Genomic DNA, 115,343 nt, shown 5'->3' with positions numbered 1-115,343 from the left:
CAAACTTACGATACTCATTTGAGTCATCCATTTTGCCAATAATAATTCCCACCTACTTACCGGACGGATCATGACAAGACGATATGCGCCAGATGAAATTTCACTATTAAAGCTATCAATAAATAAGATTGGAAAAATTAATAAGAATAGAGTAAAATACCATTCTCTTGTAACTGCAACAGGAAAATTTAAATTACTTAAGATTGCTTCTGTCCCTTTTGTATTATAAATAGCAACTCCAAAAGTATGAACCCATACACTGTGTAAAATAAGTAGCAGTACAAAAATAACAATTAATACTTTCGTCTTCTTTCTATCAAAAATCCGTTCTAATTCACTTATAAGTATTTGTCTCATTCTTCACACCTCACACAAAATTATCTTTTTTTCCTATCCAATAAACTGTTACAGCATTACAAATAACAATGTATATAAGTAAAATTACAGATCCAAAAAGAATCATTCTTGAACTACCAGATAAAGATATAGCAATTCCTTCATGTTGTAATTTAATTAAAGAAGAATAATTAATATAAAGAAAAGCCGGTGATTTCCCTATCACTAACGCCATGGCTGGGTATCCAAAAGAAAATATAATAAATCCCATACCAAGTAGTGTTGCACTTGTTGTCGATTTACTTACAACCGATAGCATAATTAATATGCTAGCCATCGCTATTAAAGTAAGATAAGCAATTCCATAATAAGAAATACAGTATAAGAAAACGCCAAGTGCATTCATTTTTTCTGTGAAATAAAACAAAAGAATATTTGGTTCATGCTCAAAGAAAATATAGCCAATACAATAACTACAAATAAAATAGGCACCTATAAATAGCAAACTTACTGCTAATATCGTAATTATTTTCGCAATAAGAACCTCAGAATACGTGTATGACCTTTGTATTACCATCCGAATTTGACCGCTATGATACTCTTGAGCAAACACAAGGACAATCAAAACGAGTAAAACAAGATTACATATACTCATAAGCATTTCAGATAATGCAAGTACGGGGAATGAATTCGCATATGTATAATCAACTGCTGTCCTTTCTACCTCTTGATTATGTTTCAAATAGTACTTCGCAGCCCCAAGTAACATCACCGGTATCATCAAAAAACAAAGCCATGTTACTTTCTTTGCCCAAAGCCGCTCCCATTCAGAACGTACTAACATCATCATGAGCTCATCATCTCCACGAAAATATCTTCTAATTCTTTATCACTTCCTTGTAACTCTTCCGTCGTTCCCCGCCATATTAGTGATCCTTCACGAATCATGACCCATGAATCACACATAAGCTCCAATTCACGAATTAAATGACTAGAAATGAAAAAAGTTATTCCCTTCTCACGCTGTAAGTCGAGTACAATTTTACGAAGTTGCTTAATTCCAACTGGATCTAATCCATTCGACGGTTCATCCAAAATAATAAAATTTGGATCGCCAAGAAGGGCCTGTGCAATCCCTAAACGCTGCTTCATCCCTAATGAATACGTACCAACTTTATCGTCCGCACGGTTTTCTAAACCGACGATTTCTAATACTTGCTGAACTTTTTTTTCAAGAACTTCTCCACCAGTACGTAACGTAATCCTACCTAAATTCCGTAAGTTTTTTCGTCCTGACATATAAGGAAAGAAAATTGGAGCTTCTACAATTGCGCCTACATGCTGAAGAGCCTCTTTTCGATTTTTTTGTACGCTAATTCCATTAATTAAGATTTCCCCTTCATTTGGTCGAATTAACCCCATAATTGTTCGAATAAGAGTTGTCTTCCCTGAACCATTTGGCCCAACAAAACCACAAATTTCATTTTTATAAACAGAAAAAGACATGTGACTTAACAACGTTCTTCCCTTCACTCTTTTCGTCACATCTCTTACTTCTAAAACCTCTTTTTTCATTTTTATCGCCTCCTTGCTACTAGAATAGACGGTAAAAATAAACAATTTATAAACAAATAAAAAGAAGTTACCCCCACGGCAACTTCTTTTCCACATACCCTACTTAATATTTATTTCATTATATCGACGCTTCGAAACTCAAAACGCACAACATACCCTATCCCCCAAGCAACTTACTGCCGAACTCTACGATTAAAAAGATAACTAATAAGATCGCGAGTATTTTTAATGCTACATACGCTACTTTAAAAACAGCATAAATGAGCAAGACTATTAAAATAATCGTTAAAATTTCCATCTAGAATTCCTCCAAGATTTGCTCTTCTTATCTTATTTTACTCGCCCCAGACTTTTTATGGAACGGCATAAGGCGACATAGAAAAAAGAGGATACCTCATCCATCGTAAGATACCCTCTCCTTCAACTGCTCGAACCACTCTCTATCCAATTGTAAATATCCCATTTCACTCTTCTCAGCAGTCTTCAATTCTTTATCCGCTTTCTTCATATAAATATGGCATGCTTCCATGTCTTGCTCTAAATATTTGATAATTCCTTGTGTACGGTAATACCCATGTAAGTCCAGCCTTGTAATTGCCTTTGCATGCTCCTTTACGTATTGCAGGGAAAGACTTTCCTCCTGATACAGTACTTTATATAAAAGGTACCAACTATGAAAACTACTAACGAAATATTTATTTTCTTTCGTTACAGGTAGTTGAACAATTTGTTCTACATACGGTATCGCCCTTTCCATTCCCTCTTGATCAGCTCGGGCATAAAAGACGAGCATAAGTCCACTCATTATGTCCCTAATATCTTTATCCTCTTTTATTTTTTCTTCACTAATTTCTACTAATCTCTCATCCCAATCTTTCGGTCTTTTGTAACTAAATAACTCACTCGATACTTGAATCTTGTATAAGTGCTCCCTAGCCTTTTCATCATCTTTAATTAAAATGAGGAATTGCATGCCATCGCTTAATAGCGTTCCCTTAATTGGAATTGCTGTGACGACAAAGATTGCAAAGTGTAACACAGAAAAGTATAAAAGCATGTGGTAATAACTCACCATATATATGTAACCTGATACAATGCCAAATACGAAACTCGTTAACGGTCCGCTTAAAGTCATCCATGCCCATTTTTTTGAAAGGTTCGGTGTTTGTGTGGAAGGCGGCACTAACATCGCTACGCCACCTACATACATCCACATTTTATTTTCTCGAATTCGTATTTTCCCCTTTTCTTTTTGAACAGTAATAGGTCCTACTGTCATAAACTTAAATTTCAAACCGCCCATCAAACCGAATATTACATGCCCTAATTCATGAATAGCTAACACTAGCAATGCAATCCCGAAAAAGGCCCATATTTCTATAATTTGCTGTACTCTTTCTATTCGAATGAATTCGTATAAAGCGGAGCAAATGAAGGCAACTAATAATGAAAAAGCAGGTCTTCTTAGAATATCCACCGTTTCTCTCCCCTTAATAAATCATCTTTTTATGCATTTCATACATATATGTCCCAACATGTAATACCCAAACGAACGAAATCATAATGACCATAAAGAAGTCTTTTCCATCTAAAAGTGCATACGCAATCGCCGCAAACCACGCACAAACAAGTGTCATATTTGTATATTGATATGCCTTATATCCCGCTTCATGAACGATTTGCTTTTGCCCTTCATCTGCATTCTTTGCCCACATTTCCATTGACTGAGAATACGTGACACTCTGTTCTGGATATAAATTGTTATACTTTTTCCTCATTACAAATCCTAACCAAGTTATAGCAATAAAGCACACTGTAGATGCCACAATACTTACACTAACAAAGAACAAGTTTCCCTCACCTGTATACGTTCGGTAAAAAGCAATAACTGAGCAAACAAACCATGATGGAATAACAATTTCCATTACTCGAAGATAAATAAGTACTATTCCTAATCTTCGTCCCTTAACATTTTCCTCTTCATCTTTCGTTTGTGCGAGCTCTCTTGTACGCTTCCAAATATAATACATGGCCGCTATGCCAAATACACTCATCATAACAACGCTAATAACAGGAGATACTTTGCTAGTACCCGCTGTTGCAATATCTCCTACTGCATACCCTATAAACCCACCAAAAATTGCTCCTACTAACAACTTCAATATAGCCTTCATTTTCCCATTTCCCTTACTCCCCATCTCCATCTTCCCCCTCCACTAACATAAATATCTCCTCCACCGGCGCTCCAAAAATTTGTGCGATTTTTAGCGATAACACAATAGATGGCGCATAATCCCCACGCTCAATTAAACTAATGGTTTGCCGTGATGAGCCAATCGCTTTACCTAACTCACCCTGTGATAAACGGTGCTTTGCTCGAAATTCTCTCACCCGATTTTGAAGCTTCATATTTTACCTCTTTTTCTTTTATTTAATTAAAATTGTAAATAATATCCTGTCAATTGTCAATTATCATTGTCATTTTGACGTGGATACATGTCAAAAATACATATATATTATACTAAATATAACGTATATAATAATTTTTAAGAACTACATAATTGAGGTGTCTCATGGATAAAAAAACGGTCTTTTCTTACGCTATTATTAAATTTTCAGCGGCCTGTTCTCTTCTTTTTTCTTTTGTATTATTTTTCTTTATTAGAAGTGATATGAACTTCTTTAAAACTTCCTCATACTTAACTGGATTTTTATATAATTTTTGGTTGTATCTTCTTTTCTTCTACGCGATTTTGTGCTCGCTTGTCATTGACAAATTAAATGCAAAACATAATAGCACGCCAAGAAAAATTTTGCTTTATATTTTATGTGGCTACTTATTCTTTCTTCCATTGCATATATACAATGGAGGAGATGTAATCGTAACTTTCATAATGGGATCGGTTGGGGCAATTTGTTCACTTTTCTTTTATTTATGTACTTGTATAGCAAATAAATCAAAATGGTTTCGATATGCGACCGCTATTATCATTCCTATTTTACTCATTGCAATATGCTCTATTGATTTTACCCAAAAAGAGCAATGGGTTGAGCACAGTACAAAAAATACATTTGAGGCGAATTTCTCGTATTTTAACGGTGCACATAAAATACCCATTCATGTCAAAAAAGGAGAAACAATTGAGGTTAACGTAAACTTTCTTATTACTGAAAATAGCGCCTACCAAGGTTATAGCACTTACTTTTCTAGTGAATTTAATAAATATGAACCCCTTTCCGAACTAAGCGACGGTACGTATGAACTTTCCCCTAGCAAAACGGGAACATATTATATAGTAGTGACCGGTTACGGTATCGAAGGAAAAATAAAAACAAACTGGAAAATAAAAAAGGCAGTGCCCTAAAGCACTGCCTTTTCTAAAATCTGACATAGAATGGATTCCATATTAACTTGCGTTTTGTAAAAATACTCGTTTTAGTTGTTTGCGGAAACGAACGCTTAACGTAATTGCTACAATGACAATGGCTCCGAAAATGATTTTGCCGATATGATCTTCCAATAATCCGAAAATATCATGTAAGTTACCACCTAACCAGTAGCCACCGATTAAGAAGAATGATACCCAGAATAACGCACCTGAATAAATTGTAATCGCAAAACGGCGAAACGGTAAGTTAATGATACCTGCAAAGTATCCTGTAAAATGACGTACTCCAGGAATGAAGAAACCGATAAAGATAAGGAAATATCCATATTTATCGAACCACATTCTCGTTAAATCAATTTTTCTTTGTGTTAAAAATACATACTTCCCATACTTTTGAACAAAAGGCATACCAAGCTTATTCCCTAAAAAATATTGAATCGTCATTCCTACACTTGTCCCAATAAAGGATAAGATAATTAAAATAGGTAAACTTAGATCACCCTTCTGTGCTAAAAATCCCGCATATGCTAATGTTGGCTCTCCCGGAAACGGAAGCGCAATATATTCTAACAGCAAGCCTACAAGCACTACATAATACCCGTATTGCTGAAATAATTCATGAACCCATTCCATGTCATCTCTCCTTTCAATCACGTACAACTTCTTACTATTATTGTATAAAAAAATTGTCGAAATAACTATCACAATAGCTTACATTTTTATTACATTTTTGTAAGGGTCACACTAAAGTTTTCTGTTCTTTACTTAATTATATAAATTATCACTTTAAAATGAGATGACACCTATCTATTACACTGGATAGGTGTCATTAATATACCAATTTTTAGCATCCGGAAATCGCCTCATTTTGTTCTCTATAAAAAACCATAACAAACTCATACAAACTTCATATTAGCTTCATATACGTATTGTAAGATTATATCGGAATTTGTTGAATACTTTTACTACTATATTACCTAAACATTAAATTGAATGAATATAGATCGTTTTCTGAAAATGAAAAAAGGGAGAATAGGAATGGAAGCTTATAAAATGCACGATTTTATTAATACCAATATTGAATCTCATCCAAATGAAACGATTTTTAACTTACACATATGTGAAACAAATGAATTTGACGTAAGTTTAAAAAAATCTACAACGCTATCCTTTATCATTTCTAAAAAGAATATTAAGATTATCACGAAAAAATGGATTAATTCTAATCACGAAAGCATGATTGGAAAAAGTTATATCATTCCAACTAAAGCCTTTCATTATTTCTTACCTATCATTTCTGAAACAGAATATGAAATGAACATTCAAGTACAGAGCTTTGGACTATACGGCGAGCTTCTACTAAATGAAAGATTACTTATTGATAAAAACAACAAATATAATGCAAAAATCACCAATTTTTTTGAATCACTAAATGAAAACGTACATCAAGCATTACGTGGATTACAAATTCGTTGTATATAATACTACTAAAATAGTAAAAGGAGAATATAATGAAAAAATTACTAGTAACTATAATGTTATCGTTAGGTTTTTTAACTGTTCCATATATGTCTGCAGAAGCAGCTTCAACTAACGAACAACTTATCGTTGACACGAAATTAAATAAAATGGATTTCTATCAAAATGGAAAGTTTATAAAAAGCTTCACTGTCGCTACCGGCAAAGTTGCAACGCCTACACCAACAGGTACTTTTCAAGTCGTAAACAAAATTAAAAACCGTCCTTATTATACAGGACATATTAAAGGCGGCGATCCACGTAATCCACTCGGTGATCGTTGGCTCGGATTAAATATGGCAGGAACATACGGAACAACATATGCAATTCACGGCACTAATAATAATCAGGCGATTGGTAAAGCTACAACACTTGGCTGCATTCGCATGTATAACAATGATATACATTGGTTATTTGAACGCATCCACGATCGTGCCACTGTCACTGTAAAATAACCTATGAACCAGATTTACATTTAGCCAAGAATTTTATATCTTGGCTTATTTTATTTATTCATTTACAGTAGCGAAACAACTATACTTGCATATATAATGAAAGTAGACTGCACTAAATAGCATCGAAACATTGATAAAAACGGATATTAAAATTATACATTTATAAATTTTCCATTGCACACTATAATAAAACTACTGTGATTCTGAAATATTCAGTTCCAATAAACAATTCCCCTTGCTACTTTTATGATTACTTTATAGCGGGGGCTTATTATATGTATATATAACTTGAGTCATCCAAAAATGAAGAATTTGAATATTGCAATAAAAAGCGTTATTTAGGAGGTGTTACTATGACGCATATACTGGTGATTGAAGACAACCCAGATATACAAGAACTTATTCGTGAATTTTTAACTGCCCAAAATTTCACCGTTGATGTGGTTGGCGCTGGAACGGAAGGAATTCTTCTTTTCCAAAAAAATTCATACGACCTTGTCCTCCTCGATGTAATGTTACCAGATATAGATGGTTATAGTATTTGTAAAATTATGCGAGGCCAGTCTGATGTACCAATCATTATGTTAACAGGCTTACATAATGAAGAAAGTGAAATTAAAGGGTTTGAGTTGGGCGTTGATGATTATATTACGAAACCGTTCCATTACACGGTATTTATTAAACGCGTAGAAGCTGTATTAAGAAGGACAACAACAAAGGAAGCCCAAACTGCAACCATACTACAATTCCATGAATTGATGTTAAATTCTACAGCATATGCGGCTTATGTTCATGGCAATCAAATTGAACTAACAACTAAAGAATTTGAGATTATATATACTTTGTTACAAAATCGAGGAAAAGTATTATCAAGAAGTGATTTGTTAAATAAGGTATGGGGCTATGAGCATTATGGTGATGTAAGAGTTATAGATACACATATTAAAAATTTAAGAAAAAAATTGGGGATCCCTTATATTAAAACGGTGAAAGGCATTGGCTACAAAATCGAAGCATAGTAAGGATAACATCACCAAAAATATTTTCATCAAAACCTTATTGTTTTGTGTTCTTTTATCACTTTGCCTGTATCAAATTATTTATTTTCTAGCTTTAAACTATGATAAAGAGCATTATGCGAAAAAACCTGAAACTCAAACTGCGGAACATGCGGATTCAGTTACGAAAAATGAACAAAATAAAAGAGAAGAAAATAAAGTTGTTTCAGAGGATAGCATCTCAAATTTCCAGTCATCTATTATAGATTTCAAAACACTCTCTACAGCTATTAATCATCTTTTGCAACCTAGCCAAACTGCAACCGCAAAAGAAAATGCAGCAAATCTTTCGGAGGAAAGTAACAAAACCGAATTACATACTAAGGCGGAACAAACAGCCGCTAACACTACTTCCTTACATACACAAAATGCAGCAAAGAAAACAAATGAAGCACATGATAGTCCAAGTTTAGCAGATGCCTTGCAACAATTAGCTCCAAATATTGCTGCAACAATGCTTGCATTATCTCTACTCGGTTCTTTAATTTATGCCAAACTAATTGCCAAACCTTTTCAATATATGAGTGATACTTTAAAAGATATTATAAATCTGGACTTTTCAGCTAAACAATCACCTAACAAAAATACAGATCAAACAGATTTCAACTTGCAAGTAGCGGCTTCACAAGTCCCAACTATTGTGAAGAATCTACATGAAACAAATAAAGATTTACAAAATGAGCTCAAGAAAGAACAACAATTAGAACAATCTCGTAAAGAATTTATGTCTATGGTATCCCATGAATTAAAAACACCTATCGCAGCCGTTATGGGACAACTAGATGGCATGATTCACGGAATCGGTGCATACAAAGATAGAGACAAATATCTAAAACGATCCTACGAGATGATGCAAGATATTAACGTATTAACGGAAAGGATGTCAGAATTATCCAAAATGCAAAATCCTCAATTCAAACCGAATTTAGAAGTTATTTCACTATCTAACATCATTGAGGACGTTATGAGGAAAGTAGATTATTTTATATCTGTAAAGCAATTAACTGTTCAATCTAACATTAAACAAGATGTAAAAATTTTAGCTGATCCTAAATTTATTCAAACTGCTATTTTTAATATTATTTCAAATGCAATTCAATATACAATCGATCATCAGCATGTATATATAAAGCTTTATGAAAAGCCGAACGGTTACGCATTAGAGGTTTTAAATACAGGTTCACAAATTGATGAGGACAAACTCGCTCATTTATTTGAACCTTTCTATCGCGCTAATCCTGGAAACAGCGGTTTAGTACAAGGTAGCGGTCTTGGATTATATATTGTAAAACAAATACTAGATAAACATCAGTTTCCTTATGGAATACAAAACACACCTCAAGGTGTAAAATGCTCAATTGTCTTTCCAAAAGCAATGTAAACTACTACTATAATTTCATAACCCAAACTCATACTTCGTATGAGTGGCGGAATTTTGTAGAGTCTCTTACTCTGTTTCGTTCGCCCGTTGTCCTTATTAGGATAACGGGCGTTTTTTATTTATCCCGATTAGTGCGGGATAATAATCAGTGAAGGATAAACAAAACCCCCACTGATTAAAGTTTCACTTTATATAAGGAGGGTTTCTCATGGAGAAATTTAAGTATTCATTATTAGTTTTATTCGGCGCTTGTAGCTACGGCGTACTTTCAACTATTTTTAAACTCGGATTCATCGACGGATTTTCAGCACACCAACTACTAGGAGGACAATATGTCTTCGGGTGGATTGGCCTACTTTTACTCGTTCTTTTCTTTTCACGTCATAAAGTATCAAAAAAACAATTCTTTTCGTTACTAACAGTCGGCACAACCATGAGTATGACAGGTATTTTCTATGCTATTTCGGTAGAAGAACTGCCAGCCTCTATCGCTGTCGTTTTACTCTTTCAGTTCACTTGGATTGGTGTAGTCATCGAAGCGATTGCCAATCGAATATTCCCAAGCCGTGAAAAAGTTATATCTATTATTATTTTGTTTACTGGTACATTGTTTGCTGGTGGAGTATTTGAAGGACTTGGACAAAACTTTTCGACGAAAGGTATTATCTTCGGGCTATTAGCTGCCGTCTCTTTCTCATTCTATGTATTTGCAAGCGGGCGCGTCGCTACAGATGTTCCGCCTTATACGAAAAGCTTTCTTATGACAACCAGTGCTACTCTTATTGTATGTTTATTTTTCCCGCCTACCTTTTTAACGGACGGCGCTTTACAAGCAGGCCTATGGAAATATGCTTTCTTCCTTGGACTGTTTGGAGTTATTGTACCTGTCATTTGTTTTTCAATTGGTGTACCGAAAGTCGGAACGGGGCTTGGTACAATATTAGGTGCAGCTGAATTACCAACAGCAATTATCGCTTCTATTACACTTGTTCATGAAGTTGTATCGCTCATGCAGTGGATAGGAATTGTGTTTATATTACTCGGTATTTTCACACCACAACTGCTTACTGCTAGGAAAGAAAAAAAGCAGCGTACGATGCATAGTGAACAATACAAGCAAAGTTAAAATATGGTGTATAATTTAAAGTAAGTAATTTTTTGGGGAGGTAGCAATGACTATTTTAAGCATAGTGTGGTTTTCTATTATGTGTATCTTCTTCCTAATACGATACCTGAAAGAAAAGAAATTTTATGATTTGCTCTTAATTCCTATTTGCATATATGCAGGGGCCGTGAAAACTCCTTTAGTAGAGTACTTAAACTTTAACGATACATTTAAAATAACATATGATATTGCAGCTATTATTCTCGTAATCCTTGCTGTACTTTTCTTTTTGAAAGATAAGAAAGAGGGATATACAGCATAATAGAAAAGGGATGTTCCATGAATCAGGAGCATCCCTTTTTTTATGCAATATATGCGGTTATATCGATATTTTTTCAACTATATCAATTTAACAACAAAAAGGAGACTATTCGAAAACCCCTTCTTTTCCACTTCATCACACCATACAAAATCAAATTTCAATTCAAAAAGAACAGGAAATCTCATCCTCCCGCCGAATAAGTATAAGTCCGCAAAAGGAGTGATAAAATTGAATCAAAAACAACTAAGCACGATTAATGAAAAAAGCTGGAATACAGCTGCTTATGAAGCTTGGACGAATCGTCACGGCACACCGACAGAATATGCAAAAAAAATCATACAAGATCCTGTTCATGAAGTCTCCTACTATTTACCTTACATACAATCTCCAAAAGGAAAGCGTATTATTAATTTGCTCGGATCAAAAGGCAACAAAGCAGTTGCTCTTGCTCTTTTAGGAGCCGATGTAACAGTTGTTGATATTTCAGCAAGCAATAAAAAATACGCAACCGAACTAGCCGAAGCGGCTGACGTCTCTATTCATTATATCGTTTCCGATGTACTAGATTTAAATCTATCCCAATCATTTGATATCGTATTACTGGAACTTGGCGTACTCCATTACTTCTTAGACTTAAAGCCACTCTTTCATATAATCTCTCACTTACTAAAACAAGATGGGACATTTATACTGCGTGACTATCATCCCGTTTATACAAAATTATTAGGAGTAGATCATCCATCATTTCGAGCAAATGGAAATTATTTCGATAAAGAACTGATTGAAGATGATGTTGCTTACAGCACTCTTCTTACAGAAACTCAGAAAGAGGCTTTACCGAAAACAACCATCCGTCGCTGGACGTTAGGAGAAATTATTACAACGCTCGCGGAAGAGAATTTTAAAATTGAAAAACTAGTTGAAGAACACGGATCTCATCAAAGGTGGGTCTTCCCCTCTACTGCACCTGAAGGAATTGAAGAACGTATACCCGGTCTATATACATTAATTGCGACAACATGCAAAAAAGGATCCCTTAACGGATAGGATCCTTTTTTGCATGCTTACGCATATAAGTTGAGGTTGGAGATTACCATAATTCTGTAGAATAGGACACAAGATATTTCAACATTTTGTCTCTGACTTACGTCGTCAAAAAGGGGTATGACCAACATAACGAAGAGTAATGTTTTAGTTGATATTGATAATCGTTATCAACTAATTAGAAGTATACATGATGTTATTTCAAATTACAATAGGATTTCTTATTTTTATTTAAGAATTTTTGATATGTAAATGTATACATTTTAATAACATTCACTTGTACTCATCTGCCCTTTTCCATTATCCGCTATAATTTTTGTTTCTCAGGGAGGAATATTTTTTTGAGCTCATTTCCTGCACTTATCCCGCATATCCGTTATAATGAGAACCGATATCATTAATATTTAGGGGGTGCTACACATGTCACAACAAGCATTTGAAGAAAAGTTATATGCCAACTTAGAAGCTGTTATTGACCCTGAATTAGGTGTTGATATTATCAATCTCGGATTAGTTTATGACGTTACAGCGGATGAAAATAATAATGCTGTCATTACAATGACGATGACTTCTATCGGTTGTCCAATGGCTGGCCAAATCGTATCCGACGTTAAGAAAGTATTATCAACGAACATACCTGAAGTAAATGAAATAGAAGTAAATGTTGTATGGAATCCACCGTGGACAAAAGAACGTATGTCACGAATGGCAAAAATCGCATTAGGTGTTCGTGATTAAATAAGGAAAAGACCTGACAATCCAGTCAGGTCTTTTTTTTCTTATTATTTTACTCCTACAGCGTCATAAGCTTTTGTTACAGCTTGTACAGCTTTAGAGTTTTTACCGTATAAATCTTCTGCTGATTGAAGTGCTGCTTGACGCATCATTTTAAAGTCAGAGTTTGCAGTTAAATATTTAGTAAGAGCACGGTAATAAATTTTTTCTGTTGCTTCACGGCCCACTCCAGTTACTTTCACACCGTAATGAGTGCCGCCATCAGATACTAAATACGCTGCCTTATTATTAATACTACTGTTAATATGAACGCCGCCATTATCAGCTGTTCCAGTATAACGTTTATTGTAATGATCTGGGTAACCTTCACCAGGTTTTAATGGATTTGGAATAGATGCTGGATCTTTCAGAGAACGAAGTGCATCACCAGGCTTATCAGGTGTATAAATATCAGCACCTAAGTCCCAGCTCTTCTTCTCAACCATGACACCCATAATGTCAGATAACGATTCATTTAACGCACCTGATTCATTTTTATATACAAGGTTTGCTGTATGCTCAGTTACAGCATGCGTTAATTCGTGACCGATAACATCAAGTCCAGCAGATAATGGAATGAATGTCTTGCCATCGCCATCACCATACATCATCTGAACACCGTTCCAAGCTGCGTTATTCCAAGATTCACCTACGTGAACAGTAGAAATAAGTTTCGCACCTTTATCATCGAAAGAGTTACGGTTAAATGTCTTTTTGTAGTAATCATATACTTTACCTGCATTCACATGCGCATCAACTGCCGCTTTATCTTCGAAGAACTTAGATTTACTTGCAATTTCTTCTCCTGTATATCCAAGAATTTGTGAGAATAAATTAAACCAGTTTTCATCCATATTCTCTGCATCAAATGTATGGACACCTTGTCCTCGTGTACCATCAAATAAGTTGAACGCTCCTGTTTTCTTATCTTGAGCAATTTCAAATGATTGTCTAGCGCCTAATACTCCGTAACCAAATCCAGTAATGTTATCTACCGCATTATATTTCTCAATAACATTTCCATTTGTTGCATCAACAAAGTAATGCCAATATCCTGGAGCTGGTTTTGAAACCGATGCTTTTACAAGATATGCAAGATAGTATTGACCATCTTTTTCATACACATATAAATCTTTTTTCACACCATCATAATTCTTTACTTTACCAATCTCTTTCTCAATATTAGCTTTGGCAATCGTTTCTGCTTGTTCCGCACTAATACTTGCAGATGCAGGAATATTTTTACCCTCTAAATTAGGAATAACTTGCCCGAAGAATGCCTTTACATTATTCTCTTTATCTAGCGTAACCGTTTGGTCTGAACCATACACAGGAATGTTATTATGTTTCTCAACTAACTTCACATGTGTCGTACCAGATTCAGCATCTTTTTCTTCCCCAACGACATTGAAATGTTTGTCAATGTTTCCCGCTAGTTTAAACATATCTTTTTTGCTCTCTAAATATTGAAAGACCGTCTCTTTTTTATCTAGTCCTTCCGGTGCTTTCCATTCTTCACCTATGTAAGCTGGCGTTTTAAACTCTTGGTGATACTGGATTTTTTGCTCTTCCGCTTGTGTTTTTGTTGCTCCAAATGCCCCAAATCCCCCAATAACAACGGATAACGCTAATGCTGATGAAACTACTTGCTTTTTCAATCTAACACTCCCCATTCCCCTAAAAGTTTTTGACACCTTTATAGATTTCTGAATATTCCTCCTAATACCTGTTTCCAAAAATTGAGAAAGTTTTTTCTGATAATTCAACGTATAAAAAAGAGGACATCTTTTTTCGATGTCCTCTTTCCTCTAACTTTTCATCCCGTTATTCATATACTGAAAAATCACCACAAATTAAAATCTTATTTTATCCCGCATTAACTGCCCGTAAAAGCCCGATTGGTGTGGGATGAATACCTCTCCACTGATTAAAGTTTCACTTTATTGTATTTTCATTTCAATTGCTAAATAGTGAGATTTCTCTTTTGCTTGAATGTGAACATCCTCTTCTACAGCCTCCGCTGCATCACGCGTTACGAGTGTTTCACCATTCACAACGCCACTACCTTCAATTTGTACAAGGTATAATTGACGTCCTTCTTGAACAGGAAAATGAATTTCTTTACCAGCCTCTAATGATAAAGAATATAAATTTGCATCTTGGTGAATATGAATTGGTGCATCTCCATCAGAAGGAGATACCATATGGAACCACTCATTTTCACGTTTACTCCAATCAAATTTAAACTCACCATAGTTCGGTTTATGACCATCACGGTCCGGTAAAATCCAAATTTGCAATAAACGTAATGTTTCACTTCCTAAGTTATGCTCACTGTGAAATACACCAGTACCTGCACTCATATATTGAACATGCCCACGCTCAATTGTCCCTCGGTTCCCCATACTATCTTCATGTGTTAATTCACCATCTATAACGTAAGAGATAATCTCCATATCACGATGCGGATGCATATCAAAACCAGTTTGTGCCGCTACTAGATCATCGTTAATTACACGCAGTGCTCCAAAGTTCATGTTATCTGGGTTATAGTAATTTGCAAAAGAAAAATGAAAATGTGTATTTAGCCAGCCGTGATTTGCTCTTCCCATATTTTTATGATCAACTTTTCTAAACATATCCTTCACCTCATATTATCTCGAATTCGAGATTTATTTTAAAATTTTTTCTCACTGTAATTTTTTTAGTAATTGTAATAATTGATTTTGTTCTTCTACATTTAAATTTTGAAACTGCTCCGCTTGGAATGTCTCTTGAGGCGGAACGATTTCTTCATATAAATCTTTTCCTTTTTCTGTTAACGAAATATATTTTGTAGTACCTTCTTGTTCACGATGAATCCACTCCAGCTGCTCCATTTTATTTAAAAGCTGTGTGATATTTCCCTTCGTAACAAATAACTTATTTCCAAGCTCTTGCTGCGTTAAACGATCATGTCCTCCAACTTGAGCTAGCACATCAAATTGAGCGGCAGATACATTCCATTCTTTCAAATGCTGATTCGTCTCACGAATACTTTTGTTATAAAAACGTGATAAACGAAACCATAGTAGTAAACCTAGTCTATCTTCTGTTTTCATTTCATCACCTCGCTCGTTTCATACCATTAGTTTAGAACTAAACTTTATAAAAGTCAATTACTTATTTTTAGTAAGAAACAAAGAAAGCACAGCGCTATTTCTCCACTATGCTTTACATTAACTTTCTATTTTTATATTCATCTAACTTCCTCTCCGCGAACTTTCTCGCATCTTTCTCAATCCATCTATCTTCGTACACTTCACTTCCAACATACAATACTTCGCTCTTATGCTGCATCGCATGACGAAATTCATGCAGTAGTGTTTTAAGCACTTGCTCATACTCTTCCCACATACAAACAAAAATTAATTGTTTTTCTTTATGATAAAAACCACCTATTTGGAATAGAAACTCTTCTTCTTCTTCTCCTAATGATAGAAGTACATGATTTGCATCACATGTATCACAAAAAATAACTGGCGTTTTACATACTTCAATAAGTGAAAACAAATCATCTCTAAGCTTTTTGACATCCCAAGGAAGCTCCGAATCCAACACATACCAATTCTCCACCTGTTGATATACATTTTGAAACTGGAGTTCCATTTTTCTATAATCCCCTTTCCAAATTCCCTTTTCCTATATGTATGCCACAATCTGTAAAATATTAAACATACTCTTTTCCCCTTGGAAAAATGCCAATAAAAAAAGAAATCTATGTCGACATAGATTCCTTTTCCGTAATCACTTTTTTTTCATCACTTTTTTTAATACAAAGTAACCAATTGCACAAACAATAGCAGCAAGCGCAAAATATTTCACATATGGCCCAGCTACTTTATTAATACTTTCCCACTCTGATCCTAATTTAAATCCTAAATATACAAATACAATTGACCATGGAATAACAGCTAGTGTAGTTAGCGTAATAAACTTAGCATGTGACATTTTCGCAATACCCGCTGGTATCGAAATAGCATGACGCACAACAGGAATAAAACGGGCTGTAAAAATAACACCAGTTCCGTAACGATTAAACCACGCTTCAGCATAATCAATATGTTTCTTCTGAATCAAAATATATTTTCCATATCGCTCAAGAACAGGTCTTCCTCCGTATCGACCGATCCAATAAATGAATAGTTGTGCGATTACACCACCAATTGTACCGAACGCGACAGCGCCCCAAAATGTAATGCTTCCTGTTGATACTAAATAACCTGCATAAGATAATACGATTTCACTTGGGATAACCTCTAGCATTAATCCAAGCATAATTCCCCAATAACCAAGTCCTTCTAGAAAAACTAAAACTGAATGAATCAACTCTCCTAACATCATTTACCTCTCTTTACTGTTTTCATTGCAAAAAATAAAAGTACAAGCAGTAAATATCTTGTACTTTTATTTTTTTAAAATTTATCTAGTCTTCGTATCCCACTTAAAGATTTTATTTAAAAATTTATATACATTCTTTGACTCTTTCGTAAGAAGTGGACCTAAAATGGATAGTATAAGCACATATAGTGCCGAGAATGGTTTCAATACTGACATTAAACCACCAGCAATACCGATATTAGCCATAATGATGGAGAATTCTCCTCTTGAAACAATTGTTAATCCAATATTTGTTGACGCCTTATGAGATAATCCAGCTTGTCTTCCTGCAATCATTCCTGCTACAAAGTTTCCGATGATTGTAAGAAGGACAGCACCTAACGTTAACCATATCGCCCCGCCTAATGAAAACGGATCAATACTTAATCCGAAACTGAAGAAGAAAATAGCTCCGAAAAAGTCTCTAAATGGAACAACGAGATGTTCAATTCTGTCACTATGCTCTGTCTCAGAGAAAACTAATCCTAAAAGAAGTGCTCCAATTGCTTCGGCAACGTGAATTGTTTCTGAAAAACCAGCGATAAAGAACAACGAAGCAAATACTACAATAATGAAAATTTCATCTGAACTAATATTGAGCAATCTATTTAATAACGGCGTAGCCTTTCTAGCCACAATAAAGAATAGAAGCATGTATCCTAAAGCAATTCCAATCGAAGTGAGAGCACCTAAGAAGGAAGCATGATCCCCTAGAACTAAACCAGAAACAACTGATAAATATACAGCAAGGAATATATCTTCAAACATAATAATTCCTAATATTAATTCGGTCTCATTATTACCAGTTCTTCTTAAATCCACTAACACTTTAGCAACGATGGCACTAGAAGAAATCGTAATAATACCCGCAATAATTAAGATTTCAAGTAAAGGGAAGCCCATTATAAATCCATATAATAATCCAAGTGAAAAGTTAATTAAAATATAAATCGTTCCGCCAATCGCAATAGAACGTCCAGATTTAATTAGTTTTTTCATCGAAAACTCTAGGCCTAGATAGAACAGAAGGAACAGAACTCCAATCCTTCCAAGGAAGGAAATTACACTTGCACTTTCAATAAATTTGAGATCGATAACACCTATTGTCGGCGCATGCGGTCCCACTAACATGCCAAGAACAATTAGAAAAGGTATTACTGAGAATTTAAACTTTCCAGCGATTACTGCCGCAATTGCTACTAAAACTAAAGCTGTACCAACTTCAAAAATTAAAGTATCCATCTAGTCAGTCCCCCTATTCGAAAGTAACTCATTAATAATTTTTTTAATTTCTTCTCTCTCACCCGAAACTACAAGCATATCTCCTTCTTCAATTACTGTTTCTGGTCCTGGATTAAATAGCTTTTTCATATTCTTTTTCATAACTGCAATGATCGTTACGCTATATGTTTTTCTTATTTCAAGATCACCGATTGTTTTTCCGATTGCTGGAGCTGTATTCTCTACTTTAAACCACTCAATCGCTAAACCTTCAAAGACCATTTCAACATTTTCTAATGCTCTAGGCTTGTATACCATTCCACCTAATATTGCTGCAATTTGTCTTGCCTCTGAGTCACGTAATGAAATACTTGAGATGCTTTCTTCATGGTCTGAATCAAAATGATACATTTCTCTACGCCCATCATCATGAATGACAATCACCATCTTTTCGTTACCTTTCGTAACGATTTGAAATTTGTAACCAATACCCGGAAGTTCACTTTCTCTAATATTCATATTTAGCTCCTCCATAACAATTTTTATTTGAATTTTCTGTTTTTCTGTCTTTTATTCATCCAATCAATTTTAGAAATTCTAACCATTCAGGATACCTGTGATTTGGAAATCTTTTATTGTAATAATAAGTGGCTCCTAAAAAGATACTTAAAGATGTAATGATGAAAAATAAATTACTTCTCATTTTCAAACTCTTAAGACTTACTTTCAATAAAGATTCTTCTTTCAAATTATCCCCTCTTTTTCGCTTTAAATTTAGTTTTTTAAAATGTAAATAATTCTAAAAATATTACGATGTAACATAATCATAACATAAAATACTTTTAAGTAACATAATTTTTTAGAAAAATTGATTCTGGTATATTTTTTGCATATAATTTTCTTATTACGAAAAAAAGGAAGTGTATTATATGGTTGATATCTTTAGCAGATTCCTTGAGGTAACGAATAATATTTTATGGTCATATATTCTTATTGCAATGTTAATCGGCTTCGGTCTTTATTTCTCTTTCAAATTAAAATTTGTCCAAATTACTCATTTCGGTGAGATGGTCAGTTTAATTAGTAAAGGATTTAATCGAAAAGAAAAAAAGAAAGATAGCATCTCTCCATTCCAAGCATTTTGCTTAAGTGCAGCAGCACGTATTGGTATCGGGAACTTAGCTGGTGTAGCATTAGCCATTTCAATGGGTGGACCTGGCGCAATATTTTGGATGTGGTTTATCGCTATCCTTGGAGCAGCTACTAGTTTTGTAGAATGTACTCTCGCGCAAATTTATAAAGTAAAAGATGGAAGCAGATTCCGTGGTGGACCAGCATATTACATGGAAAAAGGGTTAAACAAACGCTGGATGGGTGTTTGGTTTTCACTTCTTATTACAGTTGCGTACGGATTAATTTTCAATTCTGTACAAGCAAACACGGTAACAATAGCATTTGAAAATGCTTTTGGACTAGAGCGAACAATCGTAGGAGCTCTATTAGCTTTATTAGTTGCAGTTATTATTTTTGGGGGTATCAAGAGCATTTCACGTATTACAGAAATGATTGTTCCTCCAATGGCGATTGTTTATATTGGTGTGGCTATTTTTGTCGTTATTAACAACTTCAATATGTTACCAAGCATTTTTACAGAAATATTTAACAGCGCATTTGGTTTAGACCAAGCTATCGCTGGTGGTATTGGAGCAGCAATCAAATTCGGAATTCAGCGCGGTTTATTCGCGACAGAAGCAGGTATGGGTAGCTCTCCTAATGCAGCAGCAACATCAGATGTATCTCACCCTGTAAAACAAGGACTTGTTCAAGCATTAGGTGTTTTCGTAGATACATTCTTAGTATGTACATCAACAGCATTTATCGTATTATGTTCTGGACTTTACAAAGGATCGAATTTAGAAGGTATTGAATTAACACAACAAGCATTAAGTTCACAAATTGGGCCGTGGGCAAGTACTTTCTTAGCGATTATTATTTTCCTATTCGCTTTCAGTTCTTTACTAGGAAACTACTATTATGGTGAAACAAATATCGCATTCATTAAAGAAAGCAAAACATGGTTACTGATTTATCGTGTTGCAGTTGTCGGAATGGTTTTCTTCGGATCTATCGCTGCCCTTCAAACGGTTTGGAGTTTAGCGGATTTCTTTATGGGACTAATGGTATTTACAAACTTAATTGCCATCTCATTCCTTAGCAAGTTTGCCTACGCGGCATTAGTAGACTATATAAAGCAAAAGAAAGAAGGAAAAGATCCTGTTTTCGTTGCAAGTTCTATCCCTGGCTTACAGAATACAGAGTGCTGGGATGGACAGGATTCAGCAGAAAAACAGCAGGCTGTGTAGTAAATAAAAGCGCAAGTGGCTCGTTCAGAATGTGAGGAGGATGGAGCTTTTGACGTAGAGGCGCCTTTTTCCTGCGAGGCGCCCTTTGCCTCGCAGGAAAAAGTGAAGCCACCGAACGTTCTAGCCGCTGGAGCTAGATATCAATAAAAATCCCTATTACTTCAACGTAATAGGGATTTTTATTTACAACAGTTCATAATTTGTTCAAATTAATTCCAGCAAAAGGGTTGATTTATACAAATCACTAGATTATAATTATTATAAATTAGTAATTGATATAACATAATAACTCAAAAGGAGATTGATCATAATGAACAAACAAGTAATCGAAGCATTAAACAAACAAGTAGCAAACTGGAGCGTTTTATTCACAAAACTACACAACTTCCATTGGTACGTAAAAGGGCCTCAATTCTTCACATTACATGAGAAATTTGAAGAGCTTTACACAGAATCAGCTACTCACATCGATGAAATTGCAGAACGCATTTTAGCAATTGGCGGCAAACCAGTAGCAACAATGAAAGAATACTTAGAACTATCTTCTATCCAAGAAGCAGCTTACGGAGAAACTGCAGAAGGGATGGTCGAAGCAATCATGAAAGACTACGAAATGATGCTAGGCGAACTGAAAAAAGGTATGGAAATCGCTCAAGAATCTGACGACGAAATGACATCTGACCTACTACTAGGCATCTACACAGAACTAGAAAAACACGCTTGGATGCTACGTGCGTTCTTGAATCAATAATAGATTAAAAGCGAAGGCGGCTCGTTCAGAACAGGAGGGTGTTGGAACTCCTGATTACGAGGCGCTTTTTGCCTCGAATGAAGGAGTGAAACAACCGACTGTTCTAGCCGCTGGAGCTGGATAAGATTAAAAGCGGAAGCGGCTCGTTCAGAATCGCAGGACATTGGAGCTCTCGACCTTGAATCGCTTTTTGCTTCGAGCGAGAGAGCGAAATGACCGGAGATTCTAGCCGCTGGAGCTAGATAATAAAGTTAAAGCAGAAGCGGCTCGTTTAGAGTCGCTTCTTTTTTATGGAGTTGTTGTGCGTATCAGTACATGAAATTTATATCAGCGATTTTTCAATTATATCGGCGATTCCATTAAATATATCAGCGATTTTCCAATTATATCGGCGATTCCGTCAAATTTATCAGCGATTTTTCCAATATATCGATTTACCGACAATTCACGACAATAATAGCACCCTTCTCTCCTACTTTTATCAATATATTACAATCTCTTTTATGTTAAAATATAGGAAACACCCTTTAGTAAAATAGATCCAAAAAGCTTTTCCAAATTCATCATTTACTACTTAAATGACGGGAGTGGTTCAGTTGAAAGACTACTTAATTAGAGCATTTTTTGCATTAATCACAGTTGGGATTCTCTTACTCATAGCTAATATTTTCAATATACGTGTCGAGGTTAAAGACTATGCGTTCCTCGTTGTTGTAGCGATTGGTGGCGGCTGGGGTGGCTGGTACCTGTATAAAAAACAAAGTAATCAAAATGATAAAGGCATTCCAAAGTAATATGGAATGCCTTCCTTTTTATTTCCGTCTATAGTAAATAACGAAATTTAGACCACTGATCAAAACAATCCCAATAAACATATTAGAAGACTGCACATCGCCACCTAAACTATATTCATCAGCAATAAATCCTAGCATAACAAGTGTTATCGCAGAAACACCAATACATATAACCGAAATAAACCAAAGCGAAAATTCATTAATCAACTCTTTCTTCTGCCTTAAAACAATTAGCATAACAAGAATAGACGCTGCTAAAATACTTTTAAAAACAGGATGTAAATACACAAACTCCTCCATCTATTTCTCCTTTCCCAAAAACACTATATCCTAACATTAATATATTTAACTAAATTAAAAACACATGTCTTTTTACGATAAAAAAGACATGTGTTTCTATAAATCGCTATAAAAACGTACTATGATAATTGCTTCCACTTCGTCCCCAAGACAGGACGTTCGTAATTTTGGATTTCATGAATTAGTTTATCTGCCGTCTCAGCGGAAACAATTAACTCTTTATTCGATGGATTCATAAAGCCTTCTTCTGCTGCACGTTCAACCATTTGCAAAATTGGTCCGTAAAAGTCTTTTATGTTCAATAAACCAACCGGCTTATTATGTATACCAATTTGTGACCAACAGACAACTTCAAATAGCTCTTCAAACGTTCCATATCCACCTGGTAATGCAATGAAAGCATCCGCAAGCTCTGCCATTTTCGCCTTGCGCTCATGCATCGTTTCTACTTCAATTAGTTCTGTTAATCCTGTATGCACAATCTCTCCTCGGAATAGACCGCGTGGCATAACACCTGTTACACGTCCACCTAAGCGAAGAACTTCATTTGCTACTTCTCCCATTAATCCAACACATGAACCACCGTATACGAGCTCATAGTCGTTCTCAACAAACATTTTCCCTAATTCAATCGCCTGCTCTTTGAACTCTGTTCTCTCCCCTAAATTGGAACCTGCAAACACACAAATCTTTCTCATTCCTACACCCCGAAACTATATATTGTTATGATACAATTGACATTGTACAACATATTGAAGGGATGAGGAAGAAATGGATATCGTTGCATTTCAAAGATGGGTTGAGGAATTTTACGAAAAACGAAGCTGGTCACAGTATAATGCCTTTATTCGCTTAAATTTCTTAACTGAAGAAGTTGGGGAAGTTTCACGAGTTGTTCGCGCTATTGAAATTGGCCGTGATCGCCCTGATGAAGACGCGAAAACAGAAGAAGAGTTAAAACAAGAACTAAAAGAAGAACTTGGTGATGTACTATCTAATCTTATTATTCTTTCACAAAAATATGATTTAGATTTACAAGACATTATGGAAGCACACGTCACAAAGCTTTCGAAAAGGTTCGAAACATCTAAATGAGAATATTATCAATTATGATATAATATTCTTGTCACAATAATAAGGGGGATTTTATGTTATCTAAAAAATTGCACGACGCACTAAACGATCAAATGAACTTTGAATTTTACTCTGCCCATGCTTATATGGCAATGGCTGCTTACTGTACAGCTGAGAGCTATGATGGATTCGCTAACTTTTTCCTTGTACAAGCTGAAGAAGAGCGTTTCCACGCAATGAAGCTTTACAACTACATTAATGACCGCGGCGAGCGCGCTATTATTACTGGCTTTGATAATCCGAATAACGAATATGAATCTGTACTGAACGCTTTTGAAGTTGCACTTGAGCACGAGCGTGAAGTAACGAAGCGTATTTACAACTTATCTGATATCGCTTGGGATGAGCGTGAGCACGCAACAATTACATTCTTAAAATGGTTCGTTGATGAGCAAGTAGAAGAAGAAGCTTCATTCGATAGCATCATTCAAAAATTAAAACGTATTACAAGCGATTCAAACGCACTATTTATGCTAGATGCTGAATTAGAGAAACGTACATTTACGCCTCCAGCTGAATAATACTTTTAATCACCTTAATGAATGAATTAAGGTGATTTTTTAATTTGTTCTTCTCTAAGCTTAATAAGCTTAGCCAAATCCTTCTTCTACTATGCTTAAATATCCATGTATGAATTTCAAAAACGCCCTAGCATCTTCTCCAGTTAAACGATTAATGTTATCTATAACCTCATCAAGTTCCTTTAAAATATCCTGTTCTTTCAACCTAATTCCCCCTCTCTGTATTATTTATCATACCAAAATAAAAAAGCCGTTCATCCTCTAAGTGAAAGATAAACGACTTCTTTATTATTTTATTTAAAGCATAACCCCAACGATAATCGCTGATAATATACTTACTAACGTTGCACCGTATACAAGTTTTAATCCGAATGAAGATACAACGTTTGCTTGTTTTCCGTCGATACTCTTCGTTGCACCTGCGATAATTCCGATAGATGAGAAGTTCGCAAATGATACAAGGAAGATGGATAAAATACCTACTGTACGAGCTGATAAATCACCAGCTACTTTACCTAAATCAAGCATTGCAACGAATTCGTTCGTTACTAATTTTGTTGCCATAATTTGTCCTGCTTGTAGCATCTCTGATGTTGGAATACCCATTACGAATGCTAATGGTGAGAAGACATATCCTAAAATGCTTTGGAATGTGATTCCGAAAATAGAATCGAATACACCGTTAATTGCTGTAATTAATGCTACGAAACCGATTAACATGGCCGCTACTGTTACAGCGATAGAGAAACCAAGCATAATATATTCGCCTAACATTTCAAAGAATGTTTGCTTTTTATCTTCTTGTAATTCTAAAATATCGTCTTCTTCTTTCACATCATATGGATTAATGATATGAACGATAATGAATCCACTGAATAAGTTTAGTACAAGTGCTGTTACTACATATTTTGGATCAATCATTTTCATATAAGAACCGACGATTGACATCGATACCGTTGACATTGAAGATGCACAAAGTGTGTATAAACGATTTCTCGGTAATTTGCTTAGTTGATCTTTTACTGTAATGAATACTTCACCTTGACCAACAATTGCAGCTGCTACCGCATTATATGATTCTAATTTTCCTAAACCGTTAATTTTACTTAATAAGAAACCGACTGCACGAATGATAATCGGTAAAACTTTAATATGTTGCAGGATCCCAATTAATACCGCTAAGAAAATAATTGGTAATAATACTGTTAAGAAGAATGGTGCTTGTCCATCGTTTGCTAGACCACCAAATACGAAATTAACCCCAGCTTCCGCAAATTTTAAAATAGCGCCAAATCCATCTGCAATCCCTTTTACTAATACAAATCCGATCTTTGTATTTAGTAAGAAATACGCAAGTACCAATTGAATTACAAGCATAAGTGCAATTGGTTTATATTTAATTTTCTTACGATCTGAACTTATAAGGAAACCTAGTACAAATACTACAAGTAAACCGACTAGAAACATTACTATCTTCATGTGTGAATCCTCCACTTCTCCCACGAGTTATCGGTCGTATAACGTATAACGAATGACGTCTGACCATTATTGTTAAAAAAATTTAAAACCCCTAAATACTATTAAACTGTTAACTAAAATCAGTAAGCGTTTACATAAATTGCAATTTATAAAAGGTAGCCTCTTCTCTCCTACCATACTTGAAAGCCTGAAATTGATACCACCTACAAATCAAATTGTAAGCGTTATCTAGGCGAAATGCAATATAAATTTTAAAAGATTTTTATATGTTAATATATTCCTAATTAATTGGTTTTTTTATGTAATTTAACCATAAAAAATAGCCCTAGCTATGAACTAGGACCATCCTTCTTTATAACATAACACCAACGATAATCGCTGATAAAAGACTTACTAATGTCGCACCGTATACAAGTCGTAATCCGAATGATGAAACAACGTTTGATTGATTTTCATCGATCCCTTTCGTTGCACCTGCAATAATTCCGATAGATGAGAAGTTTGCAAATGATACAAGGAATACCGAAAGAATACCAACTGTACGAGCTGATAAATCACCAGCTACTTTTCCTAGATCAAGCATCGCAACAAATTCGTTCGATACTAATTTCGTTGCCATGATTTGTCCCGCTGTTACCATTTCTGATTGCGGGATGCCCATTACGAATGCTAATGGAGAGAAAATATAACCTAAAATAGCTTGGAATGTAATACCGAACATTGAATCAAACAAGCTATTGATTGCTGTAATTAATGCTACGAACCCAAGTAACATTGCTGCTACCGTAATCGCAATCGTGAAACCAAGCATAATATATTCGCTTAACATTTCAAAGAATGACTGCTTTTTCTTATTTTCTAACTTCAGTGTATCTTCTTCTTCCGTAATATCGTACGGATTAATAATATGAATAATAATGAAACCACTAAATAAATTTAATACAAGTGCTGTTACTACATATTTCGGTTCGATCATTTTCATATAAGAACCAACGATTGACATTGATACTGTCGACATGGAAGATGCACATAATGTATATAAACGGTGTTTTGGGATTTTACTTAATTGATCTTTTACTGTAATAAATACTTCTGCTTGCCCAACAATGGCAGCTGCTACTGCATTATATGATTCTAGTTTTCCTAGACCATTTACTTTACTTAACAAAGTACCAATAGCGCGAATAAATATCGGTAAAATTTTAAAGTGTTGCAAAATTCCGATTAAAACGGCAAAGAATACGATTGGTAATAGTGCTGTTAAGAAGAATGAAACCTCTCCTTTATTAACAAGGCCACCAAATACGAAAACGATTCCAGCTTCCGCATATCCAAGAAGCGCGCCAAATCCATCTGAAATTCCTTTTACTAAAATATAACCAACTTGCGTATTTAATAAGAAATAAGATAGCGCTAGCTGAATAACAAGCATAATTGCGATTGGTTTATACTTAATCTTCTTTCGATCGGCACTTATAAGAAAACCGAGTACAAATACAACAAGTAATCCTACAAGAAACATAACAAACTTCATTAATAAAATCCTCCATTTAACTCTTCATTAACGTTGAACGTCTGACCACTCAAAATAAGAAATAATCCGAACTTTCCATTTCTCCTCCGAAAGCTTTAATCGGATAGAAAAGATCATAAAACCTCTTATTTCAAAGGCATTTTCCATTCTAACATAAATCACAACTCATATCCGCACTTTTCTTAAAAAAAATACATTTTATTATAAAGCATTCATTAATGTTCGTCTTTTGCATTATAAAGTGAAACTTTAATGAGCGAGAGTTTTACTTCACACAAATAGCTGAACCAATAAAAAATGAGCATCAAGTTTCACTTGATGCTCACCTCATTATACCGCTTTTTCTTTATCTGCTACTTGCTCTTCCCAGCACTCTGTATTTTTCAAGCCTGGAATAGAATTTGCGTAAAAGACTGGATCTTTTCCTTGTTTCTTTTGCTTAATATAATCTGATAACGCCGCGAAAGCGTACTTAGAAAGGAATACGATCGCCACTAAGTTAATAATAGCCATAATCCCCATGAATAAATCTGCTAAATCCCAAACGATTTGAATTGTTGCTACAGACCCTAACATAACCATACCAAGTACAGCAATGCGGTATGCATTTAATAGCACTTTACTTCCATTTAAGAACTCAATATTTGTTTCACCATAGTAGTAGTTACCTACTAATGAACTGAATGCAAATAAGAAGATTGCCACTGCTACAAATATAGAAGCCCATGGGCCGATATGTTGGCTTAACGCCTGCTGCGTTAATTGAATACCATTTAGATCAGCTGCATTATGCACATCTGATAATAAAATAATAAATGCTGTACAACTACAAATTAATAATGTATCTGTAAATACCCCTAAAGTTTGAATGAAACCTTGTTTAACTGGGTGCGTTACGTTTGCAGTCGCAGCTGCATTCGGCGCACTACCCATACCAGCTTCATTTGAGAATAATCCACGTTTTACCCCTAGTAAAATCGCAGCTCCTAATCCCCCGCCTACTACTTCTTTAATTCCGAAAGCATGTAAGAAAATTTCTTTAAATACATATGGAATTGCCGTAATGTTTGTTACAACAACGAATAATGCAACTGCTACATATATAATTGCCATTACTGGAACAATCATTTCAACCGCACGTGCAATTCGCTTAACCCCACCAAAAATAATGATTGCAAGTAAACCAGCCATAAACAGACCTACAAACTTACCATCTGTGTTAAATGCTCCATCAAAAGCCGCCGCTACTGTGTTTGACTGCACGGCATTGAAAATTAATCCGAAACTCACTGTTATTAAAACAGAGAAGACAACCCCTAGCCAGCGTTTTTTCAACCCTTTTTCCATATAATACGCTGGGCCACCACGGAATGCATTCCCATCTTTTACTTTATAAATTTGCGCTAATGTGCTCTCTACAAATGCAGAGGCACCCCCAATTACCGCGATTAACCACATCCAAAATACAGCACCTGGACCACCCGCTGAGATTGCAATAGCTACACCAGCTAAGTTACCAGTCCCTACACGAGAAGCTGTACTCATACAAAATGCTTGGAATGATGATACACCACTTTTTTCTTTTTGTGCTTTTCTTGTCTTTGAACTCGCCCCGTCCCCAAGTAGGCGAATCATTTCTCCGAAGTAACGAATTTGGACAAATTTCACACGAAACGAAAAGTAAAGTCCTAATCCAATTAACATCGCAATAATGATATATGACCAAAGGACATTATTCACATCCCCAATTACCTTAGCTAAAAAATCCATACTTGTATTGCCCCCTCTTCCTAACAATAAGAAAATTATATTCTAAAAACTTTTAGTAATCAAGAATTTTCGACAAAAACATGTTAGATTTTATAACATGGTAATGTCAACAATTATAACATACGCATTTATTATAGACATTATCTCAATCATCTTTTAGCCTTAATATCATTAATCACAACAAAAAAACGAGCATCGAATTCATCTCGATGCTCGTTTTTTTATTATACTGCTTTTTCTTTATCAGTTACCGCCGGCTTATCCCAACACTCTGTGTTCGTTAAACCAGGGATAGAATCTGCACTGAATACTGGATCTTTCCCTTGTTTCTTTTGTTTCACATAGTCCACTAATGCTGCATACGCGAATCGCCCAAGAAGTGTAATCGCAATTAAGTTTGTAATTACCATTAGACCCATAAATAAATCTGCCATATTCCATACAACTTGAAGCGTCGCAACAGAACCGAATAATACCATTCCCACTACCGCAATACGGTAAATTGTTAACCAAGTTTTACTTTGTTTAATGAATTCAATATTCGTTTCACCATAATAGTAGTTTCCTAGAAGTGAGCTGAAAGCAAATAGGAAGATAATAATCGCTAAGAAACTACTCGCCCATGGACCGATTTGTGAACTTAATGCATTTTGTGTTAATTCAATACCTTCTAAATTTGTTGCTTTATATGCACCAGAGCATAGTACGATAAATGCTGTTGATGTACATACTAAAAATGTATCTACTAATACTCCAATTGTTTGAATAAATCCTTGTTTAGCTGGATGTGTTACATCCGCTGTTGCAGCCGCATTCGGTGCACTACCCATACCTGCTTCATTCGCAAATAATCCGCGCTGAATACCAAACTTCATTGCAGCACCAATACCGCCACCTACAGCTGAATCTAAACCAAATGCACCTTTAAAGATTTCTGTGAAAACATCCGGTATTAAATAGAAGTTTTTAATAACAACGAAAACAGCTACTGCAATATAAATAATCGCCATCGGCGGAACAATCATTTCTGACATACGCGCAATACTTTTCACACCACCAAAAATAATAACCGCAACTAATACCGCTAATACGATTCCAACAACATAACGCTCAATACCAAATGCATTTTTAAATGCTAATGTAACTGTATTTGCTTGTACTGAGTTGAAAATTAAACCGTAACTAATTGTAATAAGGATAGAGAACCAAATTCCCATCCAACGTTTATTTAAACCTTTTTCCATATAATAAGCAGGACCACCACGGAAGCCACTGCCATCTTTTATTTTATAAATTTGCGCAAGCGTACTTTCTACGAAACTTGAAGACGCCCCGATAATCGCAATAACCCACATCCAAAATACTGCTCCAGGTCCTCCCATAGAAATAGCTAGTGCTACACCAGCTAAGTTCCCGATTCCGATACGAGCTGCTGAACTCATACAAAACGCTTGGAATGACGATACACTTCCCTTTTTACGTGTCTTTCCAGTTAAACCATCACTCATTAATCGAACCATTTCCCCTAAATGAGTAATTTGTACAAATTTTAATTTAATAGAAAAATAAAGCCCTAAACCAATTAACATTGCAATAAGAATATATGACCAAAGAATTGTATTCGTTGATGAAACGAATTGTTCTAACATATTCATACAATTATCCCCCTCCTTTTATCCATAAACCGAATTATATTCAAAAAATATTCAAAAATCAACATTTTTCGACACTTTACAACTTCCAAATATTAGGGTCCACAAGGCGGATTCAATGCTCTTTTATGACTTCACATTCACTAGCTGCGCATACTAAAACAAAAAATAATTTCATAAACAACGCCATTGACAAAAATACAAACCTGTAACTATAATGATTACAACAGGTTGTAACAAACCTAATTACACTAAATTTATTTATTTTTAGATATACACTTTAACAAAACACTTTGGAGGGATTTATTATGAAAATCGGAATTATCGGAGCAAGCGGAAAAGCAGGAAGTCGCATTTTAAAAGAAGCATTAGATCGTGGACATGAAGTAACTGCAATCGTAAGAAACGCTGCAAAAATTACAGAAGAAAATGTGAAAGTTTTAGAGAAAGATGTATTCGCTCTTACATCTAACGACCTACAAGTATTTGATGTAATTGTAAATGCATTTGGTGCTCCAGCAGGTCAAGAACACCTTCACGTAGATGCAGGAAACGTACTTATTGAAGCTGTGAAAGGTGCACCAAATACAAAATTACTTGTAGTTGGTGGAGCTGGTAGCTTATTTGTAGACGAAGAGAAAACAACACGTGTATTTGATACACCAGGTTTCCCAAATGAATACCTTGCAACTGCTCAAAACCAAGGTAAAAACTTAGAAATCTTGCAACAAATAAATGACATCACTTGGACATTTATCAGCCCTTCTGCACTATTCGCATTAGGAAAACGCACTGGCTCTTATACAGCCGGAAAAGACAACCTTCTTGTGAACTCAAAAGGTGATAGCTACGTAAGTTACGAAGACTTCGCAGTTGCAGCACTTGATGAAATCGAAAATCCAAAACATGTGAACGAACGCTTCACAGTTGTTTCTGAAGCTGAATAATAGAAAAAGCTCGTAAACATAATGTTTACGAGCTTTTTTTATCATCTGTTATATTGATTCGGTTTATGTGGTTCATTTGGTGTATAGGGTTTATTTGGTTTATTATCATGACCATTTGCTTTTTTCCAACTTACCGCTAACTCTGGGCTCGTTTTCTCTTCACTACGCTCAAGTAATACAACCGCATTTTGAATCGTTGGCGTTCCTTTATGTGCAATACCTTGTAATTTCGTTAAATTCCCCGATACTTTAAAGCTAAATCCACCAGCTGGTGTTTGTTTCGGAATTAAAATGCGGAATTTTTCTCCTACATTAAATTCAGTTTTTGCTTCGCCTTTTTCATTTACAAACTTCGCGCCTTGTGGTGCACCTGTAGCTTGTACTTTATACGTTCCACTTTTCGCGTTTGTTTCTACTGTATATAAACCTGTTTCAAAGAAATCATTTTTCAATACTGCTTCTTGTTCTTCTGTAGGAGTTACACTCATCGTAATTTCTTGTAACTCTTCACTCGCATTTGCTTTTGCAACTATATCTTTCGTTACTTTCTCTACGTTTTTATTACGGAAATCTAAATCGTTAATATCGATTTGTTTTAATGCATTCCATACTGCAAGCTGTGTTGCATAATGTGCTTCTCTCCAATCGGAAACACCTAATTCTTGCGGGCTCTTTTGTGGATATCCATTTAATAGTACACGGTACACGTTAACATCCACTTTTCCCATTTCCGGTAAATCTTGACCGCTTGGAGATTTCAAATCTACATTTAAGCAAAATGCAATTTTTCCATCTGCCGTTTTAATAAGCTCTGTTCGGATTGGTTTCTTCTTTGACTTACTATAACTCCAATCCATTTCATACTTTGTATGATCCATAACTTCTGCGAATGCTTTTTGAAGCGGGAATAACACAAATAAAACACTTAAAAAAACAGCTAAAAGTTTGAACGATTGCTTTATATTCATGTTTACAACCCCTTATGAAATAACAATTTACTAATAAGTAGTATTTAGTTAGAAAATTTTTTTATACATAAACACAACAAAAAAAAGAGTGCAAATGATTTGCACTCTTTTTCTCTACTTTAATCTTAGAAATCGAAGTTATCAGGATCTGGACCAACACGGTGATTTTCGTTTAAAGCATCGATTTTTTCCATATCTTCTTTCGTTAATTCAAAGTTGAATACATCAGCGTTTGCAATAATACGGTGTTCTTTCGTTGATTTTGGAATTGTAATCACTCCATTTTGTAAGTCCCAACGTAAGATAACTTGCGCTGTTGTTTTGCCGTGTTTATCAGCAATTTCTTGTAATGTTTCGTTATCTAATAATTGACCTTGCATAAGTGGTGACCATGCTTCCATTTGAATACCTTGCTCTTTACAGAAAGCTTGTAATTCTTTTTGCGTTAAACGAGGGTGGTATTCTACTTGGTTAATCATCGGTTTAATTTCTGCATCTTTCATTACATCTTGTAAGTGATGGATTTGGAAATTACTTACGCCAATTGCACGCACGCGTCCTTCTTTATAAAGTGTTTCTAGCGCTCTCCATGTATCTTTATATTTTCCTTCTACAGGCCAGTGAACAAGATATAGATCTAAATAATCTAGTTCTAATTTTTTTAAGCTCTCTTCGTATGCAGCAATTGTTTCTTCATATCCTTGATCTGCGTTCCATACTTTTGAAGTGATGAATAAATCTTCTCTTGAAATACCAGTTGCTTCGATACCTGCACGAATTCCTTCACCTACAGCTTTTTCATTTCCGTAAATCGCCGCTGTATCGATGCTGCGGTATCCTGCTTTAATCGCTGATTTTACAGCTTCTACAAGTTCTGGTCCTTCTTCTACTTTAAATACACCTAAACCGAACCAAGGCATTTCTACACCATTATTTAATACTGCTTTACTTTGTAAGTTTTTCATTTTATTTTCTCTCCTTTTATCCCGCATTAACGGGCAGTAAAATTCCCACTTCAAAACTCGGCTGAAGCAAAGACGTTAAGTGGGAAATAAACTGCCCGTAAACGTCCGATTGGTTCAACTAATAATCATTGGTGGAAGAACACCCCCACTGATTAAAGTTTCACTTTATTTTACTTGATCTCTTTTTTCTAATGTCATACTCCACGCTGTTAAAATAACAGCGCCTACTACCATAATGCCACCTACCCAAGCAGTATGGATTAATCCTAACGAATTCGTTACAAGGCCACCTATATAAGAACCTAGAGCAATCCCTGCATTAAATGCGGCAATGTTAATTGCTGAAGCAACATCAACCGCACTCGGAACAAAGCGCTCTGCCAATATAACTACATATACTTGTAGCCCCGGAACATTCATAAATGCGAATAGTCCCATGAAAATAATTGTGATTAACCCAGCTACTTTAAATGGCGCTGTAAATGTTAAAACAAATAATATAACCGCTTGAATAAAGAACATGTAAAATAGCGCTCGAATCGGATTATGATTCGATAATTTTCCGCCAACCATATTCCCTATCGCAATGGCGATTCCATACACTAATAAAATGATGGTAACGGTACTTGCTTCAAATCCTGTTACTTCTTGTAATAACGGTGATAAGTACGTAAATGTTACGAATGTTCCACCGTATCCTAGTGCAGTAATAATGAAAACCAGTAACAGTCTTCCATTTTTAATTAGTTTAAATTGATCACGAAACGATACAGGTACACCATTTTTTAAATTAGATGGGACCAGTATGCTGTTTGAAATAAAAGCAATAATTCCAATTACAACAATCGCCATAAATGACGCTCTCCAGCCAAATTGTTGACCGATAAATGTTCCAATTGGCACACCTGTAATAGTCGCAACTGTTAATCCAGTAAACATAATCGCAATGGCGCTAGCACGTTTATTCTCTGGTACGATTGCAGCTGCAATTGTAGATCCTATCGACATAAACACGCCATGTGCAAATGCAGATACAATCCTTGCGATAATTAATATAGTGAAGCTTGTTGCTACTGCCGCAATGCCATTACCAATAATGAAAATAACCATAATCCACATTAATAATGTCTTTCTCGACATACTAGCCGTTAACGCTGTTAAGACAGGAGCTCCTACCGCTGCCCCTAACGCATATAGGGAAACAGTTAAACCCGCTGTTGTCACCGAAACATTTAAATCTTTTGAAATGGATGGTAATAAACCGACACTAATAAACTCAGTTGTCCCAATTCCAAACGCACTAATTGCTAGTGCTAATAAAGCAAACATACTTCTTCGATTCGTCTGGACTTCGGAAGATGGTACTGTATATGAACTCAATTGAATTCCTCCTTATTACAAGAAATCCAATCATAATAGTGCGATAAAAAGGCCCTTTTATCTTCTAAAAAATATATTTAATCTCTACAAATGCTATTATGAATGGTTTCATTCTTTTTTTGAAGAACGCACTTTAAAGTACGATAGGCACTAAAAAGTAACATAGTCACTTTTTGGTACCGTACTACTCATTTGCTTCTCACATGTGCTATTATGAAACATATTTAACATGATAAAAAGTACGTACTTTAAAGTGCTATAGGTACTAAAAAGTAACATTTGTATGATTTAACTTATTTTACTCACAAAAGGAGGGTTTCATATGAAGAAATACAATATTCCTGTAGAGGCGACCTTAGAAGTTATCGGCGGCAAATGGAAGGTTGTTATTCTTTGTCACTTAACGAAAGGTACAAAGAGAACGAGTGAACTAAAACGTTCAATGCCTGGTATTACACAAAAAATGTTAACGCAGCAATTACGTGAATTAGAAGACGACGGCGTTATTCAAAGAAAAGTATACAATCAAGTCCCACCAAAAGTAGAATATTCTCTTACTGATTACGGTTGGTCTTTAGAATCGATTCTTGATTCTCTTTGTTCTTGGGGCGAATGCCATCTTGAAAAGGAAGGTAACACATCAATGCTAATTGCAGAAGGTGAATAATAGGAAAAAGGAAAAAACGAACATGAATTTGTTCATTTTTTCCTTTTTTTCTTATTATATATGTATATTTCTAACTGAAACAAAATATTTTATACGCTTTCATACCTTGTCAGTACTACGTTATACGCTCAATATCAAATAATTAGGAATCATTTTTATGTTAACATAGGTGTATATAGTATATAATATAGGATATATATTATATACACTTTCCGGTAACGGAGCTTTCCATTATGCGGACAAGCCATATATCGGACAGTTCATAAATAATAGGTAAGACGTTATGGTTTTAGATTTATGTTTGCAGCTTACTTGCTGTCATAAATTTAAAGGCATTTTATTGTGTTTTGTGAAACTTTGTATAAAGTTTCGTAACCGTTTACTATCTTACTTATAAAAAATAAGAGTATTGCTATCGTAAAGGAGAATTGGAGATGCCAGAAACTATGACTCAAACAAAGCCAAAACAAGAAACTGTACAAATTTCTGCTAGCCAAGGACAACTTGATGTACTTGATCAGTTGTTAAAACCTGAGGTACAAGAATCATTAACTACACTAGTAGAACAGCTTCCAAAATTAACTGAGCTTGTTAACATTTTAACTAAGTCTTATGACTTCGCTCAAACTGTTGCTACTGATGAAGTATTAAAAAGCGACACTGTTGGTGCAATCACAGAGCTTGTAGAACCTGTAAAAGATACAGTGAAAAGCATGGCTGCAACTGCAATCGAAGCGAAAGATCGTGCTGACGAAAGCAACGAAGTTATCGGCCTATTCGGTCTGTTAAAATTATTAAAAGACCCACAAGCACAAAAAATGTTCCGCTTTGTGAACGCATATCTTCAAATTAGTGCAGAACGTAACAATAAATAATTTAATTTATAACAACAATTAGTAAAGACGGGGGATATCATACTATGTCAAAACAAATTGTCATCTTAGGCGCTGGTTATGGCGGTCTTCTTGCCGCTTTAAACGTACGTAAATATTACAGTAAATCAGAAGCACAAGTTACAGTGATTAACCAATACCCAACACACCAAATCATCACTGAACTACACCGCCTTGCAGCTGGTAACGTAGCTGAGCAAGCAATTGCAATGCCACTTACAAAGCTTTTCAAAGGTAAAGATATCGATCTTAAAATTGCAACAGTTGAGTCATTCTCAGTTGATAGCAAAGAAATTAAACTAGCTGGCGGCACTACTTTATCTTACGATGCACTTGTAGTTGCTTTAGGAAGTAAAACTGCTTACTTCGGTATTCCAGGACTAGAAGAAAACAGCATGGTATTAAAATCTGCTGCTGATGCAAATAAAATCTACAAACACGTTGAAGACCGTATTCGTGAATACGCGAAAACGAAAAACGAAGCTGATGCTACAATCGTAATCGGTGGTGGCGGATTAACTGGCGTTGAGCTAGTTGGTGAGCTTGCTGACATTATGCCTAAACTTGCAAAAAGCCACGGCGTAAATCCAAAAGAAGTTAAACTTCTTCTTGTTGAAGCAGGTCCTAAAATCCTTCCAGTATTACCAGACCACTTAATCGAACGTGCAACTACTAGCCTAGAAGCACGCGGCGTTACATTCTTAACTGGTCTTCCTGTAACAAACGTTGCTGGCAATGAAATCGACTTAAAAGACGGTCAAAAACTTGTTGCTAACACATTCGTTTGGACGGGCGGCGTACAAGGTAACCCACTAATCGGTGAATCAGGTCTTGAAGTAAACCGTGGCCGTGCAACAGTTGATGCACACCTACAATCTACTTCTCACAAAGACGTATTCGTTGCTGGAGACAGCGCTGTTGTCTTTGCTGAAGACGGTCGTCCATACCCACCAACTGCACAGATCGCTTGGCAAATGGGTGAGTTAATTGGATACAACTTATACGCAGCACTAGAAGGCAAAGCATTCGAAGAGTTCGCACCTGTAAACTCTGGAACACTTGCTAGTCTAGGACGTAAAGATGCTGTTGCTACAATCGGAGCAAGCAATACTCCGCTTAAAGGCCTACCAGCATCATTAATGAAAGAAGCAAGTAACGTTCGTTACTTATCACACATTAAAGGTCTATTCAGCTTAGCTTACTAATCTGAATATAAGCCCGAATCATGCCCTGCATGGTTCGGGCTATTTTTATCCCGCTATTTGCGGGCTTGTAAAACTTCCACCTTAAAATCCAGTGAATACAGGGATGAAGTTGGAAGATTAACTGCCCGTAAAAGCCCGATTGGTTCAACTAATAATCAGTGGGGATGAACATCCCCCCACTGATTAAAGTTTCACTTTATCCGTAATTTTCTCTAACTTATTTATTCGGCAGAAGAATAATATAACCCTTTTAATTATCTAAATTTACTGATTATTTCATGTCCAAATTGTGTATACGAAAAGATGGAAGTATTCTTCCTACTCCCATCCTTTCACACAAACTATTCTCCTAACTTCACAAGGCTGTAGTTCTTCTTCCCTTTACGAATAATAATAAATCGTCCATCAAATGAATTTTCTACAGTTACATCCGTACCCACATCTGTTACTTTTTCACCATTCATAGATATAGCTCCATTATTAATGTCTTCACGTGCTTGTCTTCTAGATGGCTCAATTCCTAAATCAACTAGCCATTCCACGATGTTTTTCGTCTCTTTTGAAGACTCGAATGTTGGCATTTCTTTAAATCCTTGTTCAATTTCATCAGCTGTTAACGATTTAATATCTCCGCTAAATAACGCTGCTGTAATTTTCACAGCTTGCGAAAATGCATCTTCCCCATGAACGAATTTCGTCATTTCTTCCGCTAATACTTTTTGTGCTTCACGTTTATGCGGCTCTGTTTCTACCTTCACTGACAATTCATCAATACGCTCTTTCGTTAAGAACGTAAAGTATTTCAAGTATTTAACTACATCACGGTCATCTGTATTCACCCAGAACTGGTAAAATTCAAATGGTGTTGTTTTTTCGGGATCAAGCCAGACAGCGCCGCCTGCTGATTTACCAAACTTCGTACCGTCTGATTTCAATAATAACGGAATCGTTAATCCGAATACTCTCGCTTCATGCCCTTCTAACTTACGAATTAAATCTAAACCACTCGTAATATTTCCCCATTGGTCACTACCACCAATTTGCAGTTGAACATCTTCTTTCGTGTATAAGTGATGGAAGTCCATCGCTTGTAAAATTTGGTACGTAAATTCTGTGAAAGAAATTCCTGTGTCTAAACGACTTGCTACAATATCCTTCGCTAACATGCTATTTATACTAAAGTTTTTTCCGTAATCACGTAAAAACTCAATAATGTTTATTTCATGTGTCCAGTCGTAGTTATTTACCATCTTCACTTCGCTATTCCCGCCGAAATCAAATAGCTTTTTCATTTGTGCTGTTAACGCATCCACATTATGCTGGACTACTTCTAACGTTTGCAGTTGACGCTCTGATTGACGTCCACTCGGATCACCAATTGTTCCTGTTGCCCCGCCAATTAAAATAACAGGATGATGACCAGCTAATTGGAATCTCTTCATCATCATAAACGGAATCAAATGTCCGATATGCATACTATCACCAGTCGGATCCACTCCGCAGTATAGTGAAATCTTTTTCTCTTCTACTAGTTTACGTAAACCTTCTTCATCTGTCTGTTGATTCACAGCGCCGCGCCATTCTAATTCATCAATGATATTCATCTTTTGTCATCCCCTTTATTTTTTAAAAACAAAAAGCCCCTATGTCTACGATAGACATAGGGACGATTATTCACCGTGTTACCACCCAGTTTGCATAAATAGCATAGCTACTCATACCACTCTTAGCAATAATATCGATTGCTACTCCGCTTAGCGTTACCTAAGATACTCCAGAGTGTAATTCACAAGTTTGTTTGTGCTAGGTTCCAGCAACCCCTAGCTCTCTTTGATAACAGTGACAAACTGCTACTGGGCTCTTTCAACGTATATTATTTGTTAAATTATTAGCCATTATATTGAATTAAAAACAAAATGTCAACAATACCCAAATATTATTTCGAAATAATTCATACTTTATACGCTTTTTATTCAAAGATTATTGTAGATCTTCTCCAATAATCCTTACTTCTCGCTCTAATTTCACACCGAATTTTTCTTCAACAGTTTTTTGTACGAAATGAATTAAATCGATATAATCTTGTGCAGTTCCGTTATCAACATTCACCATAAATCCAGCGTGTTTTAAAGAAACTTCCACTCCGCCAATTCGCTTACCTTGCAGTCCTGATTCTTGAATAAGCTTACCTGCAAAATTATTTGGTGGACGCTTAAATACACTACCACATGAAGGATACTCTAACGGTTGTTTTGATTCACGCTTAAACGTTAAATCATCCATTTTTTCCTTAATCTCTTCACGTACACCTTCTTCAAGTTCAAACTTCGCTTCAAGAATAATATAATGATTATTCGCAAACACACTCTTACGATATCCAAATTCAAATTCGTCTTTCGTTAAAGTGCATAGCTCTCCATCACCTGTCATTACAACTGCTTCTGTTAATACATAAGCTACTTCACCGCCATATGCACCAGCATTCATATATAACGCTCCACCAACTGAACCTGGAATACCACAAGCAAACTCAAGTCCTGTTAGAGCATGTTCTAACGCAATTCGTGACACATCAATAATTGCTGCACCACACCCAGCTACAATCGTCGTTCCTGTCACAGTAACACCTGTAATATGAATTAAACTTACTGTAATCCCGCGAAGACCACCGTCTTTAATAATAACATTCGATCCGTTTCCTAAAAACGTAACTGGAATATTATATTGGTTAGCATACTTTATCACTTCTTGAATCTCATCATAATTAGTAGGCGCAACAAATACATCTGCTTTCCCACCCACTTTAATGTGCGTATGATTTTTTAGCATTTCATCTTTCTTTACATGACCTTCAGGCAATACCGTACTTAAATATTTATAAACCTCTTGCATATTCATTTTACGATTCCTCTATTTCTATAATCTTTTTATCCCGCTAGCAACGGGCCCATAATATCCCCACATAAAAAATACAATACAAATCCAAAGCTAAAGTGGTGGATACAGTGTACCTAAAATCAATTCGAGACACCTATAAACCTCTTAAATTATAAGAGGTGCCACTCATATTAAAATATATATCGCATAATAAAGCAACCCAAATGGACTACTAAACTCGACATGTAATCATATAGACAACAATTTGTAAAATATATAGGTTTTACAAAGTAATATCCTTCAATATCTTACTATACCACACGAAAATAAAGTGGTATTTTTTTGTAATCTTTACTTTATTTTCTTCAATAAAAAAGATGCTCTTACCTACGTAAGAGCATCCCTTTCATTTCCTCTTTAACTAATTTTATCTCGTCCACCTTCCCCCTCCCTTCACTTATTAGATAATCCGCGATACCTTTTATTCCATACAAAAGAGCACATCCAACAGAATGTGCCCTTTCTATACTTTTTAACTTATTTTTCGTTCTCTTCTTTTTCCTTATCAAACCATAACAGCTCATCATCATCAACTTCACCATTATAATTGATTAGAATCTCTTCTCCCGCTTTTATATCTTTGTAAGCAAAGAAGTTAAACATATGATTCTCAAAGACAATATCATACGTTGCATTCGGCTTATATGAATGATTAAATAACATGCCGTATCCTAAAAGGAATGCCGTATGATTTACCCCATACTCAAATGCGTAGTCAGCAAGTAACGTTTTCTCAATGTGCTCATGCTGTTCATTCGGATAAGAGATAACTGGTGCTGAGTGTATCAACTCACCCTTTTTAATATCACGAGTTGCAAATACACCTCTATTAAATTCTCCATCACTAAGTTCAGAAGTCTTAACTTCAATCATATGCGTCACCTATATATTTCTTTCTTCGAAGTATTTTTCTCCTTAAGCTTGGCAGAAAACGCGGAGAAAAGCAATTAAATTCCTACCAAGTATAAAAAGAGCACATTATTTGTGCTCTTTTTATGTGATATTATTTTCTAGAATATCTTATAACGACAACTTCACCCGTTAGAAGATATTCTATGAAGCCCCACGTATCAATTACTTCAACTTAAATACCGCACTAACTGGGTTATGATCACTGTTTTCAAACTTTAAGTCTTTCCCTTGTACATTTACAATTTCAACATTCGGCGAAACGATAAAGCCATCAATAATAGTGACAAAGTTTTCACCTTCCACATATTTCTTCACATCATCCCTTACCGTCATAACAGATGGATCTACAGCCCATTGGAATCCTCCATCTGCGAAGCCCTTCGGTAACTCTACTAGCCATTCAGGACGCTCTTTCACAAACTTAGGATCACTTAGTTGGACATTAGAAAGTAACTGGTTCCAATCTCCACCTAATATTACGTAATCACCGTTTTGATAACACTTGTTCATATATTCTTTTAAATACTCTGCTTGTTGCTTTCTAATTTTTCCGCCCTCATCATAAGCAGATAAATGTATGTTTACGAGCCTAACATACTTCCCATTATCAACAGGGATTTTATGTTCAACAATCGCACGATCTAAATCGAATAAACGCTTCGGCCAAGGCTCCATTCCGGGTAGTTGGAACCGCGTTGCTGTTTGAACTGTGTATTTAGAAAATGTACTTAATCCGCCCTCAGCATATCCCATCGGCTTTGTGACTGGGACAGGAACCCACTTAGTATCGTAGTTCTTCCCAAATGACGAAGCATAATCAGGTAATCCTTTTTTCAAAAACTCATGTTCATTTACATCAAATGATCGGTGGGATTTTATATCAACTTCTTGCAATAACGTAAAATCACTATTCTCATTTTGTAAAAATGAAAGCATCTTCTTTAAGTTTACTTCAGTCTGTTCTTTACTACTCGAACCAGAACCCTTTCCTCCGTCCATAAAGAAGTCTTGGTCTTTATCTAATCCAGCGTATCCAATATTAAATGTTGTAACTTTAAATTCATTTCCTGGCTGCAGTACACGCTCTTTATTGTTTTCAACCTTTACGTCTAAAACATTTGCTGGCTGTTCTTTTGTAAGTGTCATATAAGCTAAAAAGCCACCTAGAATACCAGCTATTATTAAAATAAAGATTAATACTATTTTTAAAAATTTCTTCAACACACATGACCCCTTTTTATTAAATAACGTTTTATTTATCTGTATTTTCAGTTAAATGAAGATAAATTAAAGACACAAGAAATATTTTACCATAAAGAAAACTTGTTATCATTATATTTAGCTAACAAATAATCGTTGTATCCCTCACTGCAATTATCTTGAAATTCAATCATAACATTTACGAAAGCAAGACTGGAATGTAATTACAACCCACAACAGAGAAATTACACCTTCAGAGAATATAACAGATCCTACTTTCTGAACTTTTCATTAACATATTTATTGGTAATCCAAAATAATATTTAGTACACTGTAAATAGAACTTATAGGCGATGGAGTTCGCCATAACTGCTATGTAGCTAATGACTCCTACCAGTACAACTACTGGTAGGAGTCTATTTTTTTTGAGTAAACTATTAGAGAGGTGAAGAAATTGAAATATATTATTGTTGGCATAGCCGGTATATTAGGAGCTCTTTCCCGTTATTATTTAGGTTTTACTATCGATACGCTTTGGCATCATTCATTACCACTTGCTACATTAACAATTAACTTAATTGGCTGTTTCTTACTCGCTTTGTTGACCACCTATATCGCCCGGTTAAACATCTTATCTTCCGAAGTTATTACAGGGATTGGAACAGGGTTTATCGGTTCATTTACGACGTTTTCAACATTTAGCGTCGAAACTGTAAAACTAATCAATCATTCTGAGCTAGGTATCGCCTTTTTATATGTATTATGCAGCATGTTAGGTGGTCTAATTATGTCTGGGCTTGGCTATAAACTTGGAGATTTTTTACTACAAAAACACCTTGAGGAAGGTGAACTATCATGATTAATGCTTTATTAGTAGCAACAGGAGGGTTCTTCGGTGCTATTACACGATTTGCAATTAGTAATTGGTTTAAAGAAAGAAATAAAACTTCATTTCCAATTGCTACATTTCTCATTAATATAACAGGAGCATTTTTACTCGGATATATAATTGGCAAAGGGATAACTACAAGTTGGCAACTATTATTAGGCACTGGATTCATGGGTGCCTTTACTACATTCTCAACGTTTAAATTAGAATCCATTCAGCTTTTCAACCGTAAAAACTATCGCGTACTACTTCTATATTTAAGCACTACTTATATAATCGGTATCACATTCGCATTCCTTGGGATGAAGTTAGGCGGAATATAAAAAAGAAAGCGACTCTTATCGGTCGCTTTCTTTCATAAAAAGTATGTTGCCCCATATGGAATTGAAAATAAACCAGCTGGATACACATTATAATGTACGATTTGCATCGGAGGCTGTGTATACGGCATATACTGACTCTGCATCATTTGCTCTACCTGCGCTTGTTGTTGCATCTGAATAGCCTGATGCACTGCCTGAATTGTCCCCTGTGCCCCGGCCAATGTAATAGCCGGCCCTACTTGTCTTTCAGTGTAAAAATAATGGTTCATCATTATTCAGCTCACTTTTTATACAGAATGAATTCCTCTTACATGTTATGTTCACATACAATGCAAGTGTTTTAAATTTACATAAAACATGTTTTTAGCCCAACCCATACATCAAACACCTTCATAGAGTATATAAATGCCCACAAATATATGAAAAGGAGTGAGAATATGAGTTTCTACGAACAACAGCCTTTTACTCAAGATAACTATTATCGAGATCAACATTGGCATCCCCAAAATCCACTAAAACACCAAACAATCGCTATAATTGGTCCTGCTGTTTCTCACGGATTACGTGAAGCTGCTCATCTCGGCTATCAACACGCATTAACCGAAGCTGTCGCTATCGGCTACTTACTTGGAAGAGGTTACGATTATAACACCGCTTGGAAAACCGTTGAATCTTGGTGGAGACCACCAGGATCCCCGCTTCCTACTCCATACTAAAGTGAAAAGACCGTAAATATACGGTCTTTTCACTTTAGCATGCTTTCTTTTTTTGAAGCATCGAGAAAATAGCCATGAACAAAATCGCAATAATTCCAGTAAAAACAAATAAATAAGCTAATGGAATTAAGAAAAATGGTTCCACTAAAGTTCCATCCGGCTTCACTTCCGAACCAATTATATTAAACATAATTATACATAACACTCCTAAAAATATCGGACTAGCCGCTAATAAATATTTGTTTTTCATAATATATTCTCCTTCAATTTCATAATTAATTTTTTGTATTCCTTTTCACTATTCTTACTACCATCATAATAAATCCAACAACATTACAAGTCAACAATTATTTATTGTTTTACAATAAATAATTGTTGTTTAAAATAAAAAAGAGACTATAGACAATCATCGTCTATAGCCTCTTCACTCCATTATTTCACTCTAAAATATTCTTTTTGGAACATACACATTCTTATCGCATTATGGTAGTTACCATCAACGAAAAACTCGTCTAAAAGCTCACCTTCCACCATAAATCCAACTTTTTTATAAACATGTACAGCCTTTTCATTCTCTTTATCAACAACTAAGTAAAGTTTATGCATATTTAATACTGAAAAAGCGTAATCCATCGCTAAACGCGTCGCTTCCGCTGCATAACCATGTCCTTGATAATTCGGATCAATAATAATTTGGAATTCAGTTCTTCGATGAATATAATCGATTTCCACTAACTCGACTAATCCAACCATCTCATTATCTTTCTCCAGGATAAAACGGCGTTCACTTTGATCATGTATATGTTTATCATATAAATCCTGTAGTTCTACAAAAGCCTCATAGGGCTCTTCAAACCAATAAGACATAATATGTGCGTTATTATTAAGTTCGTGTACAAACTTTAAATCTTCCCGTTCTAAAGGACGCAACTTTAATTCCTGACTCATTTCTATAACCTCCAAGTAAAATAACCTCTTCACTTAATTTCTCAATTTTTTTCGATTTCAAACGCCCTATTTACATTGTAAACTTTCAAGTAACTTGAAGGTCAAGATGAAAAAGTAGTGCAAACTTATGTCTGCACTACTACTCTTTTCTCAAATCTCTCATATTTGATATGTATAAAGCAATAACTAAAACAAGAATGGATCCTGCATATAATAACGTCTCCATCGGTTCCTCATGAGATACAATAATCAGTCGAATTAAAGCCGTAATCCCTATATAAATAAAATAGCGTAACGGAAAATGGTAGTTCGATTTAAAATACTTAATAATTAATGCGATGAACTCAAAGTATAAGAAGTAGACAATGATACTTTCAACTAATTTATAAGATGTATACTTCTTCGCCGAAAATATGTATTGAATAAACGTGATTGTCTCATTAATTAAAAAGATAGATAAAACAATGGACAATATAATTAGCGCTATATTTAATATCCACTGCAAAACACTAGCTATAACATGATCGATATTAAATGACTTCATTTTCTCTTTAGACTCTCCTTCGTATAAGTACTTATTTATTATAGCAAAATTATCATTGGAAAGAAGTTAAATCATATATTCGTCCTTTGTTTTCCCCTGTGTAGGGGATATTCATTGTTTGGAGGAGTCTTTTAACCGCAGAGCTAGATTGCATATTAAGAAAGTCCCTCAATTTGCTATTAGTAGTTATCATGTCAATCAGAAGTGTGTAATCTTGTAAAGCACGTAAATGAGCATGTTTAGACGTACTATTACAGTTTGAGCAACGCCATCCCTGTTTTTCTTTTAACATTGCCATTGTAAAACATTCCTCACACTGTACTCCCCTGAGCAATTCCTCTTTTTTAATTTTATATTGTGCAAGAATATTTTGTCGCTGTGGAAAGTTCTCATTCATAATTTGATTTATAAGTCCTTTTGTATTACCAATTGCTTCTTCTTTATATTGATTTTCAATTTGTTTGATTCTATTAGGTAAATTTGCACCGTGGATAATTTTACTAGGAAGTATTTCATCTGAAGTTTTAATAATTGTACGAGGTGAACTAATTACAACGAGGGATTCAATCGAGATATTATATAAACCATGCAAACTCAGCCATTTTCTCAACTGCACCTCTTGCCGCTTCAGTTGTAAAATCGGATCTGGGAAACCTTCTTCCGAAGTACCATCTGCTATTCGAATGAGCTGATTAAACTTTGCATCAAAGATTAATGTACCAATAATATTTTTTATTTCAAGAAAAAGAAGAAAACGTGAGGAAACTATGAGGGTATCAATTTGGAAATAATGTTTCTGATCAAACAACCTAATATCATGTAAAATACTGTATTCTGTTTCAGATAAGAAACTAAGCGGATATTCAATCGCCTGCTCTCCTTTATAACCAGCCATAAATTTTGCTAGATTTTCAGCCACCATATTCCTTTTGGGATGATGGGTAGGCAATCTTCTAAGGAGAGCGTCTAACTGGAGCAAATATACGGGCATTTTCCTCTCTTTCACAATCATTTTTATTCCCCCTCCAAAATATATCAACGATTTTTCAAATATATCGGCATAACTCCAAATATATCAGCGATTTTCGAAATATATCGACTTACCGACAAAAAACGACACACACATCAAAAGCCTATACACAGTATAGCATCACATCAAAAATCGCACTGTACTCATAATGTTAATCCCCCCATTTGATTATGGCATTTTCAAAATGAAAGAGTAACATTCACCGCATGTAAAATTCCTTTTTATAAATATGAAAAAATTTTAGGAATTAGTTTATCTTTTTTTAATGATTTATTTAGAGGGAGTTTATACTCGGCTATTAACATAATAAACGTAGTAACTACTTTCAGAAAGACAAACTATTACTATAATCGCAAACCGTACTACTTAAATTCATAAAATGAGGAGACGATACAAAATGAACAAAAAAACGAAAGCACTATCATCCATACTGCTCGGATTCACATTAGCATTAACAGGTTGCGCTGATACTAAAGCCGAAGAAAATCATAGTAAACAAAAACAAGAACAAACTGCTAAAGAGACAAAAAAGGAAAATAAGTTAACTAAAGGGCAAAAAATGGCTAACATTCTTAGCGAGACAAATTGGCAAGGTACAAGAGTGTATGACAAAGATAAGAATGACTTAACAAAAGAAAATGCAAACTTCATTGGTCTGGCAAAATATGATGCGAAGTCAGGAAGATATGAATTTTTTGATGCGAAGACAGGTTCAAGTCGTGGCGATAAAGGAACTTTCTTTGTCACAAATGATGGGAAGAAGAGAATATTAATTTCAGAATCAATGAAGTATCAAGCTGTTGTTGACATGACAAAGCTAAATAAAAATGTATTTACGTATAAACGAATGGGGAAAGATGCTAACGGTAAAGATGTAGAAGTTTTCGTTGAACATGTTCCATATAAAGAAAAAGAACTTTCTTTCACGGATCCGGACAAGCAATTGAACTCTACTACAGGCGATATCGTTAAAAACGTTGACGGAGATAAAATTTTAGGTGGAACCCTTTGGCATGGAACAAAGGTATTAGATGAGGCTGGTAATGATGTAACACAATTTAATTCGAATTTTATAAGTCTAGCAAAATTCGATGACAAGTCTAATAAATATGAGTTCTTCAATAGTGAAACAGGTCAAAGCCGCGGTGACTATGGCTACTTCGATGTTTTACATGAAAATAAAATAAGAGCTCATGTATCGATTGGTAATAACAAATATGGTGCCGCTCTTGAACTTACCGAACTGAATAATAATAAATTTACGTATAAAAGAACTGGTAAAGACCAAGCTGGTAAGGACATAACGATATTTGTTGAACATGAACCTTATAAAGGTGATGTTAAACCACAATTTAGTTTTTAATAAAGTTTGATTAAAAATCCTGTACTGAGCTGCAGGATTTTTCTTATTAAGCAAGAGGACGAAAAGAAAACAGATATACCAGACACAGAAATTAAATCTTATGAAGAAGTACAGAAAAGCTTATTTACCTGCAAAAACAAAAGAAAATTTAGGTGTAAAATAAATTTCTAAAAGTAAAAGGATCATCAATTAATTGATGATCCTTTTACTTTCCTTAGTGATAAAGTGTTAAATCATACTTCCTTCCTTTACTCTCACCGGTATATAGCACTTCCAATACTTGAAGTAACCTTTTCACGATTGAGCTTGATTGCACATTCAGAAGCTCTTCCAACTCACTATTATTAATCGCCTTTTCAATAAGACGTGTTTAATCTTGTAAAATACACTTATGTGCATAGTTAGAAACACTATTACAACTTGAACACTGCCATCCTTTTTTCACCTTAACCGATGAATGTTTTTTCGTGCATAATAAAAAAAATAAAAAATTCCTGTCACAAAACTCGTTATTCCGGGTTCTCTATAATACAGGCATCAAATGAGAGTGAGGTTTTAACTGACATGTTAAAAATAAAAAAGGAAGAAAGGCCTGTTTCGGATGTGACATTTGAAGATTTGTTTAAACAAAACTATGTTTACGTTGTGAAACAGATCGTATGGATTGTCAAAAATCAGACTATCGCTGAAGAATTAGCCCAAGAAGTATTTTTACAGCTATATCGCAACGATTGGAAGAGAATTGAACACTTACCTGGATGGCTAATAAAATCTTCTACTTATGTAGCGTATAAATATCTACGATCTGAAAAACGACATCAGGCGAGAGTAGATAAAACCATACAATATCATGAAGTACAGCATATTTCATCATTAGATGATGACTGGATTAGACAAGAAGAAATTACAAAGGTACAAATGGTACTCAGTAACATGGATGAACGGGATCGAACCATTTTATTAATGAGGTTTTCTGACTTTCAATATAAGGAAATTGCCGAAGTGCTTCAAATTGACATATCTTCTATTGGAACATTATTAGTCCGAGCCAAACAAAAGTTTCGTAAGATTTATAAACAGTTAGAGGAGGCGTAATAAATGAATTGTTATGATGTGGGATTTATTCAAGCATATATGGATGGGGAATTACCTTATGAGACAAGAAAAGAATTCACAAAACATTTAGATACGTGTAACGCATGCCAAGACTTATTACTAGAAATTAGTAAATTAAATCAATGGGAAAATGTCATGTTAGAGGAAGAAATAGTACATTCATCAAAGGAAATCAAAATTGATGTAGACCAAGCGTGGAAAGCATTTGAAAATCGCGCAAAATTAGAAGATGTTTCTTATATCAATCAAAAACCTGAACAGAAGAAGGGATTATTTACAAATATGAATAAAAAATCAAAACGTTTCATGTATATAGCAGTAGCGGTAGCAGGGCTTTTTTCAACAGCCATGATTCCACAAGTTCGAGTGGCAGCTACAGATGTTGCCTCTTATTTTTCCAATGCAATTTCAAATGATACGATTATTGATGAAGGAAGAGACGTTACAAAAGGGCAATTTATTCCTCTTGATGAAAAGATTACAGATCAAGGTGTTACAGTACATCTGAAAGAATTATATGTAGCGGATGCACGTATATCCGTTCATTACAAAATTGAAAAAGAAAATGGAAATGTAGTACCGTTTGAATTTGATACAACGGGGTTACAACTTGAAGATGACGGCAAAGTAAATGGTCAACAAGAAAAAAACCCAGAATATAAGGAAAATGGGTACTTCGGACAATTAGCATTTATTCAAGGAGCAAACGGTGGACCATTAGAACTAAAAGCATCCGGTGAAGAATTAAAGCATATAGGTATTCGTTTTAAGGATAGACCAGAAGGTGTCATTACATTTATCGAAGGTCCTGAAGGGAAAGATTCTTTCAAACAACCACTTACATTAGATGTAAATATAAGCAGGATTGGAAAATTATCTGGTTCTTGGAAAGGTCAAATTCAAATTGATCCTACCAAATTGAAAAAATAAAGTAAATTTAAATGAAAAAAAGAATAGAACGATGTATATCCAATACCATGCTTATATTCTTCCTTGTGTTACTTACATTTATTTCATACATGATTTCTACTCTATCATTTTTAATTTCATAAACATAAAAAGGTAGTATAGAAAGTAGCCGGTTCCTTAACATACAGGGAATCGGCTACTTTTTGTCCAAACGCACAATTTTCTTTTTTCGTATGGTGCCCCTACATGCAAAACTTACATAAAATCTAGATGAACTCCAAATAAACTCCAGATACTTGTTTTATGCTAAATGTAATCTTAAACAAGGAGGTAATGGAAAATGTTTAAAACATTATTAGCAGGAACACTTTTAAGTACAGGATTATTAGCGGGTGGTGCAGTAGATACAGAAGATATGAAAACGAACAAACTAGAATCGAATGAAAAAATAGAATGGAGACAAACAAATAAAAGTGAAAAAGAATCTGCAAAAAAGATGGACAAAGGTACAAAAATTGATCAAAATCAACCAATGTCAGTTACAACAAGTGTAGATGGAACAACAACTTCTTCGCCAATCCATAATTCACCTGAAGACGCAGTGCCAGCAATTCCTAACGAAGAAGCGAAATCTAACCATAATCAAACCTTTGAAATGCCTGAGGACACTAAATCAAAACCTGCACATGATTCTTCTAAATAAGCTATAAAATGAAATAGGATCATACCGTCAGATAAGTAATAATAGAATCCCTGTTGCATACAGCACAGGGGTTTTGATGTTAAAAAAGTTCCCTTCACTAGTCAAAAGCAAATAATGAAAAAAGAAAAATCAGATGTGAAATAATCAATAATTATTAAAAACAAATAAAAGGAGTATCTCTTATTTAATAAGAGATACTCCTTTTATTTTTGGAACCATGTCTTTCCCACAAGCAAAAAGAACCATAAACTTGCAGAAAGTTTATTTTAACTTCCCTATTGATAGGTTAACACGGTAATTCCCGTACTTTAATAATCGTCCTAGAAAGTTATCTAATTCTTCATTGGAAGCAAAATGTGTTTTTAATAAATAACATCCATCACCACTTATACGATGTACTTCAGAAATCCCTTCTTCTCCTTGAAAGAAATTCATAAACTCTTGATGATTAGCTGTTGTTACGAACAAAGTAACAAATGCAGTCACTACTTGTCCTAATTTGATTCGGTTTATTGCGATTGTATATTGTTCAATAATTCCTAAATCCTCTAATCTCCGAATTCGATTTCCTACAGCCTGCCCCGTCATATGTATTTTCTGACCAAGTTCTTTCCATTGTATTCTTGAGTTTTCTCCTAATAATTTTAGTATCTCAAAATCCGTTTGATCAATGATATAAACCAATCCTTTCACCGTGAAAGTAGAAAGCCAGAAAGTGTTTCGCCAGCTTATTCTGCTTATCGATACAATTCACTATACTTAGTTTATCCTCTTACATCACATTATTTATCAGTTATATTCACCTATAACATAGAGGACGCAACAAAAAAATACATCTAGATTTAAAGGAGGTTACAAATATGTTATTACAAGAAATCCTATCGTTCAATGAACAATTTGTAGAAAATGAGGAATACGCTCCTTGTGAAGCGACAAAAATGCCTAAAAAACGTATGGTTGTTGTTTCTTGCATGGATGCTCGTTTAATTGAGCTACTTCCAAAAGCTTTAGATATACACGATGGTGATGCAAAAGTTATCAGAAATGCAGGTGGTAAAATTGCTTCTGCTTTTGATAGTGTTATGCAAAGTGTTGTAGCATCAGTATATGATCTAAATGCAGATGAAATCTATCTTATCGGACACCATAGATGTGGTGCAAGCCAAACTAATCCAAAAGGAACACTTCAAAAAATATTAGATCGCGGAGTAGCTTCACCAGAAATTTTATCAGCAATTGAATATGCTGGTGTTGACCTTGAAAAATGGTTATTTGGATTCGATGATGTCTGCGATTCAACTCAAGCTAATGTTGATTTAGTAAGAAATCATCCACTTATTCCAAAAGATGTTCCTGTACATGGTTTAGTTATTGATCCTCACACAGGTAAATTAGATTTAGTAGTTGATGGATATAAAACATTACATGGTATGAAAAATTAATTATTACTTAAATGAAGGGAAGTTATTAAATATGAATAGACAAGAAGCTACGCAAAAAATTATGGAAGCAAAAATCACAAAAGGTTTAACATGGGAAGAAATTTCAAAAGTAAGTGAAAACTCTGAGACTTGGGTTGTAACAGCATTATTAGGACAAGCTACAATGACACGTCCGGAAGCAGAAAAAATTGGTAAACTATTAGAATTAGATGAAGAAGTAGTTCAGGCATTAACAGTAGTTCCACTTCGAGGTCAAGTAATGCAAATGCCTCCTACTGACCCAATCTTATATCGATTATATGAAATGATGTTACAATACGCACCAACTCTTAGAGAATTAATCTTAGAAAAAGCTGGCGAAGGTGTAATGAGTGCAATTAACTTCAATCTAGGTGTGGATACACAAGAAGATCCAAAAGGTGGCGATCCTCGTATCGTTATTACACTTAACGGGAAATTCTTACCGTTCCGTACATGGTAATCAATTAAAAATCTATCTATATAATTAAAATGATTTTATAGATTTACAAAATCCATCCTTTTTAATCTAACTGTATAGAAAGGGTGGATTTTTACTATGAGATTCTTTTTCGGCAAAGGGGACTAATATGAATAAAAAATACTTTAATACGAGCTTTAGTATTCTACAGTGGTTTGTGTTTTTATTAGCAAATGCAATTGCATTGCCTATCATTATTGGTGGCATATTCTATTTATCAATAGAAGATATCTCAACATTAATGCAGCGAACTTTTTTAGTCGTGGGAGTAAGTTCATTTATACAAGCATGGTTTGGGCATCGCTATCCCATAGCGGATGGTCCAGCCGGTTCATGGGTAAGTATATTTGTCATACTGGGACAAGTAGCTATGCATCAGGGCCAAAGCGCAAAAGGCGTGTTGCAACTTTTAGAAGGCGGGTTAATTATTACAGGTATATTACTCTTCGTTCTTGGTATAACAGGGCTTGTTCATCGAATTCTACGTTTATTTACACCTTTGGTTACAGGAACTTTTCTTTTAATATTATCTCTTCAGCTTAGTGGTGTGTTACTAAAAGGAATGATGGGATTACAAGGAGCTGTAACTCATCCTGATTATACAACGGCTACTATTGCGCTCTTTGTTTTTGCCCTTATTACTTTCTTATCAATTAAAGGGAAAGGATGGATGAAAAGTTACGCTGTGTTACTTGGAATTTCATGTGGTTGGCTTTTGTATGCTGTATTAGGAAAATCATCTCATATGCCTTCACACACACCGTTAGTTAAGTTACCAGAGCTATTTTCTTGGGGCACACCTAGATTCGATATTGGAATGGCTCTAACTGCAACTTTATTTACATTTCTTTTAGTTGCAAATACGATTGCTGCTGTTTCAGCTGTAAAACAAGTGGCTCCGTTATCTAAAGAACATGAAAAGCAAACACTGAACCGTGGTGTGTGGGCAGGAGGTATATCACATATTATCTCGTCGTTGTTCTCTACAATTGGAATTGTACCATTACCTGCATCAGCAGGATTTATTCAACTAACAGGACAAAGAAAAATGAAGTCGTTCCTTATAGCAAGTCTTATATTAGCAGGAATTTCTTTTATTCCCTCAATTGTAAGCTTTATATCCTTGCTACCAGGTCCTATTGCTAATGCTGCACTTTTAGCAACATTTGTCCAAGTAATAGGAATTTCATTTCAATCAATTTTACGTGAAGAATTAAATCAACGCCGATTAACTATATTAGGAATTTCATTATTAATCAGTTTGGGAATAATGTTTCTTCCAGAAAGTGCATTTAGCGGAATTCCTTCTTCCTTACAATATGTTTTAAGTAATGGATTGCTTGTGGGTACCATGCTTGTCATTCTATTGGAACAGTTTTGGAAAGAGTAAAACTTGTGACTAAGTAAAAAAACGCCCTGCTTACAGGGCGCCTTTTTATACCTAATGACTAATACTAGCAGTTGGGTATAATGTTGTTCCTCCAATTGAAACTTTTATTTCATTTGTTAATGGAACATTTTGTTCATTAATAATTGTTCTCCACCATTCCCATGCAAGACCAGTACATTCTCTTGCTACGATTTTTATATTTTTTGAATTTGGTGGAAGAGGGATAACTGTAGAGTAATGAGCCGTTTTGTCTTTGCCGCTACCATCCCATGTTTTATGTGTTAGTACTTCTTTACCATTTTGATCAAATGTGAATTCATCCCAAGATACATCAAATTGCGCAACGTAAGCACCGTAATGATCCAGTGTCATTTTAGCACTTGAATATTCTGTAGTTGTCGTTTCGATATAATCTGTATTGTTATGAACAGCAGCAGTTGCATTATCTTTTAAAAAAGTACTTGTATATGAAATTGGGTATGCTGGATTTTTAAGACTTAATTCAGCATTATCTTTAATGATATTTCGGATTTCATTGAAATCTTTAGTAACAACCTTGTTATGCTCTTTCGCATCTCCGCCTAATACTACAGCGGTAAAGGTACTTTCTTCAAAAATATCTTTGTACTGTCCACTCGTTTCGACGCTGTTATTCTTAAGTAAGGCTTTAAAGGCAGCTTGTACATCTTTGCTCTTAGATGTTGTTTCTAATTTTACATAAGCAGTTCTACCATAAGCTACATTTGAGACCATAACAGGTGGAGCCGAATTACTTACACCTTTACGAGTTAACTCACCAAAAGTAACACTATTATCAAAAAGATCGGATGGATTGTTAGGTAGTTCAGCACTTACGGTATAAAATATTTGCTTATATGCCGCTACCATCACTTTTTTCTCTCCATTTGCAACCGCATTAAAATCAATGTTTAGACTGTTATCAAGATATTTGGCGTTAACGTTAAGGGCACTTGCGATTTGTGATTTACTATAAACCATAGATTCTGTATACTGCATTCTTGCGGGTAACGTATGTGTTTTAGAATACTTTTCATTCCAAGTAGATACTAGATCATCTACTGCTCCAGCCACATTACCATATGTCGGATTTTGGACAGTAATTGTATTTTCTTTTCTCATGCCAGGTAAGTCTATACTAATATTCAAAGGCTTTCTCTTAGCCACTAATAAACTAGGTTGATTGTCTGCAAAAGCTTTATTTGCAAGTTGTACCGCTCCTGGATACGTACGATTCACCACAGAATCAATAATCGAAATATCGACTGGTGAAGTTGTAAGTGATTTTTTCTCGCGTTCCACTACTACAAATTTACCATTTGAATTGATACTTTCTTTTGGAACAAAACTCTCTACCTTATCACCATTTACAGCTAAAACCTCTTGATTATTATATTTAAGATTTGCTATACCAGTATCAATGCCACTAGCATTTTTGGTTACATCAGTTGCATTACCTACTTGTGTTTCTGCGAAGGAAATAGATGAATAATTAATAGTGCATAGACTAACTAATAAACATGTAAGGAACTTTCTTCTTTTAGTGTTTTTCTTAATATTCAGAAAAATCACCCCGTTCTTTTTTTAGTAAGATATGATAATGATTGATAAATGATAGCTAACTAATAAACCTACATAAATGCTTTTAAAAGTTCTTGAATTAACGGGATTACGCCACCTACAAATTTCAAAACTGCCATTGCGATTTCCATATTATTTCCTCCCTTTTTATTGCTACGAAAATGTGATTTATCTTTATGCCCTCATTATAGTGACCCCTTACACTTTTATCAATACACTCTTATATGCAATATTACATACAAAAAAACAAGCTGAATTCTTATAAAAAGTTATACAGAGATAAATTTTCCGTTTGGTAAATACTTGAAAAAGCGAAGCATTCCTTTGCATTTTATGAGCAATTTACAAGTTTATTGTTGGAAGCATCGCAGGACTAGAAGTAATGAGATACCTGTAGGACTGTTACGAGCATCCAGAAACATTAAGAGTCCTCATGGGCAATCGTATAAAAAAAGCTGCTGCCCATAAAATACAGACAGCAACTTCAACTAGAGTAGCTGGCATGATTTACGCAAGCTACAGTATTTTTTTGACATAGTCATTTTTCACATTTTGTAACTAATAAACAGCGATTGGCCCATAAGGACCATTGATAATTTCTATTTTTGTTTCAAAAATATCAGTCAAAATTTTTGGGTCCATAACCTCTTCTACTGTTCCAAAAGCAGCAATTTGTCCATCTTTCATAGCACAAATTTTATCAGAATATTTAGCCGCAAAATTTATGTCATGCATAACAGTCAGAATTGTTCTTCCAAATTCATTAGCCGCACGTCTCAAATGCTCCATCATTTGAACAGAACGAGCAACATCAAGGTTGTTTAGAGGCTCGTCCAAAAGTACATATTCCGTCTCTTGGCACAATACCATCGCTACATATGCCCTTTGTCTTTGACCACCAGAAAGCTCATCTAAATATCTATTCTCTAAATTAGTTAAATCTAAAAAATCGATATATTTAGAAATAATAACTTCATCCTCTTTAGTTAATCTTCCCTTTGAATAAGGAAAGCGCCCAAATCCAACTAATTGTCTAACAGTAAGCCTAGTTACAAAATGATTTTCTTGTCGCAATATAGTCAAAACCTTCGCTAAGTCTTTTGATTTGGATTCAGAAACATCCATATTCGCTACCTGAATTTGACCTTCATCCATATCTAAAAGTCTGCCAATCATCAAAAGTGTCGTTGACTTTCCAGCGCCATTTGGTCCAATTAAAGAAGTAAAGCCTGCTTTTGGTATTTCAATATCCAAAGGTCCTATTTTTACCTTATCAGTATAGAACTTTTTAACATTATCAATTTTTATCATAAAGCCCTCTTCCTTAAAACTATAGTTAAGAATATGATTCCACCAAATAATTCAATAATAACTGAAACCACACCTTGAGCATGGAATACATGATACATTAAAAAGTATGCACTCGTCATTATTAAAAATCCGATTGCAAAAGCCATTGGAAAAATATATCTATGATCATAAGTTGACGCCGCCTGATAACTCAAAGTTGCTACTAAAAAGCCGTAGAAAGTAAGTGGCCCAATTAGAGCTGTTGAAATGGACATCAAAATAGCAACTAATACAAGCGTATAAATTACACTAGGTTGATATTTAACTCCAAAAGAAGTAGCAACATCCTTTCCTAGTGACAAAACATTCAAATTCTTAGAATGAGCAAAAATTAATACTGCTACAATTATGATCATAGGAATTACAATAGGAAAATATGCAGGATCTGCATGATTAACAGAACCAAATAATCTCGCTTGTAAAATATCAAATTCTGAAGGCGCAAGTAGTTTCCTCATGAAAGTTGACACAGAATTTAGCCCGGTACCAATAATAATTCCAACTAAAAGCATAAGTTGTAAATTCCCGTATTTACCGGAAAGTAACCATCCATAAAGTATCAAACTCATAAAGACCATAACAACGACTTGAAATAAAAATGATCCAATTCCATTAAAATTTATCAATGCACTAGCACCAAAGAAGAATATTGTACTCGTTTGAATTGCTGAATAAAGTGATTCGAAACCTAAAAGCGAAGGAGTAATAATCTTATTATTCGTAATAGATTGGAAAGCAACTGTCGACAAACTATGGCAAACTGCAGCAATAATCATTGCAACAATAGCTACTATCCTTCTCTTAACAACTGGGATAAAAGAAGGTGAATCTATCGGAACTGGATTGTTATAAACTAAAAGTCCATATGAAGAAAGAAGGCCTAAAGCAATCAATGTTATCAGTAAAATCCAATAACGTCTTGCTTCCTTCTTAGAACGAAAAGCACTAGCTGATCTATTTTCATTATGAAGGCTAGAATCGATTTCGACATTTTCTTTATTTTTATATTCTAATGTGATCATCGTAGCCTCCTTGGTTTTCTTTGCCTCAATAAAATAGTAATAAACACGACTGCTCCCACTGTTGCAAGTATTAAAGAAACAGGTACTTCAAAAGGCTTTATAATTGTTCGAGAAATGATGTCACAGGCAGTTATTGTCCCCATTCCGATCACACACACCCAAGGTAAATTACTCCTAAGATCATCACCTCTAAACATTGAAACAATATTTGGAACAATTAATCCCAAAAAAGGTAAGTGTCCAATAACAGCTGCAACAATTCCAACTGCAACAGAGATAAGGCCAGTCCCAAAAAGAACAATTCTATTGTAATTAACTCCAAGGCTTGTTGCGACATCTTCTCCTAGTCCAGCTAAAGTCAATCTATTAGCATACATAAAAATAAGCAAAGTAATGATAACAATCAGCCATAAATATTCATATCTTCCTACCTGAATGTTAGCAAATGAACCTACAAACCAAGTTTCAATACTTTGTGTCATTTGGAAAAGGAGTCCCAAAAAAGTAGACACTGCAGAAATAACTGCTCCAAGCATCAATCCAATAATCGGGACAATTAAAGACGAACGAAGTTTAACTCTTCTTAAAAATAGAAAGAAAATCATAGTTCCTATAAAAGAAAAAATGATTGCACCAGTCATTCTTTGCACTAAAGTCGGGGCAGGAAATAATAAATATACAAAAAGCAGGCCTAAGCCTGACCATTCAATAGTCCCCGTTGTAGTAGGTTCAACAAAACGATTTTGTGTAATGAGTTGCATTACGAGCCCTGCCATCGCCATTGCAGCTCCAGTAAGCATTAATGCAACTGTTCTCGGAACACGAGTTATGAAAAACATCTCCATTCCGTCCTCTTGTCCACGTATATCATAAACTCCAGTAAACAGTGATATAATCCCTAAAATTATAACAACTATAATCGCTATTATAAAAGATTTTGTCCATAATTTATTGTGATTATAAAACTGGGGTTGAGAAATATTCTCAACCCTAGAAATTATATTTTTTGACACTGTTTCGTACTCCTTTACACTACTTAGCTAAAGTTTTTGCAAGATTTTCAAACAACTCTATATAAGTCTGAATTGATTCATTTGTGTAAGTATCTTCTGGTGCATAAACAACTTGTTTTTTAGAAACAGCAGTTGTGTTTTGAAGAGCTGGTGATTTAGAAATAACATCCTTAGCAGGTGTTGAAGTAGCTGCATCAGATGTTGCAGCATCACGATCTAATACGAAAAGCCAATCAGGATTTGTTTGTGCAATAGCTTCAACAGAAACGTCATCACCTTTATGACCTGCAGTAGAATTTGAAACTTCTAGTGCTGGAACCCAACCGAAAATTTCATACATTGGTCCCCAAACACGACCAGAATGTGGAGCAGCAAAACCAATATTCCCACCAGTAACGATAACACTCATAACTTTATCTTTTCCATTATAAGCAGATTTTGCAGTTTCAATAGATTTATCAAAATCAGCTACTAATTGTTTAGCTTCTTTATCTTTATCAAAGATTTTTCCTAAAGTAATTGTAGAATTTTTAAGTCCATCTACTAAATTTTTCCCAGGCGTAGTAGATTTCTCAGAAACATCAAAATTAAGATCAATAACAGCTGCATTTGGCACTAATTTTTTGATTTCTTCGTAATGACCAGCAAATCTTTGACCAACGATTACAAGTTCAGGGTTTGCAGCTGCTATAATTTCAAGATTTGGTTCACGGTGATTTCCAATATTTTGAACTTTTTCATCCTTTACATATGCTGAATCTGCAGGCATTACATCCTTTGGAGCTGCCGCTAATTTAATTCCCCAATCAGCTAAAGTTTCAAAAGTTCTATTATCTAAAGCAACTACATTCTTTGGATTTACAGGGACTTTAACAGTTCCATGGGCATCAGTGATTTCAACCGTCTTCGGCTTATCACTACTATTACCTTTATTAGCTTTCGAAGTTTCTTTACCTGAATCTGAGCAAGCTACTAACATTAAAGTGAAGATTGCTAGAATACTCACTAATTTTAAAAGCATAGATTTTTTCATACGTATACTCCTTATAATGTAATTTAGTTCGAAAATGATAAAGTCCATAGATTGAATTAAATAGTAACTTTTATTCACCCAAATCGCTATTGATAATCATTTTCATTTGAACATCCTGTTAATTAGTATAGTCATTAATTCTGTGAAAATCTTGTGAATGGTGTGAGTTAATAAAATTAAACATAAATTAGATACAGTCTCATCTAATGCGCAACAGAATCATCCCCCACACGTACTAATCAATAGATTGGGCACCTTATAAACCATGATTTCTACTGCAAAAAAAATGCCCATTAATAGCTAATTTTTTCATAATCCATTGCCTGATAGAAATATTCTTTTTATAGTTTTCGTCTTTTAATATTTCTCAGAAACTATTTGATTATCAAATTTAATACAAAAAAACGAGTAAAACTGAAAGAAACAGTTTTACTCGTTTTTTCTATTATGACAAACTACACTTTCCCTATCAACTTATTTTTATCATTCAATCATTGAATAGCCCCTGCCATGTATCGTTTCAATATATCTATCTTTCTTCTCGCACTTTAACTTTTTTCTTACATACCCAATATATAAGTCCACTACATTGGGATTGACTACTACGTTATATCCCCAAACCTGGTTCAAAAGCATTTCACGGCTCAATATTGTATTTTTATTCTTGATCAAAAATACAAGTAAATCGTACTCGCGCTTAGTAAGCGTCAGATTTTTACCACCTTTTTTTACAATATTGCTAGATGCATCAACAAATAGATCTTTAAACTGAAAAAAGTTTATCTCATTTTGCTGAATACAGTCACTTCTTCTTAAAATAGCTTGAACCCTTGCTACTAATTCTTCTTTCACAAATGGTTTTCTTATATAATCATCTGCTCCTGCTTGTAACCCTGCTATACAATCCTTGCTAGAAATATTGTCGGTCACAATAATGATCGGTGTCGTTTTAACAAGTCGTATTTGTCTACAAATTTCTGGTCCCGATATACTTAATGAATCCCAATCCAATATGATAATATCCCAATCTTGTTCATATATTATATTTAAACCCTGGTTTTCATTGTGAAGTTTTAAAATGAAAGAGCCTTCTTGCGTTAGACCGCTTACGATTTTCTTCGCTAAAGACCGTTCATTTTTAATTACTAACACCTGCCTCACCGATGGTTCACCTCTACTTCAATATAACTTAGTTAGATAAAAAATTATCCCAAAAAATAATTTAAGATTTATAAGTATTAAACTCCTAAAAAAAGTAATTATAACAGCTTATTAGGAGAACTCTATATAATCTTACAATAGATATGGGTAAAAACACAAAATATATGAAGATTTAAATAAATATTATTTAATCATTAAGGGGCAGCTATAGTATCTACCTGCATATCATCAATAACTATTTCTTCATTTTCTGTCTCAGGGGTACCGCCCCATCCCCATCAACTTAAGCATTTTATAAAACCACAAAATAAAAAAAGGTAGTCTTTCTATTTTTCCACTTATAAATACTTGTGTAGAAGTGATTTTGTTGTTTATTTAGATAAGATTGTGATTTTTAAGTGATAACATACAAGATGCATTTAGAATGGAATCGAAAGAACCGAAGACTTAGAGGAACCATAACTTTGCCACAAACAAAAAGAACCATAACCTCGCCAACCTGGCAAAGTTATGGTTCATATCATACAAAATAAAAAAACCACCAAATATGTATTGGTGGAGACGGTGGGAGTCGAACCCACGTCCAAAAATATCGGCACTTAAGCTTCTACGAGTGTAGTCGATATATTAGCATTTCGCGAACTCTTCGGCCTATCGACAGGCTTCCAAGTTGCTAGTCTGATTGTTCTCTTCCTTCGCCCTCAGACGGCGAACTCCGGCGTAGTCCACTTAGTTTGAGTCCCTTACCCTACCACATGGACGATGGAGGGAGGAACCTTTAGTGCAATTAAGCAGCTAAAGAAAGATTGTTTTGTTTGCCAATTATAGGCTTTGACGTTTTAACGAGGCCGATCCCCTCGACTCGCAACCTAAGCTCGAACTATCCCTGTCGAATCCGTAACGTCCCCATGATAAAAATGGAGCATACGAAGAAAATATCGTGATAGCTACTAAGAGCTGTTTTTCAATGTGCAACAACCTTACATAAGTTATTATATCATACGCGCGCCGTTTTACAAATGTAAATATCTGTATTACATCTTTTGGCGATCACGGAACACGCGTGCAATCTCACGTTTAGCTTCTTTCTCTTTTAAATCGTGACGTTTATCATATTGCTTCTTACCTTTTGCTAAACCAAGTGCCATCTTTGCAAATCCATTTTTCAAATAGATTCTAAGTGGAACTAATGCGTAACCTGTTTCTTTTGCAGCTCCCGCTAGTTTATCAATTTCTTTTTTATGAAGAAGTAATTTTCTCGTGCGAAGCGGATCATGGTTGAAACGATTCCCTTGTTCGTACGTATTAATATGCATATTATGAACCCATACTTCACCATTATGTATACGTGCAAACGCATCTTTCAAGTTCACGCGACCAGCGCGAATCGACTTAATTTCCGTTCCTTGAAGGACAAGCCCTGCTTCGTATGTTTCTTCGATGAAATAATCATGAAATGCTTTTTTATTTTGTGCAATAACCTTACCTGTACCTTTTGGCATATAACGTCCCTCCTCTATTTTTACTATTGTAACAAATGTAAACAAAAAGCGAAAGTGGCTCGCTTAGAATGTGAGGTGGATGGAGCTTCTGACCTTGAGGTGCTCTTTGCCTCCTGGGAAGAAGCGAAGCCGCCGAACATTCTAGCCACTGTAGCTAGATTCCATAAAAAGCGAAAGTGGCTCGCTCTCAAGCCACCAGCAAAAAAGAAAAAGGCCCCGCTTTTCATCAAAGCGAAGCCACCCTTTTCTTACTTACGCTTTTTCTTTTTCTTCTTGAATCCTGGTACATTTTCGAAGAATCCTTTTTTCTTCTTGCCATTACCATCTTTTTTCCCTGGCTGACTAGCGGATGCTGGCCCTGATGCGGATGCGGATCCTCTTCCTTTGCCTTTTCCTTTGCCGTCACGGTCAAATTTTCTACCCGTGCCACGTTCGCCACCGCGCTCATTACTACGCTCGCTACGTCCACCGCGTTTCTTTCTACCTGTTCTTGGCTGTTCAATCACGACTGGACGATCTTTGAACTTACGACGAGGTGTGCCTTTCATACCAACGATTTCAAAGTCGATTGCGCGCTCGTCTTTATTTACGTTAATAACGCGAATTGTAATTTCGTCACCGATGCGGAATACGTTACCTGTACGTTCTCCGATCATTGCGAAATGCTTCTCGTCGTAACGGTAGTAATCATCCGTTAAGTAACTAACGTGTACAAGACCTTCAATTGTATTTGGAAGCTCTACGAATAAACCGAAGTTTGTTACAGAGCTAATCATACCGTCATACTCTTCACCGATCTTATCGACCATATACTCTGCTTTTTTCATTTCGTCTGTTTCACGCTCTGCTTCAACAGCACGACGTTCCATATTAGAAGAGTGCTCTGCAATCTCGGGTAAGTTTTCACGCCATTTTGCCTGTGTTTCACTATCAACTTTACCGTTAATGATATATTCACGAATTAATCGATGAACAATCGTATCTGGGTAACGACGGATCGGCGATGTGAAATGCGTATAGAACTCAGTTGATAAACCGAAATGTCCTAAGCTATCCGAATCGTAACGTGCTTGCTTCATAGAACGAAGCATAACCGTTGAAATTACTACTTCTTCAGGCTGTCCTTGAACCATTTCAAGAATTTGTTGTAGCGCACGAGGATGTACTTCATTCGCACGTCCTTTTACCGCATATCCAAAGTTCGTTACAAACTCGAAGAAACGCTCTAACTTATCTTCTTTCGGATCTTCATGGACACGGTACATGAATGGTACGTTCATCCAGTGGAAATGCTCTGCTACTGTTTCGTTCGCAACAAGCATAAATTCTTCAATTAACTTTTCTGATACAGAACGATCACGCATGACAACATCAGTCGGTTTTCCTTCTTCATCTACTAATACTTTTGCTTCTTTAAAGTCAAAGTCGATTGCACCACGGCGCATACGCTTTTCACGTAAAATTTGTGCCAATTGACCCATCTCTTTAAACATTGGTACTAACGGTTCATAGCGCTTGATTAACTCTTCGTCCTCATCTTCTAAAATGCTTCTTACGTCAGCATATGTCATACGCTCTGTCGTTTTAATCACACTTTGGAAAATCTCGTGTTTGACAACATCACCTAAGTTGTTGATTTCCATTTCACAAGACAGTGTCAGACGGTCTACTTTCGGATTTAATGAACAAATACCGTTAGATAGACGATGTGGAATCATTGGAATTACACGATCAACAAGATATACACTCGTCGCTCTTTCCGCTGCTTCAACATCAATTGGAGAACCTTCTTCAACGTAATGACTTACATCCGCAATATGAACACCAAGCTTGTAATTACCGTTCTCAAGCTTCGTTACTGTAACAGCATCATCTAAATCTTTCGCGTCTGCACCATCAATCGTTACAATCATTTGGTCACGTAAATCACGGCGATCTTTTAAGTCTTCTTCTGAAATCGTTTCTGGTACACTGTTTGCCTGCTCCATCACTTCTTCAGGGAACGCTAAAGGTAAATGATGTTTATGGATGACAGATAAAATATCTACTCCTGGATCATTTTTATGACCTAGAATTTGAATAACTTCACCTTCCGCACTTAAACGATTCTCTGGATAGCTCGTAATTTTAACAACAACTTTATGGCCTTCTACAGCACCCATTGATGCGCTTTTCAAGATGAAAATATCACTTGTCCAACGCTTATTATCAGGTATAACAAACCCAAAGTTCTTTGATTCTGTATATGTACCAACTAGTTCTTTCGTTCCACGCTCTAAAATACGAACAATTGAGCCTTCTTGACGTGATCCACTTGATTGCGAGCTAACACGTGCTAATACTGTATCACCATGAAGTGCGCCATTTAATTCTGTAGGTGGGATGAAAAGATCATCATCGCCCGTTTTCTTCTCTTCTGGAACGACGAAAGCAAAGCCACGTGCGTGTCCAATTAACTTACCGCGTACTAAATTCATTTTTTCTGGAAGACCGTAGCGGTTGCTACGTGTACGAACAACAAGCCCCTTCTCTTCCATCATTACAAGTGCCTTTACAAAATCTTTAAAGCCTTCAGAACCTTCAATTCCAAATGCCGCTTCTAACTCTTGTATTGTTAACGGTTTATACGCTTCTTCTCTCATAAATAATAACAACTTATCAATATGTTCTTGTATGATTTCTTCCAAGCAGAAATACCTCCTTTAAACCCTTATATTATTTAGTGTATCCGAAAGATGGGGGATGTATAAAGCGAAACTTTAATCATCTCCCAATGATTTTTTACAGTTTTCATAAAATGAAACTTTAATCAGTAAAGGGTTATCCATCTCCACTGATTATTAGCCCACAACCATCGGGATAAAAAATTCCCTTATGAAAAAAAGAGGCAACTAGACCTTACCAATCTAGTTGCTCCAAGAAGTTATATACATCCTCATGTAGCTCTTCACGCTGTTTATCAAGCGTGATGACATGCGTAGAGTCTTCATACCATTTAATGTCTTTTAACGTAGATTCTACACCGTTATAAATAATGTTAGCACTATCTGTATTAATCATTTCATCATGGCGTGCTTGTACAACGAATGTTGGTGCATAAATCATATCAACATTATTGCGTACGTCACGAATTAACTCTTGTAATGCTTTTAATGTATTCATCGGTGTCTGTTTAAATTCAAACATTTCCTTTTCAATTTGCTCTGGTGATTTTTGTTCACGTTTTTTATATTCGCGTGCATATGCCAATATACCTTGATACATAATTTCTTCGCTTTTAATGTACATCGGTGCACACATTGGTACAACACCTAAAATCGGTAATGTATAAGCAAGTTTTAATGAGAATACTCCGCCTAATGATAATCCCACCGCAGCTATTTTCTCGTAACCTTGATCTTTTAAATGCTGGTAGGCATTCATTACATCTTTCCACCAGTCTTCAGGACCTGTATGAACAAGTTGCTCTGGCGGTACACCGTGTCCTTTATAAATTGGTGCATGACAAGTATAGCCTTTCTTCTCTAAAAAACGTCCAAGCATACGTACATCAGCTGAGTTCCCTGTAAATCCATGTAATAATAAAACAGCGCGGTCTCCACCTTCAAATGTAAATGGTTTTGGAGATGCTAATTTCATCATGTATTTCTCCTCTTTCTCTTCTGTAATCTAGTCGTATTCTTTCTATTCTTAGTGTACCATATTTATAATTCTATAATCTAATTAGAAACTTTTTTCGAATAACAAATTAAAAAAGAAGAACCATTAGCACAAATCAGCTAACGCTTCTTCTTTTTAACTCTATAAATTTAAGTACGTAACACCAATTGTTAGTACGAAGAATAATACAGCTAAAACAACTGTAATACGGTTTAATACCGCTTCAATTCCACGTGCCTTTTGCTTACCAAACAATTGCTCTGCACCACCTGAAATAGCGCCTGAAAGGCCTGAGCTATTACTAGACTGCATAAGTACCATAACAATCATTAAAATCGATACAATAATAAGTAAAACTGATAATAACGTATGCACTTGGCGTACCTCCTACAAAGATTCAGTTAGTTTAAATGTTAGCATAAATCCTATAGAAAAGCGAGAGCCTATAGTGTCGCTCTCGCTTTTCTTCTATTACATAAACACCATTGCGAATAACGGTCCGAGCAAACATGTCAAAATTGCTGTTAATGTCATTGTTACCGATCCAATAACACCTTCATGCTCATTATTCTTCATCGCTCTCATAACACCCATAATATGAGAAGCACATCCAAAGCCAATACCTTTACCAACTGAGTTTGTAACGCGGCTCCATTTTAATAAAATTGGTCCTGTAATTGTTCCAGTAATACCTGCGATAACGACAAAGGCTGCTGTTAAGGACGGGACACCACCAACTTGTTCAGATACACTCATCGCAACTGGCATTGTCACTGATTTTGGTAAAGAAGATAAAATTAAGCTTTTATCTGTTCCCATAAGTGAGGCAATAGCGAAATCACTTGCAATAGCAACCGTTGTACCTACTAATACACCACCAGCAATTGGTACAACATATTTTTGCAGAACATGACGTTGTTTATAAAGCGGGATTGCAAATGCTACAACACCTGGTCCAAGTAGCTTCGCAATCCAGCCACCACCGCTTTCCATGTAATTTTGATATGGTATATCAAGCACTATAAATAAGAAAGCCATTAATCCTGTCGCTACAAGCATTGGAATGGTGAATGGTGTTGGAAATAATTTATAGATTTTTTTAGATAATTGATATAATAGCACCGTAAAAAGAACCCAGCCGATTCCGATTAATATTTGGCTCATTGTGTCTCTTTTTCCTTTCTATTCGCAAGATATTGTCCTGTATGTCCTGCGACAATAATAATTAAAAACGTGCTCGCTATAACTGTAATGAAAAGAGAAATTCCTTTACTCATAAAAAAAGCACCGTAATTCATTAGGCCAAGCGTTGGCGGAATTAATAAAAACGGCATAATAGCAACGAGTGTTTCTGCTCCTAAGTCAAACCATTTCACTGGAAGTACTTTTAGGCTAAGTAAAACAAGTAAGAAAAACATCCCAATCAAACTTCCTGGAATCGGAATATTCAATATTTCTTGCACCCAATTTCCAACCATATAAAACACGTAAAGAGCAGCAATTTGGACAAGAATCTTTGTAAATTTCATGTTCATCATCCCTCATGTTTATACGATCTTCTGTTAATATCTTTATCATAGTATAAATTGTAAAAAGCTGCAATTTATCAAATCAACAGCAAAATTCCATCATATTATACGCTTACACCCTTGATATGACTGCATTTCCGAACTTAAATTACGTCAAAAACATTGACCTAATTTATAAAGTTTATATTTTCTGAATTTTAATGGTTACTATTTCAATAAAACAAAACTTCACTCCATTTTTGCTCAGCTATTTGTGAGCAGTAAGACTCCACCTCAAAATCCGCCTGTAAAGCAAAGAAGTTAGATGGGAGGCTTCTGTCGGAAAACAAAAAAACAGACCGTGATTTCTCACGGTCTGTCGTTATTTTCTGCAATTATCGTTTGATATTGTAGAAAGATTTTAAACCATCGTAAACAGCGATTTCGCCTAGTTCGTCTTCGATGCGTAATAATTGGTTGTACTTAGCAATACGGTCAGTACGGCTCATAGAACCAGTTTTGATTTGGCCAGCGTTAGTTGCAACTGCGATGTCAGCGATTGTAGCATCTTCAGTTTCACCAGAACGGTGAGATACAACTGCTGTGTAACCAGCACGTTTAGCCATTTCGATTGCTTCGAAAGTCTCAGTTAAAGTACCGATTTGGTTAACTTTAATTAAGATTGAGTTAGAGATACCTTTTTCGATACCTTCAGCAAGTTTTTGAGTGTTAGTTACGAATAAATCGTCACCAACTAATTGTACTTTATCACCGATACGCTCAGTTAATAATTTGTGACCATCCCAGTCGTTTTCGTCTAAACCATCTTCAATAGAGATGATTGGGAAGTCTTTGCAAAGCTCTTCGTAGAAATCAACCATTTCTGCAGAAGTTAAGCCAGTACGGCCTTCGCCTGCAAGGTCATATTTACCAGTTTCTTTGTTGTAGAACTCAGAAGAAGCAACGTCCATTCCTAAGAATACGTTCTCGCCAGCTTTGTAACCAGCTTTTTCGATAGCTTCGATGATTACTTCTAATGCTTCACGGTTAGAACCAAGGTTTGGAGCGAATCCACCTTCGTCACCTACTGCAGTGTTAAGACCTTTGTCATGTAATACAGCTTTAAGTGCATGGAATACTTCAGCACCCATACGGATTGATTCTTTGAATGTTGGAGCACCAACTGGTAAGATCATGAACTCTTGGAAATCAACGTTGTTATCAGCGTGAGAACCACCGTTGATGATGTTCATCATTGGAGTTGGTAATTGTTTTGCATTGAATCCACCAAGGTAACGGTATAATGGAAGACCTACGAAGTCAGCTGCTGCGTGAGCTACTGCCATAGATACACCAAGGATAGCGTTAGCGCCTAGTTTACCTTTGTTTGGAGTGCCATCTAATTCGATCATAGCACGGTCGATACCAGCTTGGTCAGTTACGTCGAAACCAACGATTTCTGGAGCGATTGCTTCGTTAACGTTGTTTACTGCGTTCATAACACCTTTTCCAAGGTAACGAGATTTGTCACCGTCACGTAATTCTACTGCTTCGTGCTCACCAGTAGATGCACCACTTGGTACGATAGCGCGTCCGAAAGCGCCGCTTTCTGTGTAAACTTCTACTTCTACAGTTGGGTTACCACGAGAGTCAAGGACTTCGCGAGCATAAACATCAATAATTGTTGACATAATAAATTCTCTCCTTTTTATATAAGCAAATTATTTAATAATCGTTTTACCTGTCATTTCTTTCGGTTGTTCCACATTTAAAAGTGTAAGCATTGTTGGAGCGATATCTCCTAAAATACCACCTTCACGAAGCTCTACATCATTTTTTGTAACGATGAAAGGAACCGGGTTAGTTGTATGAGCTGTCATTGGTCCACCATCAGCAGTTAACTCCTGATCAGCATTACCATGGTCAGCAGTAATAAGTGCTACACCATCTTTTGCAAGAATCGCTTCTACAACTTTTCCTAAACATTCGTCAGTTGCTTCTACTGCTTTAATTGTTGGTTCCATCATCCCAGAATGGCCAACCATATCACAGTTTGCAAAGTTAAGAATGATAACATCATGTTTATCATTTTCAATTTCATTTACTAAAGCGTCCGTTACTTCGTAAATGCTCATTTCAGGTTTCAAGTCATACGTTGCAACCTTTGGTGAGTTAATTAAGATACGCTCTTCTCCTGGGAATTCAGCCTCACGACCACCGCTAAAGAAGAATGTAACGTGCGGATACTTTTCAGTTTCCGCGATGCGAAGTTGCTTTAATCCCGCTTGCGCAACAACTTCACCTAATGTGTTATCAAGGTTCATTGGCTTGAATGCCACGTAACCATCTACAGTTTCACTGAAATGTGTCATACAAACGAATTCAGGAATGTGAGGTACTTTTTCACCACGATCGAACTCACGGAAGTCTTCGTTTGTAAATACACGAGCAATTTGAATTGCACGGTCTGGACGGAAGTTATAGAAGATAACTGCATCATCATTATTGATTGTTGCAACTGGCGTGTCATCTTCGTTAACAATTACAGACGGCAATACGAATTCATCGTAGATACCATTTGCATAAGAGTCTTCTACACACTCTTCTGCTGATTTATAAGTAGGTCCTTCACCATTCACCATAGCACGGTAACATTTTTCTACGCGATCCCAACGCTTGTCACGGTCCATGGAGTAATAACGACCAGAGATAGTCGCGAATTGTCCTACACCTGTTTCTTTAATTACTTCATTTGTTGCATCGATATAACCTTTTGCTGTTTGTGGTCCAACATCGCGGCCATCTAAGAATGCATGGATATAAACTTTCTCCACGCCTTCTTTTGCTGCTAAGCGAAGAAGAGCAAACATATGGTTCATGTGACTGTGCACACCACCATCAGAAAGTAAACCGAATAAATGAAGAGCAGTACCTTTTTCTTTTACGCTTTTAATTGCATTTTGGAAAGTTTCATTCTGATCGAACTCACCTTCACGAATTGCAACGTTTACGCGTGTTAAGCTTTGATATACGATGCGGCCTGCACCGATATTTAAGTGACCAACCTCAGAGTTACCCATTTGACCTTCTGGAAGACCTACTTCCTCACCACAAGCTGTAAGCGTTGTGTGAGGGAATTTGTTCCAGTAACCATCAAAATTAGGTTTCTTAGCTTGCGCTACAGCATTCCCGTAAGTTTCTTCACGTAGTCCGAAACCATCAAGAATGATTAAAGCTGTTGGCTTTCTCATTTTACCGCCCCCAGAAGACCTAAGAACGAAGCAGGCTCTAAGCTAGCACCGCCAACTAAAGCGCCGTCGATGTCAGATTGTGCCATATACTCTTTAATGTTTTCTGGTTTTACGCTACCGCCGTATTGAATACGAACAGCTTCTGCAGCTTCTGGAGAAACAGCTTCTGCAACAACTTTACGGATGTGCGCACATACTTCATTTGCATCTGCAGAAGAAGAAGATTTGCCTGTACCGATAGCCCAGATTGGCTCATAAGCGATAACAGTTGCTTTAACTTGCTCTTCTGTTAAACCTGCAAGTGCTTTTGTCACTTGACCTGCTACTAGATCAAATGTTTTTCCGCTTTCGCGCTCTTCTAAAGTCTCACCACAACATACGATTGGTGTTAAACCATGTTCAAATGCTGCAAGAGTCTTTTTGTTTACTGACTCGTCTGTTTCAGCAAACATTTCACGACGCTCAGAGTGGCCAAGTACTACATAGCCTACTTTTAAGTCGCTAAGTGCTACTGGGCTAATTTCGCCAGTGAATGCACCATTTTTTTCGAAGTGCATGTTTTGTGCACCTACTTGTAAGTCAGTTCCTTCAGCCTTAGCTACTAAGCGCTCTAAGAATAGAGCTGGAGAGCAAACTACTGCATCAACAGCTGAAGCTGCTGGGATTTGACCTTTAACTTCCTCTACGAAGCTAACTGCTTCAGATAGAGTTTTATTCATTTTCCAGTTACCTGCGATAATTGGTTTACGCATGCTTTACACCGTCCTTTTTCTTTGGCTGCTACTTATTTGTCGTTAAGACAAACTACACCTGGAAGCTCTTTGCCTTCCATGAATTCTAATGACGCACCGCCGCCAGTAGAAATGTGGCTCATTTTATCAGCCATACCGAATTTTTCAACAGCTGCTGCAGAGTCACCACCGCCGATAACAGAGTATGTATCTTCTGCATCTGCTAATGCTTGTCCTACTGCTTTTGTACCTTCTGCGAATGGAGTCATTTCGAATACACCCATTGGTCCATTCCATACAACAAGCTTAGAATTTTTAATTACATCTGCATAAATTTCACGTGTTTTAGGACCGATGTCCACGCCTTCCCAAGTAGAAGGGATAGAGTCGATACCTACGATTTGAGTTGTTGCAGTTTCAGAGAATTCCTCTGTGATTACAACATCAACTGGCATGTAGAAGTTTACGCCTTTTTCTTTTGCAAGTTGCATAAATTCTTTAGCTAGTTCGATCTTGTCGTCTTCACATAGAGATAGACCAATTTCATGACCTAAAGCTTTAACAAATGTGTAAGCAAGTCCGCCACCGATGATTAAGTTATCTACTTTGTCTAATAGATGACGAATTACACCGATTTTATCTTTTACTTTCGCACCACCGATGATAGCTGTGAATGGACGTTCTGGGTTAGAAAGTGCTTTACCTAATACATCTAACTCTTTTTCCATTAATAGACCAGATACTGCTGGTAGGTAGTCTGCGATTCCTGCTGTAGAAGCGTGAGCACGGTGAGCTGCACCGAATGCATCATTTACGAAGATATCAGCAAGAGCTGCAAATTCTTTCGCAAGTTCTGCATCGTTCTTTTCTTCGCCCGCATAGAAACGTACGTTTTCAAGAACTAATACGTCGCCTTCGTTCATTGCTGCAACCATTTCTTGTGCAACTGGTCCGAATGCTTCGTCCGCTTTTTTAACATCTTTACCAAGAAGCTCACCTAAACGTGCAGCTACTGGAGTAAGACGTAATTCTTCTACTGCTTGACCTTTTGGACGGCCTAAATGACTTGCTAAAATTACTTTCGCACCTTGCTCTACTAAATATTGAATTGTAGGAAGAGCTGCACGGATACGAGTTTCATCTGTAATTTTGCCTTCTTTCATAGGTACGTTGAAATCAACGCGGCAAAATACACGCTTACCTTTTAAATCTACGTCACGAATTGATTTTTTGTTCATTGGATTTCCCTCCGACTACTAGTTAGGATTGACAAAACCCATTCAAAAGCTTAACACATTTGCTTCTAAAACGAAAGAAGAGAGAGAGGGAACAAACCCTCTCCCTCGTTTTGTCATTGATTGCTTATATACTTAAGAATTAAAGACCTTTAGAAGTCATGTATGCTGCTAAGTCTACTACGCGGTTAGAGTAACCAGTTTCGTTATCGTACCAAGAAAGTACTTTAACCATGTTACCTTCCATTACCATTGTAGATAATGCATCGATTGTAGAAGAAGCTGTACATCCGTTATAGTCGATAGATACTAATGGCTCTTCGCTGTATCCAAGGATACCTTTTAATTCGCCTTCAGCTGCTGCTTTGAATGCTGCGTTTACATCTTCAACTGTTACTTCTTTGTCAAGTTCAACAACTAAGTCAACAAGAGAAACGTTAGCAGTTGGAACACGTACAGCGCCACCGTTTAATTTACCTTTAAGTTCTGGTAATACTAATGCTACAGCTTTAGCAGCACCAGTAGATGTTGGGATCATGTTTTCAGCTGCTGCACGAGCACGACGTAAATCTTTGTGTGGTAAGTCTAAGATTTGTTGGTCGTTAGTGTAAGAGTGAATTGTTGTCATCATTCCGCGTTTTACGCCGAATTTTTCGTTTAATACTTTAGCGAATGGAGCTAGACAGTTTGTAGTACAAGAAGCGTTAGATACTACGTTGTGGTTAGCTGCATCGTATTGTTCGTGGTTAACACCCATAACTACAGTGATATCTTCGTCAGAAGCTGGAGCTGAGATGATAACTTTCTTAACTGATCCACCTAAGTGTTTCTCAGCGTCTGATTTTTTAGTGAAACGGCCAGTAGATTCTACTACTACTTCTACTCCGTAGTCGCTCCATGGTAATTGAGCTGGGTCACGCTCAGCGATAACTTTAATTTCTTTACCGTTAACAACGATGCTGTTTTCGTTAGCAGATACTTCTGCATTTAAAGTTCCGTGAACTGTGTCATATTTTAAAAGGTGAGCTAATGTTTTAGCATCTGTTAAGTCGTTGATTGCTACTACTTCTACCTCAGAGTTGTTAAGAGCTGCGCGGAATACGTTACGTCCGATACGTCCAAATCCATTAATACCAATTTTAGTCATTTGAATTTCCTCCTTGGGGGATTATATTTAAAGGGTAATACCCTTTGTTAACTGTTTTGCTGCACCTTCATCTGTAATTAGAATTGAAGTGTGCCCTTGCTTTATTACAGCCTGTATTGCCTTTGCCTTTGAAGAACCTCCAGCGACCGCAACAACGTGAGATACATTTTGTAAATCTTCAAGTTGCATACCAACCGTTCTTACTTTATGAACAACATTTCCTTGTTCATTAAAGTAGTAACCGAAAGCTTCGCCAACTGCTTCGCTTGCCTGAATCTTTAACCAATCTGCTTCTGAAGTATTTCTGCGACGTGCCATTGTTAACGCATCACCAATTCCATGAATGACGATATTGGAAGATCGAATCAACTCAAGAACTTCTTTCACGGAGGGCTCTGTTACAATGGACGCATACGCTTCGCTACTAACGTGATCTGGAACATACAATAAGCGATAATTACTCATCGTATTTTGTGCCATTTTGGCGCAAATAGTATTGGCTTCTAACTCAACACCTTCTCCAATTCCACCACGTGCTGGGACAAATAGCATATGTAAATCTTTGCAATCAAGTTGCATCATGTCCGCAGCAGCAGCTAGCGTAGTTCCTCCAGCCACAGCAACGATATTATTCACTGTCAGACGGTCTTTTATACAAGTCACACAAGCACGGCCCATCTCCAGTTTGACCCAAGGTGATTCATCACTATCACCAGGGACAACGAAAACTTCATCCAAGTCTAATGTTTCCTTAAGTTGTTTTTCTAAAACCTTTAACCCGGAAATTTCTTTCATAAAGTCTTCCAAAGCAAGAACTAAAGCTGTTCCTTCTTCTGTCAAAGTCATTCCAGAAGAAGCGACGTGAACTAAGTTTTGTTCTTTCAAAACTTGAACTTCACTTCGCAATACTCGTTCTGTCATACCGAGACTTGCTGATAAGTTCCTTCTTCCAATCGGCTGCATGAGCCTAATGTATTGAAGAACTTGCATTCTCGTTTGCATAACAGGTAGCAGATCAGGTAATAATTTTTTTGTGTTCTGAATCCATGAGCGCATATCTTTTCTCCTCACTACATTGGTTCATTTTCCCTTGTGGTCACTTTGTGTCCCGTAGTGACATTTTATGTCCCACATAGGTTAAAAAAATAATCCCTGCTACGTGTATTATTGTAACAGGAGATAGAAACTTATTCAACTCTTAACTGCATTCTTTATATAGTTTATTATGACACCTTTGTGAATGTTACCATATTCCACCTGTTTCCCGCCTATTTCTACAACCGGAATCATTAAATGATATTTCTCCAAAAGGTCATTATCTTCATATATATCTATTTCCTCGATTTGAAAAGAATATTCACATTGTACTTCCTGTAAAACTTGTTTCGCCTGCACGCAAAGACCACAATCTTTTTTTGTATATAGTACAACTTTCATCTTCTTCACCTATCCAATTGTTTTTCTTAGAGACGAAGCTGGAATATGCATCTGTTCTCTATATTTAGCAACTGTTCTTCGAGAAATAACGATTTCATGCTCTTCTTCTAATAATTTTGAAATCTTTTGATCTGAAAGTGGCTTCTTCTTATTCTCCGCTTCAACAAGTGTTTGAATAAATTGTTTTACACGCTTTGTAGAAACTGCTTCATCTTCAGTAGTCGACACGGCATTGCTAAAAAACGATTTCATCTCAAACAAACCGTGTGGTGTTTGCACATATTTATTTCGCGTTGCACGACTAATTGTAGATTCATGCACACTTAGCTCTTCCGCCACCTCTTTTAAAGCAAGCGGCTTTAAATACGCTGGACCTTCCCAGAAGAAATCACGTTGTTTTTCCATAATAATGGTCATCACTTGCAGAAGCGTTTGTTTTCTCTGTTTCAAACTGCGCATAATCCACTGCACATGCTGATACTTTTCTGATACGTAAGATGCTACTTCACTCTCACTATTATTAAGAAGCGCACTATACTCAGAATGAATTTCAATTCTTGGCATATTTCTCTCATTCATCTGTAAAACAAGACGATCACCATCTTTTTTCACTGCCATATCAGGCACAATATAAAGTGGTTTATCAGAAGAAAACGCAAGACCTGGCTTTGGCTGCAATGATGTTATACAATTTACCGCATCCTGCAATTCTTCATTGCTACACTTCAACACTTGAACAAGCTTTCGCCAATCTTTCTTCACGAAATAAGCGAAATGATCTTCTATAACCTCTTCTGCCAATCCATTCCGTCTTTGTAAGCGCTTCAATTGCAAAGTTAGACATTCCTGAATATTACGCGCTCCTACCCCTGCTGGCTCAAGTGATTGGACAAGCTCTACAGAACGGTCGACTACATAAATCGGTGCGGAAAGAAGATTTGCTAACTCTTCATTCGTTTCTTGTAAATACCCATTTCCATCCATGTTCATAATAATGAAAGAAGCTACTTTTCGCTCTTCTTCCTCTATTTTATAATACTGTATTTGATTTAATAAATGTTGCTGAATCGTTGTAGAATCCACACTGTAGATTTCCATCTGATTCTCGACTTGTTTGCTGGTACTTTTACTTGTGTTAGAGCTCTTTTTCTTCTCCCTCTCAAAACCACCTAACTCAATAAGGGGATTCTCTAACGATTGCTCATACAAAAACTCCGATAATTCTTGTACATTATACTGGAGCATTGTAATCGCTTGCCTTAACTCTTGTGTCATTGCCAAACGTAAGCTTTGTTCTTGTAAAAGACTTGCCTTCAAACTAATCTCCCCCTTGTTTCTATTGTACAATAAGTTTGGTAAAAGGAGAATGCTATCACAGACACCCATTCCAAAATATTATTAATTTATATGTATTAATGAGATTTACAACTTACAACCGAAATTTGAATAATATTGAAAGAAAATAATAACGCACAAAAATTATTACCACATACTAATAGTAAATCTTATAACCAGATATAACAAGAGAGAAATAAAAAAAGGTCCTAACTTACAAATGTAAGTTAGGACCTTTTTACGCGCCCAGAGGGATTCGAACCCCCGGCAGACGTGGTACCGGAAACCACCGCTCTATCCGACTGAGCTATGGGCGCATGATTATAAAATATACTTCATTTTCTCTCCATAATAATAGCAATAAAAACCATTTAAATCAATAAAAACTCTTTGATAGCACATTGTATATACGCTATTTTCCGCATAAAAATGCCCCCTAACTTCTACATTTAGGAGGCATTTCTTAACGGTTTTATTTATCTAGTTTCTCTTTAATCTCTTTTGGAATTTCATCCGGCTGTACTTCTTGGTATGTTTCAATATATTCACCTTTCGTTTTAACCTTAACATACGCTCCCTCTCTAAGCCCACGAGGCGCATAAAACTTAACGTCTCTTCCTTCACCTGAAGCATAATAACCAGTAAGTTTATAGTCTCCAGCTACCTCTCCAACTGTAGATAGTCGGCCAGATTCTTTCGCTTTTACATATACAAAGTCTTCTTTCACAAGCGGATTATATCTATCAGTCACCTCATTATGAGAAAAGCTTGCCACACCAATAACTAATATAAAAAGTCCAATTAAACCTAATAATAATTTATTCATTTTTCTCTCCTTCAAATGTCCTTTTAACTTGCTTTACTTTCTTTATTCTAGGAGAAAAAGTTTTTTTCCACTATCGCTTTCCCTTACATGTTCATTACAAAATTGTAATCTAAACATGTAGCACACCTAAATTTTCCAATCATAAATTCACCCCAACTCACAAATTATAATCTTTGAATTGATATTCCAAAGGGGGCTTCATTCAATGACTGTAATTACAAAACTAAAGCAAACTGTTTCTGGATTAAAAAGTGCACAAGCTAGCTTAGAGGGATTCGCTCTTGATACGGATAACCAACAAGCTAAGCAACTTTTCCAAACAGCTGCGCAACAAACACAAACAATTATCGATTCTTTAAACCCACGTGTTGAAGAAGTCCAGCAAGAAGAACCACAATACACACAGCAATAACCGAAAGTACCATTTCATCTAATGGTACACAATTTGAGAAAAAGGATGATATGCAATCATCCTTTTTCTCTCACATTACATAATGCAATAGAAATGGAATGATTATAATGCGAAAACTCGGAATCATAACCGCGTTATTTATGCTCCTATTCGGTTCACTTACCGGATGTGATAATAGCCCGTTAGATAAAAAGGTAAAGAAAGAAGAAGCAAAACGAACGAAAGAAGAAAAGGGCCCAAAGTTAACAAAAATGAGTACAGAATCCTTTAATCAATCTATATCGCAAGAAGCTAAGAAAAAAGCTCTCGCTATGGATGGAATTATAGAAGCTACCGCAGTTAATACAAATTTAGATCTTTACATAGCTATCAAACCTGAACATCACGAAAGGTTGGGTTTAAAACCGTTACGAAGTAAATTAAAAAAGAAGCTAAGTGATGAAAATCCTACTTTCGATATTCGTGTAAGTACAGACAAAAAGATTTTTATGCTCATAGAAGAACTTGAAAACAAAATCAAGAAAAAGAAAGTAAGCAAGGATGGCATCAAAAAACAATTGAAACTCATCCAATCAGAAATGGGATCTAATATTTAAGCTTTCTAAAAGAGAAGGAAGGATTCAAATGTCTAGTAAAGATAAAAATTTAACACCTGTACAACAAGAATATAAAAAATTTGAACAACAGCGCGAACCGAAGCGACCCGTTTTAAAAAATTGTATAAAAGCTTTTTTCGTCGGGGGATTAATTTGTTTAATAGGCCAACTGATTTCCACCTTTTATATTACTTATTTCGATTTCACTGAAAGATCTGCTGGAAATCCTACCGTTGCAACTCTTATTTTTATCTCCATGCTACTGACGGGATTTGGCGTCTACGATCGCCTTGGGCAATTCGCTGGTGCTGGTACTGCGGTGCCCGTTACTGGATTTGGTAACTCTGTTATTGCCGCATGTATTGAACACCGTACAGAAGGATTCGTTCTCGGCGTTGGTGGTAACATGTTTAAACTAGCAGGATCGGTCATCTTATTTGGCGTATTTTCCGCTTTCGTCATCGCACTTATTAAAACGATTCTCTTTCAATGGGGAGGGCTGTAAATGTTACAAGGACACCGAACATGGGTATTCGAAAACAAACCAGTTATCATCTCAACAGGTGTAGTCGGCGGCCCATTTGAAGCAAATGGAAAAATCCCTGAAGATTTCGATACCCTGCATGAAGATTTATGGCTCGGACAAGACTCCTATGAAAAAGCACATAAAATTTTGTTTGAAGAGGCTTGTAGCCGCGCTACAGAAAAAGCCAAACTTAGGAAAGATGATATTCAATTTGTCCTCGCTGGAGACTTAATTAATCAAATAACTCCAACAAGCTTTGCATGCCGCACACTTGGCACACCTTATCTCGGATTATTTGGTGCTTGTTCTACTTCTATGGAAGGTTTAGCGCTCGGTGCAAGTATTGTAAATGCAAAAGGCGCAAAATATTTATTAACTGGAGCTTCAAGCCATAACGCTGCCGTGGAAAAACAATTTCGTTATCCAACTGAATACGGGGGACAAAAACCTCCTACCGCCCAGTGGACAGTGACTGGAGCAGGAGCCGCTATTTTGAGCGATACTGGACATGGCCCAAGGGTTACATCTGCAACGATTGGGCGAGTTGTTGATATGGGATTAACTGATCCATTTAATATGGGAGGCGCAATGGCTCCAGCTGCTGTCGATACAATTGAAGCTCATTTAAGAGAAAGAAATCTCGATGCATCTCACTACGATTTAATCGTAACAGGCGACCTCGGACATGTTGGACGCGAAATTGCTTATGACTTACTACATAAACATGGGACAAAAGTAAAGAGCGAGCAATTTCAAGATTGCGGAATCATCATTTATAGAGAAGGTCAACCTGTAATAGCCGGCGGAAGTGGCCCAGGCTGTTCAGCAACAGTCGTGTACGGACATTTATTAAATAGAATGAAAAAAGGAGAATTCAAAAAGATACTAGTTGTTGCGACAGGTGCTTTACTATCTCCCCTTACATTCCAACAAGAAGAAACAATTCCATGTATCGCTCATGCTGTATCGATCGAATTTGGAGGTGCAACACAATGATTTTTTTCTGGGCTTTCGTCATTGGCGGACTCATATGTGTAATCGGACAACTTATGTTTGATGTCGGCAAGCTAACACCAGCTCATACAATGGCAACACTCGTTGTTGCCGGAGCTATATTAGATGGATTCAATTTGTATGAACCATTAATTGATTTCGCTGGAGCTGGGGCAACAGTACCCATTACAAGTTTCGGTAACGCCCTCGTTCACGGCGCTATGGAAGAAGCTGCAAAACACGGAATTGTTGGCGTTATTACCGGTATGTTTAAAGTAACAAGTGCTGGTGTTTCTGCTGCTATCATTTTCGGATTCATCGGAGCATTACTATTTAAACCGAAAGGATAAGAGGTGTCTGCATGACTGTTATCGCTAGCGTAAAAACTTGCCTTGCCAGTGTAAGAGGGGCTCAAGCAAGTTTAAGCTCCCTTTCATTAAATTCACAAGACGAAGAATCAAAACGCGTATTTCATGAATGTATGTTAGAAATGGACAGCGTCATCGCTGATTTACAGGATAGAGTTTCAGTATTAGAACGTGAAGAACCTCAATATAAAGGGTTTTAAGTAAACTGGAGGAATGACTATGTCTCACCTGCCCGAATGGACACTCGTTATTCTCCGCTCTGTATTCATATTAATCATTTTATTCGCTATTACGAAATGGTTAGGGAAAAGACAAATCTCTCAGCTCTCCTTTTTTGAATACATAGCCGGAATGACAATCGGTGACATCGCTGCCCAAGTATCTACAGGGCTCGATTCAAAATTTTTCCACGGCGTCTTTGCGATACTCATTTTCGCTGTGGTTCCTTTTTTCACAGGAATCCTCTCCTTAAAGAACAAAACAGCCCGGGATTTTTTTGAAGGGAAATCTACCGTATTAATAAAAGATGGAAAGATACTCGAAGATAACTTAAAGAAAGAAAAATATACAAGTGACGAATTATTAGAACTTCTCCGCGGAAAAGATGCGTTCAGCGTAGCTGATGTTGAATTTGCAGTATTAGAACCGAGCGGAGAATTAAATGTATTACTGAAGAAAGATCGCCAACCACTTACAGCAAAAGATATCGGTTTAAAAGTGCCGAACGAAAAAGAACCACAAACTGTTATTATGGATGGCAATGTCTTAGATGAACCTCTATCCTCTAGTGGACATAACCGCGCTTGGTTACATGCTGAACTAGAAAAACTCGGTGTTGTTATTGAAAATGTCTTTCTCGGTCAAGTTGATTCATACGGACAACTTACTATCGACATTTATAATGACAAACTCCAAATGCCTTCTCCTCAAAATAAACCTTTGTTATTGGCATCTTTAAAAAAATGTCATGCTGATCTTGAACTATTTTCTTTGGAAACAAAATCGAAATCAGCAAGTGACATGTATAGTAAAAACGCGAAACAAGTCGAAACAATTTTAAATAAAGTAACCTATCTTTTAAAAGAATAAATACCGAAAGAACGCTTCAGTAAAAAGGCGTTCTTTTACCTTTTCTACACCTTTAATCACGTTTAAATTTATGTAAATCGGTTATGATGTTGAAGATACATAAGCAGGGAATTCCAAAAACATAGCGAATAAATCATGATACAACTACATATTTTTTTGATTTAAAGTGGTTTCGTTTGACCTTTATTGACCATAATTGTATTATAAACTAAGAAAGCTTTCAAAGGAGGAAATAACAGATGAATTTAATTCCTACAGTAATTGAACAAACAAATCGTGGAGAACGCGCTTACGATATTTACTCTCGACTATTAAAAGACCGCATCATTATGCTTGGTAGCGCAATTGATGACAACGTAGCAAACTCAATCGTTTCCCAGCTTTTATTCTTGGAATCTCAAGATCCAGAAAAAGATATTCACATCTACATCAACAGCCCTGGTGGTTCTATCACAGCAGGTATGGCAATTTACGATACAATGCAGTTTATTAAACCACAAGTATCAACAATCTGTATCGGTATGGCTGCATCTATGGGTGCATTCTTACTTGCAGCAGGTGAAAAAGGAAAACGTTATGCACTTCCAAACAGTGAAGTAATGATTCACCAACCACTTGGTGGTGCACAAGGTCAAGCGACTGAAATCGAAATCGCTGCAAAACGCATCCTATTCTTACGTGAAAAATTAAACCAAATTCTTGCTGACCGTACAGGTCAACCACTTGAAGTTCTACAACGCGACACAGACCGCGACAACTTCATGACAGCAGAAAGAGCTCTAGAATACGGCTTAATCGATAAGATCTTTACAAATCGTTAATAGATTTAAAGCGGAAGCGGCTCGTTCAGAATCGCAGGGCGATGGAGCCCCTGATTCCGAGGCGCTTTTTGCCTCGAATAAAGGGGCGAAACGACCGGAGATTCTAGCTGCTGAAGCTAGATATACTAAAAGCGGAAGCGCCCTATTACAGGGCGCTTTTTTATCATGTACTCCCGCGCACATACCCCGTCTAGTATTTACCGAGATATATCAGCGATTTTTCAATTATATCGAACACAACTCAAATTATATCGGCGTTTCTTTAAATATATCGACGTTTCGACACAACATATCGACTTACCGACAATTCCCGACAAGTACGAACCACCAACATACCCCCACTTTTTGTTAGCTCGCACCAATCAGAATGCCCGCAAGTAACAAAACAAAAAAACTATCGCACATTCGCGATAGCCTTTTATTGTACATATGCAGCTAATGCTTCTAAAGCTTCCTCTGCATCTGAACCTTCTGTTGTAATTGTAATCATGCTACCAGTTCCGATTGCTAAGCTCATAATCCCCATTATGCTCTTTGCATTAACTGTCTTTCCATCTTTCTCGATGAAAATATCAGAATGAAAACGATTTGCCTCTTGCACAAACAACGCAGCCGGACGTGCTTGTAAGCCGTTTTTTAATGAAACTTTAACCAGTTTTTGAACCACAGCTCCATTTCCCCTTTAACCTCTTATTTTTTTGCTACTGTTTCCCCCGCGCGTAATTTCTCTGCAATTTCATCGATTTTACGCAAACGATGATTAATACCCGATTTACTAATTTTCCCCCCGGATACCATCTCACCTAACTCTTTCAATGTTACATCTTGATAATCTCTTCGTAGTTGCGCAATTTCTCGTAGTTTATCTGGCAAAATATCAAGTCCAACCGTCTCATCAATATAGCGGATGTTCTCGATCTGCCTTAGCGCTGCACCAATTGTTTTATTTAAATTAGCTGTTTCACAGTTAACTAAACGATTTACTGAATTACGCATATCGCGAACAATTCGAATATCTTCAAATCTTAAAAGTGCATTATGAGCACCTATAATATTTAAAAACTCTGTAATTTTCTCAGCTTCTTTCAAATACGTAATGTACCCTTTTCTTCTTTCCAACGTCTTACTATTTAAATCAAATCCGTTCATCAGTTCACATATAGCATCATTATGTTCCTTATATAACGAAAAGATCTCTAAATGATAAGATGATGTTTCTGGGTTATTTACTGAACCACCTGCTAAAAATGCACCGCGTAAATACGATCGTTTACAACATTTCTTCTCGATTAATTCCTGCGATATATTTCGAATAAACGAAAAGTCATCTCGAACAATATGAAGATCTGCTAATATTTCGCGAGACTTCTCAACAAGCCGCACGATATATACATTATTTTTCTTCAATCGCATTTTTTTACGCACAAGTAATTCTACCGTCACATCATATCCTTTTTTCAAAAGCGTATAAATCCTTCTTGCGATTGCTGCATTTTCCGTTTGAATATCGATAGATAAGCGACGGTTTGAAAAAGAAAGCGATCCGTTCATTCGAAGCAACGCCGATAATTCAGCTTTCTCACAGCATTCCTTCATCTCAAGATTGGTCAGCTCTTTCTTGGTTTCCGATGCAAATGACACAGTCAACACCTCCTTATACGATTATTTTGGAACAAAAATCTTGTCCTATATGAATGAGGAGCGTTACCTCAAACGAGGCAACGCACATTTATAGCAGTGAATATAAAATCGAAGCTAACTTTAATGTATCATGTCTTACAACACGCTCATCATACTTCGCTAATTGATCTTGAATGATTTCGATATTATTTGCAGCAAAACGATCTGTATCCACTACAACTGGTCCCGACATTTCTTCCTCATATAACTTACGTAATTCACAAGGAATATCACGATTATTTACAATTGCAGTGTCGATAAATGGTTTACCTAAATGATCATGTAACGCCTGCACATGATCGAACGCAGTATACCCCATCGTTTCACCCGCTTGCGTCATAACATTACACACATATACCTTCTTCGCTTTTGCAGCAAGAACAGCGTCCCCAATTTTATTAACAACTAAATTCGGTAATATACTCGTGTACAGACTTCCTGGACCGAAAACAAGTAAATCAGCCCGTTTAATTTCCATCAACGTTTCATATAGCGGTTCTACATCTTCTGGAGTTAAAAAGACACGATTAATCTTCTTCCCGAAATAAGGGATCTTTGATTCACCTGTTACAATCTCCCCATCTTCTAACTCTGCATGAAGTACCGCACTTTGATTCGCTGCTGGCAATACACGTCCTCTGACATTTAATACTTTACTTGTCTCCGTAATCGCGTGGTAAAAGTCTCCTGTAATCGAAGTCATACCTGCCAATAATAAATTTCCTAACGCATGACCTTTCAGTCCGTCTCCAGTTGTAAAACGGTGCTGGAATAAAGCTTCCACTAATGGTTCTACATCCGATAACGCAACAAGTACGTTACGAATATCACCTGGGGGTGGAATTTCTAGCTCATCACGTAGTCTACCTGAACTGCCTCCATCATCGGCTACTGTTACAACTGCCGTAATATCAACAGGATATTGTTTTAATCCTCTTAATAAAACAGAAAGTCCAGTTCCTCCTCCCATGATGACAATTTTAGGTTTTCTCTCTATTTTCATCCCTTAATGGCCCTTTCTCTTCTCCACATCACGATGAGATACATGAACGCTATACTCTGGTTTCAAATGTTTCCCAAGGTACTCTGTAAGCGTAACAGAACGATGTTGTCCCCCTGTACATCCAATCGCAATTACAAGTTGACTCTTACCTTCTCTTTTATAATGAGGCAGCATGAAAGTAATAAGATCCGTCAATTTCTCTAAAAACTTATGTGTCTCATTAAATTTCAGCACATACGACGAAACTTCTTCATCCAGTCCTGTTAATGGCTTCATATGTGGAATGTAGTATGGATTTGGTAAAAAACGAACATCAAATACTAAATCAGCATCAATTGGAATTCCGTACTTAAATCCAAATGACATAACATTTACACGGAACGCTTGCTCAGTTTCTGTTGAGAATATGTGAACAATTTTTTCTCTTAATTCTTTCGGTTTCAAATCTGATGTATCAAGCACAATATTCGCTCGCGCCTTCATATCAGTTAATAAACCGCGCTCAGCTTCAATCCCCTTTAACGGCAAGCCAGTTGGCGCAAGTGGATGCGAACGTCTCGTTTCTTTATAACGAGTTACAAGCGTGCTATCTTTCGCATCTAAAAATAAAATATGAGGGATAATCCATGTGCGTTCTGATAAATCATCAAGTGCTCCCCATAAATACTCAAAAAACTCTCGGCCACGTAAATCAATACCGAGTGCCACTTTATTCATTTTACCTTTTGAATCCGCCATAAGTTCAATAAACTTCGGCAATAACATTGGTGGTAAATTATCTACACAAAAATATCCTAAATCTTCAAAACTTTGTAACGCTACCGTTTTTCCAGCTCCAGACATCCCTGTAATAATTACCATTTTTATATCATTATTCTCTGTCATCGTATCCTCTCCTTGCAGGTTTAACTCGGATCTAATCGATATGAAAGCAACTCAAAATCTGGGGTATATACAAATGTACCGTAGATTATACCATTCCCTTTAATTAAATAATCAATAATGTGATAATCTCCTGGTGCCATTGCTAAATCATCAATTTTATCAAATGTATGCCAACCAATGATGCCTTCTTCGCTCTCTAATTTGTTTTCTCCTGCAAAATCTGTTGCTAAAAAGGAGAACATCATCCATTCAGAAACAACCTTATCACCTTCTTGGATGACAAAGGTGAAGACCCCTTTTAATGCTGGGTTCTTTAAATAAATACCTGTTTCTTCACGATACTCGCGAACAACGGAATCTCTTACCGTCTCACCACGCTCCATCTTTCCGCCTGGTGCAACCCACCAATTTCGGCGAGGTTTTTGGAGTAAGAGTACTTCATTATCTCTAATTAACACACAGTTTGTCACTCTTTGCATGTTTCTTCACCTCAGCTACTTGCAGCAAAATTTCTCACTGCATACTCATTTCATTATACTATCAAAAACAGTTTGCTACAACGAAGGTGCCAGTCCCCTTTCGCTAAGCAATTGTAAAAATTTTTTCTATAACAAGCAATCAAAATGCCTTACTTCCCATGAATAGCACATAAAAATCCCCTTAACGTTTTTACCGTTAAGGGGACAAAAAATCCTTATTTCTTACCGAAATAAGTAACAACCGCAAATCCTAAAATAAAAGTAATAATTGAACTTACAATTGAAATTCCACCAGTCGGAATGCCAGGGAACACAATGACAATTGAACCGATAACAAGTCCAATAATTGCCGCAAATGTCATACTTTTATAACGATCTAATAAAAAGCTAATTCCTTTACTACTTACAACAAACCCAACCATAACGCCGGCACCAATAACCGCGATTAACGGTAAATTGAGTGTAGTTAAAGCGTTAATTGCTGTCGGGTACACACCAATAATTAATAAAATAAACGATCCGCTAATTCCAGGAAGAAGCATAGCCATACTAGCCATCCATCCTGCGAAAAACAAACCAATTGCATTTAAAATTGTTAACGTCGTAATTGGATCTGCTGCCTTATCTGGCTTAAAGAACGCTGTTATTGCAACAAGAATTGCTGCAACTATTAATAAAACAATGTGCTTACCTTTAAACGACGCCTTTGCATCAGCTTCCCTCATTAACACCGGTAATATACTAATAATTAAACCGAGGAAGAAAAATTGAGTCGGTTCATAATGATTTGCAAGTAAATATTTAATAACATGACTTAGCGTCAAAAACGCTGCCGCTACACCAGCAGCAAGGGGAATTAAAAATCCTAAATGTTTTTTCCATTCACGACTAAAGAACCCGCTAATTGCCGCAAGCAATTGTTCATAAATCCCTAACACAACAGCGATTGTACCGCCGCTCACACCAGGAATTAAATCACTAACGCCCATACAAAACCCACGATATATATTACGCCATTCCATACTGAATAAATTCCTCATTTCTTATAGTGATTTTTCCGTAAAGTCCAGTATATCAATAAGAAAGCTTATAATCCTACTTATTTTTGACAAAACTTTGACATTTACACAAAAAAAGAAGAAAGCCCCTATCGGTAGCTTTCTTCTCAAAAGGAAAAATCCCCTTATTTTTCTGTTACAGTTTTTAATCCTTCTAATAACTCTTCTACGTAGTGCTGTGCACTCTGCGCTGCAATACTACCATCGCCTGTTGCAGTTACAATTTGACGAAGCATTTTTTCACGAACATCACCAGCTGCGAAAATACCAGGAACTTTCGTTTCCATGCGCTCGTTCGTTTCAACATAACCATTTTCATTTGTAATACCTAACTCAACAAACGGTTTTGATAATGGTAACATACCGATGTATACGAAAACACCGTCAGTTTTAACTTCTTGTTCTTCTCCACTGTTTACATCTACAAGTGTTACGCTTCCTACTTTACCATTTGCATCGTTAATTTCTTTAATCGTGTGATTCCAAATGAAATCCACTTTCTCATTTTGGAAAGCACGATCTTGTAAAATTTTCTGTGCACGAAGAGTGTCACGACGGTGAACGATCGTTACTTTTGATGCGAAGCGTGTTAAGAACACACCCTCTTCAACAGCAGAATCTCCGCCGCCAATAACAACAAGTTCTTTACCTTTAAAGAATGCACCATCACATACTGCACAATATGATACACCGCGGCCCCCAAGTTCTGCTTCACCTGGCACACCAATCTTTTTATACTCTGCACCGCTTGCAACGATAATTGCACGTGTTTTATATTCTTTTTTACCAGCAATAATTGTTTTGTACTCTTTACCATCGATAATTTCTTTTACATCACCGTATGCATATTCAGCACCAAATTTCTTCGCATGCTCAAACATTTTATTTGATAAGTCTGGTCCTAAAATAGACTCATAACCTGGATAGTTCTCTACATCTTCTGTATTTGCCATTTGTCCACCTGGAATCCCACGCTCAAGCATCAATGTGCTTAAATTCGCACGAGATGTATATACCGCAGCTGTCATACCAGCTGGTCCTGCACCAATAATAATGACATCATAAATTTTTTCTTCTGACACACTATTCACTCCCATTCATTCATACACATTAAGTTACCCTCATTATACTGTTAGCATCACTTTTTTCCCAATGATTTGCCTATCCTACGTGTGCGTGCGCTTAACAGCCTGCACATACTTTCGTACAGTTGCTACAGATACATTATATACATCACCAAGCTCTGCCTGTGTCATCTTATTTCTTTGTTCGCCGCGCACAATGTATTCAATTGCCGCTGACCAACCGTACACATTTGTAAAAGTCGCTCCCGATGTATATAAACGTATGAACGTACAAAACCAAAAGTTTAAACACTCTTCGATTAATTCATCGTCTTTTTTCGTATAATTGTATAATGCATCCGCAATTCGTACGCACTGTTCAAATTGCTGTAAATCAGCTGGGATGCTTTTATGACTATTAAGTAAAAAGAAATATTTTGCAAGCTGCGATACGATTGGAACACCATTTTTCGCTTGCGTTACATCAAAGAAGAATCCAACCTTCTCTGGTGTTGACAACTCATTCATTAAATATAAAGCTAGCATCTTCTCTTCTAGCGTTGTACTTTTCTGAAATGATTTTCGTAACTCTTCAAATAAAAGATTTTGTCCTTCATCTGCTAAATTCAGTGCATTCCACGGTTCTTTTCCTTTTTTATCAGGATGCAATTCTACAACATGTTGCCACATTTTTTCAGCCACTTGCTGGTCTTTCATCATATAGGCAGAATATGCAAACCAATAATAAAAACTAACGTCTCCCTCGTATCCTTGACGCTTTAATACTTTGAACCATTTATAGGCACACTCGAAATGACCAATTGTTGCAAGCGTCGTTGCAAGTTTCAAACGATGTTCAAATGAAATCGGATATACTGAAACGAGCTGTCCCGCTAATGCTTCTACTTGTTTATGTTCTCCAATTGAATATAGAAAAATAAGCGTATTACAAAGCGCATGAATGTTACCAGGATTTCCCTCTAGGATCATTTCTGTTAACTTAAGCGCTTGATCTACATTACCTGATTGGAAATGTGCAATCGCTAAATTATTATGACCCGACCAAAATTCTGGATATTCTTTCGTAACAACTTCTAGTGTAGCAATCGCCTCTTCTAATTGTCCGTTACGAATGTAGCGGTTCGCTTCTTCCTGCATAACAATTAACTCATCTTCATCTTCAATCTCTTCCGCACCCATTGCTTCTTCTTCCATAATCTCAAGCAAATCTAACGTATCTTCTACAAATTCCTTCTCTTCCGCAACTTCTAAATATTGCTCTGCATACTTCTTCGCCTGTTGAAACAAGCCCATATATGCATAATTATTTGCAATAAAATAATAGCATTGCTCAAGTTCAGGATTGGATCTAACAAGCTTTAGAAATATCTGATTCGACTCTTGATATTCACCAGATTCAGATAATGCTATTGCTAGTTGGCATAAAATAAACGGCTCCTTCTCGCTTTGTGCCGCTCTTCGAAAATATTTAATTGCATCTTGCAATTTTTGCCCTTTATAAGCCCTCATCCCTTTTTTATAAAAGAAGTCCGCTAATTGATTAAAAGAGATAACTTGTCCGTTCTCCTTATATATTCTTTGATTTTTCCCCATATATCCTCCAGTTTTTTGTTTTCTTCGTTCACACATTCTTCTATCTATAAGTATAAACGATTCCGTAAAAAACAAAACAGTATATTATAATCAATTATTTCCTTTTTATTCATAAAAAGAGAAGGGAAATGTTACATTTTTAACATCAACCTTCTCTAGTGGCCATTTCCTCTTTCGTATAAATAATACGCATCGGATTTCCGCCTACGAAAGCGCCCTCTGGTACATCTTTATGGACAAGTGTGCCAGCAGAAACAATAGCACCATCTCCAATCGTTACACCTGGTAAAATTGTCGTATTCGCTCCAATCATAACTTCATTCCCTATGATGATTTCTCCGAGTCGATACTCACGAATTAAATATTCATGCGCTAAAAGCGTTGTATTATAGCCGATAATTGAATTGTCTCCCACAGTAATCTTTTCTGGAAACATAATATCTGGCATTACCATAAGTGCAAACGACGTTTTCTTTCCTACCTCCATCCGCAAAAACGTGCGATACAACCAATTCTTCACGGATAAAACGGGCGTGTAACGTGCGATTTGGATAATAATAAAGTTTTTCATTACCTTCCAAAAAGAAACTGTTTTATACACATTCCACAATGAATTTTCTCCTGAAACAGGATAGCGCGTTGTCCGTCGCACTTAACTCTCTCCTCTATTAAAAAAAGTGAAACTTGAAGTTAGTAGAGAAACATATCCCCTACTTGCTTACTTGGACCTTTATGAGCGGTTTATACTAGATAAAATCGGTAGTAAATCACTCATTTTATCTAGCACATAATCTGGTTTATACGCTTCTAAATACGCTCTACCTTTCAATGTCCATGAAACCGCTACTGTTTTCGTACCTGCATTTTGTCCACCGACGATATCATGATGATTATCACCAACCATCAATGTTTCTTCTGGTTTTGCATCTAATAATTTCAATGCTTTTTGAAGTGGTTCTGGATGTGGTTTCACATGTTCCACATCATCAATCGTCACGACAACATCAAAAAATTGATCAAGTTTTGAAAGCTTTAATCCCATTTCAACCGTCTGTCTCGCTTTCGTTGTAACGATACCGATTTTATAGCCTTGCTTCTTCAATTCTTGAACAGTTTCATATACAGTCTCATATTCTTCCACTAATTCATCATGATGCTCATGATTAAATTGGCGATAACATGCAATCATTTCTTCAACCTTACTTGTATCCATCTTACTAAAAGTGTCATGCAAAGATGGACCGATAAATGCCAATACATCTTCACGCTTATATTGATTTGGATAATATGTATGTAACGTATGCAAAAAAGAAGAGATAATAAGTTCATTTGTATTAATTAACGTTCCATCTAAATCAAATAACACTGTATTTATTTTCATCGTCCTTAATCCTTTCATTACCTGAATATGAAAGAAGCAGCATCTTATATAAGATGCTACTTTTCTCTAATTTTCTAAATATCTTTTATCAGCTTGCCCCATCTTTCGTCTCACAATAATGAAAATGATAGAAATAACAACAATTCCAATAGACATTACTTGTGCAATACGAAGTGGTCCTAACATTAAACTATCTGTACGCAAACCTTCTACGAAGAAGCGTCCCACTGAATACCAAATTAAATATGTGAAGAATAGTTCCCCGCGGCGTAAATTCACTTTTCGTAACGCGAGTAGTAAAATAACACCTGCAAAGTTCCATAATGATTCATATAAAAACGTTGGGTGATAATACACACCATCAATGTACATTTGATTAATAATAAAATCTGGTAAATGAAGACCTTCTAAAAACTGTCTCGTTACTTCATCACCATGTGCCTCTTGGTTCATAAAGTTTCCCCATCGGCCAATTGCTTGTCCTAGTAAAATACTTGGCGCAGCAATATCCGCTAACTTCCAGAATGAAAGCCCGCGTCGTTTCGCAAAAAGAATCCCTGTAATAACAGCCCCGATTAAACCACCATGAATCGCCAAACCACCTTGACGAGTATTAATAATTTGACTCGGATTTTGCGAATAATATTCCCATTCAAAAATGACATAATACATTCTCGCAAAAAGAATCGCAATTGGTACTGCAATTAATACAAGATCGATAAATGTATCTTTGTGAATACCAAGCCTTTCTCCCTCGCGAGTCGCTAGCCAAAGACCTAATAGCACACCTGTACCGATAATAACCCCATACCAATAAACAGGGAACGGTCCGAGCTGAATTGCTACACGGTCAAGCTGTGGTACGGAACCTAACAGCATATGTATGACCTCCCTCTCCAGAGTCTACTCTTGATTTCCTAACTCAATCGCACTCATTAATCGTTCAGAGAACTGCTGTGCCGCATTGACTCCCATACGTTTCAATCTGAAGTTCATCGCTGCTACTTCAATAATAACAGCCAAGTTTCGACCAGGACGAACTGGAAGTGTAATCTTCGTAAGTTCTGTATCAATAATCTTCATCTTCTCTTCATCAAGACCTAAGCGATCATAATTTTTCTTTTGATCCCAAATTTCAAGATTAATAACAAGTGTAATACGTTTATAATTTCTTACTGCCCCTGCACCGAATAACGTCATTACGTTAATGATACCTAGACCACGAATTTCTAATAAATGCTCAATTAAATCAGGTGAGCTTCCTACTAATGTGTCTTCATCTTCTTGACGAATTTCTACGCTATCATCCGCAACAAGGCGGTGACCGCGCTTTACAAGTTCAAGCGCTGTCTCACTTTTCCCGACACCACTTTGACCTGTAATTAAAACACCAACGCCATAAATATCTACTAACACACCATGAACAGCTGTTGTTGGCGCTAACTTACCTTCTAAGTAGTTTGTTAAACGACTTGATAATCTCGTCGTCGTTTGAGCAGAACGTAATAAAGGCACGCCTGATTCACGTGATGCTTGTAATAACTCATCCGGTACATCTTGATTACGAGTTACAATAATACAAGGCGTTTCTTCAGTACAAAGCGCTTTCATTCTCTCTTGCTTTTGCTCTGTCGTTAACGTATCAAAGAACGTAAGCTCTGTTTTTCCAAGAAGCTGTACACGATCAGCTGGATAATATGTAAAAAATCCTGCCATTTCAATTCCAGGTCGTGATAAATCACTTGTATCAATTGGACGATGAATTCCTTCTTCACCACTTACTAACTCCAATTGAAATTGTTCAATTAAATCTTTTGTCCTTACTTTTGGCATATGTATAAACCTCCACTCCGCTGCGGGTTCAGTCTCATTTGATGTAAAATTCCATTCTACCGGATATTGTACCATTTTTTTCTGGAAACAAGAAATACGGTTTCTAATAAATAGAAAAAAACATTTCATACGAATCATGAAATGTTTTTCTTTTTGTCATTTTCTCTTTTTTTCATATAACGGTTCAACAATTGCCTTTTCAATTATCATATTAAAAATCGAAATACAAATTGCCGCAATAATCGCTACACCAAATCCTGATATATTAAAAGCATCTCCTAATAATGAATCTGCCATTTTTAACGTAATCGCATTAATAACAATTAAGAAGAAACCGAAAGTTACAACAGTAATTGGTAGCGTAATTAAAATTAAAAGTGGCTTTACAAATACGTTTAAAATCGCCAATATAATACTCGCAATAATTGCAGTTTGTATATTTGCTATGTAAAATGCGTCTGGTGCAACCCCTTTTAAAAGTCCTGACACAGCGATTAACACAACGCTATTTACAAGAAGTGATACAATCCATCTCATTTCTTTACACATCCTTTTGACATATATATTTCATCATACGCTAATAGATAAGAAACGCAAGTATCATACAAACTCTTATACCAATTTATTCTATTCTTTATACTCGTATACCTACTAACAACCTTACCAATTTTCCTTAGTGAAATAAAAACCGAGTGTCATTTCCACTCGGTTTTCATCTATAAACTTATTGCGATAACTCTACTTCTTTTATTTTCTCTTTCATTCTTGCTTTATCACGATCTAAAATCTCTTTTAAATACTTACCTGTATACGAGCGCTCTTCTTTCACTACTTGCTCTGGCGTTCCGGAAGCAACGATTTGTCCGCCTTTGTCCCCGCCTTCTGGTCCAAGGTCAATGATATAATCAGCTGTTTTAATAACATCTAAATTATGCTCAATTACAAGTACTGTCTCGCCACTCTCAACAAGACGTTGCAACACTTCTAGAAGACGCGCAATATCATGGGCATGTAAGCCAGTCGTTGGCTCATCTAAAATGTATAATGTACGCCCTGTAGAACGACGGTGCAATTCAGAAGCTAATTTCACACGTTGCGCCTCGCCACCTGATAACGTTGTAGCTGGTTGCCCTAATTTCATATAACCAAGCCCTACATCTACAAGCGTTTGAAGTTTACGCTTAATTTTCGGGATATTAGCAAAGAACTCTACCCCATCTTCAATCGTCATTGCTAATACTTCAGAAATGTTCTTATCTTTATATTTAACTTCCAACGTTTCACGGTTGTAGCGTTTACCGTGACAAACTTCGCACGGTACATACACGTCTGGTAAGAAATGCATTTCGATTTTTATAATTCCATCACCGCGGCACGCTTCACAACGGCCACCTTTTACGTTAAAGCTAAAACGTCCCTTTTGATATCCGCGCACTTTCGCTTCATTCGTTTGCGCAAACACATCACGAATATCATCGAATACACCTGTATACGTAGCTGGGTTGGAACGTGGTGTACGCCCGATTGGTGATTGATCAATATCAATAACTTTATCTAACTGCTCAAGACCCTTAATTTCTTTATGAGCCCCTGGCTTCGCTTTTGCTTTATATAGCTTTTGAGCTAACGCTTTATATAACACTTCATTAATCATCGTACTTTTTCCAGATCCAGATACACCTGTTACCGCTACAAATGTACCTAGAGGGAATGACATTTTCGCGTTTTTCAAGTTGTTTTCTTTCGCACCGACGATCTCCACTTTACGTCCGTCACCTTTACGTCTTTCAAGTGGTACTGGAATGAACTCTTTACCGCTTAAATATTTCCCAGTTAATGAATTTTCGTCTTGCATCACTTCAGCTGGTGTACCCGCTGATACAACTTGACCACCGTGAATACCTGCACCCGGTCCGATATCAAGTAAATAATCAGCAGCCATCATCGTATCTTCATCATGCTCAACGACAATTAACGTATTTCCTAAATCACGCATTTCCTGCAATGTACGAATAAGACGATCATTATCACGTTGATGCAAACCGATAGAAGGCTCATCAAGAATGTAAAGCACACCCGTAAGACGAGAACCAATTTGTGTCGCTAAACGAATACGCTGCGCCTCACCACCTGATAAAGTTCCTGCAGCACGACTTAACGTTAAATAATCTAAACCAACGTTCACTAAGAATCCAACGCGCTCCTGAATTTCTCTTAAAATTAAATGAGCAATTTTTTGTTGTTTCTCCGTTAACTCAACATTCGAGAAGAATTCCTGTACTTCTTGAACAGAATACTTTGTAACATCGGCGATCGTTTTATCCCCAACGAAAACAGCTAAACTCTCAGGCTTTAAGCGTCCGCCTTTACACTTCGGACAAGCTTGCTCTGCCATATATTTCTCCATTTGCTCACGAACATAATCAGAACTCGTCTCACGATAACGACGCTCGATATTCGGAATAACACCTTCAAATAAAATCTCATTTTCCTTTACTTGACCAAATTCATTCACATAGCGGAAATAAACTTTCTCTTCCCCGCTTCCGTACAATACTTTATCAAATAAATCTTTCGGTATATCTTTCACAGGCGTATCCATATCAACGCCGTAGTGATTACATACAGATTGTAAAAGTTGCGGGTAATATTGTGAACTTGTCGGTTCCCACGGAGCAATCGCATGTTCATTTAATGATACATCCCAATTCGGAATAACAAGCTCTAAATCTACTTCTAGCTTTGAGCCAAGTCCATCACAAGAAGGACATGCGCCGAACGGACTGTTGAACGAGAACATACGCGGCTCTAATTCACCAATTGAAAAACCACAATGTGGACATGCGTGATGCTCACTAAAGAGAAGTTCTTCTTCTCCCATAACGTCGATTAAAACTCGGCCCCCGCCAAGCTTTAAAGCACTTTCGAGTGAATCTGCAAGACGACTCGCAATTCCTTCTTTTACAACAATACGGTCAATTACAACTTCTATAGAATGCTTCTTATTTTTGTCTAACGTAATCTCTTCAGATACATCAAGCATTTCACCATTGACACGTACACGAACATAACCTTGCTTCTTAATATCTTCAAGCACTTTTACATGTGCACCTTTGCGTCCTGACACGATAGGAGCTAACACTTGTAATTTCGTACGTTCAGGATATTCAAGAACACGGTCTACCATCTGTTCTACTGTTTGCGATGTAATTTCAATTCCATGATTCGGACAAATTGGCGTACCAATTCGCGCAAATAATAAACGTAAATAATCATAAATCTCCGTCACTGTTCCGACAGTTGAACGCGGATTACGACTCGTCGTTTTTTGATCGATCGAAATCGCTGGTGACAATCCTTCGATCGTATCCACATCAGGTTTATCCATTTGCCCTAAAAACTGACGTGCATACGCAGATAACGATTCTACGTATCTGCGCTGCCCTTCTGCATAAATCGTATCGAATGCTAACGATGATTTCCCTGAACCAGACAATCCCGTTACAACAACAAGCTGATTTCTTGGAATGGTTACATCAATATTTTTCAAGTTATGTGCTCTGGCACCTTTTACAACAATAAAATCCTTGCTCATGCTCACTCTTTTCACCCTTCCGCCTTTAATTCTAATAGTAAATCTCTTAGTTCAGCTGCACGCTCGAAGTCTAACGCTTTTGCTGCTTCCTTCATCTCTGCTTCCATCTTCGCAATTGTATTTTCGCGTTCTTTTTTCGTCATCTTCTTAGCTGGTGTTGCTTCATATGTTTCCGTATCCTCAGCTGCTGTTGTCGCGCGAATAACGTCACGTACTCCTTTTTGAATCGTTTTCGGCGTAATACCATGCTCCTCATTGTAAGCTTCTTGTATACTACGACGACGCTGTGTTTCTTCAATTGCAATTCCCATTGATCTTGTTATGCGATCTGCGTACATAATAACGCGGCCGTTTGCATTACGTGCCGCACGACCAATTGTTTGAATTAATGAACGCTCTGAACGTAGGAATCCTTCCTTATCAGCATCTAAAATAGCTACAAGTGATACTTCTGGAATATCTAATCCTTCTCGCAATAAGTTAATACCGACAAGTACATCAAATTTACCAAGGCGAAGGTCCCGGATAATTTCAATACGTTCTAACGTTTTAATTTCAGAGTGAAGATAGTTCACCTTAATTCCTACATCTTTCAAGTAATCCGTTAAATCCTCTGACATTTTTTTCGTTAAAGTCGTAATTAATACACGTTCATTTTTCAAAATACGATCTTGAATTTCTCCTAACAAGTCATCAATTTGCCCTTCAATTGGTCGTATATCAATTGGTGGATCTAACAGACCTGTTGGACGAATAATTTGTTCTATTACTTCTGGTGATTGCTCTAACTCGTATGGTCCTGGCGTTGCCGAAACGTAAATAACTTGATTCGTTTTCTCTTCAAACTCATCAAACGTGAGCGGTCTATTATCTAAAGCTGATGGCAGACGGAATCCATGATCTACAAGTACTTGCTTACGCGCTTGGTCTCCGTTATACATCGCTCTTACTTGCGGCACCGATACGTGCGACTCATCCATAACAATTAAAAAATCTTCTGGAAAATAGTCTAACAGTGTATATGGTGTTGAACCTGCTGGACGAAGTGTTAATTGACGGGAATAGTTTTCAATCCCTGAACAAAAGCCCATCTCTCGCATCATTTCTAAATCATAACGTGTTCGCTGTTCTATACGCTGCGCCTCTAACAACTTACCGTTATCATTTAATTCTTTTAAACGTTCTTCTAATTCTTTTTCAATATTTTCAATAGCGACCTTCAGCTTTTCTTCACGTGTAACGAAGTGAGATGCCGGGAAGATTGCTACATGATCACGTTCTGCTAATACTTCACCCGTTAATGCATTTACTTCTCGAATACGATCTATTTCATCACCGAAAAATTCAATTCGAATACAATGTTCGTCGAGTGATGCCGGGAAGATTTCAACTACATCTCCGCGTACACGGAATGTACCACGCTTGAAATCAATATCATTACGTCCATACTGTACATCAACAAGTTCACGAAGCAATTGATTACGGTCCTTTTCCATACCAACTCGAAGTGAAACAACTAACTCGCGGTATTCTTCCGGTGAACCTAAACCGTATATGCATGACACACTCGCAACGATAATAACATCATCTCGTTCAAATAAAGAAGACGTTGCCGAGTGACGTAATTTATCGATTTCATCATTAATTTGCGCATCTTTTTCAATAAATGTATCCGTATGTGGTACGTACGCTTCCGGCTGATAATAATCGTAATAACTAACAAAATACTCAACAGAATTGTTAGGAAAGAAATCTTTCAACTCACTATATAGCTGTCCCGCTAACGTTTTATTATGAGCCATTACAAGTGTTGGCTTCTGCACTTCTTTAATGACATTTGAAATCGTAAATGTCTTACCCGTTCCTGTTGCTCCAAGCAACACTTGCTTTTTCTTACCACTATTAATTCCCTCTACAAGCTTCTCTATCGCTCCCGGCTGATCACCTTGCGGGGAATACTCTGAGATAATTTCAAATGGATGTTCCAACTAAAAACCGACCTCCTCATAAAAATCTGTATTATTATTTTACCACGAATGCTCATAAAAAACCTAAAAAAACGAACAGATATTCGGTAAAACTTTCGACAATATATACATAAAAAAGGAAGGAATAAATACTTCCTTCCTCTACTAACTCTATTTTTTAAGTACATATAATAAGTCATATCCATTGCGCCCATTTTCATTCGTACAATCTATTAACCTATATGCCGTTTCTGATTCACGTTGCTCTTTAACAATCCTTTTACAACTACCTTTATGTAACCCTTTATGGTCACCAGCAAATTGGTCTTGTCTATTATCTAACACATAAAGTATATCTTTCTCACTATGCTGTAACGTTTGAAAAATCGGGTCACCTTCATGTGTATACTGTACAATTCTTATTTTATCAACTTTCCCTTGTTCCACATTCCAAACGAACTTCTCGAATTTATCTAGATTAGAAATTTCTGCCCCCTTTGCAACGACATCATTCTTCTTATCAATTGCATTGTTAGGTTGTGAACACGCTACTAAACTAAAGAGAAATAAGCATATAAAACCTGTGCTTTTTCCTATTGTTATCCTCTCCTATACAAACTATTGGTATACTAGAAAAAGCTACTTTCCTCTATGAAAGTAGCTTCTTGTTTCCTTTCTCCTTCTTCGGAAAAATAACATATGAAAATGAAATCGCAGTATCCGCTAAAAGAATAATAACCCATACTTTGCTTACACGGCTTGCTGTTTTATTTAAAACGATTCCTGACTCTAACCAATTTCCCCACTGTTCCACTGGAATAAGCCCATACATGAAGAAAAAGAATATATGAACCGCAACAAACAAAATAAGATGTAAAGCCCAATTTTTTATTTCCTGCTTCGCGTGCGCCATGCCTGTTACTTCAAGTGGTTCTTCGATAATAGGCGCCGGTTCATTCCGCCACCTCGCAACTAATTTTTGTACATATATATCTAATTTCTTCAAATCCTTTTTTCCATAAAAAACTGCATATAATAAAATGATTACCGTAATGATTTGAAAATTAGAGAACTTCCCTGTTTGATAATAGTCCACTACCCCTAAGGTTAAAATAAACACTTCATTTATGAGTAGCACAATCCCCATAATAATGCTCGCCTTTTTCAAGCGAAATCCATACCTTAGTAAAAAGAATCCAATAGCTGATAGCCAAAATACAATCTCTGCACCAATTAAAAAGTACCATCGATATTCTGCGAGTATACTCATTTATCCCTCTCCCTTTCATCATATATACGAAAAGCCTCATCCATATATACTAGAAGCTCTTCCTCAATTGGATACATACCCATTTTCTGTGAATCTTCTTTTGACTTTCTTACTTCCCACAATTTATCTAAAAATGCTTCATCACCATTTGCCATCTCCAAACACTTCTGCATTAGTTTCTTTGTTGCACCTTGTACTTCATCACATGATGCTTCCTTACCGTCTTTCATAAAGTTACGCAATTGTTTTAATAAATCTACCCACTCTAAAACATTTGAATCTTCTTCACTCATGTTCGGCAAATTATGAAGCAACTTTTGTTCTCCCCTAGAAAAAACTTCATTTTGAAACATCTCACGTATTCGCGGAGACTGTTTCGAAAGCTGAATGAGTTCAAACATAACTTTCCAATCCAGTTCCCCTTCCACATCTACTGAATAAACAACTGCTTGTAAAATACGTTCCATTCGATTAAATTTTTTCTGTTCTTCTTGTACAAACTTAAGTTGCTTTTCAAGCGATACTTTTAAATTGAGCTCATCCGTTATTAACATATTCGTAATCTCTTTTAATGAAAAACCCATTTCTTTTAAAAATAAAATTTGCTGCAAACGAACAACGTCTCTCTCGCTATATAACCGATGTCCCCCATCAGTTTTCCCACTCGGCTTTAATAAATCGATTTGATCATAATATCGTAGCGTCCTTACTGTAACCCCTGTTTCCCTCGTTAGTTCTTGAATTGAAATCAACTCCATCACCTCTTCTCCTTCATTATAAAAGGTGACGTAACGTAATCTTCAAGTAGTTTGTAAAAAAAATACAAAAAGCTGTTTATACCTTTTGTATAAACAGCTTTTATGGAAATAACCCCTTTTGCACGGCACGCCCACAAAATAAAATAATCGCCCCAACAACAACACTTGTTGCCGTTTTATGATAATGGGCTAAAACTAATAAATAGTATGATAAACCTACAGCACCAATCATAATACATACACTTGGTACTGGATTACGAGAGAAATTTTGCATCCCCCACAAAAGTGCAAATATAGCCGTCGCAACACATAATACCGCTAATCCCATCCCGTTTCCCCTTTATGTATTTATTTGATTTCCCTTGTTGCTAATACACTCGTTGATGCCCCACTAAAGATAAGCTCCCTACAAACCGCTTCCTCATACATGATCAGCCTCTTTTTGATTTCTATATTTCCATTTCGGCCAATAGTTCACAAAGAAATAAACAAACTGTCCTAATACAAATAAAACAAATGGCATGCCCGCATTTCCATAAACAATTAAATTGTACAAACTCCATACCGCTAAACTAATTGTTAAAAATAACCCTAAATATTTAAACGCTTTATCCGACTGAAATCTCTCAAACTCATCTTGCATTTTCATTCCTCCTATCGCTATGCTCGTTTCCCCGCCATTACTCCTATGATGAGACTACCAGCAAATAAGAAACTACATACAGTGAATATTTCTGGAATCGGTATAACAGCTCTTCCTATTCCTTTGCTCGCAACAATATAAACTATAAGTAGAATAAACGCGAATATAAATGAGACATTTACATACTTTTTTATATTTTCATTTACTCGCTCATCTATATCTGGAATTTCTTCTTTTCTGTACTTATGCTTTTTGTAATACACATAAACTGTTAAAAGTAGAATTGCTAAAATGTTACTAACTATTAGCGGTAACATTGGTATAGATGGGTCCATTAGCCGAACTAAAACGTCTCCTCCACATAATCCTAAGACAGTAGCTATATACAACTTTTTAGTATCGTTCATTTCTTCTCCCCTTACTCCAGCATAAATATTTCTTCCACCTTCATCTCAAAATATTTGGCGATTTTTAGGGATAACTCTAGACTCGGGTTATAGTGATGGTTCTCAATTGCCACGATTGTCTGCCGCGTCACTTGCATCGCCTTTGCCATTTCAATTTGCGTTATATGATGTTGTTTTCGTAATTCTTTAATTTTATTTTTTACACCCATAGGCTCCACCTTCGAAAGTAAAGATATCTTTACTTTAATTATAAATATTTTCCAAATATAAGTAAAGATATCTTTACAAAAAAAGGTAAATAATTCTCAGTATGGAAATATACATTCAAGCACCTTTTATCGGAGGAAACTATTATGTTTGAAAACACTACAATCCAACGTATTTTACAAGAATTCCATATACACGAGCCATTTCACTACGAGGTCACACGTTTTTCAAAAGATAAAGATATACTTATCGCATGTTCTACAACTACATATAAACTATTAATCCGGCTTTATAGAGACTCTTTCACAACAATAGAAGGGCTTCAAACACAAGGGGAACTTTGCCGTGCTTTTATTAAAAATGGCATACCAGTATCAAAACGATTCCAAACAACTGGTGGACACTATTACTTACCTGCTCATTCATTTGAAATTCCCTTTCCTATTACGGTGGAAGAATGGCTGCCAGGAAGAGAGATGGAAGATCAAGAAGTAACTAAATCGCTATTACACACGTTAGGAAGACTGTTAGGTACAACACATGCGGTTTCTGAAAAACACCATATTCATTTCGATTACGGTACATATTGGAGAATGTTTGGTGGAAATACTTCCGACGAACCAGGAATATATGATGATATAGAATTAGAAGCAAATAACTTAAAAAAATGTTTACAAGAGAGTGTAATCAATCAAACATTAGTAGATGAAGTTTTCACAGTTTTTAATGAAAAACGCAAACAATTATATAAAGTATGGAGCGAACTCCCAAAAGGAGCTGTACAAGGTGACCTCTCTCCAAACAATATTTTATTAGACGATAATGGTGCATTCCAATCCCTAATTGACTTCAATATTGCTGGAAATGAGGTGTTTATTAACCACCTTGCCGGAGAAGGAATTTTTTTAGCATATGAACTTATGGGTGATGATAAAGATGAGTGCTTTTACGAATTTTTATCCGCTTATATGAAGGAACGACCTCTCTCTAAACTCGAAAAAGAAACTTTATCTCTCATCATACAAGTCGTGCGCCCATTTCGCTTTAGACGAACTCAGAAAGTAATCCAGCTTATGAATGAAAAGCGATTTACTGATGTGGAAAGGGAATTATCTACTATGCTGGATTTACTGCAACACGAAAAAGAAGGAGGCATCTAAAGAGATACCTCCTTCTTCGCTATTACATGAAGCCCAATGCATATACAAGAACGTACCCAAGTACCGATAGGCAAACCGAGCCAATCAGCCCTGCCACAAATGCTTTGCTTCCTAATTTACGGAACGTTTTAAACTCTACATTTAAACCGAGTCCTGCCATCGCCATTGCGATAAGCATGTACGCAATGACTACAATATATCCGGCAACAACTTCCGGGATAATTCCAAGCGAATGCACCGCACTCATCGCTAAAAATCCGAAGATGAACCAAGGAATCGGAAGGTCGCGCCACGATTTTTTTTCTTTGCTTCCCTCGCTCTTGCCAAACCATAATCCGATTAAAATTGCTACTGGCACAAGCATCGCTACGCGCGTTAATTTCACAATAACTGCGATGTCTACAGCCGTGCTACCGCCTGGCGCTGCAGCCGCAATAACGTGAGCAATTTCATGCAGCGTCGCTCCCGAGAATACACCGTAACCGTACGGAGATAAGCCAAGAACCGGATATAATAACGTATAAACAAGCGTAAATATCGTACCTAAAATAGCAATGATTGCGGCGCCAACCGCCGTTTCATCGTCCTTTGCTTTCACTTGTGGTGCAATTGCCACCACCGCAGCAGCACCGCAAATCGCTGTCCCACACGCCGTTAAAATCCCTAATTTCTTCTCTACTTTAAATACTTTCGTTAGTCCATATACAACGAAAATTGTAAATGTAATAACAACTGCAGCGATGACCAATACTTTCGGTCCCGCCTTTGCAATATCTACAAGATTCAACCGCATTCCAAGTAAGATGATCCCAAAGCGAAGCAACTTCTTACTCGCAAAGTTCGTTCCCGCTATCGCTTCTTGAGGAATCCCGATTGCCGCGCGCCAAACCATCCCGATTAGAATAGCGATTACTAATTGTCCCATAATATTTAAAAATGGAAGCTCTGCTAAATATTTCGCGACAATGGCGATTAATAACGTAATCCCAATACCTTGCGAAAATCCAAAGCCCTTCTTCTTTTGTATAACAAGTGTTTGTTCCACCTTGTACCACCCCAATAATCATATTGGAACATGCATGTTCTTTCTATATAAGTTGAATTAAAAGGTTACAGCTACTGTTTGTCGAAATATAATAAGTAACATATATTGACAAATGGAGCGGAGCAAAATGACACATGTACACCAAAACGAAAAAGAAAGCCTACTTGTAGCAATGAAAACGACTAAAACGAAACGAATGTATGAACGTTATCAAACGATCTATTTCTATGTACAAGGCTTTTCTATAAAAGAAATAATGAACATGATTGGTCGTTCTGAAAAAACAATCTATAATTATGTGAATGCTTACAAAGAAAAAGGATTGCATGGCTTACTCATGGGACAATCAACAGGAGCACCACGTAAATTAGCCCCTGAACAAGAACAGGAGTTAGTTCAAGTGATTGCATCTCATCTACCCGTTGATGTTGGATTTCCAGCTAAACATAATTGGACTTTATCCATTATCGCTTCTTTCATTAAAAGAGAATGGAACGTAAGTTACACACTTCGCGGGGTGTCTCGACTTTTACATGATTTAGGGCTTAGTTACACAAAACCGACGTATACATTAGCGAAAGCAGACCCGGTGAAACAACAAGAGTTTAGGGAAGTTACCTTCCCCGCCTATAAAAAAAAAACTTTTAAACGAGGAGATTGACCATCTTCTGTTTCAAGATGAGTCCATGATCCGCGATTACCAAGCACTGCAGCATACATGGTTTTTAAAAGGAAAACAACGCAGTATTCCTACTTATGGGAAACACCAAGGTGTTAAACTTATTGGTACACTTAATTATGAAACAGGTGAGTTAGTTTGTGTAGAAGAGGAGCGGTATGATGCCGAAGCATTTCTTCGTTTTCTTCAGCATGTACTTGAACTGTATCCCAACGGGAAAATAGCTCTTATTCTAGATAATGCGCGTATTCATCATGCGAAGCTCATCCAACCACTTTTAAGGAAACACTGTCATCGCTTAGAATTAGTGTTTTTACCTCCCTACAGTCCCGATTTAAATTTAATTGAAGGGGTATGGAAATGGCTCAAATCAGACATCATTCATAATGTTTTTTATTCATCGATTTATGAAATTCAAAAAAATGTACAGGCTTTTATTCAGGAATTAAATCGCACACCTGAAAAAGTGATCGATCGATTATGCATTCGATTGTAATCTTTTAATTCAACTTATATAGTTACATTATAAGAGAGTTTTTATAATAAGTTTAATATCAATATTGAATCTCTATCATCAGAAATACTTATGATAAAATAAAAACAAAAATAAAGGGGCCTAACAAATGAACGTCGACATTTTGAAAATCTTTGTTACTGTCGTTGAACAAAAACATTTTTCGCGTGCTGCGGAACTATTAAACCTTTCACAACCTGGCGTAAGCATGCACATTCGCAACTTGGAAAATGAATTTGGAACTACACTTATTCAGCGCTCCCCAAAGCATGTCCAAGTTACGGAAGCTGGAAACATATTATACATTCATGCGAAGCAAATGCTTTCACTTTATGAAGACGCAAAACAGGAAATTAACGAACTGCATAACGTCGTAACAGGAACACTTCGCATCGGTGCTAGTTTTACAATTGGTGAATACTTACTTCCAAAAATACTTGCACGCTTTGCCAATGAAAATCCACACGTCGAAGTTCATACATTTATCTCAAATACAGAAGAAGTTTTGCAAAGCCTTCGCTCTAATCAAATTGATATCGGCTTAGTAGAAGGCCAAGTCGTATACGCCGATGTAGACGTTGAAACGTTTATGCAAGATGAAATGAAGCTCGTCGTCCCTCCAAACCATCCATTACTTCACACCAAGGATATAAACGAAGCTACTCTCCAAGACCAAGTATGGGTATTAAGAGAGAGTGGCTCTGGGACACGTGCTTATAGTGACCGCTTTATTCATCAACACCATTTAAAAATGAAGCGATTCTTTACATTCAGTAGTATACAAAGCGTAAAGGAAGCCGTCGCTGCCGGGCTTGGCATCGCTATCCTTTCTGATTGGACTGTACGGAAAGAGCTACTGGCAAAAGAGCTATTCCACGTCGAAGTTCCAAATGAACAACTAATCCGGCCATTCTCCATCGTGCGCGGCAAATATTTCATTCCATCTAAAGCCATTCAAGTATTTTTAAATTATGTAGATTCTTTTGCGAAAAAACAACATTGACCTTCACATTAGTGTGAAGGTTTACAATACATGTAAAAGGAGTGAAACACATTGCGAATCGGAGAGTTATCAAAAGAAACTGGCGTTAGCGAAAGATCACTAAGACATTATGAAGAAAAGGGATTGCTCCCTTCAAATCGCCTCACAAACGGCTATCGTGATTTCGACGAAAGTGCCATTGAAAAAGTAGAGCTTATTCAAATGTACTTACAGCTTGGCTTAAATTTAGAAGAGACGGCAAAAATGATGCGCTGCCTTGAAATTGAACCACACCTGTACGAAAATCCTTGCAGCAGTATCCTTGCACTTTATGAAGATAAACTCAATGAAGTAACAAGACAAATCTCATTACTTTCCAGCATTCAAACGAATTTGCAAAAACACGTTTCACTCCTAAAACAAGCAAAAGAAAAGGGATGATGACATGTTTGTTATACACGGCAGTTCCAGACAAAACGGAAATACAGAAGCTTTAACACATATGATGATTGATGGAATTGAAGCAGAACAAATTTACTTGCGCGACCATACAGTCCATCCAATTACAGATCAACGTCATGATGCAGAAGGATTCCAACCTGTAAACGATGACTACGAGCAGTTAATCGAGCGCATGCTAGAGCACGACACGATTATCTTCGCTACACCGCTATACTGGTACGGAATGAGCGGCCACATGAAGAACTTCGTTGATCGCTGGTCACAAAGCTTACGCAATACATCTCTTCATTTCAAAGAAAAAATGAAAAGCAAAAAAATGTACGTTGTCATCGTTGGCGGAGACAGTCCAAAACTGAAAGCATTGCCGCTTATCGTCCAGTTTCAATATATCTTTGATTTTGTTGGCTCATCATTTGAAGGGTATATTATTGGGGATGCGAATGGACTAGATGAAATCAAGAACGATGCTGAGGCGCTGGCAAAAGCACAATTTTATAATAATAAATTCAAAAATAGCAAACAGAAATAAGTTTGACAACCCCATTTGTATGCGCATACAATAAAAATAATATTATGAAAGGAAGGTACTTTGACCAATGAAGTTCTAATTCTCTTATTTATTTCATCCATCACAAATAGTGAACAAAAATGATGAAAACTAGCAGAGGATTAGTCTGTCCATTTGTCGATACTTTCTTTCGATACGATCATGTAAAAAATCGTTTATTTATGTACGATTTTACATTGAAGGGCGACGTTTATCCTCTCTAGTGAAACTAGGGAGGTTTTTTTTATGACTATTTTAATCGCACGTAATATCGAAAAGAGCTTTGGTGATCGCACCATATTTACGTTACCATCACTAGAAATTCAAGCAAACGATCGTATAGGAATTGTCGGAGTCAACGGAGCTGGAAAATCTACGTTATTACAAATATTAAGTAAAGAAATAGAAGCTGACAAAGGCACAGTAACTCATCATAGTTCTATCGCCATCATTCCACAGCTTAGCGAGGGGATACCGGAAACCGCTTCTTCCCTCGCTAAAGGCAAATGGAATATTTCAAACGTCGCAAATTCAATGAGCGGCGGTGAACGAATGCGCCTAAAGATCGCCCATGCCCTCGAACAAGATGCAGGCATTCTATTTGCTGATGAACCAACAAGTCACTTAGATATGTTTGGTACAGAGCAATTAGAAAAGGCACTTTTATCTTATAAAGGTGCACTTGTTTTAATATCACATGATCGTGACTTCCTAAATACCATATGTACCAAAATCATCGAAATTGAAGACGGCATAATTCAAGAGTACAAAGGGAATTATTCAAACTATCGGAAGCAAAAAGAACGTGAGCGAATACAAAAGCAAGCAGAATATGATCAATATATACAAGAAAAAAATCGGTTAGAACAGTCAATTTTGCAAAGAAAGCAACGTGCTTCTAGCATGACAAAAATCCCAACACGGTTCAGTTCATCTGAATCTAAACTTTATAAGTTAAGCGGGGCTCATGGGCAAGAAAATGTTAGCAAAGTAGCGAAAGTACTAGAAACACGCCTTGAAAAGTTAGAAAAGAAAGAAAAGCCGAAAGACTTTTCTCAAGCTCAGTTTGACGTACAATACCACACACCAATTCATAGCAAAGCGGTTGTACAGTTCAATAAAGCAACAAAGAAAATAGGTGACCGTACACTATTTAAAAATATGAATGGAACTATTGCCCCTGGTGCAAAACTTGCTATTTTAGGGGCAAATGGAAGTGGAAAAACAACTTTGTTCAAGATACTTCTCGCGAATGAGCGTGGCATCCAGCTTTCGAAAAGTTGTAAAATTGGATACTTTGAACAAACATTATCTATTTTAAAAACAGATAAAACAATTTTAGAAAACGTTCTAGAAGAAACAAACTATACAGAATCGTTCGTTCGAACAATTCTTGCAAGGCTCCTATTCCGCCGTGAAGATGTTCATAAACCTGTGCACGTCTTAAGTGGTGGAGAACGAATGAAGGTTGCACTCGCAAAAGTATTTTTAGGAAACTATAATATGCTTCTGCTCGACGAACCGACAAACTATTTAGACTTAGCAACACAAGAAGAATTAGAAAGCATGTTACAGGAGTATCCTGGCACAATACTTTTCATTAGCCATGACCGTGCCTTTATTCGTTCTGTTGCAAACCATATTCTACAAGTAGATGAGAGCGAACCAAGAATATTCCACGGCAATTACGAGCAATACACAAAAAGAACCACCCAAGCTTCTGTAAACGTTACTGAACAAGAGTTATTACGATTACAAACAAAATTAACAGAAATCATCAGCCGGATTTCTATCCCAAATCAGCATGATGACATCACATTTCTCGAACAAGAATACGAAAAATTATTAGTTCGAATTCAGCAGTGTAAAGAAGCACTCTAATGTCTTCCCCATATATCGACGGGACCTTCCACATTTCCCAAGAAATATCGAGGCTTCGACATAGAATATCGCCCTACCTATCATGTTAGACACAATAACAATAAAAAGCCGTGCATCAGCACGGCTTTTTACTTTATATACGGACAGCAGTCCCGCTCACCGCAACCATTAGCATCCCTTCGCGAACGACTTCGTAATCCACGTCGATACCAACAATTGCGTTCGCATTTTTTTGTCTTGCGAGAGTTTTCATCTCTTCCATTGCAATGTCGCGCGCTTCTTTTAATTTGCTTTCATAAGCGCCAGCACGACCACCGACAACGTCACGGACAGAAGCAAATAGGTCACGAACGATATTCGCCCCCATAATTGCTTCTCCGTTGACGATATCGATATAATCAATAATTTCTTTTCCTTGAATTGTAGACGTTGTTGTTACAATCATGCTTTATAGCCTCCCATATAAGATTTTCACTTACTTATGGTGCACTAATTTAGCAGAAATTATCTTTACGAACTAAACTGAGCTTCGTATAATCGGCTATACCCTCCGCCTTGCTCAATTAGTTCCTCATGCGAACCTTGTTCTGCAATACCATCTTTATTTACAACGACGATACGATCTGCATTTTTAATAGTTGCAAGTCTGTGAGCGATAACTAATGTTGTACGGCCAACAGCTAATTCTGCAAGTGATTTTTGGATAGCAAGTTCCGTCTCTGTATCTAGCGCAGAAGTTGCTTCATCTAAAATTAAAATCGGTGGGTTTTTCAAGAACATGCGAGCAATTGCTAAGCGTTGCTTTTGTCCTCCTGAAAGTTTTACACCACGTTCACCGATAACTGTATCTAAGCCCTCTGGTTGCGAGTAAATTAAGTCCTCCAACTGGGCACGTTTTACCGCCTGCCAAATATCAGCTTCTGAGGCTTTTAAGTTTCCGTAAGCGATATTTTCACGAATTGTTCCTGAGAATAAGAAAACATCTTGCTGCACAATTCCAATTTGCTTACGAAGTGACGACAACGTCATCTCTTTCGTATCAATGCCATCAATTTGAATTGAACCAGATGATTGCTCATAAAAACGTGGTAATAAACTACATAGTGTTGTTTTCCCTGCCCCTGATGGCCCAACAAAAGCAACTGTTTCACCTGCATGTATTTTCAAATTAATATCATTTAAAATCGGTTCTTTATTTTCATATCCGAACGTAATGTTGTTATATTGAATATCACCATGTACATGTTTTACTTCTATCGCATCTTTAGAATCCACGATATCAGGCTCTGTTTCAAGAAGTTCTACATATCTTTTAAAACCTGCGATTCCTTTCGGATAGCTTTCAATAACCGCGTTAATTTTTTCAATTGGTCGGAAGAAAATATTCGTTAATAAGACGAATCCGATAAATCCGCCGTACGTTAATTCACCTTGCAGTACAAACCATGTACCACATATTAATACGAAGAGCGTTACGAGACGCATGAGCATATAACTAATTGACGAATTTAGCGCCATAATTTTATACGCCATTAATTTCGTTGTACGGAAACGAGCGTTGTTCACAGCGAATTGGTCTTTCTCAAACTTTTCATTTCCGAATGCTTGTACAACGCGAATACCACCAACGTTATTTTCAATGCATGCATTGAAATCAGCAACGTCTGAGAATAAACGTCTAAACGTACCTGTCATTTTTTTATTGAAATAAAGTGCCAACCATAATAAGAATGGAATCACGAAGAATGTTAGAAGTGCCAATTTCCAATTAATCATCATCATAAATGAAAATGCCCCAACTAAAGTCATTACAGCAATGAATAAATCTTCTGGCCCATGGTGAGCAATTTCTCCAATTTCCATTAAATCGTTTGTAAGACGTGAAATTAAATGACCTGTTTTATTATTATCAAAAAATCTGAATGATAGCTTTTGAATGTGATCAAATAATTTCTGTCTCATATCAGTTTCAATGTTAACGCCAAGCATATGTCCCCAATATGTAACGACGTATTGCAAACCTGCATTTAACACATAAACTGCGAATAAACCGAAACAAGCCCATAAAATAAGTGTCCAGTTTTGTCCTGGTAATAACTTATCAATAAATTGATTTACGATAAGCGGGAAACCAAGTTCCAGTAATCCTGCGATAACTGCGCAAGAAAAATCGAGTACAAATAAACCTTTGTACGGTTTATAGTAAGAAAAAAATTTACGTAGCATATTTTCCCTCCCTTTTCTAAATTAAAAGACTCCCTAAATGATAACCATTATCAAATAATTATTCAAGTTATCCGTCTATGAAACTAAAAATAAAATTAGCGATAGTTGTCGTTTTTTGCCGGAAAGTCGATATATTCGAATAACCGCTGATATATTTTAATAATCGCTGATATAAATTTCATTTACTACCTATCCCATCTAAACCAAAAGAAAAGGGTGTCACCTAATGGTGACACCCTCATTTTATTATATAGCTTCTGAATCAAACTCATGCTCCTGCTGGACAAACACAACACCTAATTCGTGATGGCCCCCAGCGTATAATGCCGTTTGAGCAAGACGAAGCTCTCCATTTGTATCTAATACTTCTAATTTACAAAATGCTCCGGTTGTCTTCGTTTGAAGCGCATCATAAAACTCTTCTGTACTTCTTGGAATGACTCCATTTACTTTCGTAATAACTTCTCCAGGCTTTAAATTCATCTCTGCCCCAATTGTATTCGGAATTGTATCTAGCACAACGAGCCCATCATTACGTGCGGCAAAGTATGCTGGTCTTGTCTCATCCACAATTTTTTCTTGCATCGAGATTGTGAAACGTCCAAGCATTGCGACTCCCATCGCGATTATCGCGAATACGTGCCACCAATAACTTGCGATTCCTAAAACGAGCACGAGTCCTGCTAGTCCATATACACGTCTTCCTGTAAATAATAAAGCTTCCGTTGGCTCATAACTTCTAATCGTTCTCATAAATCCAATTAAAAATGGAACGAGGAATAAAGAGTATGTAGTTGAGCCTATTGAAACGACAGGCCACCAAGGAATAAATCCTGTCACCGCGTCTCCTGGTATAAGAATAAATACTGGTACAAGCCATAAACGATTTGATTCATGTAGCCCAATTCGTAGCCCACGCTTACCTTTTTTAATTTTCGGCGTAGAATATCGCACTGCATTTTTAGAGATTAATAAACCCTCTACAACGAGCATAACGCCTAGTAAAATAGCAAGGGATACAATCGTACCCTCTTCACCTTCTCCAAGCTGTAAGAAGGAAACTGGCATCTTAGACGATAACAACACGAATGCAATAGCGATACCGAACGTATAAGCTACAGATAAATATCGATACATAGCAGTTAATCCAAATAATAACGTCCAAAGTAAAATTGCCCATAAACTCGCTTTTGAAACGACGAGCCCGAGCCCAACCGTAATAATAGATACGATTAATCCGTACTTAATACCTGCAAATAGAGTTGTTCGCAGTTCAAACCAAATATCATATACTTTAAAAGAAAAATCTTTTCGTTCTCTTAATATACGTAAGTATCCAACGAAGATACTACTAATTAAAAATACATAGACAGCAGGGTGTAAGAAAAAACGTCCAACTGCTCGTAGTATTTCAAAAAGCCATGCCTCCACGAATTCATTCACCACCATTTATATCATTCTTTCTTTTTATCTTATCATATTTAACACATAAAAAAATACAGGCATCAAAGTGCCTGTATTCTTTCTTATTTCGCTATTAATTTCAATGCCGTTTGTAATTGTAAATCGTTTTCTCCAGAACGGATTTTTTCAATGATCTTATTTTGAATTGCTTCAGCTGTCTTTTTATCAAGTTGTCCTGTCGCTTCCATCTCATTTGCATTTTGGAATGCTTTCAGTGCTGATTCTGTCTCTTTACTAAAGTATCCATCATCACGGCCTGGTACATATCCTAAGCTCTTGAGCATTTCTTGCGCGTGTTTTACTTGCACATCATTCGAATTGTATGAAAGTGTCTTTTCAATTTGAATTGGTGTCGCGTGATAATAATCTGGTTGCTTCACTTCTACAGTTGGCGCGATTCCTTTTTTATGAATCCAATTACCGTCCGGTGTTAACCATTTAAACATCGTTAATTTAATGTTGCTGCCATCTTTAAATGGAACAGCTTGTTGGACAGTACCTTTACCAAACGTTTTTTCACCAATTAAATCGTATCCTTCTCCTTCTTTTAGCGCACCAGCTAAAATCTCTGAAGCAGAAGCACTTCCATTATCAATTAATACTGAAATTGGATATGACTTTCTTTCTTTCAGTTCCGTAGAGAATTTCTTCTTCTCACCATTTCGCTGCTCTACTTGCAACATTGGCTTTTTATCTGTCATGATGTCTCCTAGTATGTCTTCTACACTATTTAAATAGCCACCAGGATTACCACGTACGTCAATAACTAAGCCTGCTATATGTTTCTTCTCTAATTCTTTTAACTGATCCTTAAATTCTTTCGCAGTATTTTCAGCAAAAGAAGTAATTTGCATATAACCGATATCTTTTCCGCTCTCTTGCTTTACGGAACTAAATACAGTAAAGATTGGAATCTTTTCACGCTTAATTTTAAATACAATCGGATCAGCCACTCCTGCGCGCTTAATTTCAATTGCAACAGTCGTTCCTTTTTTACCACGAATTTTCAATACTGCTTCTTCACGTGATAAATCTTTCACACTATTTCCATCTACAGATAAAATTTGGTCATTTGGTTTAATT

124 protein-coding genes, 1 tRNA gene, 1 other RNA gene, 1 pseudogene, 1 riboswitch and 1 other annotated feature (2 of these 129 cut by a window edge) are annotated in these 115,343 nt (G+C 36.4%); of the genes and pseudogenes, 42 read left to right on the top strand and 85 right to left on the bottom strand.

Annotated features, from left to right (window positions below):
- From ACP6L7_RS30665 to ACP6L7_RS30635, 7 genes are all read right to left on the bottom strand, one after another.
- On the bottom strand, window positions 1–357 hold the 5' end (the start) of the coding sequence (locus ACP6L7_RS30665; protein WP_430529624.1) for an ABC transporter permease. Its footprint begins 414 nt before the window's first position; the window shows 357 of its 771 coding nt (coding positions 1–357); the start codon lies at window positions 355–357; its stop codon lies beyond the left edge, outside the window.
- Between the two features lie 10 nt (window positions 358–367).
- The gene (locus ACP6L7_RS30660; RefSeq protein WP_097832160.1) at window positions 368–1,186 is read right to left on the bottom strand and encodes a DUF2705 family protein; all 819 of its coding nucleotides are present in this window, start codon (window positions 1,184–1,186) and stop codon (window positions 368–370) included.
- A complete protein-coding gene (locus ACP6L7_RS30655) occupies window positions 1,183–1,911 on the bottom strand; it encodes an ABC transporter ATP-binding protein (RefSeq protein WP_097832159.1) in 729 nt (242 codons plus the stop codon). The genes ACP6L7_RS30660 and ACP6L7_RS30655 overlap by 4 nt, the downstream gene beginning before the upstream one ends.
- Window positions 1,912–2,068: 157 nt before the next feature.
- Window positions 2,069–2,209 (bottom strand): DUF3985 family protein, encoded by a 141-nt coding sequence (locus ACP6L7_RS30650; protein WP_000404783.1) that lies wholly within the window; start codon window positions 2,207–2,209, stop codon window positions 2,069–2,071.
- Window positions 2,210–2,305: 96 nt separating this feature from the next.
- Window positions 2,306–3,388, bottom strand: coding sequence for a M50 family metallopeptidase (locus tag ACP6L7_RS30645; protein ID WP_430529623.1), 1,083 nt, complete (start codon window positions 3,386–3,388; stop codon window positions 2,306–2,308).
- A gap of 13 nt (window positions 3,389–3,401) precedes the next feature.
- Window positions 3,402–4,115 carry a DUF3169 family protein gene (locus ACP6L7_RS30640; protein ID WP_264448394.1) on the bottom strand — a complete coding sequence of 238 codons (714 nt, stop codon included), beginning with the start codon at window positions 4,113–4,115 and terminating at the stop codon, window positions 3,402–3,404.
- Window positions 4,099–4,320, bottom strand: a complete 222-nt coding sequence (locus tag ACP6L7_RS30635; protein WP_000776149.1) for a helix-turn-helix transcriptional regulator — start codon at window positions 4,318–4,320, stop codon at window positions 4,099–4,101. Before ACP6L7_RS30635 ends, ACP6L7_RS30640 begins: the two co-directional genes overlap by 17 nt.
- A 164-nt stretch (window positions 4,321–4,484) precedes the next feature.
- Between ACP6L7_RS30635 and ACP6L7_RS30630 the strand changes: the two genes are divergently transcribed.
- Window positions 4,485–5,276 (top strand): hypothetical protein, encoded by a 792-nt coding sequence (locus tag ACP6L7_RS30630; protein WP_097832157.1) that lies wholly within the window; start codon window positions 4,485–4,487, stop codon window positions 5,274–5,276.
- Window positions 5,277–5,318: 42 nt separating this feature from the next.
- On the opposite strand, the gene ACP6L7_RS30625 is transcribed toward ACP6L7_RS30630, so the two are convergent.
- Window positions 5,319–5,933: a DedA family protein gene (locus tag ACP6L7_RS30625; RefSeq protein ID WP_000455363.1), complete on the bottom strand. Its 615-nt coding sequence runs from the start codon at window positions 5,931–5,933 to the stop codon at window positions 5,319–5,321.
- A 405-nt stretch (window positions 5,934–6,338) separates the two neighbouring features.
- On the opposite strand from ACP6L7_RS30625, the gene ACP6L7_RS30620 reads away from it, so the two are divergent.
- From ACP6L7_RS30620 to ACP6L7_RS30585, 8 genes are all read left to right on the top strand, one after another.
- Window positions 6,339–6,782 (top strand): DUF3978 family protein, encoded by a 444-nt coding sequence (locus tag ACP6L7_RS30620; protein WP_097832156.1) that lies wholly within the window; start codon window positions 6,339–6,341, stop codon window positions 6,780–6,782.
- Window positions 6,783–6,811: 29 nt separating this feature from the next.
- Window positions 6,812–7,273, top strand: a complete 462-nt coding sequence (locus tag ACP6L7_RS30615; RefSeq protein WP_097832155.1) for a L,D-transpeptidase — start codon at window positions 6,812–6,814, stop codon at window positions 7,271–7,273.
- A gap of 353 nt (window positions 7,274–7,626) precedes the next feature.
- A complete protein-coding gene (locus tag ACP6L7_RS30610) occupies window positions 7,627–8,292 on the top strand; it encodes a response regulator transcription factor (RefSeq protein WP_097832154.1) in 666 nt (221 codons plus the stop codon).
- The gene (locus ACP6L7_RS30605) at window positions 8,270–9,712 is read left to right on the top strand and encodes a sensor histidine kinase (RefSeq protein ID WP_097832153.1); all 1,443 of its coding nucleotides are present in this window, start codon (window positions 8,270–8,272) and stop codon (window positions 9,710–9,712) included. Before ACP6L7_RS30610 ends, ACP6L7_RS30605 begins: the two co-directional genes overlap by 23 nt.
- A 208-nt stretch (window positions 9,713–9,920) precedes the next feature.
- Window positions 9,921–10,838, top strand: coding sequence for an EamA family transporter (locus ACP6L7_RS30600; RefSeq protein ID WP_097832152.1), 918 nt, complete (start codon window positions 9,921–9,923; stop codon window positions 10,836–10,838).
- Between the two features lie 46 nt (window positions 10,839–10,884).
- Window positions 10,885–11,139 (top strand): hypothetical protein, encoded by a 255-nt coding sequence (locus ACP6L7_RS30595; protein WP_097832151.1) that lies wholly within the window; start codon window positions 10,885–10,887, stop codon window positions 11,137–11,139.
- 228 nt (window positions 11,140–11,367) lie between these two features.
- Entirely contained in the window at window positions 11,368–12,186 is an 819-nt protein-coding gene (locus ACP6L7_RS30590) for a class I SAM-dependent methyltransferase (RefSeq protein WP_097832150.1), read from the top strand.
- Between the two features lie 417 nt (window positions 12,187–12,603).
- Window positions 12,604–12,921 (top strand): metal-sulfur cluster assembly factor, encoded by a 318-nt coding sequence (locus ACP6L7_RS30585; RefSeq protein ID WP_097832149.1) that lies wholly within the window; start codon window positions 12,604–12,606, stop codon window positions 12,919–12,921.
- 44 nt (window positions 12,922–12,965) lie between these two features.
- Here the strand turns inward: ACP6L7_RS30585 and ACP6L7_RS30580 are convergent, their stop codons facing one another.
- From ACP6L7_RS30580 to ACP6L7_RS30550, 7 genes are all read right to left on the bottom strand, one after another.
- A complete protein-coding gene (locus ACP6L7_RS30580) occupies window positions 12,966–14,615 on the bottom strand; it encodes a M4 family metallopeptidase (RefSeq protein ID WP_141533581.1) in 1,650 nt (549 codons plus the stop codon).
- 282 nt (window positions 14,616–14,897) lie between these two features.
- Window positions 14,898–15,596 (bottom strand): pirin family protein, encoded by a 699-nt coding sequence (locus tag ACP6L7_RS30575; RefSeq protein WP_097832148.1) that lies wholly within the window; start codon window positions 15,594–15,596, stop codon window positions 14,898–14,900.
- Window positions 15,597–15,647: 51 nt separating this feature from the next.
- A complete protein-coding gene (locus ACP6L7_RS30570) occupies window positions 15,648–16,058 on the bottom strand; it encodes a MarR family winged helix-turn-helix transcriptional regulator (protein ID WP_097832147.1) in 411 nt (136 codons plus the stop codon).
- Window positions 16,059–16,170: 112 nt separating this feature from the next.
- Window positions 16,171–16,605: a DUF3920 family protein gene (locus ACP6L7_RS30565; protein ID WP_097832146.1), complete on the bottom strand. Its 435-nt coding sequence runs from the start codon at window positions 16,603–16,605 to the stop codon at window positions 16,171–16,173.
- 138 nt (window positions 16,606–16,743) lie between these two features.
- Window positions 16,744–17,337 carry an undecaprenyl phosphate transporter UptA gene (gene uptA, locus ACP6L7_RS30560; RefSeq protein ID WP_141533580.1) on the bottom strand — a complete coding sequence of 198 codons (594 nt, stop codon included), beginning with the start codon at window positions 17,335–17,337 and terminating at the stop codon, window positions 16,744–16,746.
- 81 nt (window positions 17,338–17,418) lie between these two features.
- Window positions 17,419–18,618, bottom strand: coding sequence for a cation:proton antiporter (locus ACP6L7_RS30555; RefSeq protein WP_002129832.1), 1,200 nt, complete (start codon window positions 18,616–18,618; stop codon window positions 17,419–17,421).
- On the bottom strand, window positions 18,619–19,116 hold the full coding sequence (locus tag ACP6L7_RS30550) for a cation:proton antiporter regulatory subunit (protein ID WP_001026076.1): 498 nt from the start codon (window positions 19,114–19,116) through the stop codon (window positions 18,619–18,621).
- A 410-nt stretch (window positions 19,117–19,526) separates the two neighbouring features.
- Between ACP6L7_RS30550 and ACP6L7_RS30545 the strand changes: the two genes are divergently transcribed.
- The 3 genes from ACP6L7_RS30545 (at window position 19,527) to ACP6L7_RS30535 (ending at window position 22,505) form a co-directional block, all read left to right on the top strand.
- Window positions 19,527–20,960, top strand: coding sequence for an alanine/glycine:cation symporter family protein (locus tag ACP6L7_RS30545; protein ID WP_097832143.1), 1,434 nt, complete (start codon window positions 19,527–19,529; stop codon window positions 20,958–20,960).
- Window positions 20,961–21,270: 310 nt separating this feature from the next.
- Window positions 21,271–21,711, top strand: coding sequence for a Dps family protein (locus tag ACP6L7_RS30540; RefSeq protein WP_097832142.1), 441 nt, complete (start codon window positions 21,271–21,273; stop codon window positions 21,709–21,711).
- A 596-nt stretch (window positions 21,712–22,307) separates the two neighbouring features.
- On the top strand, window positions 22,308–22,505 hold the full coding sequence (locus tag ACP6L7_RS30535; protein ID WP_000656312.1) for a hypothetical protein: 198 nt from the start codon (window positions 22,308–22,310) through the stop codon (window positions 22,503–22,505).
- Window positions 22,506–22,523: 18 nt separating this feature from the next.
- Here the strand turns inward: ACP6L7_RS30535 and ACP6L7_RS30530 are convergent, their stop codons facing one another.
- Complete coding sequence (locus ACP6L7_RS30530) at window positions 22,524–22,805, bottom strand: hypothetical protein (RefSeq protein WP_097832140.1); 282 nt, start codon at window positions 22,803–22,805, stop codon at window positions 22,524–22,526.
- A gap of 119 nt (window positions 22,806–22,924) precedes the next feature.
- On the bottom strand, window positions 22,925–23,503 hold the full coding sequence (locus ACP6L7_RS30525) for an LOG family protein (RefSeq protein ID WP_098362029.1): 579 nt from the start codon (window positions 23,501–23,503) through the stop codon (window positions 22,925–22,927).
- Between the two features lie 73 nt (window positions 23,504–23,576).
- Between ACP6L7_RS30525 and ACP6L7_RS30520 the strand changes: the two genes are divergently transcribed.
- Both ACP6L7_RS30520 and ACP6L7_RS30515 read left to right on the top strand, forming a co-directional pair.
- Window positions 23,577–23,900 (top strand): MazG nucleotide pyrophosphohydrolase domain-containing protein, encoded by a 324-nt coding sequence (locus ACP6L7_RS30520; protein ID WP_001990794.1) that lies wholly within the window; start codon window positions 23,577–23,579, stop codon window positions 23,898–23,900.
- Window positions 23,901–23,953: 53 nt separating this feature from the next.
- A complete protein-coding gene (locus ACP6L7_RS30515; protein ID WP_000949392.1) occupies window positions 23,954–24,460 on the top strand; it encodes a ferritin in 507 nt (168 codons plus the stop codon).
- Between the two features lie 69 nt (window positions 24,461–24,529).
- Here the strand turns inward: ACP6L7_RS30515 and ACP6L7_RS30510 are convergent, their stop codons facing one another.
- The 5 genes from ACP6L7_RS30510 to ACP6L7_RS30490 form a co-directional block, all read right to left on the bottom strand.
- The gene (locus tag ACP6L7_RS30510) at window positions 24,530–24,664 is read right to left on the bottom strand and encodes a hypothetical protein (protein WP_255290739.1); all 135 of its coding nucleotides are present in this window, start codon (window positions 24,662–24,664) and stop codon (window positions 24,530–24,532) included.
- A gap of 93 nt (window positions 24,665–24,757) precedes the next feature.
- Complete coding sequence (locus tag ACP6L7_RS30505; protein WP_097832138.1) at window positions 24,758–25,939, bottom strand: NupC/NupG family nucleoside CNT transporter; 1,182 nt, start codon at window positions 25,937–25,939, stop codon at window positions 24,758–24,760.
- 352 nt (window positions 25,940–26,291) lie between these two features.
- Window positions 26,292–27,473: a NupC/NupG family nucleoside CNT transporter gene (locus tag ACP6L7_RS30500; RefSeq protein WP_097832137.1), complete on the bottom strand. Its 1,182-nt coding sequence runs from the start codon at window positions 27,471–27,473 to the stop codon at window positions 26,292–26,294.
- A gap of 330 nt (window positions 27,474–27,803) precedes the next feature.
- Complete coding sequence (locus tag ACP6L7_RS30495) at window positions 27,804–29,243, bottom strand: alanine/glycine:cation symporter family protein (RefSeq protein WP_097832136.1); 1,440 nt, start codon at window positions 29,241–29,243, stop codon at window positions 27,804–27,806.
- A gap of 224 nt (window positions 29,244–29,467) precedes the next feature.
- A complete protein-coding gene (locus ACP6L7_RS30490) occupies window positions 29,468–30,898 on the bottom strand; it encodes an alanine/glycine:cation symporter family protein (protein ID WP_430529622.1) in 1,431 nt (476 codons plus the stop codon).
- A gap of 305 nt (window positions 30,899–31,203) precedes the next feature.
- Between ACP6L7_RS30490 and ACP6L7_RS30485 the strand changes: the two genes are divergently transcribed.
- Window positions 31,204–31,842: an NAD(P)-dependent oxidoreductase gene (locus ACP6L7_RS30485; protein ID WP_430529621.1), complete on the top strand. Its 639-nt coding sequence runs from the start codon at window positions 31,204–31,206 to the stop codon at window positions 31,840–31,842.
- A 41-nt stretch (window positions 31,843–31,883) separates the two neighbouring features.
- On the opposite strand, the gene ACP6L7_RS30480 is transcribed toward ACP6L7_RS30485, so the two are convergent.
- The 3 genes from ACP6L7_RS30480 to ACP6L7_RS30470 all read right to left on the bottom strand — a co-directional run bounded on the left by ACP6L7_RS30480 (window position 31,884) and on the right by ACP6L7_RS30470 (window position 35,104).
- Window positions 31,884–32,810 carry a thioester domain-containing protein gene (locus ACP6L7_RS30480; RefSeq protein WP_097832133.1) on the bottom strand — a complete coding sequence of 309 codons (927 nt, stop codon included), beginning with the start codon at window positions 32,808–32,810 and terminating at the stop codon, window positions 31,884–31,886.
- Between the two features lie 125 nt (window positions 32,811–32,935).
- Window positions 32,936–33,775 carry an aldo/keto reductase gene (locus ACP6L7_RS30475; protein WP_098774723.1) on the bottom strand — a complete coding sequence of 280 codons (840 nt, stop codon included), beginning with the start codon at window positions 33,773–33,775 and terminating at the stop codon, window positions 32,936–32,938.
- A 165-nt stretch (window positions 33,776–33,940) separates the two neighbouring features.
- Window positions 33,941–35,104, bottom strand: coding sequence for an MFS transporter (locus ACP6L7_RS30470; protein WP_170960993.1), 1,164 nt, complete (start codon window positions 35,102–35,104; stop codon window positions 33,941–33,943).
- Between the two features lie 373 nt (window positions 35,105–35,477).
- On the opposite strand from ACP6L7_RS30470, the gene ACP6L7_RS30465 reads away from it, so the two are divergent.
- The 3 genes from ACP6L7_RS30465 to ACP6L7_RS30455 all read left to right on the top strand — a co-directional run bounded on the left by ACP6L7_RS30465 (window position 35,478) and on the right by ACP6L7_RS30455 (window position 37,920).
- Window positions 35,478–35,822, top strand: a complete 345-nt coding sequence (locus tag ACP6L7_RS30465; RefSeq protein ID WP_000760481.1) for a winged helix-turn-helix transcriptional regulator — start codon at window positions 35,478–35,480, stop codon at window positions 35,820–35,822.
- Between the two features lie 434 nt (window positions 35,823–36,256).
- Window positions 36,257–36,697 (top strand): DUF1641 domain-containing protein, encoded by a 441-nt coding sequence (locus ACP6L7_RS30460; protein ID WP_430529620.1) that lies wholly within the window; start codon window positions 36,257–36,259, stop codon window positions 36,695–36,697.
- Between the two features lie 44 nt (window positions 36,698–36,741).
- Window positions 36,742–37,920, top strand: coding sequence for an NAD(P)/FAD-dependent oxidoreductase (locus ACP6L7_RS30455; protein WP_000043193.1), 1,179 nt, complete (start codon window positions 36,742–36,744; stop codon window positions 37,918–37,920).
- 341 nt (window positions 37,921–38,261) lie between these two features.
- On the opposite strand, the gene tyrS is transcribed toward ACP6L7_RS30455, so the two are convergent.
- The 4 genes from tyrS to ACP6L7_RS30435 form a co-directional block, all read right to left on the bottom strand.
- A complete protein-coding gene (gene tyrS / locus ACP6L7_RS30450; protein WP_097832312.1) occupies window positions 38,262–39,524 on the bottom strand; it encodes a tyrosine--tRNA ligase in 1,263 nt (420 codons plus the stop codon).
- A 55-nt stretch (window positions 39,525–39,579) separates the two neighbouring features.
- Window positions 39,580–39,796 (bottom strand) — a binding site (T-box leader).
- A 104-nt stretch (window positions 39,797–39,900) separates the two neighbouring features.
- Window positions 39,901–40,818 carry a UDP-N-acetylmuramate dehydrogenase gene (murB, locus tag ACP6L7_RS30445; RefSeq protein WP_097832313.1) on the bottom strand — a complete coding sequence of 306 codons (918 nt, stop codon included), beginning with the start codon at window positions 40,816–40,818 and terminating at the stop codon, window positions 39,901–39,903.
- 516 nt (window positions 40,819–41,334) lie between these two features.
- A complete protein-coding gene (locus ACP6L7_RS30440) occupies window positions 41,335–41,730 on the bottom strand; it encodes an SET domain-containing protein (protein WP_000573655.1) in 396 nt (131 codons plus the stop codon).
- Between the two features lie 201 nt (window positions 41,731–41,931).
- On the bottom strand, window positions 41,932–42,990 hold the full coding sequence (locus ACP6L7_RS30435) for an endonuclease/exonuclease/phosphatase family protein (RefSeq protein WP_071770819.1): 1,059 nt from the start codon (window positions 42,988–42,990) through the stop codon (window positions 41,932–41,934).
- Window positions 42,991–43,309: 319 nt separating this feature from the next.
- A riboswitch (Fluoride riboswitch) is annotated at window positions 43,310–43,369 on the top strand.
- 54 nt (window positions 43,370–43,423) lie between these two features.
- Here ACP6L7_RS30435 and crcB (ACP6L7_RS30430) point away from each other — a divergent pair.
- Together crcB (ACP6L7_RS30430) and crcB (ACP6L7_RS30425) are read left to right on the top strand one after the other, a co-directional pair.
- Entirely contained in the window at window positions 43,424–43,828 is a 405-nt protein-coding gene (crcB, locus tag ACP6L7_RS30430) for a fluoride efflux transporter CrcB (RefSeq protein ID WP_141533268.1), read from the top strand.
- Window positions 43,825–44,181, top strand: coding sequence for a fluoride efflux transporter CrcB (gene crcB / locus ACP6L7_RS30425; RefSeq protein ID WP_097832316.1), 357 nt, complete (start codon window positions 43,825–43,827; stop codon window positions 44,179–44,181). The genes crcB (ACP6L7_RS30430) and crcB (ACP6L7_RS30425) overlap by 4 nt, the downstream gene beginning before the upstream one ends.
- Before the next feature lie 32 nt (window positions 44,182–44,213).
- Here the strand turns inward: crcB (ACP6L7_RS30425) and ACP6L7_RS30420 are convergent, their stop codons facing one another.
- On the bottom strand, window positions 44,214–44,453 hold the full coding sequence (locus ACP6L7_RS30420; protein WP_097832317.1) for a DUF3947 family protein: 240 nt from the start codon (window positions 44,451–44,453) through the stop codon (window positions 44,214–44,216).
- A 165-nt stretch (window positions 44,454–44,618) separates the two neighbouring features.
- Between ACP6L7_RS30420 and ACP6L7_RS30415 the strand changes: the two genes are divergently transcribed.
- Window positions 44,619–44,897: a hypothetical protein gene (locus ACP6L7_RS30415; protein ID WP_002144954.1), complete on the top strand. Its 279-nt coding sequence runs from the start codon at window positions 44,619–44,621 to the stop codon at window positions 44,895–44,897.
- 34 nt (window positions 44,898–44,931) lie between these two features.
- Here ACP6L7_RS30415 and ACP6L7_RS30410 read toward each other — a convergent pair whose 3' ends face one another.
- The 4 genes from ACP6L7_RS30410 to ACP6L7_RS30395 form a co-directional block, all read right to left on the bottom strand.
- On the bottom strand, window positions 44,932–45,147 hold the full coding sequence (locus tag ACP6L7_RS30410) for a DUF3955 domain-containing protein (protein ID WP_097832318.1): 216 nt from the start codon (window positions 45,145–45,147) through the stop codon (window positions 44,932–44,934).
- Between the two features lie 182 nt (window positions 45,148–45,329).
- Entirely contained in the window at window positions 45,330–45,845 is a 516-nt protein-coding gene (gene speG, locus ACP6L7_RS30405; protein WP_097832319.1) for a spermidine N1-acetyltransferase, read from the bottom strand.
- A gap of 139 nt (window positions 45,846–45,984) precedes the next feature.
- Complete coding sequence (psiE, locus tag ACP6L7_RS30400; RefSeq protein WP_097832320.1) at window positions 45,985–46,389, bottom strand: phosphate-starvation-inducible protein PsiE; 405 nt, start codon at window positions 46,387–46,389, stop codon at window positions 45,985–45,987.
- Between the two features lie 52 nt (window positions 46,390–46,441).
- Complete coding sequence (locus ACP6L7_RS30395) at window positions 46,442–47,401, bottom strand: nuclease-related domain-containing protein (protein ID WP_097832321.1); 960 nt, start codon at window positions 47,399–47,401, stop codon at window positions 46,442–46,444.
- Between the two features lie 415 nt (window positions 47,402–47,816).
- Between ACP6L7_RS30395 and ACP6L7_RS30390 the strand changes: the two genes are divergently transcribed.
- The 4 genes from ACP6L7_RS30390 to ACP6L7_RS30375 all read left to right on the top strand — a co-directional run bounded on the left by ACP6L7_RS30390 (window position 47,817) and on the right by ACP6L7_RS30375 (window position 51,510).
- A complete protein-coding gene (locus ACP6L7_RS30390) occupies window positions 47,817–48,782 on the top strand; it encodes a DUF4822 domain-containing protein (RefSeq protein WP_097832322.1) in 966 nt (321 codons plus the stop codon).
- 564 nt (window positions 48,783–49,346) lie between these two features.
- Window positions 49,347–49,877, top strand: a complete 531-nt coding sequence (locus ACP6L7_RS30385) for an RNA polymerase sigma factor SigX (RefSeq protein ID WP_097832323.1) — start codon at window positions 49,347–49,349, stop codon at window positions 49,875–49,877.
- Window positions 49,878–49,880: 3 nt separating this feature from the next.
- A complete protein-coding gene (locus tag ACP6L7_RS30380; RefSeq protein ID WP_097832324.1) occupies window positions 49,881–50,828 on the top strand; it encodes a DUF4179 domain-containing protein in 948 nt (315 codons plus the stop codon).
- Window positions 50,829–51,147: 319 nt separating this feature from the next.
- The gene (locus tag ACP6L7_RS30375) at window positions 51,148–51,510 is read left to right on the top strand and encodes a hypothetical protein (protein ID WP_430529619.1); all 363 of its coding nucleotides are present in this window, start codon (window positions 51,148–51,150) and stop codon (window positions 51,508–51,510) included.
- Between the two features lie 261 nt (window positions 51,511–51,771).
- Here the strand turns inward: ACP6L7_RS30375 and ACP6L7_RS30370 are convergent, their stop codons facing one another.
- Window positions 51,772–52,203 (bottom strand): Lrp/AsnC family transcriptional regulator, encoded by a 432-nt coding sequence (locus ACP6L7_RS30370; protein ID WP_002039967.1) that lies wholly within the window; start codon window positions 52,201–52,203, stop codon window positions 51,772–51,774.
- Window positions 52,204–52,370: 167 nt separating this feature from the next.
- Between ACP6L7_RS30370 and ACP6L7_RS30365 the strand changes: the two genes are divergently transcribed.
- From ACP6L7_RS30365 to ACP6L7_RS30355, 3 genes are all read left to right on the top strand, one after another.
- The gene (locus ACP6L7_RS30365; RefSeq protein ID WP_098888405.1) at window positions 52,371–52,952 is read left to right on the top strand and encodes a beta-class carbonic anhydrase; all 582 of its coding nucleotides are present in this window, start codon (window positions 52,371–52,373) and stop codon (window positions 52,950–52,952) included.
- Window positions 52,953–52,983: 31 nt separating this feature from the next.
- The gene (gene cynS / locus ACP6L7_RS30360; protein ID WP_071748062.1) at window positions 52,984–53,433 is read left to right on the top strand and encodes a cyanase; all 450 of its coding nucleotides are present in this window, start codon (window positions 52,984–52,986) and stop codon (window positions 53,431–53,433) included.
- 127 nt (window positions 53,434–53,560) lie between these two features.
- Window positions 53,561–54,841 (top strand): purine/pyrimidine permease, encoded by a 1,281-nt coding sequence (locus tag ACP6L7_RS30355; protein ID WP_264448401.1) that lies wholly within the window; start codon window positions 53,561–53,563, stop codon window positions 54,839–54,841.
- Between the two features lie 51 nt (window positions 54,842–54,892).
- Here the strand turns inward: ACP6L7_RS30355 and alo are convergent, their stop codons facing one another.
- The 23 genes from alo to ACP6L7_RS30240 all read right to left on the bottom strand — a co-directional run bounded on the left by alo (window position 54,893) and on the right by ACP6L7_RS30240 (window position 78,651).
- Entirely contained in the window at window positions 54,893–56,431 is a 1,539-nt protein-coding gene (gene alo / locus ACP6L7_RS30350) for an anthrolysin O/cereolysin O family cholesterol-dependent cytolysin Alo (RefSeq protein ID WP_264448402.1), read from the bottom strand.
- Between the two features lie 567 nt (window positions 56,432–56,998).
- Entirely contained in the window at window positions 56,999–57,751 is a 753-nt protein-coding gene (locus ACP6L7_RS30345) for an iron ABC transporter ATP-binding protein (protein ID WP_097832329.1), read from the bottom strand.
- Window positions 57,748–58,812, bottom strand: a complete 1,065-nt coding sequence (locus tag ACP6L7_RS30340) for an iron chelate uptake ABC transporter family permease subunit (protein ID WP_002198888.1) — start codon at window positions 58,810–58,812, stop codon at window positions 57,748–57,750. Before ACP6L7_RS30340 ends, ACP6L7_RS30345 begins: the two co-directional genes overlap by 4 nt.
- Window positions 58,809–59,825, bottom strand: a complete 1,017-nt coding sequence (locus ACP6L7_RS30335; RefSeq protein WP_097832330.1) for an ABC transporter permease — start codon at window positions 59,823–59,825, stop codon at window positions 58,809–58,811. The genes ACP6L7_RS30340 and ACP6L7_RS30335 overlap by 4 nt, the downstream gene beginning before the upstream one ends.
- Before the next feature lie 19 nt (window positions 59,826–59,844).
- The gene (locus tag ACP6L7_RS30330) at window positions 59,845–60,858 is read right to left on the bottom strand and encodes a siderophore ABC transporter substrate-binding protein (protein WP_097832331.1); all 1,014 of its coding nucleotides are present in this window, start codon (window positions 60,856–60,858) and stop codon (window positions 59,845–59,847) included.
- A gap of 483 nt (window positions 60,859–61,341) precedes the next feature.
- Window positions 61,342–62,019 (bottom strand): response regulator transcription factor, encoded by a 678-nt coding sequence (locus ACP6L7_RS30325; protein ID WP_097832332.1) that lies wholly within the window; start codon window positions 62,017–62,019, stop codon window positions 61,342–61,344.
- Between the two features lie 553 nt (window positions 62,020–62,572).
- Window positions 62,573–62,927: a transfer-messenger RNA gene (gene ssrA, locus ACP6L7_RS30320) on the bottom strand.
- Between the two features lie 126 nt (window positions 62,928–63,053).
- On the bottom strand, window positions 63,054–63,521 hold the full coding sequence (gene smpB / locus ACP6L7_RS30315; protein WP_001123917.1) for an SsrA-binding protein: 468 nt from the start codon (window positions 63,519–63,521) through the stop codon (window positions 63,054–63,056).
- Window positions 63,522–63,769: 248 nt separating this feature from the next.
- Window positions 63,770–66,208 carry a ribonuclease R gene (gene rnr, locus ACP6L7_RS30310; protein WP_430529618.1) on the bottom strand — a complete coding sequence of 813 codons (2,439 nt, stop codon included), beginning with the start codon at window positions 66,206–66,208 and terminating at the stop codon, window positions 63,770–63,772.
- A gap of 211 nt (window positions 66,209–66,419) precedes the next feature.
- Window positions 66,420–67,160, bottom strand: coding sequence for an alpha/beta hydrolase (locus ACP6L7_RS30305; protein WP_165616086.1), 741 nt, complete (start codon window positions 67,158–67,160; stop codon window positions 66,420–66,422).
- Window positions 67,161–67,322: 162 nt separating this feature from the next.
- Entirely contained in the window at window positions 67,323–67,556 is a 234-nt protein-coding gene (gene secG, locus ACP6L7_RS30300) for a preprotein translocase subunit SecG (RefSeq protein WP_002144925.1), read from the bottom strand.
- Between the two features lie 96 nt (window positions 67,557–67,652).
- On the bottom strand, window positions 67,653–68,345 hold the full coding sequence (locus ACP6L7_RS30295; RefSeq protein WP_097832335.1) for an LrgB family protein: 693 nt from the start codon (window positions 68,343–68,345) through the stop codon (window positions 67,653–67,655).
- Window positions 68,342–68,719, bottom strand: a complete 378-nt coding sequence (locus ACP6L7_RS30290) for a CidA/LrgA family holin-like protein (RefSeq protein WP_170960992.1) — start codon at window positions 68,717–68,719, stop codon at window positions 68,342–68,344. The genes ACP6L7_RS30295 and ACP6L7_RS30290 overlap by 4 nt, the downstream gene beginning before the upstream one ends.
- Before the next feature lie 365 nt (window positions 68,720–69,084).
- Window positions 69,085–70,380, bottom strand: a complete 1,296-nt coding sequence (gene eno, locus ACP6L7_RS30285) for a phosphopyruvate hydratase (protein ID WP_002124088.1) — start codon at window positions 70,378–70,380, stop codon at window positions 69,085–69,087.
- Window positions 70,381–70,410: 30 nt separating this feature from the next.
- Window positions 70,411–71,940 carry a 2,3-bisphosphoglycerate-independent phosphoglycerate mutase gene (gene gpmI / locus ACP6L7_RS30280; RefSeq protein ID WP_001231161.1) on the bottom strand — a complete coding sequence of 510 codons (1,530 nt, stop codon included), beginning with the start codon at window positions 71,938–71,940 and terminating at the stop codon, window positions 70,411–70,413.
- Window positions 71,937–72,692, bottom strand: coding sequence for a triose-phosphate isomerase (tpiA, locus tag ACP6L7_RS30275; RefSeq protein WP_048566659.1), 756 nt, complete (start codon window positions 72,690–72,692; stop codon window positions 71,937–71,939). Before tpiA ends, gpmI begins: the two co-directional genes overlap by 4 nt.
- Before the next feature lie 32 nt (window positions 72,693–72,724).
- Window positions 72,725–73,909: a phosphoglycerate kinase gene (locus ACP6L7_RS30270; protein WP_001036333.1), complete on the bottom strand. Its 1,185-nt coding sequence runs from the start codon at window positions 73,907–73,909 to the stop codon at window positions 72,725–72,727.
- 139 nt (window positions 73,910–74,048) lie between these two features.
- Window positions 74,049–75,053: a type I glyceraldehyde-3-phosphate dehydrogenase gene (gap, locus tag ACP6L7_RS30265; protein WP_000161234.1), complete on the bottom strand. Its 1,005-nt coding sequence runs from the start codon at window positions 75,051–75,053 to the stop codon at window positions 74,049–74,051.
- 27 nt (window positions 75,054–75,080) lie between these two features.
- Window positions 75,081–76,109 carry a gapA transcriptional regulator CggR gene (cggR, locus tag ACP6L7_RS30260; protein WP_001258192.1) on the bottom strand — a complete coding sequence of 343 codons (1,029 nt, stop codon included), beginning with the start codon at window positions 76,107–76,109 and terminating at the stop codon, window positions 75,081–75,083.
- 135 nt (window positions 76,110–76,244) lie between these two features.
- Window positions 76,245–76,490, bottom strand: a complete 246-nt coding sequence (locus tag ACP6L7_RS30255; RefSeq protein WP_087983057.1) for a glutaredoxin family protein — start codon at window positions 76,488–76,490, stop codon at window positions 76,245–76,247.
- Between the two features lie 9 nt (window positions 76,491–76,499).
- Entirely contained in the window at window positions 76,500–77,807 is a 1,308-nt protein-coding gene (rpoN, locus tag ACP6L7_RS30250; protein ID WP_264448406.1) for an RNA polymerase factor sigma-54, read from the bottom strand.
- 259 nt (window positions 77,808–78,066) lie between these two features.
- Window positions 78,067–78,142, bottom strand: a tRNA-Arg gene (locus ACP6L7_RS30245).
- 155 nt (window positions 78,143–78,297) lie between these two features.
- Entirely contained in the window at window positions 78,298–78,651 is a 354-nt protein-coding gene (locus ACP6L7_RS30240) for a YxeA family protein (protein WP_264448407.1), read from the bottom strand.
- 205 nt (window positions 78,652–78,856) lie between these two features.
- On the opposite strand from ACP6L7_RS30240, the gene ACP6L7_RS30235 reads away from it, so the two are divergent.
- From ACP6L7_RS30235 to clpP, 8 genes are all read left to right on the top strand, one after another.
- Window positions 78,857–79,063 carry a DUF1657 domain-containing protein gene (locus tag ACP6L7_RS30235; protein ID WP_000216167.1) on the top strand — a complete coding sequence of 69 codons (207 nt, stop codon included), beginning with the start codon at window positions 78,857–78,859 and terminating at the stop codon, window positions 79,061–79,063.
- 107 nt (window positions 79,064–79,170) lie between these two features.
- The gene (locus tag ACP6L7_RS30230; RefSeq protein ID WP_430529617.1) at window positions 79,171–79,659 is read left to right on the top strand and encodes a YhcN/YlaJ family sporulation lipoprotein; all 489 of its coding nucleotides are present in this window, start codon (window positions 79,171–79,173) and stop codon (window positions 79,657–79,659) included.
- A 28-nt stretch (window positions 79,660–79,687) separates the two neighbouring features.
- Window positions 79,688–80,164, top strand: coding sequence for a stage V sporulation protein AC (gene spoVAC / locus ACP6L7_RS30225; protein WP_002034730.1), 477 nt, complete (start codon window positions 79,688–79,690; stop codon window positions 80,162–80,164).
- Window positions 80,165–81,181: a stage V sporulation protein AD gene (gene spoVAD, locus ACP6L7_RS30220; RefSeq protein ID WP_097832341.1), complete on the top strand. Its 1,017-nt coding sequence runs from the start codon at window positions 80,165–80,167 to the stop codon at window positions 81,179–81,181.
- Window positions 81,178–81,528, top strand: a complete 351-nt coding sequence (gene spoVAE / locus ACP6L7_RS30215) for a stage V sporulation protein AE (RefSeq protein ID WP_000575919.1) — start codon at window positions 81,178–81,180, stop codon at window positions 81,526–81,528. Before spoVAD ends, spoVAE begins: the two co-directional genes overlap by 4 nt.
- Window positions 81,529–81,539: 11 nt before the next feature.
- The gene (locus ACP6L7_RS30210) at window positions 81,540–81,746 is read left to right on the top strand and encodes a DUF1657 domain-containing protein (RefSeq protein ID WP_016125685.1); all 207 of its coding nucleotides are present in this window, start codon (window positions 81,540–81,542) and stop codon (window positions 81,744–81,746) included.
- Between the two features lie 19 nt (window positions 81,747–81,765).
- Window positions 81,766–82,635: a DUF421 domain-containing protein gene (locus ACP6L7_RS30205; RefSeq protein ID WP_097832342.1), complete on the top strand. Its 870-nt coding sequence runs from the start codon at window positions 81,766–81,768 to the stop codon at window positions 82,633–82,635.
- Window positions 82,636–82,874: 239 nt separating this feature from the next.
- Complete coding sequence (clpP, locus tag ACP6L7_RS30200; RefSeq protein ID WP_001049163.1) at window positions 82,875–83,456, top strand: ATP-dependent Clp endopeptidase proteolytic subunit ClpP; 582 nt, start codon at window positions 82,875–82,877, stop codon at window positions 83,454–83,456.
- 418 nt (window positions 83,457–83,874) lie between these two features.
- On the opposite strand, the gene ACP6L7_RS30195 is transcribed toward clpP, so the two are convergent.
- The 22 genes from ACP6L7_RS30195 to ACP6L7_RS30090 all read right to left on the bottom strand — a co-directional run bounded on the left by ACP6L7_RS30195 (window position 83,875) and on the right by ACP6L7_RS30090 (window position 103,302).
- Window positions 83,875–84,123 (bottom strand): HPr family phosphocarrier protein, encoded by a 249-nt coding sequence (locus ACP6L7_RS30195; protein WP_000250255.1) that lies wholly within the window; start codon window positions 84,121–84,123, stop codon window positions 83,875–83,877.
- A gap of 23 nt (window positions 84,124–84,146) precedes the next feature.
- Window positions 84,147–85,097: a DNA-binding protein WhiA gene (whiA, locus tag ACP6L7_RS30190; RefSeq protein ID WP_000006563.1), complete on the bottom strand. Its 951-nt coding sequence runs from the start codon at window positions 85,095–85,097 to the stop codon at window positions 84,147–84,149.
- 88 nt (window positions 85,098–85,185) lie between these two features.
- Complete coding sequence (locus tag ACP6L7_RS30185) at window positions 85,186–86,139, bottom strand: gluconeogenesis factor YvcK family protein (RefSeq protein WP_097832343.1); 954 nt, start codon at window positions 86,137–86,139, stop codon at window positions 85,186–85,188.
- Between the two features lie 3 nt (window positions 86,140–86,142).
- A complete protein-coding gene (rapZ, locus tag ACP6L7_RS30180; RefSeq protein ID WP_000138460.1) occupies window positions 86,143–87,024 on the bottom strand; it encodes an RNase adapter RapZ in 882 nt (293 codons plus the stop codon).
- Between the two features lie 20 nt (window positions 87,025–87,044).
- On the bottom strand, window positions 87,045–87,503 hold the full coding sequence (locus ACP6L7_RS30175; protein ID WP_001190080.1) for an NUDIX hydrolase: 459 nt from the start codon (window positions 87,501–87,503) through the stop codon (window positions 87,045–87,047).
- Window positions 87,504–87,718: 215 nt separating this feature from the next.
- Window positions 87,719–88,525 carry a DUF368 domain-containing protein gene (locus ACP6L7_RS30170; protein ID WP_097832344.1) on the bottom strand — a complete coding sequence of 269 codons (807 nt, stop codon included), beginning with the start codon at window positions 88,523–88,525 and terminating at the stop codon, window positions 87,719–87,721.
- A gap of 161 nt (window positions 88,526–88,686) precedes the next feature.
- A complete protein-coding gene (gene trxB, locus ACP6L7_RS30165) occupies window positions 88,687–89,643 on the bottom strand; it encodes a thioredoxin-disulfide reductase (protein WP_044738134.1) in 957 nt (318 codons plus the stop codon).
- A gap of 84 nt (window positions 89,644–89,727) precedes the next feature.
- Window positions 89,728–91,239, bottom strand: coding sequence for a tetratricopeptide repeat protein (locus tag ACP6L7_RS30160; RefSeq protein ID WP_264448409.1), 1,512 nt, complete (start codon window positions 91,237–91,239; stop codon window positions 89,728–89,730).
- A gap of 145 nt (window positions 91,240–91,384) precedes the next feature.
- The gene (locus ACP6L7_RS30155; protein WP_071748026.1) at window positions 91,385–91,891 is read right to left on the bottom strand and encodes an acyltransferase; all 507 of its coding nucleotides are present in this window, start codon (window positions 91,889–91,891) and stop codon (window positions 91,385–91,387) included.
- A gap of 78 nt (window positions 91,892–91,969) precedes the next feature.
- A complete protein-coding gene (gene ppaX / locus ACP6L7_RS30150; RefSeq protein WP_097832346.1) occupies window positions 91,970–92,620 on the bottom strand; it encodes a pyrophosphatase PpaX in 651 nt (216 codons plus the stop codon).
- 66 nt (window positions 92,621–92,686) lie between these two features.
- A complete protein-coding gene (gene lgt, locus ACP6L7_RS30145) occupies window positions 92,687–93,499 on the bottom strand; it encodes a prolipoprotein diacylglyceryl transferase (protein WP_430529616.1) in 813 nt (270 codons plus the stop codon).
- Between the two features lie 24 nt (window positions 93,500–93,523).
- On the bottom strand, window positions 93,524–94,453 hold the full coding sequence (gene hprK / locus ACP6L7_RS30140; protein ID WP_002016091.1) for an HPr(Ser) kinase/phosphatase: 930 nt from the start codon (window positions 94,451–94,453) through the stop codon (window positions 93,524–93,526).
- A gap of 156 nt (window positions 94,454–94,609) precedes the next feature.
- Window positions 94,610–94,990 carry a phage holin family protein gene (locus ACP6L7_RS30135; RefSeq protein WP_264448410.1) on the bottom strand — a complete coding sequence of 127 codons (381 nt, stop codon included), beginning with the start codon at window positions 94,988–94,990 and terminating at the stop codon, window positions 94,610–94,612.
- 187 nt (window positions 94,991–95,177) lie between these two features.
- Complete coding sequence (gene uvrA / locus ACP6L7_RS30130) at window positions 95,178–98,048, bottom strand: excinuclease ABC subunit UvrA (RefSeq protein ID WP_430529648.1); 2,871 nt, start codon at window positions 98,046–98,048, stop codon at window positions 95,178–95,180.
- Window positions 98,049–98,059: 11 nt separating this feature from the next.
- Window positions 98,060–100,036, bottom strand: coding sequence for an excinuclease ABC subunit B (gene uvrB, locus ACP6L7_RS30125; protein ID WP_264448411.1), 1,977 nt, complete (start codon window positions 100,034–100,036; stop codon window positions 98,060–98,062).
- A 150-nt stretch (window positions 100,037–100,186) separates the two neighbouring features.
- Window positions 100,187–100,618, bottom strand: coding sequence for a DUF4362 domain-containing protein (locus ACP6L7_RS30120; RefSeq protein ID WP_264449086.1), 432 nt, complete (start codon window positions 100,616–100,618; stop codon window positions 100,187–100,189).
- Window positions 100,619–100,664: 46 nt separating this feature from the next.
- Window positions 100,665–101,285 carry a hypothetical protein gene (locus ACP6L7_RS30115; protein WP_264448412.1) on the bottom strand — a complete coding sequence of 207 codons (621 nt, stop codon included), beginning with the start codon at window positions 101,283–101,285 and terminating at the stop codon, window positions 100,665–100,667.
- Window positions 101,282–102,043 (bottom strand): MerR family transcriptional regulator, encoded by a 762-nt coding sequence (locus ACP6L7_RS30110; protein ID WP_264448413.1) that lies wholly within the window; start codon window positions 102,041–102,043, stop codon window positions 101,282–101,284. Before ACP6L7_RS30110 ends, ACP6L7_RS30115 begins: the two co-directional genes overlap by 4 nt.
- Before the next feature lie 100 nt (window positions 102,044–102,143).
- Complete coding sequence (locus ACP6L7_RS30105) at window positions 102,144–102,371, bottom strand: hypothetical protein (protein ID WP_097832353.1); 228 nt, start codon at window positions 102,369–102,371, stop codon at window positions 102,144–102,146.
- Window positions 102,372–102,464: 93 nt separating this feature from the next.
- Window positions 102,465–102,686, bottom strand: coding sequence for a hypothetical protein (locus ACP6L7_RS30100; protein ID WP_001150195.1), 222 nt, complete (start codon window positions 102,684–102,686; stop codon window positions 102,465–102,467).
- A gap of 17 nt (window positions 102,687–102,703) precedes the next feature.
- Window positions 102,704–103,093, bottom strand: coding sequence for a hypothetical protein (locus tag ACP6L7_RS30095; RefSeq protein ID WP_097832355.1), 390 nt, complete (start codon window positions 103,091–103,093; stop codon window positions 102,704–102,706).
- Window positions 103,094–103,104: 11 nt separating this feature from the next.
- Entirely contained in the window at window positions 103,105–103,302 is a 198-nt protein-coding gene (locus tag ACP6L7_RS30090; RefSeq protein WP_097832356.1) for a helix-turn-helix transcriptional regulator, read from the bottom strand.
- A gap of 144 nt (window positions 103,303–103,446) precedes the next feature.
- On the opposite strand from ACP6L7_RS30090, the gene ACP6L7_RS30085 reads away from it, so the two are divergent.
- Window positions 103,447–104,460, top strand: a complete 1,014-nt coding sequence (locus ACP6L7_RS30085; protein WP_430529615.1) for a phosphotransferase enzyme family protein — start codon at window positions 103,447–103,449, stop codon at window positions 104,458–104,460.
- Between the two features lie 22 nt (window positions 104,461–104,482).
- On the opposite strand, the gene ACP6L7_RS30080 is transcribed toward ACP6L7_RS30085, so the two are convergent.
- Complete coding sequence (locus tag ACP6L7_RS30080) at window positions 104,483–105,505, bottom strand: YeiH family protein (RefSeq protein ID WP_097832358.1); 1,023 nt, start codon at window positions 105,503–105,505, stop codon at window positions 104,483–104,485.
- A gap of 127 nt (window positions 105,506–105,632) precedes the next feature.
- On the opposite strand from ACP6L7_RS30080, the pseudogene ACP6L7_RS30075 reads away from it, so the two are divergent.
- The 5 genes and pseudogenes from ACP6L7_RS30075 to abc-f all read left to right on the top strand — a co-directional run bounded on the left by ACP6L7_RS30075 (window position 105,633) and on the right by abc-f (window position 110,570).
- Window positions 105,633–106,680, top strand: a pseudogene (locus tag ACP6L7_RS30075) (IS630 family transposase).
- 127 nt (window positions 106,681–106,807) lie between these two features.
- Entirely contained in the window at window positions 106,808–107,701 is an 894-nt protein-coding gene (locus tag ACP6L7_RS30070; RefSeq protein WP_097832359.1) for a LysR family transcriptional regulator, read from the top strand.
- Between the two features lie 51 nt (window positions 107,702–107,752).
- The gene (locus tag ACP6L7_RS30065) at window positions 107,753–108,121 is read left to right on the top strand and encodes a MerR family transcriptional regulator (RefSeq protein WP_097832360.1); all 369 of its coding nucleotides are present in this window, start codon (window positions 107,753–107,755) and stop codon (window positions 108,119–108,121) included.
- 4 nt (window positions 108,122–108,125) lie between these two features.
- Entirely contained in the window at window positions 108,126–108,671 is a 546-nt protein-coding gene (locus ACP6L7_RS30060; RefSeq protein WP_097832361.1) for a flavodoxin family protein, read from the top strand.
- Between the two features lie 264 nt (window positions 108,672–108,935).
- Window positions 108,936–110,570, top strand: a complete 1,635-nt coding sequence (abc-f, locus tag ACP6L7_RS30055; RefSeq protein WP_430529614.1) for a ribosomal protection-like ABC-F family protein — start codon at window positions 108,936–108,938, stop codon at window positions 110,568–110,570.
- Between the two features lie 133 nt (window positions 110,571–110,703).
- On the opposite strand, the gene ACP6L7_RS30050 is transcribed toward abc-f, so the two are convergent.
- The 4 genes from ACP6L7_RS30050 to ACP6L7_RS30035 all read right to left on the bottom strand — a co-directional run.
- A complete protein-coding gene (locus ACP6L7_RS30050) occupies window positions 110,704–111,015 on the bottom strand; it encodes a YbjQ family protein (RefSeq protein ID WP_002112849.1) in 312 nt (103 codons plus the stop codon).
- A 65-nt stretch (window positions 111,016–111,080) separates the two neighbouring features.
- Complete coding sequence (locus ACP6L7_RS30045) at window positions 111,081–112,796, bottom strand: ABC transporter ATP-binding protein (RefSeq protein WP_098361641.1); 1,716 nt, start codon at window positions 112,794–112,796, stop codon at window positions 111,081–111,083.
- Window positions 112,797–113,042: 246 nt separating this feature from the next.
- Window positions 113,043–114,227, bottom strand: a complete 1,185-nt coding sequence (locus ACP6L7_RS30040) for a PDZ domain-containing protein (RefSeq protein ID WP_430529613.1) — start codon at window positions 114,225–114,227, stop codon at window positions 113,043–113,045.
- Between the two features lie 95 nt (window positions 114,228–114,322).
- A protein-coding gene (locus tag ACP6L7_RS30035; RefSeq protein WP_084667599.1) for a S41 family peptidase crosses the window boundary here: on the bottom strand, window positions 114,323–115,343 show its 3' portion. It continues 416 nt past the right edge of the window; 1,021 of the gene's 1,437 nt are visible here — the last part of the coding sequence; its start codon lies off the right edge, out of view — the gene reads right to left on this strand; its stop codon occupies window positions 114,323–114,325.

It is taken from the genome of Bacillus silvicola (genome assembly GCF_050524305.1).
Classification (GTDB): Bacteria; Bacillota; Bacilli; order Bacillales; family Bacillaceae_G; genus Bacillus_A; species Bacillus_A cereus_AT.
This window is presented reverse-complemented; position numbering and strand designations above follow the sequence as displayed.

Bases quoted from the DNA above. Each gene is read 5' to 3' on its own strand.
- ACP6L7_RS30660 (WP_097832160.1), bottom strand. From the start codon at position 1,186: ATGATGATGTTAGTACGTTCTGAATGGGAGCGGCTTTGGGCAAAGAAA.
- ACP6L7_RS30655 (WP_097832159.1), bottom strand. From the start codon at position 1,911: ATGAAAAAAGAGGTTTTAGAAGTAAGAGATGTGACGAAAAGAGTGAAG.
- ACP6L7_RS30650 (WP_000404783.1), bottom strand. From the start codon at position 2,209: ATGGAAATTTTAACGATTATTTTAATAGTCTTGCTCATTTATGCTGTT.
- ACP6L7_RS30640 (WP_264448394.1), bottom strand. From the start codon at position 4,115: ATGGAGATGGGGAGTAAGGGAAATGGGAAAATGAAGGCTATATTGAAG.
- ACP6L7_RS30635 (WP_000776149.1), bottom strand. From the start codon at position 4,320: ATGAAGCTTCAAAATCGGGTGAGAGAATTTCGAGCAAAGCACCGTTTA.
- ACP6L7_RS30630 (WP_097832157.1), top strand. From the start codon at position 4,485: ATGGATAAAAAAACGGTCTTTTCTTACGCTATTATTAAATTTTCAGCG.
- ACP6L7_RS30625 (WP_000455363.1), bottom strand. From the start codon at position 5,933: ATGGAATGGGTTCATGAATTATTTCAGCAATACGGGTATTATGTAGTG.
- ACP6L7_RS30620 (WP_097832156.1), top strand. From the start codon at position 6,339: ATGGAAGCTTATAAAATGCACGATTTTATTAATACCAATATTGAATCT.
- ACP6L7_RS30615 (WP_097832155.1), top strand. From the start codon at position 6,812: ATGAAAAAATTACTAGTAACTATAATGTTATCGTTAGGTTTTTTAACT.
- ACP6L7_RS30610 (WP_097832154.1), top strand. From the start codon at position 7,627: ATGACGCATATACTGGTGATTGAAGACAACCCAGATATACAAGAACTT.
- ACP6L7_RS30600 (WP_097832152.1), top strand. From the start codon at position 9,921: ATGGAGAAATTTAAGTATTCATTATTAGTTTTATTCGGCGCTTGTAGC.
- ACP6L7_RS30595 (WP_097832151.1), top strand. From the start codon at position 10,885: ATGACTATTTTAAGCATAGTGTGGTTTTCTATTATGTGTATCTTCTTC.
- ACP6L7_RS30585 (WP_097832149.1), top strand. From the start codon at position 12,604: ATGTCACAACAAGCATTTGAAGAAAAGTTATATGCCAACTTAGAAGCT.
- ACP6L7_RS30575 (WP_097832148.1), bottom strand. From the start codon at position 15,596: ATGTTTAGAAAAGTTGATCATAAAAATATGGGAAGAGCAAATCACGGC.
- ACP6L7_RS30570 (WP_097832147.1), bottom strand. From the start codon at position 16,058: ATGAAAACAGAAGATAGACTAGGTTTACTACTATGGTTTCGTTTATCA.
- ACP6L7_RS30565 (WP_097832146.1), bottom strand. From the start codon at position 16,605: ATGGAACTCCAGTTTCAAAATGTATATCAACAGGTGGAGAATTGGTAT.
- uptA (WP_141533580.1), bottom strand. From the start codon at position 17,337: ATGTTAGGAGAGTTGATTCATTCAGTTTTAGTTTTTCTAGAAGGACTT.
- ACP6L7_RS30555 (WP_002129832.1), bottom strand. From the start codon at position 18,618: ATGGATACTTTAATTTTTGAAGTTGGTACAGCTTTAGTTTTAGTAGCA.
- ACP6L7_RS30550 (WP_001026076.1), bottom strand. From the start codon at position 19,116: ATGAATATTAGAGAAAGTGAACTTCCGGGTATTGGTTACAAATTTCAA.
- ACP6L7_RS30545 (WP_097832143.1), top strand. From the start codon at position 19,527: ATGGTTGATATCTTTAGCAGATTCCTTGAGGTAACGAATAATATTTTA.
- ACP6L7_RS30540 (WP_097832142.1), top strand. From the start codon at position 21,271: ATGAACAAACAAGTAATCGAAGCATTAAACAAACAAGTAGCAAACTGG.
- ACP6L7_RS30530 (WP_097832140.1), bottom strand. From the start codon at position 22,805: ATGGAGGAGTTTGTGTATTTACATCCTGTTTTTAAAAGTATTTTAGCA.
- ACP6L7_RS30525 (WP_098362029.1), bottom strand. From the start codon at position 23,503: ATGAGAAAGATTTGTGTGTTTGCAGGTTCCAATTTAGGGGAGAGAACA.
- ACP6L7_RS30520 (WP_001990794.1), top strand. From the start codon at position 23,577: ATGGATATCGTTGCATTTCAAAGATGGGTTGAGGAATTTTACGAAAAA.
- ACP6L7_RS30515 (WP_000949392.1), top strand. From the start codon at position 23,954: ATGTTATCTAAAAAATTGCACGACGCACTAAACGATCAAATGAACTTT.
- ACP6L7_RS30505 (WP_097832138.1), bottom strand. From the start codon at position 25,939: ATGAAGATAGTAATGTTTCTAGTCGGTTTACTTGTAGTATTTGTACTA.
- ACP6L7_RS30500 (WP_097832137.1), bottom strand. From the start codon at position 27,473: ATGAAGTTTGTTATGTTTCTTGTAGGATTACTTGTTGTATTTGTACTC.
- ACP6L7_RS30495 (WP_097832136.1), bottom strand. From the start codon at position 29,243: ATGGATTTTTTAGCTAAGGTAATTGGGGATGTGAATAATGTCCTTTGG.
- ACP6L7_RS30490 (WP_430529622.1), bottom strand. From the start codon at position 30,898: ATGAATATGTTAGAACAATTCGTTTCATCAACGAATACAATTCTTTGG.
- ACP6L7_RS30485 (WP_430529621.1), top strand. From the start codon at position 31,204: ATGAAAATCGGAATTATCGGAGCAAGCGGAAAAGCAGGAAGTCGCATT.
- ACP6L7_RS30480 (WP_097832133.1), bottom strand. From the start codon at position 32,810: ATGAATATAAAGCAATCGTTCAAACTTTTAGCTGTTTTTTTAAGTGTT.
- ACP6L7_RS30475 (WP_098774723.1), bottom strand. From the start codon at position 33,775: ATGAAAAACTTACAAAGTAAAGCAGTATTAAATAATGGTGTAGAAATG.
- ACP6L7_RS30470 (WP_170960993.1), bottom strand. From the start codon at position 35,104: ATGTTTGCTTTATTAGCACTAGCAATTAGTGCGTTTGGAATTGGGACA.
- ACP6L7_RS30465 (WP_000760481.1), top strand. From the start codon at position 35,478: ATGAAGAAATACAATATTCCTGTAGAGGCGACCTTAGAAGTTATCGGC.
- ACP6L7_RS30460 (WP_430529620.1), top strand. From the start codon at position 36,257: ATGCCAGAAACTATGACTCAAACAAAGCCAAAACAAGAAACTGTACAA.
- ACP6L7_RS30455 (WP_000043193.1), top strand. From the start codon at position 36,742: ATGTCAAAACAAATTGTCATCTTAGGCGCTGGTTATGGCGGTCTTCTT.
- tyrS (WP_097832312.1), bottom strand. From the start codon at position 39,524: ATGAATATCATTGATGAATTAGAATGGCGCGGCGCTGTGAATCAACAG.
- murB (WP_097832313.1), bottom strand. From the start codon at position 40,818: ATGAATATGCAAGAGGTTTATAAATATTTAAGTACGGTATTGCCTGAA.
- ACP6L7_RS30440 (WP_000573655.1), bottom strand. From the start codon at position 41,730: ATGATTGAAGTTAAGACTTCTGAACTTAGTGATGGAGAATTTAATAGA.
- crcB (WP_097832316.1), top strand. From the start codon at position 43,825: ATGATTAATGCTTTATTAGTAGCAACAGGAGGGTTCTTCGGTGCTATT.
- ACP6L7_RS30420 (WP_097832317.1), bottom strand. From the start codon at position 44,453: ATGATGAACCATTATTTTTACACTGAAAGACAAGTAGGGCCGGCTATT.
- ACP6L7_RS30415 (WP_002144954.1), top strand. From the start codon at position 44,619: ATGAGTTTCTACGAACAACAGCCTTTTACTCAAGATAACTATTATCGA.
- ACP6L7_RS30410 (WP_097832318.1), bottom strand. From the start codon at position 45,147: ATGAAAAACAAATATTTATTAGCGGCTAGTCCGATATTTTTAGGAGTG.
- speG (WP_097832319.1), bottom strand. From the start codon at position 45,845: ATGAGTCAGGAATTAAAGTTGCGTCCTTTAGAACGGGAAGATTTAAAG.
- psiE (WP_097832320.1), bottom strand. From the start codon at position 46,389: ATGAAGTCATTTAATATCGATCATGTTATAGCTAGTGTTTTGCAGTGG.
- ACP6L7_RS30395 (WP_097832321.1), bottom strand. From the start codon at position 47,401: ATGATTGTGAAAGAGAGGAAAATGCCCGTATATTTGCTCCAGTTAGAC.
- ACP6L7_RS30390 (WP_097832322.1), top strand. From the start codon at position 47,817: ATGAACAAAAAAACGAAAGCACTATCATCCATACTGCTCGGATTCACA.
- ACP6L7_RS30385 (WP_097832323.1), top strand. From the start codon at position 49,347: ATGTTAAAAATAAAAAAGGAAGAAAGGCCTGTTTCGGATGTGACATTT.
- ACP6L7_RS30380 (WP_097832324.1), top strand. From the start codon at position 49,881: ATGAATTGTTATGATGTGGGATTTATTCAAGCATATATGGATGGGGAA.
- ACP6L7_RS30375 (WP_430529619.1), top strand. From the start codon at position 51,148: ATGTTTAAAACATTATTAGCAGGAACACTTTTAAGTACAGGATTATTA.
- ACP6L7_RS30365 (WP_098888405.1), top strand. From the start codon at position 52,371: ATGTTATTACAAGAAATCCTATCGTTCAATGAACAATTTGTAGAAAAT.
- cynS (WP_071748062.1), top strand. From the start codon at position 52,984: ATGAATAGACAAGAAGCTACGCAAAAAATTATGGAAGCAAAAATCACA.
- ACP6L7_RS30355 (WP_264448401.1), top strand. From the start codon at position 53,561: ATGAATAAAAAATACTTTAATACGAGCTTTAGTATTCTACAGTGGTTT.
- ACP6L7_RS30345 (WP_097832329.1), bottom strand. From the start codon at position 57,751: ATGATAAAAATTGATAATGTTAAAAAGTTCTATACTGATAAGGTAAAA.
- ACP6L7_RS30340 (WP_002198888.1), bottom strand. From the start codon at position 58,812: ATGATCACATTAGAATATAAAAATAAAGAAAATGTCGAAATCGATTCT.
- ACP6L7_RS30330 (WP_097832331.1), bottom strand. From the start codon at position 60,858: ATGAAAAAATCTATGCTTTTAAAATTAGTGAGTATTCTAGCAATCTTC.
- smpB (WP_001123917.1), bottom strand. From the start codon at position 63,521: ATGCCAAAAGGTACAGGTAAGGTTATTGCACAAAATAAAAAAGCATTT.
- ACP6L7_RS30305 (WP_165616086.1), bottom strand. From the start codon at position 67,160: ATGAAATTAGCATCTCCAAAACCATTTACATTTGAAGGTGGAGACCGC.
- ACP6L7_RS30295 (WP_097832335.1), bottom strand. From the start codon at position 68,345: ATGAGCCAAATATTAATCGGAATCGGCTGGGTTCTTTTTACGGTGCTA.
- ACP6L7_RS30290 (WP_170960992.1), bottom strand. From the start codon at position 68,719: ATGATGAACATGAAATTTACAAAGATTCTTGTCCAAATTGCTGCTCTT.
- eno (WP_002124088.1), bottom strand. From the start codon at position 70,380: ATGTCAACAATTATTGATGTTTATGCTCGCGAAGTCCTTGACTCTCGT.
- gpmI (WP_001231161.1), bottom strand. From the start codon at position 71,940: ATGAGAAAGCCAACAGCTTTAATCATTCTTGATGGTTTCGGACTACGT.
- tpiA (WP_048566659.1), bottom strand. From the start codon at position 72,692: ATGCGTAAACCAATTATCGCAGGTAACTGGAAAATGAATAAAACTCTA.
- ACP6L7_RS30270 (WP_001036333.1), bottom strand. From the start codon at position 73,909: ATGAACAAAAAATCAATTCGTGACGTAGATTTAAAAGGTAAGCGTGTA.
- gap (WP_000161234.1), bottom strand. From the start codon at position 75,053: ATGACTAAAATTGGTATTAATGGATTTGGACGTATCGGACGTAACGTA.
- cggR (WP_001258192.1), bottom strand. From the start codon at position 76,109: ATGCGCTCATGGATTCAGAACACAAAAAAATTATTACCTGATCTGCTA.
- ACP6L7_RS30255 (WP_087983057.1), bottom strand. From the start codon at position 76,490: ATGAAAGTTGTACTATATACAAAAAAAGATTGTGGTCTTTGCGTGCAG.
- ACP6L7_RS30240 (WP_264448407.1), bottom strand. From the start codon at position 78,651: ATGAATAAATTATTATTAGGTTTAATTGGACTTTTTATATTAGTTATT.
- ACP6L7_RS30235 (WP_000216167.1), top strand. From the start codon at position 78,857: ATGACTGTAATTACAAAACTAAAGCAAACTGTTTCTGGATTAAAAAGT.
- ACP6L7_RS30230 (WP_430529617.1), top strand. From the start codon at position 79,171: ATGCGAAAACTCGGAATCATAACCGCGTTATTTATGCTCCTATTCGGT.
- spoVAC (WP_002034730.1), top strand. From the start codon at position 79,688: ATGTCTAGTAAAGATAAAAATTTAACACCTGTACAACAAGAATATAAA.
- spoVAD (WP_097832341.1), top strand. From the start codon at position 80,165: ATGTTACAAGGACACCGAACATGGGTATTCGAAAACAAACCAGTTATC.
- spoVAE (WP_000575919.1), top strand. From the start codon at position 81,178: ATGATTTTTTTCTGGGCTTTCGTCATTGGCGGACTCATATGTGTAATC.
- ACP6L7_RS30210 (WP_016125685.1), top strand. From the start codon at position 81,540: ATGACTGTTATCGCTAGCGTAAAAACTTGCCTTGCCAGTGTAAGAGGG.
- ACP6L7_RS30205 (WP_097832342.1), top strand. From the start codon at position 81,766: ATGTCTCACCTGCCCGAATGGACACTCGTTATTCTCCGCTCTGTATTC.
- clpP (WP_001049163.1), top strand. From the start codon at position 82,875: ATGAATTTAATTCCTACAGTAATTGAACAAACAAATCGTGGAGAACGC.
- ACP6L7_RS30185 (WP_097832343.1), bottom strand. From the start codon at position 86,139: ATGAAAATAGAGAGAAAACCTAAAATTGTCATCATGGGAGGAGGAACT.
- rapZ (WP_000138460.1), bottom strand. From the start codon at position 87,024: ATGACAGAGAATAATGATATAAAAATGGTAATTATTACAGGGATGTCT.
- ACP6L7_RS30175 (WP_001190080.1), bottom strand. From the start codon at position 87,503: ATGCAAAGAGTGACAAACTGTGTGTTAATTAGAGATAATGAAGTACTC.
- ACP6L7_RS30170 (WP_097832344.1), bottom strand. From the start codon at position 88,525: ATGGAATGGCGTAATATATATCGTGGGTTTTGTATGGGCGTTAGTGAT.
- ACP6L7_RS30160 (WP_264448409.1), bottom strand. From the start codon at position 91,239: ATGGGGAAAAATCAAAGAATATATAAGGAGAACGGACAAGTTATCTCT.
- ppaX (WP_097832346.1), bottom strand. From the start codon at position 92,620: ATGAAAATAAATACAGTGTTATTTGATTTAGATGGAACGTTAATTAAT.
- lgt (WP_430529616.1), bottom strand. From the start codon at position 93,499: ATGCTGTTAGGTTCCGTACCACAGCTTGACCGTGTAGCAATTCAGCTC.
- hprK (WP_002016091.1), bottom strand. From the start codon at position 94,453: ATGCCAAAAGTAAGGACAAAAGATTTAATTGAACAATTTCAATTGGAG.
- ACP6L7_RS30135 (WP_264448410.1), bottom strand. From the start codon at position 94,990: ATGAGATGGATTGTATCACTTCTTGTAAATAGCGTTGTGTTAATCGCT.
- uvrA (WP_430529648.1), bottom strand. From the start codon at position 98,048: ATGAGCAAGGATTTTATTGTTGTAAAAGGTGCCAGAGCACATAACTTG.
- ACP6L7_RS30115 (WP_264448412.1), bottom strand. From the start codon at position 101,285: ATGAGTATACTCGCAGAATATCGATGGTACTTTTTAATTGGTGCAGAG.
- ACP6L7_RS30110 (WP_264448413.1), bottom strand. From the start codon at position 102,043: ATGGAGTTGATTTCAATTCAAGAACTAACGAGGGAAACAGGGGTTACA.
- ACP6L7_RS30105 (WP_097832353.1), bottom strand. From the start codon at position 102,371: ATGGGATTAGCGGTATTATGTGTTGCGACGGCTATATTTGCACTTTTG.
- ACP6L7_RS30100 (WP_001150195.1), bottom strand. From the start codon at position 102,686: ATGCAAGATGAGTTTGAGAGATTTCAGTCGGATAAAGCGTTTAAATAT.
- ACP6L7_RS30095 (WP_097832355.1), bottom strand. From the start codon at position 103,093: ATGAACGATACTAAAAAGTTGTATATAGCTACTGTCTTAGGATTATGT.
- ACP6L7_RS30090 (WP_097832356.1), bottom strand. From the start codon at position 103,302: ATGGGTGTAAAAAATAAAATTAAAGAATTACGAAAACAACATCATATA.
- ACP6L7_RS30085 (WP_430529615.1), top strand. From the start codon at position 103,447: ATGTTTGAAAACACTACAATCCAACGTATTTTACAAGAATTCCATATA.
- ACP6L7_RS30070 (WP_097832359.1), top strand. From the start codon at position 106,808: ATGAACGTCGACATTTTGAAAATCTTTGTTACTGTCGTTGAACAAAAA.
- ACP6L7_RS30060 (WP_097832361.1), top strand. From the start codon at position 108,126: ATGTTTGTTATACACGGCAGTTCCAGACAAAACGGAAATACAGAAGCT.
- abc-f (WP_430529614.1), top strand. From the start codon at position 108,936: ATGACTATTTTAATCGCACGTAATATCGAAAAGAGCTTTGGTGATCGC.
- ACP6L7_RS30050 (WP_002112849.1), bottom strand. From the start codon at position 111,015: ATGATTGTAACAACAACGTCTACAATTCAAGGAAAAGAAATTATTGAT.
- ACP6L7_RS30045 (WP_098361641.1), bottom strand. From the start codon at position 112,796: ATGCTACGTAAATTTTTTTCTTACTATAAACCGTACAAAGGTTTATTT.